General features: G+C 63.0%; 106 protein-coding genes, 1 other RNA gene and 2 pseudogenes (2 of these 109 running past the window's edge). 39 read left to right on the top strand and 70 right to left on the bottom strand.

Going from position 1 to position 115343, the window contains the following annotated elements; all coding sequences use genetic code 11:
- Window positions 1–737: the start of a chloride channel protein gene (locus X744_RS167165; RefSeq protein ID WP_023757059.1), read on the bottom strand. The gene continues 1066 nt to the left of window position 1, outside the view; the window shows 737 of its 1803 coding nt (coding positions 1–737); its start codon is at window positions 735–737; the stop codon falls past the left edge of the window.
- Window positions 738–893: 156 nt separating this feature from the next.
- Between X744_RS167165 and X744_RS167170 the strand changes: the two genes are divergently transcribed.
- The 3 genes from X744_RS167170 (at window position 894) to X744_RS167180 (ending at window position 2639) form a co-directional block, all read left to right on the top strand.
- Window positions 894–1325, top strand: a complete 432-nt coding sequence (locus tag X744_RS167170) for a helix-turn-helix domain-containing protein (RefSeq protein WP_023757058.1) — start codon at window positions 894–896, stop codon at window positions 1323–1325.
- A 104-nt stretch (window positions 1326–1429) separates the two neighbouring features.
- Entirely contained in the window at window positions 1430–1735 is a 306-nt protein-coding gene (locus tag X744_RS167175; RefSeq protein WP_023757057.1) for a hypothetical protein, read from the top strand.
- Window positions 1736–1751: 16 nt separating this feature from the next.
- Window positions 1752–2639 (top strand): sigma-70 family RNA polymerase sigma factor, encoded by an 888-nt coding sequence (locus tag X744_RS167180; RefSeq protein WP_023757056.1) that lies wholly within the window; start codon window positions 1752–1754, stop codon window positions 2637–2639.
- A 33-nt stretch (window positions 2640–2672) separates the two neighbouring features.
- Here X744_RS167180 and X744_RS167185 read toward each other — a convergent pair whose 3' ends face one another.
- Entirely contained in the window at window positions 2673–6653 is a 3981-nt protein-coding gene (locus tag X744_RS167185) for an AsmA family protein (RefSeq protein WP_023757055.1), read from the bottom strand.
- A 131-nt stretch (window positions 6654–6784) separates the two neighbouring features.
- Between X744_RS167185 and X744_RS167190 the strand changes: the two genes are divergently transcribed.
- Complete coding sequence (locus X744_RS167190) at window positions 6785–7771, top strand: Dyp-type peroxidase (protein WP_023757054.1); 987 nt, start codon at window positions 6785–6787, stop codon at window positions 7769–7771.
- 247 nt (window positions 7772–8018) lie between these two features.
- Here the strand turns inward: X744_RS167190 and X744_RS167195 are convergent, their stop codons facing one another.
- A complete protein-coding gene (locus X744_RS167195; RefSeq protein ID WP_023757053.1) occupies window positions 8019–9431 on the bottom strand; it encodes an FAD-linked oxidase C-terminal domain-containing protein in 1413 nt (470 codons plus the stop codon).
- A 183-nt stretch (window positions 9432–9614) separates the two neighbouring features.
- Between X744_RS167195 and X744_RS167200 the strand changes: the two genes are divergently transcribed.
- Both X744_RS167200 and X744_RS167205 read left to right on the top strand, forming a co-directional pair.
- Complete coding sequence (locus X744_RS167200) at window positions 9615–10100, top strand: thioesterase family protein (RefSeq protein WP_023757052.1); 486 nt, start codon at window positions 9615–9617, stop codon at window positions 10098–10100.
- Between the two features lie 145 nt (window positions 10101–10245).
- Window positions 10246–10443, top strand: a complete 198-nt coding sequence (locus X744_RS167205; RefSeq protein ID WP_023757051.1) for a hypothetical protein — start codon at window positions 10246–10248, stop codon at window positions 10441–10443.
- Window positions 10444–10457: 14 nt separating this feature from the next.
- Here X744_RS167205 and X744_RS167210 read toward each other — a convergent pair whose 3' ends face one another.
- Window positions 10458–10937: an Lrp/AsnC family transcriptional regulator gene (locus X744_RS167210; protein WP_023757050.1), complete on the bottom strand. Its 480-nt coding sequence runs from the start codon at window positions 10935–10937 to the stop codon at window positions 10458–10460.
- Between the two features lie 89 nt (window positions 10938–11026).
- Here X744_RS167210 and X744_RS167215 point away from each other — a divergent pair, with 89 nt between their 5' ends.
- Entirely contained in the window at window positions 11027–11929 is a 903-nt protein-coding gene (locus X744_RS167215) for a DMT family transporter (RefSeq protein WP_023757049.1), read from the top strand.
- Between the two features lie 3 nt (window positions 11930–11932).
- Here X744_RS167215 and X744_RS167220 read toward each other — a convergent pair whose 3' ends face one another.
- Window positions 11933–12823, bottom strand: a complete 891-nt coding sequence (locus X744_RS167220; RefSeq protein WP_023757048.1) for a dienelactone hydrolase family protein — start codon at window positions 12821–12823, stop codon at window positions 11933–11935.
- 417 nt (window positions 12824–13240) lie between these two features.
- On the opposite strand from X744_RS167220, the gene X744_RS167230 reads away from it, so the two are divergent.
- Entirely contained in the window at window positions 13241–13678 is a 438-nt protein-coding gene (locus tag X744_RS167230) for a hypothetical protein (protein ID WP_023757046.1), read from the top strand.
- A 19-nt stretch (window positions 13679–13697) separates the two neighbouring features.
- On the opposite strand, the gene X744_RS167235 is transcribed toward X744_RS167230, so the two are convergent.
- Window positions 13698–16013 (bottom strand): glucose/quinate/shikimate family membrane-bound PQQ-dependent dehydrogenase, encoded by a 2316-nt coding sequence (locus tag X744_RS167235; protein WP_023757045.1) that lies wholly within the window; start codon window positions 16011–16013, stop codon window positions 13698–13700.
- A 320-nt stretch (window positions 16014–16333) separates the two neighbouring features.
- Here X744_RS167235 and X744_RS167240 point away from each other — a divergent pair, with 320 nt between their 5' ends.
- The 3 genes from X744_RS167240 (at window position 16334) to X744_RS0135755 (ending at window position 20331) form a co-directional block, all read left to right on the top strand.
- Window positions 16334–19027: a UvrD-helicase domain-containing protein gene (locus X744_RS167240; RefSeq protein ID WP_023757044.1), complete on the top strand. Its 2694-nt coding sequence runs from the start codon at window positions 16334–16336 to the stop codon at window positions 19025–19027.
- Window positions 19028–19080: 53 nt separating this feature from the next.
- On the top strand, window positions 19081–19569 hold the full coding sequence (locus X744_RS167245; RefSeq protein ID WP_023757043.1) for a type II toxin-antitoxin system antitoxin SocA domain-containing protein: 489 nt from the start codon (window positions 19081–19083) through the stop codon (window positions 19567–19569).
- A gap of 111 nt (window positions 19570–19680) precedes the next feature.
- Window positions 19681–20331, top strand: coding sequence for a hypothetical protein (locus tag X744_RS0135755; protein ID WP_156938471.1), 651 nt, complete (start codon window positions 19681–19683; stop codon window positions 20329–20331).
- Window positions 20332–20342: 11 nt separating this feature from the next.
- Here X744_RS0135755 and X744_RS167250 read toward each other — a convergent pair whose 3' ends face one another.
- From X744_RS167250 to X744_RS167270, 5 genes are all read right to left on the bottom strand, one after another.
- A complete protein-coding gene (locus X744_RS167250) occupies window positions 20343–21392 on the bottom strand; it encodes an ABC transporter permease (RefSeq protein WP_023757041.1) in 1050 nt (349 codons plus the stop codon).
- Window positions 21389–22186, bottom strand: a complete 798-nt coding sequence (locus X744_RS167255) for an ATP-binding cassette domain-containing protein (protein WP_023757040.1) — start codon at window positions 22184–22186, stop codon at window positions 21389–21391. The genes X744_RS167250 and X744_RS167255 overlap by 4 nt, the downstream gene beginning before the upstream one ends.
- An 84-nt stretch (window positions 22187–22270) precedes the next feature.
- Window positions 22271–23284 (bottom strand): substrate-binding domain-containing protein, encoded by a 1014-nt coding sequence (locus tag X744_RS167260; protein WP_023757039.1) that lies wholly within the window; start codon window positions 23282–23284, stop codon window positions 22271–22273.
- A gap of 99 nt (window positions 23285–23383) precedes the next feature.
- The gene (locus X744_RS167265) at window positions 23384–24292 is read right to left on the bottom strand and encodes a sugar phosphate isomerase/epimerase (RefSeq protein ID WP_023757038.1); all 909 of its coding nucleotides are present in this window, start codon (window positions 24290–24292) and stop codon (window positions 23384–23386) included.
- Window positions 24289–25320 carry a Gfo/Idh/MocA family oxidoreductase gene (locus X744_RS167270; protein ID WP_023757037.1) on the bottom strand — a complete coding sequence of 344 codons (1032 nt, stop codon included), beginning with the start codon at window positions 25318–25320 and terminating at the stop codon, window positions 24289–24291. Before X744_RS167270 ends, X744_RS167265 begins: the two co-directional genes overlap by 4 nt.
- A 195-nt stretch (window positions 25321–25515) precedes the next feature.
- Here X744_RS167270 and X744_RS167275 point away from each other — a divergent pair, with 195 nt between their 5' ends.
- On the top strand, window positions 25516–26541 hold the full coding sequence (locus X744_RS167275) for a LacI family DNA-binding transcriptional regulator (protein ID WP_023757036.1): 1026 nt from the start codon (window positions 25516–25518) through the stop codon (window positions 26539–26541).
- A 341-nt stretch (window positions 26542–26882) separates the two neighbouring features.
- Window positions 26883–28358, top strand: a complete 1476-nt coding sequence (locus X744_RS167280) for an esterase-like activity of phytase family protein (RefSeq protein ID WP_023757035.1) — start codon at window positions 26883–26885, stop codon at window positions 28356–28358.
- A 54-nt stretch (window positions 28359–28412) separates the two neighbouring features.
- On the opposite strand, the pseudogene X744_RS01000000169135 reads toward X744_RS167280, so the two are convergent.
- Window positions 28413–29199, bottom strand: a pseudogene (locus tag X744_RS01000000169135) (L,D-transpeptidase).
- Between the two features lie 283 nt (window positions 29200–29482).
- Here X744_RS01000000169135 and X744_RS167285 point away from each other — a divergent pair.
- On the top strand, window positions 29483–30943 hold the full coding sequence (locus tag X744_RS167285) for an MATE family efflux transporter (RefSeq protein ID WP_245266382.1): 1461 nt from the start codon (window positions 29483–29485) through the stop codon (window positions 30941–30943).
- Window positions 30944–30962: 19 nt separating this feature from the next.
- On the opposite strand, the gene X744_RS167290 is transcribed toward X744_RS167285, so the two are convergent.
- The gene (locus X744_RS167290; RefSeq protein WP_023757033.1) at window positions 30963–32171 is read right to left on the bottom strand and encodes an MFS transporter; all 1209 of its coding nucleotides are present in this window, start codon (window positions 32169–32171) and stop codon (window positions 30963–30965) included.
- 193 nt (window positions 32172–32364) lie between these two features.
- On the opposite strand from X744_RS167290, the gene X744_RS167295 reads away from it, so the two are divergent.
- Entirely contained in the window at window positions 32365–32940 is a 576-nt protein-coding gene (locus X744_RS167295) for a TMEM175 family protein (RefSeq protein WP_023757032.1), read from the top strand.
- A gap of 3 nt (window positions 32941–32943) precedes the next feature.
- On the opposite strand, the gene X744_RS167300 is transcribed toward X744_RS167295, so the two are convergent.
- Window positions 32944–33225, bottom strand: a complete 282-nt coding sequence (locus X744_RS167300; RefSeq protein ID WP_023757031.1) for a hypothetical protein — start codon at window positions 33223–33225, stop codon at window positions 32944–32946.
- A 302-nt stretch (window positions 33226–33527) separates the two neighbouring features.
- Here X744_RS167300 and X744_RS167305 point away from each other — a divergent pair, with 302 nt between their 5' ends.
- A complete protein-coding gene (locus tag X744_RS167305) occupies window positions 33528–34394 on the top strand; it encodes an SDR family NAD(P)-dependent oxidoreductase (RefSeq protein WP_023757030.1) in 867 nt (288 codons plus the stop codon).
- A gap of 3 nt (window positions 34395–34397) precedes the next feature.
- Here the strand turns inward: X744_RS167305 and X744_RS167310 are convergent, their stop codons facing one another.
- Both X744_RS167310 and X744_RS1000000173385 read right to left on the bottom strand, forming a co-directional pair.
- Window positions 34398–34823 carry a low affinity iron permease family protein gene (locus X744_RS167310; RefSeq protein WP_023757029.1) on the bottom strand — a complete coding sequence of 142 codons (426 nt, stop codon included), beginning with the start codon at window positions 34821–34823 and terminating at the stop codon, window positions 34398–34400.
- A 363-nt stretch (window positions 34824–35186) separates the two neighbouring features.
- A complete protein-coding gene (locus tag X744_RS1000000173385) occupies window positions 35187–35342 on the bottom strand; it encodes a DUF1127 domain-containing protein (protein ID WP_245266380.1) in 156 nt (51 codons plus the stop codon).
- Here X744_RS1000000173385 and X744_RS1000000173380 point away from each other — a divergent pair.
- A complete protein-coding gene (locus tag X744_RS1000000173380) occupies window positions 35341–36498 on the top strand; it encodes a LysR family transcriptional regulator (protein WP_023757028.1) in 1158 nt (385 codons plus the stop codon). The genes X744_RS1000000173385 and X744_RS1000000173380 overlap by 2 nt on opposite strands.
- Window positions 36499–36589: 91 nt before the next feature.
- On the opposite strand, the gene X744_RS167320 is transcribed toward X744_RS1000000173380, so the two are convergent.
- Together X744_RS167320 and X744_RS167325 are read right to left on the bottom strand one after the other, a co-directional pair.
- Window positions 36590–37231, bottom strand: coding sequence for a DapH/DapD/GlmU-related protein (locus X744_RS167320; RefSeq protein WP_023757027.1), 642 nt, complete (start codon window positions 37229–37231; stop codon window positions 36590–36592).
- A gap of 83 nt (window positions 37232–37314) precedes the next feature.
- Window positions 37315–37818, bottom strand: coding sequence for a CreA family protein (locus X744_RS167325; protein ID WP_032906885.1), 504 nt, complete (start codon window positions 37816–37818; stop codon window positions 37315–37317).
- 304 nt (window positions 37819–38122) lie between these two features.
- On the opposite strand from X744_RS167325, the gene X744_RS167330 reads away from it, so the two are divergent.
- The 3 genes from X744_RS167330 (at window position 38123) to X744_RS167340 (ending at window position 41552) form a co-directional block, all read left to right on the top strand.
- Window positions 38123–38692, top strand: coding sequence for an SCO family protein (locus X744_RS167330; protein WP_023757025.1), 570 nt, complete (start codon window positions 38123–38125; stop codon window positions 38690–38692).
- A gap of 10 nt (window positions 38693–38702) precedes the next feature.
- Window positions 38703–39575: a 50S ribosomal protein L11 methyltransferase gene (locus X744_RS167335; protein WP_023757024.1), complete on the top strand. Its 873-nt coding sequence runs from the start codon at window positions 38703–38705 to the stop codon at window positions 39573–39575.
- Window positions 39576–39707: 132 nt separating this feature from the next.
- Window positions 39708–41552: an aminopeptidase P family protein gene (locus X744_RS167340; protein WP_023757023.1), complete on the top strand. Its 1845-nt coding sequence runs from the start codon at window positions 39708–39710 to the stop codon at window positions 41550–41552.
- A gap of 240 nt (window positions 41553–41792) precedes the next feature.
- On the opposite strand, the gene X744_RS167345 is transcribed toward X744_RS167340, so the two are convergent.
- From X744_RS167345 to mraZ, 23 genes and pseudogenes are all read right to left on the bottom strand, one after another.
- Window positions 41793–42089: an AzlD family protein gene (locus X744_RS167345; RefSeq protein WP_023757022.1), complete on the bottom strand. Its 297-nt coding sequence runs from the start codon at window positions 42087–42089 to the stop codon at window positions 41793–41795.
- Window positions 42086–42940 carry an AzlC family ABC transporter permease gene (locus tag X744_RS0135745; protein ID WP_023757021.1) on the bottom strand — a complete coding sequence of 285 codons (855 nt, stop codon included), beginning with the start codon at window positions 42938–42940 and terminating at the stop codon, window positions 42086–42088. Before X744_RS0135745 ends, X744_RS167345 begins: the two co-directional genes overlap by 4 nt.
- Before the next feature lie 340 nt (window positions 42941–43280).
- Window positions 43281–43985: a TIGR02453 family protein gene (locus X744_RS167350; protein ID WP_023757020.1), complete on the bottom strand. Its 705-nt coding sequence runs from the start codon at window positions 43983–43985 to the stop codon at window positions 43281–43283.
- Window positions 43982–46186, bottom strand: coding sequence for an NAD-dependent DNA ligase LigA (ligA, locus tag X744_RS167355; protein ID WP_023757019.1), 2205 nt, complete (start codon window positions 46184–46186; stop codon window positions 43982–43984). The genes X744_RS167350 and ligA overlap by 4 nt, the downstream gene beginning before the upstream one ends.
- 171 nt (window positions 46187–46357) lie before the next feature.
- The gene (gene recN / locus X744_RS167360; RefSeq protein ID WP_023757018.1) at window positions 46358–48031 is read right to left on the bottom strand and encodes a DNA repair protein RecN; all 1674 of its coding nucleotides are present in this window, start codon (window positions 48029–48031) and stop codon (window positions 46358–46360) included.
- A gap of 223 nt (window positions 48032–48254) precedes the next feature.
- Window positions 48255–49124: an outer membrane protein assembly factor BamD gene (locus X744_RS167365; RefSeq protein WP_023757017.1), complete on the bottom strand. Its 870-nt coding sequence runs from the start codon at window positions 49122–49124 to the stop codon at window positions 48255–48257.
- Between the two features lie 264 nt (window positions 49125–49388).
- A pseudogene (gene lpxC / locus X744_RS01000000169130) lies at window positions 49389–50349 on the bottom strand (UDP-3-O-acyl-N-acetylglucosamine deacetylase).
- A gap of 281 nt (window positions 50350–50630) precedes the next feature.
- A complete protein-coding gene (ftsZ, locus tag X744_RS167370; protein ID WP_023757016.1) occupies window positions 50631–52310 on the bottom strand; it encodes a cell division protein FtsZ in 1680 nt (559 codons plus the stop codon).
- 66 nt (window positions 52311–52376) lie between these two features.
- A complete protein-coding gene (gene ftsA, locus X744_RS167375; RefSeq protein WP_023757015.1) occupies window positions 52377–53684 on the bottom strand; it encodes a cell division protein FtsA in 1308 nt (435 codons plus the stop codon).
- Window positions 53681–54622: a cell division protein FtsQ/DivIB gene (locus tag X744_RS167380; protein WP_023757014.1), complete on the bottom strand. Its 942-nt coding sequence runs from the start codon at window positions 54620–54622 to the stop codon at window positions 53681–53683. Before X744_RS167380 ends, ftsA begins: the two co-directional genes overlap by 4 nt.
- On the bottom strand, window positions 54610–55536 hold the full coding sequence (locus X744_RS167385; RefSeq protein WP_023757013.1) for a D-alanine--D-alanine ligase: 927 nt from the start codon (window positions 55534–55536) through the stop codon (window positions 54610–54612). Before X744_RS167385 ends, X744_RS167380 begins: the two co-directional genes overlap by 13 nt.
- Before the next feature lie 300 nt (window positions 55537–55836).
- Complete coding sequence (gene murB, locus X744_RS167390; protein WP_031259531.1) at window positions 55837–56802, bottom strand: UDP-N-acetylmuramate dehydrogenase; 966 nt, start codon at window positions 56800–56802, stop codon at window positions 55837–55839.
- Window positions 56799–58205 carry a UDP-N-acetylmuramate--L-alanine ligase gene (gene murC, locus X744_RS167395; RefSeq protein ID WP_023757011.1) on the bottom strand — a complete coding sequence of 469 codons (1407 nt, stop codon included), beginning with the start codon at window positions 58203–58205 and terminating at the stop codon, window positions 56799–56801. The genes murB and murC overlap by 4 nt, the downstream gene beginning before the upstream one ends.
- Entirely contained in the window at window positions 58202–59329 is a 1128-nt protein-coding gene (gene murG, locus X744_RS167400; RefSeq protein ID WP_023757010.1) for an undecaprenyldiphospho-muramoylpentapeptide beta-N-acetylglucosaminyltransferase, read from the bottom strand. The genes murC and murG overlap by 4 nt, the downstream gene beginning before the upstream one ends.
- Window position 59330: 1 nt before the next feature.
- On the bottom strand, window positions 59331–60482 hold the full coding sequence (gene ftsW, locus X744_RS167405) for a putative lipid II flippase FtsW (RefSeq protein WP_023757009.1): 1152 nt from the start codon (window positions 60480–60482) through the stop codon (window positions 59331–59333).
- The gene (murD, locus tag X744_RS167410; RefSeq protein WP_023757008.1) at window positions 60482–61882 is read right to left on the bottom strand and encodes a UDP-N-acetylmuramoyl-L-alanine--D-glutamate ligase; all 1401 of its coding nucleotides are present in this window, start codon (window positions 61880–61882) and stop codon (window positions 60482–60484) included. Before murD ends, ftsW begins: the two co-directional genes overlap by 1 nt.
- An 8-nt stretch (window positions 61883–61890) precedes the next feature.
- Window positions 61891–62973 (bottom strand): phospho-N-acetylmuramoyl-pentapeptide-transferase, encoded by a 1083-nt coding sequence (gene mraY / locus X744_RS167415; RefSeq protein WP_023757007.1) that lies wholly within the window; start codon window positions 62971–62973, stop codon window positions 61891–61893.
- Window positions 62974–62976: 3 nt separating this feature from the next.
- On the bottom strand, window positions 62977–64473 hold the full coding sequence (locus X744_RS167420; RefSeq protein ID WP_023757006.1) for a UDP-N-acetylmuramoylalanyl-D-glutamyl-2,6-diaminopimelate--D-alanyl-D-alanine ligase: 1497 nt from the start codon (window positions 64471–64473) through the stop codon (window positions 62977–62979).
- Entirely contained in the window at window positions 64470–65924 is a 1455-nt protein-coding gene (locus tag X744_RS167425) for a UDP-N-acetylmuramoyl-L-alanyl-D-glutamate--2,6-diaminopimelate ligase (protein ID WP_023757005.1), read from the bottom strand. Before X744_RS167425 ends, X744_RS167420 begins: the two co-directional genes overlap by 4 nt.
- Window positions 65925–65978: 54 nt before the next feature.
- Complete coding sequence (locus tag X744_RS167430) at window positions 65979–67688, bottom strand: penicillin-binding protein 2 (RefSeq protein ID WP_023757004.1); 1710 nt, start codon at window positions 67686–67688, stop codon at window positions 65979–65981.
- A gap of 97 nt (window positions 67689–67785) precedes the next feature.
- Window positions 67786–68181, bottom strand: a complete 396-nt coding sequence (locus X744_RS167435) for a hypothetical protein (protein WP_023757002.1) — start codon at window positions 68179–68181, stop codon at window positions 67786–67788.
- Window positions 68182–68185: 4 nt separating this feature from the next.
- Window positions 68186–69220, bottom strand: a complete 1035-nt coding sequence (gene rsmH / locus X744_RS167440; protein WP_023757001.1) for a 16S rRNA (cytosine(1402)-N(4))-methyltransferase RsmH — start codon at window positions 69218–69220, stop codon at window positions 68186–68188.
- Window positions 69217–69675 (bottom strand): division/cell wall cluster transcriptional repressor MraZ, encoded by a 459-nt coding sequence (mraZ, locus tag X744_RS167445; RefSeq protein ID WP_023757000.1) that lies wholly within the window; start codon window positions 69673–69675, stop codon window positions 69217–69219. The genes rsmH and mraZ overlap by 4 nt, the downstream gene beginning before the upstream one ends.
- 408 nt (window positions 69676–70083) lie before the next feature.
- On the opposite strand from mraZ, the gene X744_RS167450 reads away from it, so the two are divergent.
- Window positions 70084–71199, top strand: a complete 1116-nt coding sequence (locus X744_RS167450; protein ID WP_023756999.1) for a cystathionine gamma-lyase — start codon at window positions 70084–70086, stop codon at window positions 71197–71199.
- 76 nt (window positions 71200–71275) lie between these two features.
- On the opposite strand, the gene X744_RS0135735 is transcribed toward X744_RS167450, so the two are convergent.
- The 6 genes from X744_RS0135735 to X744_RS1000000171345 all read right to left on the bottom strand — a co-directional run bounded on the left by X744_RS0135735 (window position 71276) and on the right by X744_RS1000000171345 (window position 74954).
- Window positions 71276–71488 carry a type II toxin-antitoxin system ParD family antitoxin gene (locus X744_RS0135735; protein ID WP_084025059.1) on the bottom strand — a complete coding sequence of 71 codons (213 nt, stop codon included), beginning with the start codon at window positions 71486–71488 and terminating at the stop codon, window positions 71276–71278.
- A 173-nt stretch (window positions 71489–71661) separates the two neighbouring features.
- An RNA gene (rnpB, locus tag X744_RS1000000170840) (RNase P RNA component class A) lies at window positions 71662–72073 on the bottom strand.
- 50 nt (window positions 72074–72123) lie between these two features.
- Window positions 72124–72852 (bottom strand): transglycosylase SLT domain-containing protein, encoded by a 729-nt coding sequence (locus X744_RS167455; RefSeq protein ID WP_023756998.1) that lies wholly within the window; start codon window positions 72850–72852, stop codon window positions 72124–72126.
- Between the two features lie 210 nt (window positions 72853–73062).
- Window positions 73063–73818: an N-acetylmuramoyl-L-alanine amidase gene (locus X744_RS167460; RefSeq protein ID WP_023756997.1), complete on the bottom strand. Its 756-nt coding sequence runs from the start codon at window positions 73816–73818 to the stop codon at window positions 73063–73065.
- Window positions 73815–74534: a DnaJ family molecular chaperone gene (locus X744_RS167465; protein ID WP_023756996.1), complete on the bottom strand. Its 720-nt coding sequence runs from the start codon at window positions 74532–74534 to the stop codon at window positions 73815–73817. The genes X744_RS167460 and X744_RS167465 overlap by 4 nt, the downstream gene beginning before the upstream one ends.
- A 174-nt stretch (window positions 74535–74708) precedes the next feature.
- Window positions 74709–74954: a hypothetical protein gene (locus X744_RS1000000171345; RefSeq protein WP_084025055.1), complete on the bottom strand. Its 246-nt coding sequence runs from the start codon at window positions 74952–74954 to the stop codon at window positions 74709–74711.
- A 193-nt stretch (window positions 74955–75147) separates the two neighbouring features.
- Between X744_RS1000000171345 and X744_RS167475 the strand changes: the two genes are divergently transcribed.
- From X744_RS167475 to X744_RS167485, 3 genes are all read left to right on the top strand, one after another.
- Complete coding sequence (locus X744_RS167475) at window positions 75148–78978, top strand: hydantoinase B/oxoprolinase family protein (protein ID WP_023756994.1); 3831 nt, start codon at window positions 75148–75150, stop codon at window positions 78976–78978.
- Window positions 78979–79061: 83 nt separating this feature from the next.
- A complete protein-coding gene (locus tag X744_RS167480) occupies window positions 79062–80309 on the top strand; it encodes a DUF3419 family protein (RefSeq protein ID WP_023756993.1) in 1248 nt (415 codons plus the stop codon).
- Window positions 80306–80992, top strand: a complete 687-nt coding sequence (locus tag X744_RS167485) for a class I SAM-dependent methyltransferase (protein ID WP_023756992.1) — start codon at window positions 80306–80308, stop codon at window positions 80990–80992. Before X744_RS167480 ends, X744_RS167485 begins: the two co-directional genes overlap by 4 nt.
- On the opposite strand, the gene X744_RS167490 is transcribed toward X744_RS167485, so the two are convergent.
- Window positions 80989–82368, bottom strand: a complete 1380-nt coding sequence (locus X744_RS167490; protein ID WP_023756991.1) for a serine hydrolase — start codon at window positions 82366–82368, stop codon at window positions 80989–80991. The genes X744_RS167485 and X744_RS167490 overlap by 4 nt on opposite strands.
- Window positions 82369–82599: 231 nt before the next feature.
- Here X744_RS167490 and X744_RS167495 point away from each other — a divergent pair, with 231 nt between their 5' ends.
- Window positions 82600–83400, top strand: coding sequence for a GH25 family lysozyme (locus X744_RS167495; protein ID WP_023756990.1), 801 nt, complete (start codon window positions 82600–82602; stop codon window positions 83398–83400).
- Window positions 83401–83698: 298 nt separating this feature from the next.
- Window positions 83699–84877: a lytic murein transglycosylase gene (locus tag X744_RS167500; RefSeq protein ID WP_023756989.1), complete on the top strand. Its 1179-nt coding sequence runs from the start codon at window positions 83699–83701 to the stop codon at window positions 84875–84877.
- A gap of 102 nt (window positions 84878–84979) precedes the next feature.
- Here X744_RS167500 and X744_RS167505 read toward each other — a convergent pair whose 3' ends face one another.
- Window positions 84980–86200 carry an alanine racemase gene (locus X744_RS167505; protein WP_023756988.1) on the bottom strand — a complete coding sequence of 407 codons (1221 nt, stop codon included), beginning with the start codon at window positions 86198–86200 and terminating at the stop codon, window positions 84980–84982.
- A gap of 210 nt (window positions 86201–86410) precedes the next feature.
- Here X744_RS167505 and X744_RS167510 point away from each other — a divergent pair, with 210 nt between their 5' ends.
- The gene (locus X744_RS167510) at window positions 86411–87328 is read left to right on the top strand and encodes a DMT family transporter (RefSeq protein WP_023756987.1); all 918 of its coding nucleotides are present in this window, start codon (window positions 86411–86413) and stop codon (window positions 87326–87328) included.
- Between the two features lie 439 nt (window positions 87329–87767).
- Here X744_RS167510 and metF read toward each other — a convergent pair whose 3' ends face one another.
- A complete protein-coding gene (metF, locus tag X744_RS167515; RefSeq protein WP_023756986.1) occupies window positions 87768–88685 on the bottom strand; it encodes a methylenetetrahydrofolate reductase [NAD(P)H] in 918 nt (305 codons plus the stop codon).
- Window positions 88685–89692 carry a metalloregulator ArsR/SmtB family transcription factor gene (locus tag X744_RS167520; RefSeq protein ID WP_023756985.1) on the bottom strand — a complete coding sequence of 336 codons (1008 nt, stop codon included), beginning with the start codon at window positions 89690–89692 and terminating at the stop codon, window positions 88685–88687. Before X744_RS167520 ends, metF begins: the two co-directional genes overlap by 1 nt.
- Window positions 89693–89868: 176 nt before the next feature.
- On the opposite strand from X744_RS167520, the gene tsaA reads away from it, so the two are divergent.
- The 4 genes from tsaA (at window position 89869) to X744_RS167540 (ending at window position 92815) form a co-directional block, all read left to right on the top strand.
- Window positions 89869–90408, top strand: a complete 540-nt coding sequence (tsaA, locus tag X744_RS167525; protein ID WP_023756984.1) for a tRNA (N6-threonylcarbamoyladenosine(37)-N6)-methyltransferase TrmO — start codon at window positions 89869–89871, stop codon at window positions 90406–90408.
- Window positions 90405–90719: a DUF2293 domain-containing protein gene (locus X744_RS167530; RefSeq protein WP_023756983.1), complete on the top strand. Its 315-nt coding sequence runs from the start codon at window positions 90405–90407 to the stop codon at window positions 90717–90719. Before tsaA ends, X744_RS167530 begins: the two co-directional genes overlap by 4 nt.
- A gap of 173 nt (window positions 90720–90892) precedes the next feature.
- Window positions 90893–91846 (top strand): D-amino acid aminotransferase, encoded by a 954-nt coding sequence (locus tag X744_RS167535; RefSeq protein ID WP_023756982.1) that lies wholly within the window; start codon window positions 90893–90895, stop codon window positions 91844–91846.
- A gap of 129 nt (window positions 91847–91975) precedes the next feature.
- Window positions 91976–92815 carry an SDR family oxidoreductase gene (locus X744_RS167540; RefSeq protein ID WP_023756981.1) on the top strand — a complete coding sequence of 280 codons (840 nt, stop codon included), beginning with the start codon at window positions 91976–91978 and terminating at the stop codon, window positions 92813–92815.
- A gap of 47 nt (window positions 92816–92862) precedes the next feature.
- On the opposite strand, the gene X744_RS167545 is transcribed toward X744_RS167540, so the two are convergent.
- Together X744_RS167545 and X744_RS167550 are read right to left on the bottom strand one after the other, a co-directional pair.
- Window positions 92863–93480 (bottom strand): MOSC domain-containing protein, encoded by a 618-nt coding sequence (locus X744_RS167545; protein WP_023756980.1) that lies wholly within the window; start codon window positions 93478–93480, stop codon window positions 92863–92865.
- Between the two features lie 4 nt (window positions 93481–93484).
- On the bottom strand, window positions 93485–94054 hold the full coding sequence (locus tag X744_RS167550; RefSeq protein WP_245266379.1) for a TetR/AcrR family transcriptional regulator: 570 nt from the start codon (window positions 94052–94054) through the stop codon (window positions 93485–93487).
- A gap of 195 nt (window positions 94055–94249) precedes the next feature.
- On the opposite strand from X744_RS167550, the gene X744_RS167555 reads away from it, so the two are divergent.
- The 3 genes from X744_RS167555 (at window position 94250) to X744_RS167565 (ending at window position 95780) form a co-directional block, all read left to right on the top strand.
- Window positions 94250–94672 (top strand): hypothetical protein, encoded by a 423-nt coding sequence (locus X744_RS167555; RefSeq protein ID WP_023756978.1) that lies wholly within the window; start codon window positions 94250–94252, stop codon window positions 94670–94672.
- A gap of 19 nt (window positions 94673–94691) precedes the next feature.
- Complete coding sequence (locus X744_RS167560) at window positions 94692–95090, top strand: glyoxalase/bleomycin resistance/extradiol dioxygenase family protein (RefSeq protein ID WP_023756977.1); 399 nt, start codon at window positions 94692–94694, stop codon at window positions 95088–95090.
- Window positions 95091–95204: 114 nt separating this feature from the next.
- Window positions 95205–95780, top strand: a complete 576-nt coding sequence (locus X744_RS167565; protein ID WP_023756976.1) for an isoprenylcysteine carboxylmethyltransferase family protein — start codon at window positions 95205–95207, stop codon at window positions 95778–95780.
- Between the two features lie 4 nt (window positions 95781–95784).
- Here X744_RS167565 and X744_RS167570 read toward each other — a convergent pair whose 3' ends face one another.
- The 7 genes from X744_RS167570 to X744_RS167600 all read right to left on the bottom strand — a co-directional run bounded on the left by X744_RS167570 (window position 95785) and on the right by X744_RS167600 (window position 101638).
- Window positions 95785–96906 carry a beta-ketoacyl-ACP synthase III gene (locus X744_RS167570; protein WP_023756975.1) on the bottom strand — a complete coding sequence of 374 codons (1122 nt, stop codon included), beginning with the start codon at window positions 96904–96906 and terminating at the stop codon, window positions 95785–95787.
- A 101-nt stretch (window positions 96907–97007) separates the two neighbouring features.
- Window positions 97008–97343, bottom strand: a complete 336-nt coding sequence (locus X744_RS167575; RefSeq protein WP_050589465.1) for a hypothetical protein — start codon at window positions 97341–97343, stop codon at window positions 97008–97010.
- 104 nt (window positions 97344–97447) lie between these two features.
- The gene (tam, locus tag X744_RS167580; RefSeq protein ID WP_031259520.1) at window positions 97448–98239 is read right to left on the bottom strand and encodes a trans-aconitate 2-methyltransferase; all 792 of its coding nucleotides are present in this window, start codon (window positions 98237–98239) and stop codon (window positions 97448–97450) included.
- Entirely contained in the window at window positions 98236–98502 is a 267-nt protein-coding gene (locus X744_RS167585; protein ID WP_023756972.1) for a type II toxin-antitoxin system RelE/ParE family toxin, read from the bottom strand. Before X744_RS167585 ends, tam begins: the two co-directional genes overlap by 4 nt.
- A complete protein-coding gene (locus X744_RS167590; protein WP_023756971.1) occupies window positions 98499–98747 on the bottom strand; it encodes a DUF6290 family protein in 249 nt (82 codons plus the stop codon). Before X744_RS167590 ends, X744_RS167585 begins: the two co-directional genes overlap by 4 nt.
- 59 nt (window positions 98748–98806) lie before the next feature.
- The gene (gene ettA, locus X744_RS167595; protein WP_023756970.1) at window positions 98807–100456 is read right to left on the bottom strand and encodes an energy-dependent translational throttle protein EttA; all 1650 of its coding nucleotides are present in this window, start codon (window positions 100454–100456) and stop codon (window positions 98807–98809) included.
- A 177-nt stretch (window positions 100457–100633) separates the two neighbouring features.
- Entirely contained in the window at window positions 100634–101638 is a 1005-nt protein-coding gene (locus X744_RS167600) for a ribonuclease (protein WP_023756969.1), read from the bottom strand.
- Between the two features lie 189 nt (window positions 101639–101827).
- Between X744_RS167600 and X744_RS167605 the strand changes: the two genes are divergently transcribed.
- The 3 genes from X744_RS167605 (at window position 101828) to X744_RS167615 (ending at window position 105682) form a co-directional block, all read left to right on the top strand.
- Window positions 101828–102760, top strand: a complete 933-nt coding sequence (locus X744_RS167605; RefSeq protein ID WP_023756968.1) for an alpha/beta hydrolase — start codon at window positions 101828–101830, stop codon at window positions 102758–102760.
- A 100-nt stretch (window positions 102761–102860) separates the two neighbouring features.
- Entirely contained in the window at window positions 102861–104036 is a 1176-nt protein-coding gene (locus X744_RS167610) for a CaiB/BaiF CoA-transferase family protein (RefSeq protein ID WP_023756967.1), read from the top strand.
- Window positions 104033–105682 carry a thiamine pyrophosphate-binding protein gene (locus tag X744_RS167615; RefSeq protein ID WP_023756966.1) on the top strand — a complete coding sequence of 550 codons (1650 nt, stop codon included), beginning with the start codon at window positions 104033–104035 and terminating at the stop codon, window positions 105680–105682. The genes X744_RS167610 and X744_RS167615 overlap by 4 nt, the downstream gene beginning before the upstream one ends.
- A gap of 48 nt (window positions 105683–105730) precedes the next feature.
- Here X744_RS167615 and X744_RS167620 read toward each other — a convergent pair whose 3' ends face one another.
- Window positions 105731–106171 carry a CHRD domain-containing protein gene (locus X744_RS167620; RefSeq protein ID WP_023756965.1) on the bottom strand — a complete coding sequence of 147 codons (441 nt, stop codon included), beginning with the start codon at window positions 106169–106171 and terminating at the stop codon, window positions 105731–105733.
- Between the two features lie 160 nt (window positions 106172–106331).
- Entirely contained in the window at window positions 106332–107615 is a 1284-nt protein-coding gene (locus X744_RS167625; RefSeq protein WP_023756964.1) for a cystathionine gamma-synthase family protein, read from the bottom strand.
- Between the two features lie 120 nt (window positions 107616–107735).
- On the opposite strand from X744_RS167625, the gene X744_RS167630 reads away from it, so the two are divergent.
- Window positions 107736–108194: an Lrp/AsnC family transcriptional regulator gene (locus tag X744_RS167630; protein ID WP_023756963.1), complete on the top strand. Its 459-nt coding sequence runs from the start codon at window positions 107736–107738 to the stop codon at window positions 108192–108194.
- Here X744_RS167630 and X744_RS167635 read toward each other — a convergent pair.
- Genes X744_RS167635 through X744_RS167650 form a run of 5 tightly spaced genes read right to left on the bottom strand, consistent with a single transcriptional unit; the run spans window position 108191 to window position 112593 of the window.
- The gene (locus X744_RS167635; RefSeq protein WP_023756962.1) at window positions 108191–109204 is read right to left on the bottom strand and encodes an ABC transporter substrate-binding protein; all 1014 of its coding nucleotides are present in this window, start codon (window positions 109202–109204) and stop codon (window positions 108191–108193) included. The two genes, X744_RS167630 and X744_RS167635, sit on opposite strands and share 4 nt — an antisense overlap.
- A 41-nt stretch (window positions 109205–109245) precedes the next feature.
- On the bottom strand, window positions 109246–110400 hold the full coding sequence (locus X744_RS167640) for an ABC transporter permease (RefSeq protein WP_023756961.1): 1155 nt from the start codon (window positions 110398–110400) through the stop codon (window positions 109246–109248).
- Window positions 110397–111275 carry an ABC transporter permease gene (locus tag X744_RS167645; RefSeq protein WP_023756960.1) on the bottom strand — a complete coding sequence of 293 codons (879 nt, stop codon included), beginning with the start codon at window positions 111273–111275 and terminating at the stop codon, window positions 110397–110399. Before X744_RS167645 ends, X744_RS167640 begins: the two co-directional genes overlap by 4 nt.
- Window positions 111276–111758, bottom strand: coding sequence for an endonuclease domain-containing protein (locus X744_RS01000000169125; RefSeq protein WP_050589471.1), 483 nt, complete (start codon window positions 111756–111758; stop codon window positions 111276–111278).
- A gap of 43 nt (window positions 111759–111801) precedes the next feature.
- Complete coding sequence (locus X744_RS167650; RefSeq protein WP_023756958.1) at window positions 111802–112593, bottom strand: ABC transporter ATP-binding protein; 792 nt, start codon at window positions 112591–112593, stop codon at window positions 111802–111804.
- Window positions 112594–112724: 131 nt separating this feature from the next.
- Between X744_RS167650 and X744_RS167655 the strand changes: the two genes are divergently transcribed.
- Entirely contained in the window at window positions 112725–113129 is a 405-nt protein-coding gene (locus X744_RS167655) for a cupin domain-containing protein (protein WP_023756957.1), read from the top strand.
- A gap of 29 nt (window positions 113130–113158) precedes the next feature.
- Here X744_RS167655 and X744_RS167660 read toward each other — a convergent pair whose 3' ends face one another.
- The 3 genes in view from X744_RS167660 to hydA are tightly spaced (at most 16 nt apart) and all read right to left on the bottom strand, a layout consistent with a single transcriptional unit that may run on beyond the window.
- The gene (locus X744_RS167660; protein ID WP_023756956.1) at window positions 113159–113536 is read right to left on the bottom strand and encodes a hypothetical protein; all 378 of its coding nucleotides are present in this window, start codon (window positions 113534–113536) and stop codon (window positions 113159–113161) included.
- 16 nt (window positions 113537–113552) lie between these two features.
- The gene (locus X744_RS167665) at window positions 113553–113921 is read right to left on the bottom strand and encodes a hypothetical protein (RefSeq protein ID WP_031259513.1); all 369 of its coding nucleotides are present in this window, start codon (window positions 113919–113921) and stop codon (window positions 113553–113555) included.
- A 2-nt stretch (window positions 113922–113923) separates the two neighbouring features.
- On the bottom strand, window positions 113924–115343 hold the 3' portion of the coding sequence (gene hydA / locus X744_RS167670) for a dihydropyrimidinase (protein ID WP_023756954.1). 32 nt of this gene lie beyond the right edge of the window; the window shows 1420 of its 1452 coding nt (coding positions 33–1452); its start codon lies beyond the right edge, outside the window; it ends in the stop codon at window positions 113924–113926.

Below are 115343 nucleotides of genomic sequence, written 5' to 3'. Positions count from 1 at the left end.
ATCGCCACCCAGCCGGCAAGGCCGACAAAGGATACCTCCATACCGCCCTGAAACGGAAAGATCGGTCCGGGCAGATGCAGCATGGTGCGCTCGACCTGGGCAATGATTGCCGCGACCGCCACCGGAATAAAGCTGCGCGGGGTCCATTCGAAAAGCAGCAGTTCAACGGCCAGCATGATGGCGGCGATCGGTGTCCCGAAGACCGTGGTCATTCCCGCCGCCGCACCTGCAACCAGCAGCGTCTTGCGTTCGGTATCGCTGACCGGCAGCATCTGCGCGATCAGCGAGCCGATCGCTCCGCCTGTCATGATGATCGGACCCTCGGCGCCAAAGGGCCCGCCGGAGCCGATCGAAATCGCCGACGATAATGGCTTCAGGATCGCCACCTTGGCATCGAGCCTGGAACGCCCGAGCAGGATCGCCTCGATGGCCTCGGGAATGCCGTGACCGCGGATTTTCTCGCTGCCGAAGCGCGCCATCAGGCCTATGATCAGCGCGCCGATCACCGGGACGATGACGGAGGCATAGCCAAGCGGCGTGTCTTCGAGTTTCAGGTCGGCGAGCGTGAACTGGCCGAAATAGGCGATGTTGGTGGCCAGCCGGATCAGCTTCAATAGCGCGATGCCGGCAACCAGTCCGGCCGTCGCCACGACCACCGCAATGGCGGCAACAAGCAGCACCCTGGCATCAGTCGTGAAATCACGCAGATGCTCCGGGTTCGAGTGGTGGATCTTCATGGCGGGCTTTGCTTCCTGGCGGCGGGCCGTATGTGGTTGCGGCACGGTCGAAACGGCCAGCCGAGGTTTGTCGGTGGCTATCTATCGTAACACGATATATTTGTTCAAGCCGGTTTCGCCCGAAATCCGTTTGAGCTTTCGTCGGAAAACGAACACATGTCTGATATGTCGCAGCCACAAAAACCACGCCCCGCCATCAGCCAGGCCGACTACCAGCGGCTTTCCGAGTTTCGCTACCTGATCCGCCGCTTTCTCGAATTCAGCCAAATCCAGGCGGAAGGCGCCGGCCTGACTCCGCGCCAGCATCAGGCGCTGCTGGCAATCAAGGGTTTCCCCGGCGGCGGGCCGGTGACGGTTGGCGATCTGGCCGAACGCTTGCGCACTCGCCATCATAGCGCCGTCGAGCTGGTCAACCGCCTTTGCGAGGCAGGGCTGGTCGCTAGAAATCAGGACAAGGACGATCATCGCCGCGTGCTGCTGCAACTGACCGGCCGCGCCGACGATTGTCTGGCCGAGCTTTCGGCGGCACATCTCGACGAGCTGTCGCGCATCGAACCGATGTTGAGGCGGCTGCTCGATCGGGCGTGAAGCCCAGATGCACGGAAAGAGCTATTTTCCCGTCACCCGGAATCCTTTGGCTTTGCCGCAACGTCTCGGACATGAGCATGGGGCAACGAAGAGGAACAACTGCGATGAAACGCCTCCTGATACGCTACAAGACGAAACCGGAACGGGCCGACGAGAATGAACGACTGGTCAAGGGCGTATTCCATGAGCTGCGGGAAAAATCGCCGGACGGCGTTCGCTACATGACATGGCGTTCCGACGACCGGACCTTTGTCCATCTGGTCGAGACGGAAACCGAGGCCCATGCCGATATCATCACCGGGCTGGCGGCATTCGAGGCCTTTCAGATTGGCATCAGGGATCGCTGCATCGAGCGTCCACACAGCGAGGAAATGACCGTGGTGGGCAGCTACCGTATGCTCGACCAGTAGGTGGAACACGGTACGCATGAACATCACCATTGACGTCCAACAACGCGAAGTCTTCAGCCGCCTGTTCGGCGAACTGCGTCCAAAGCTGCACCGCTACTGCGCCCGCATGACGGGCTCAGTCATCGACGGTGAAGACGTGCTGCAGGAAACCCTGGCCAAGGCATTCGAGGCGCTGCCGAATACCGGCCCGATCGCCAATCCGGAGGGCTGGCTGTTCCGCATCGCCCACAATACGGCGCTCGACTTCCTGCGCCGGCGAGCCCGTGAAAAGTCTTTTTCCGATGAGGACCTGGACATGATCGTCGATCCGGCAAACCCCACTGCCGCCCGTCAGGCCGCGGCGGCCGGCCTTCATACCTTCATGCGCCTTCCCGTCACGCAGCGAAGCAGCGTCATCATGATGGACGTTCTGGGCTATTCACTGCAGGAGATCAGCGCCACGCTCGACACCAGCATCCCCGCCATAAAGGCGGCGCTGCATCGTGGTCGTCATCGGCTGCGCCATCTTGCGGACGAACCGGACGACCGCCCTGTTCCGAGATTGAGCGGCGCAGAGCGTCTGCTGCTCGATGCTTACATCGATCGCTTCAACGCCCGCGATTTCGACGCCGTGCGCGACATGCTGGCCGATGAGGTGCGGCTGGAGCTGGTGGCAAGGACGCGGCTGAATGGTCGCCAGGAGGTCGGCACCTACTTCCACAACTATTCCCAGGTGCAGGATTGGCGTTTCGTGGCGGGCTTTATCGAGGGCAGGCCGGCAGCCCTCGTCCGCGACAGCGATGATCCAGCGGCGCGGCCATCCTATTTCATCCTGCTGGCCTGGCAGGACGGCAAACTCTTGACCGTCCGAGATTTCCGCCACGCCCGCTATGTCACCGACTGCGCCGAACTGCTCGTTCTCTGAGACTATCCCAGGACGGGAAAAGCCTCCTGCTGCCTACTGCAGCGACTTCAGCAGATTGTCGATGGTGAACGGATTGGACTTCGGCTTGGCCGGCGGCGGGTTGTCGCGAGCCTCCGGCAGCGGCGCACGCTCCACCTTCGGAGCCTGTGCGGCGTTGCGTTTAGCCTCGAGCCTTGCCTTCTCCTGCGGCGAGGCAATGCGCATCGCCTCTTCCGCCTTCTGCCGCTCCTGATCGGCCTGCGCCTTGGCGGCCTCGTCGGCAGCCTGCTGTTCGGCCGCGGCCTTCGCGTCGGCATCCGCCTTCGCCTTCGCATCCGCTTCAGCCTGGGCCTTGGCGTCGGCCTCGGCTTTCGCTTGCGCATCCGCTTCAGCCTGGGCCTTGGCGTCGGCCTCGGCTTTCGCCTGCGCATCCGCTTCGGCCTTCGCCTCAGCCTCGGCCTTAAGCCGCGCTGCTTCCTCCTGCTTGCGCAATTCCTCGGCGGCCTTGTCACGCTCATCCTGCAGCGCCGCGTAGTAGCGTACCTCGCGCCGCAGCCGCTGCTTTTCGAGCAATTCGGCCTGCATCGCCTCGACACGCTGCTGCTCCCTTTCCAGCGCGCGCTGGGTCAGGAACTGCGCCAGCGGCTCGCTGTCGAACTCTCGTTTCACCGCGCCGAGGGGGCCCTCGGCGGTGAAATTCACCGTCGGCTCGGAGCCGACCAGGGCTTCATCGCCCGGCCGATAGGCGATCGTCCCCTCGGCGGAAATCTTGCTGGTATTGAGATCGGCCGCAATGTCGGCGGACAAGGTCGCTGCCGGATTCTCGAGGTTGACCGGCGGCGCCCTGAGCATACCGCCAGCAACCGTGAAGGCGATGTCGGTGTCCTTGGCGGCAAAACTGCCATCGGCGGCGATTTCAGGCGCAAAGCCGGCGGTCTTCGCCGCATCGATATCGCGACCGATCGCATCCGCCTTGGCGAGGAATGCACTGAACGCATCGGGATTGACGCCGGCGACCTGCAAGCCCCTCAACGCCGCCGTACCGGAGCCGGACAAGGCGGCCACCATCCCTTCGACCGATTTGCCGCTGCTTGACAGCGCCGTCGAGAAATCACCATTGCCGCTGATGCCGGCATCCGGCAGCATGGTCGCAAGATCGGCGCCGGCCAATTTCATCTGCCCAGTGAAAAGTCCGGTGCCGTCATTGTTCTTCAGCTCGAACAGGCCGGTCAGCGCGCCACCCAGCAATTTCGCCTTGAGATCCGAAACGCGAATACCTTCCTGGTCGAGCTTGAGCGAAAAGGCGGCATCATACGCAGTGGCGAACCGACCGGCGGCAAGGGCTGCCGTCGTCAGATCGAGATCGGCGGTGAACGGCAGGCTGGATTTCTGGCTGATAGGCGTGGCCGGCCACGCCCCACCCTTATCGACCCCTTCCTTGTCGGCAAGAAAGGCGGAATCGCCAAACAGCGCCACCGCCATCGGATCGAGATCAAGTTCGTCGAGCACCAGCGCTCCGGCCAGATGCGGCACGCCGTCCTTGACGTCGACATTGACGTCGCCGGACACCGCCGCTTCGTTGATGGCGCCGCTGAGTTCGTCCAGCACCAGCAGCCCGTTGCCATAATCACCCTGCGCCGAGAGCGACGTCGACATGCCAGCCCCCATGCCTGGCAGGCCGATGCCTGACGTCATCAGCCATGGTTCGATGTCGGCAGCGTCGAGGCTAAGCTTGCCCTTGGCGGCGAGGCCTTGCGGCGTATCGGCGATCGTCCCCTCGAAACCGGCCTTGAAGTCGTCACCGGCAAGGCTGAAACTCGTCGCCAGGCCGCCGCCAAGCGTGCCCTTGGCTTGGATGTCCGTGCTTGCCTCGCCCAGCATGCCAAGCGGCAGCGCCGGCAGGCCGTAGAGCGCCAGCAGCGCAGTGGCGTCAGGATTTTTGGCGTTGAAGGTCAGCGCCACCGGCGCTTCGAGAAGCTTGTCCCCCGCCCCCCTTCCCGACAGCGAGGCGGAAAAAGCCGACCCGCCGGCCTTCCCTTGCCCGCTCACCGCCAGGCCCGAGGTGCCGTCGCCATTGTCGGCGGCACTCGCCACCAGGTCGACGCGCGCATCCTGGAACAGCTCGGGATAGGCGGCGGCACGGCTTGCCAGTCCCTTGAGCACGGCGCTGTCGGGATAATGCTGGGCGGCGACGTCGATCAATGGCTTAAGGTCGACGGCAACCACCGAGGCGTCGAGCTTGCCGGTCGGGCGTGCCGGGAAATCCTTGATCCTGCCGGTGGCGCTGATCGAGGCCCCGGCCAGCCCGCCCACCGACAGCCGGTCGATTTCGAGCAGCCCGTCGCGCAACCTCAGCGCGGTATCGACCGTGTCGGCGGTCAGCCCGCCGGCGCTGACCGGCCCTGCCTTGATCTGGAAATCGAGGTCGCGGTCGGCAAAGCGATTGGCGCCCTTGTCGCTGACGAAGATCGAGGCAAAGGCCGCCAGGCCGTCGACATCGAGCTCGCCGCCTTCGAGCCGCATCAGCACCGACGGCTTGGCATCGTCAGGTTGGCTAGCATCGATGCGGCCGGAAAACTTCGCCTTGCCCAGGATCAGTTCGAGGTCACTGAAGGCCTGCCGCTTTTCCGAGAGGTCGACCTTGGCTTTGAAGCCGGCGGCGGGCAAACGGCGGACCGCCTCGTCGACGTCCTTCGACAGCCACGCTGCAAAACCCGAAGGCTGAGCCACGGCCAGCAGCAACGAGCCGTTGAAGCCGAAATGGCCCTCCACATTGAGCAAGACCTTGCCATCGGCTTCCAGCCTGGTGCGACCGGGCAAGGTCGCTGCAAGCGATTTCACCGACCAGCCGCCATCGACCGGCTCGGCGGAAAGATGAACGTCGCGCACCGTGGTGTCGCCGGCCACCACCGCTGGCAGCTTGACCTCGACGGTACCGGGAATGGTCGGCTTCGGCAGATCGAGCAAAGCCTGCTCCAGCCCTGCAATGCGCTGATCCAATGTCAGGCCGGCACCAGCTTGCGCACCCACCGCCTCGTCGAGCTGCACCTGAGCGCCACTGGCTTCGATGGCAAAGCTCGGCTTTAGCCCGAGATCGACCGAGGCCTTGCCGTCGGCGGTGTAGGGATTGTCGAGCGGCCCGGTCTCGAAGCGAAATTCGTCGACGCCCAGCTTCTGATGGTCGAGCGAAAACTTGCCGTTCAGGCGAAAGCCCGGATCGGGCTTGCCGCCAGAGACCTTCACCGTCTCGCCATCGGTGCCGCGCAACTCTGCGCTGTTCTTGTCGGCACCATTCTTGTCCTGATTTGAAATCTTGAACTGGCCCGAATAGACGGCCGCCCCATTGACGATGCCGGCATTGCCGTCGGTCTCGATGACCAGCGGATAGACATCGGGATCGGCCTTCAGCCGAAGCCGCATCTGTCCGGTGCCTTCTGCCTTGCCGGTGGAGGCCGCGACCGCGGTGCGCAATCCGTCCAGCCGAAGCGTGCCGTCCATGCGCCACGGGCCGGCCAGCGACTTGGCCGAAATGGTCGAGTTGATCTCGGACATGAGATGGCTGCGCCCGCCGGCCGCATGGCGCAGCTCGACCTGGCCTTCCGTCACCGTCAGCTTTTCGATCGAGATCTGGTTGAGATCGAACGGCGAGGACGGCCGCATCGCCCAGTCGACCGTGCCATCATTGGCGATATCGATGGTCGCTTTCGGCCGCACCAGCCGCATGTCGAAGATCAGCACTTCACCGCGCAGGAAGGGTGCGAGTTCCGCATCCATCGAAAACGTCTCGACGGTCATGGCCGGCTGGCCGTTGGGGCCGCCGGCGACGGCGACATTTGCGAAGGTCACCGACGGGAACGGCAACAGCCTGGCCGTGGCGTCGCCCCGCACGGTCACCTTGCGGCCGAGAATGGCGCTTGCCTCGCGTTCGAAATCGGCGCGGTAGCTAGTCCAGTCGACAAAATACGGCACCACCAGCGCCGCACAGAGCACCAGCACAAAAAGGCCACCGAAGGTCACGAACAGGCGAGCGAGCATCAGCTCCGAACAGGTTGATTGAAATTCTGCCGCACTCTACCCGCATCCGCGTGTCGATAAAGAGGCAATTCATCCGGTGTTGCGTGATGTCCGGTGATCTGAAACAAATCCCGGCGAAGTGGAGAATCTAGATGTCGGGCAAGAACTGGGATCGCGTGCCTATCGACGCGCAAAGTATCGACGCTCCGCTGTCGCTTTCGGCGGTCTTTCTTGTCGTCAATGTCGCCAACGAGCGGAGCGCGCTCGCCAAGGTCGCCTCCGTGCTCGGAGAACTTGATGATCTGGTGAAGAATGTCGGATTCCGTGACCTTTCGGGACGGCTTTCGTGCATTGCCGGCATCGGCCGCGATCTCTGGGATCGTCTTTCTCCAGATGGGCGGCCGCTGGAACTGAAACCGTTCGCGCCGATTAAGGGCGCTGTTCATTCGGCCCCTTCGACCGCCGGCGACCTTCTTTTCCACATCCGCTCCGAACGCTCCGACATGTGCTTTGAGTTCGAGCGCATTCTGCTCGACAATCTCGGTGACGGCGTGAACGTCGTCGACGAAGTCTCGGGCTTTCGCTATTTCGATGCGCGCGACCTGCTCGGCTTCGTCGACGGCACGGCCAACCCGACCGGGCTGGATCTGCCGGCCTCAGCGCTCGTCGGCGATGAGGATGCCGACTTCGCCGGAGGCAGCTATGTCGTCGTTCAGAAATACCTGCACGATCTCCAGGCGTGGGCGCGAACCCCGACACCGCTCCAGGAAGAGATCATCGGCCGCACCAAGATCGATAACATCGAAATCGACGATGACGACGCCCCGCGCAAGTCGCACAAGTCGCTCGCCACCATCGAAGATGCCGACGGTAACGAATACGACATATTGCGCGACAACATGCCCTTCGGCCGACCGGGACAGCAGGAGTTCGGCACCTACTTTATCGGCTATTCCAGGTATCTCTGGGTGATCGAGAAAATGCTGCAGCGGATGTATATCGGCGAGCCGCCGGGCGCTTACGACCGGCTGCTTGATTTCTCCACGCCGCACACCGGCACGACGTTCTTCGCGCCAACCCGCCCCATGCTGCAAACCCTTGTTCAGGGCGCGCAGGAGAAGCCTGCGATCACACGCTAACGTTCCGGATTTACTTCCGCTTTGGGCGCATGCGGACATGGTCGACACCCGCTGCCGGCCCAACCGCGATGACCAGAGCGGCGTCGTGCCAGGCCAAATGGGGATTAGCTTCGCTGGCCATTGGGACTAGCTTCTTTGGAACGTGTCCGCGCTGGTCGACATCGAACGCCACCAATTCAGTTTTTCGATTTTCGCAGGTTGGCGCTCGCCGCTGGCCTTGATCGCCGCATTGCGTCCGAGGACCCGCCTAGTTTCCCGGCAATATCTTGCCCGGATTCATGATGTTTTGCGGATCCAGCGCCTGCTTGATGGTGCGCATGATGTCGACGCCGTGGCCGAGCTCGTGGCGCAGGAAGCCGATCTTGCCCTGGCCGATGCCGTGCTCGCCAGTGCAGGTGCCATCCATGGCGATTGCTCGCATATTGAGCCGCGCGACGAATTTTTCGGACTGCGCGATCTCCTTGGGATCGTTCACGTCCATCAGCACCAACACGTGAAAATTACCGTCGCCGGCATGGCCGACGATCGGCGCGATCAGGCCCATTTCGGCGATGTCGGCTTCGGTTTCCATGACACATTCGGCAAAGCGCGAAATCGGCACGCAGACATCGGTAGACAGGCCCTTGGCGCCTGGCCGCAGCGTCAGCGACGACCAATAGGCGTCGTGCCTGGCCTTCCACAGTTTCGTGCGCTCCTCGGCAACGCTGGTCCACAGGAACGGCCCGCCGCCATTTTCCTCCGCGATCATGCCGAAGGTCTCGGCCTGCTCCGCCACGCCGGCATCGCTGCCGTGGAACTCGACGAACAGGCATGGGCTCTCGGGATAGTCGAGCTTGGAATAATTCTTCATCGCCCGCATCTGCAAAGCATTGACCAGTTCGATCCGCGCCACCGGTATGCCCATCTGGATCGTCGCGATGACCGCGTTGCAGGCCGCCTCGACGCTCGGAAACGGGCAGACGCCGCCGGAGATCGCTTGCGGGATGCCTTGCAACTTCAAGGTCAGCGAGGTGATGATGCCGAGCGTGCCTTCCGAGCCGACCAGCAGCCGCGTCAAATCATAGCCGGCCGAGCTTTTTTTCGCGCGCTTGCCGGTCGTCACCGTCTCGCCGTCGGCCATGACGGCCGTCAGCGAAAGCACATTCTCGCGCATCGTGCCGTAGCGCACAGCATTGGTGCCGGATGCGCGTGTCGCCGCCATGCCGCCGAGCGAGGCATTGGCGCCCGGATCGATTGGAAAGAACAGGCCAGTGTCGCGCAGATGCCGGTTCAGATCCTCGCGGGTGACGCCGGGCTCGACCGTGCAGTCGAGATCCTGCGGATTGACCGCAAGAATGCGGTTCATGCGTGAGGTGTCGACCGATATGCCGCCGCCCGGTGCGTTGGTGTGGCCTTCCAGCGACGATCCGACACCGAAGGCAATGACCGGCACACGGTGCGCGGCGCAGGCGCGGACGATCTCCTGCACCTCGGCCGTCGTCTCCGGGAAAGCGACGCCGTCCGGCGCCTGCGTCGGAATATAGGTGGTGGTGTGCGCGTGCTGCGAGCGGATGGCCTCGCCGGTCTGGAAGCGTTCGCCGAGCCGCTGCTTGAGGATGCCGAGCACGGCAGCGATGCCTTCCTCGTTGCGTTCGACTGGGTTGAGGTCGCTCAGAGCCATGAATTCCTCCGCGGATGGACCAGCGCCCATGCTTGTTATGCGTCTATGGATGCCTAAAGCAATTCCAAGAAAAGTGCGAAGCGGTTTTCCCGGGAAACCGCGTAGCGCTTTCCCTGAGGAATTGCGTCAGAATGAAGACACTCACCGGCCACGCTCTGTCCAGCACCAAACAAGGAAGTTTCGATGCCTATCCCTGCCCCCTTCGTCTCCAAACCCATGGACATCGAGAAGGACTGGATCGACTACAACGGCCATCTTAACATGGCCTATTACAACGTGCTGTTCGACCGGTGTTCGGACAACGCCTTCGAGGCGATCGGCATGGGACTGGATTACGTGAGCCAGCGGCGGCTCACCATCTACACAGCCGAAGTCCATGTTTGCTACGTGCAGGAGCTGCATCTCGAGCACAAGGTCACGGTCTCCTTCCAACTCCTCGATCATGACGACAAGCGGCTGCGGGCCTACCAGGAAATCCGCCACGTCGACGGCTGGCTCGCCGCCACCTCCGAGACGCTGTCCCTGCATGTCGACATGTCGGGGCCGAAGGTCGCACCCTTCCCAGCCGATGTGCTTGCCAAGGTCGAGGCCATGCGCGCCGCCCATTCGGCACTGCCGATGCCGGAGCGCGCCGGCCGTTCAATCGGGATTCGCCGCAAGCCCGCTTGAAGCCACTCGGCGCCCGCGTTAACCTTACCGAGGTTTTAACGGGAACAAGCCAATTGAGCCGTTGAACGACTCAGCGGAGCGGTTGAAAACGATCGCATTGGGTTGCGATGCGGGCGGCGCGGCGAAGCCGGTTCGAGGAAAGTGCATGAAAACCGACATCAAGGTCGAAGTGGACAAGCTGGCTGCCGATCCGCGCATCACCGACTATGATTTCTGGCGCTCGCTCAAGAATGTCGACAACGAGATCTTCCATATTGCCAACAACAACGAGCCGATCCCGTTCGACATGATCCGCTGGCGCACCATCCTGAAGCGCGCCCGCCTGAAGCGCGGCCACGCATAAACGTTCCTGCTCGCTCAAACCGTATGCTTCACCGCTGCCAGCGGTGAGCGCGCCACCACCGGCGACGACTGGATGATCGCCGTATTGGTCATCGCGTAAGGGATGATGCGGTCGATCACACGCTCGAGTTCGGCCACCGAGCCGACATGCGCCAGCGCGATGAAACAATCTTCGCCGGTCACCCGGTCGCATTGTGCGATCTCAGGCAGATCGCGGATGATCTCGGCCACGACAGCCAGTTGCCCCGGTACCGGACGGATGCGCAGCCACGCCGACACCGGCAGGCCGAGTGCCGCGGGATTGATCCTGACCGAATAGGCCTCGATGACCCCGCTCTCCTGCAACCGCTTGATGCGCTCGGCCACGCTCGGCGCCGACAGGCCGACCGAGCGCGCAAGCTCCGCCGTGCTGATGCGCGCGTCCTTTTCCAGCAAGAGCAGGATTTTCATATCCGCGGCATCGAGGTCGGCGCTTTCAATCCGAAGGCGTTTCATGGAAAGATCCTTGCTTCCGTGAGGATACCGGCCGGAAAGGCCAATCATCACCCATATGAACAGGCAAAATCGCCTGCGATACTGATCCGATGGATGATCAGACGCAAGCTCCTGCGGCAGACCCCGCTGTTGCCGGCCTTCCCTTCCGCAGGCTGGCGACAACACTGCCGCCGCATGTCTGGTTCGGCGTCAGCGCCGTCTTCCATTATCTCGGGCCGGCATTTGCCGTGCTGCTTTTCCCGCATGTCGGCGTGCTCGGCATGGCCTGGCTGCGCATCGCTACCGCCGCGCTGATCTTCGCACCAATGACCCGTCCATGGCGAACGCTCGTCCGCGCCGATCGCTCGACCCGGCTGCGGTTGCTGGCCTTCGGCGCCTGCCTGGCGGTGATGAACTGTTCGTTCTACCTGGCGCTCGACCGCTTGCCGATCTCGCTGGTGGCGGCGATCGAATTCGTCGGCACCATCGGTGTCGCGGTGATCGGCCTCAAGACCCCGCGCAATCTCGCCGCCCTTGCCGTTGCCGTCGCCGGCACCTTGCTGCTCATCGACGTCAAATGGTCGAGTGATCCCCTTGGGCTGTTCTGGGCCTTCCTCAACGGTACTCTGTTTGTCGGCTACATCGTGCTCGGGCACCGCATCGCCGCTTCCGGCGCGGGCGGCGGCATCGCCAGTCTTGGTGCCGCCATGGCGATCGCTTTCATCATCGTGCTGCCGATCGGCTTCAGAGATGCACTGCCGGCCTTTTTCTCACGGCCGCTGCTGCTCGCCGCCGTCGGCGTCGGCATCTGCTCCTCCGTCATTCCCTACATCTGCGACCAACTCGCCATGTCGCGGCTGCCGCGCGCCAGCTTCGCGCTGATGCTATCGCTGCTGCCGGTCACCGCGACGCTGATCGGTGTCATCGTGCTGCGCCAGATTCCAAGCCTCACCGATTGCCTGGGCATTGCACTGGTAGTCGCCGGCGTCGCCTTCCACAAACCAGCCCGCTGAAAGCTACGCCAGCTTCTCCTTCAGGAAGGCGATCGTGCGTCCCCAGGCGAGATCGGCCGCTTTCTTGTCGTAGCGGGCGGCCGAGGTGTCGTTGTTGAAGGCATGGTTGGCGCCTTCATAGATATAGACCGTGTATTCGACATGCGCCGCGTCGAGCGCCTTCTTGAAGGCATCGATGCCGGCATTGATGCGCTCGTCCAGTCCGCCATAGTGCAGCAGCAAGGCCGCCTTGATCTTCGACACATCGGCGGCGTTCGGCTGCATGCCGTAATAGGCGACGGCGGCATTGAGATCGGGCGCGTTGACGGCAAGCATGTTGACCGTGCCGCCGCCCCAGCAGAAGCCGACGGCACCGACCTTGCCGTTGCCGTCCTTGTCGCCCTTGAGGAAAGCGACAGTCGCTACACCATCGGCAATGGTCTGCGCCGAATCGAGCTTGGTGAACATGTCGCGCGCCTTATCCTCATCGGCCGGAGTGCCGCCGAGCGGCGACAGAAAATCCGGCGCCAGCGCCACGAACCCTTCGAGCGCCACGCGTCGCGCCACGTCGCGGATATGCGGGTTGAGTCCCCTGTTTTCATGCACGACGATGACCGTGCCGAGCTTACCCGCCTGATCCGCCGGCTTGACCAGGTAGCCCCTCATCTCGCCGCTGCTGCCGGGATAGCTGATGTCCTCACCCTTCACCCGCGGATCGTTGTCGGCAACGATTGCCGCCTGGGCGGAATTCGCCGCCAGAAGCGGCGCGATCGCCGCAGCCGCCGCGCCTGATCCGGCAAGCCGGGTCAGTTGCTCCATGAAGCGGCGGCGGTCGAGTGTCAGATGCGTGTACTCGTCATAGGCATCGATCATCGCCTGGGTGATGGTGAGTGTCGGGGCAGCTGATTTCGTCATTGTGCACTCCTCGGCTTCGAGCTTCGATACCTGAGCTACATAGGGACCGAGGCGGCATGATCCAGTCGAGCGCCCGCTCGCGGTCACGCAAGTGCGGCCGGCAAGGCCGGCGCCGCGGGCGCCCATGTCATCACTTCTTGGTCATCGGCGATAATCCTGCTGGCGCTGCCACAATAGTGAAAGAAGCTGTCCGCTATCGATGGCACCTTGACCGGCATGCCTTCACGCGTCCCGACCCGAAAGGAGCGAGCAATGACCATGCCCCACCCGATCCTCGCCAGCACGATCGTCCTTGCCGCCGCTACGGCTCCGGCACTAATCTCAGCGGCTGTGGATGCGGGCAGACGATCTTTGGTCAGCGTCCGCAGTGACCGGAACCGCTCTACAAACGCGAAAACCCAAGGTTGAGGTGAGACCATGAACGTCCAGGATATCGTCAACACCGTCTCGCAGAAAGCGGGCCTCGACCAGGCGACGGCGGAGAAAGTCGTCGGCACCATCTTCTCGGTGCTCGAACATGAGGCGGAAGGCACCAGCGCCTCGGCATTTTTCGCCAATATCCCCGGCGCCGACGACCTCGCCCACCAGTATGATGTCATGGCCGCCGCTCCGGCTGGCGGTGGTGGCGGGTTCCTGTCGTCGTTGCAAGGCGCGCTTGGCGGGGTTCTCGGCGAAAAGGCCGGCGCGCTGGTCAACGGCCTCGCGGCGCTCAAGGCGTCTGGGCTCGATTTGGCTCAGATCCAGAAGGCCGGCGAAACGCTGGTCCAGCAGGCCGAAGCTGCCGCCGGCCCTGACCTCACCAACCGCATACTCGGATCGGTACCCAGCCTGAAAAGCCATCTGGGACTCGGCTAGGTCATAGGTTGCGCCACCCTCACTTCGGCAGCGCGTAGGCCATCACATAGTCCCCCGGCTTGGTGCCGACCGAGCCGTGGCCGCCGGCGACGATGACCACGAACTGGCGGCCGTCGGCCACCATATAAGTCATCGGCGTCGATTGCCCGCCGGCAGGCAGCCGTGCCTGCCACAGCTGCTTGCCCGATGTCAGGTCATAGGCGCGCAGATAGTCATCGACCGCGGCGCCCAGGAAAGCGACGCCGCCGGCGGTGATCATCGGCCCGCCGATGCCAGGCACGCCGACCTTCAGCGGCAGCGGCAGCGGCGTCATGTCGTAGACGGTGCCGTTGCGGTGCTTGTAGGCGATGGTGCCGGTCCTGAGATCGACGCCGGCGACATAGCCCCAGGGCGGCGCCTGGCAAGGGATGCCGAGCGGCGACAGGAACGGCCCCATCACCACCGCATAGGGCGCGCCCTCGTTGCGGTTCAATCCCTGCTCGCTGCCGCGACCCTCGTCCGGCGGCGACACCTGGTCGCGCGGAATGAGCTGCGACTTGAAGGCCAGGTAGGTCGGCATGCCGAACATCACCTGCCGGACCGGGTCGACAGCGACGCCACCCCAGTTGAAGGTGCCGAAATTGCCGGGATAGATCAGCGAGCCCTGGACGGAAGGCGGTGTGTAGCGGCCTTCATAGCGCAGGGCCTGGAATTCGATCCGGCAGGCCAGCTGGTCGAACATGGTGAGGCCCCACATGTCGGCGCCGGTAAGCGGCTTCGGATTGAAGGTAAGATCCGACACCGGCTGCGTCGGCGACGTATGGTCGCCCTCGATGGCGCCGCCGGGTGCCGGCACTTCCTTGACCGCGATCACCGGCTCGCCTGTGCGCCGGTCGAGCACGTAGAGGTCGCCCTGCTTGGTCGGCCCGACCAGCGCCGGCACCACCGTGCCGTCTGCCTTTGTGATGTCGATCAGGCTCGGCTGGGCCGGCACGTCCATGTCCCAGAGATCGTGGTGGACGGTCTGCCGCACCCAGCGCAACTGCCCGGTGTTGAGGTCGAGCGCGGTGATCGACGACGAGAACTTCTCGACATTGTCACTGCGCCCGGCGCCGAGCTGGTCCGGCGTCTGGTTGCCAAGCGGCACATAGAGCAGGCCGAGCTTCTCGTCAGCGCTCGGCGTCGACCACATGTTGGGCGAGTTGGCGGTGTAGGTCTGGCCGGCCGCCAGTGGCGTCGTCTGGTCCGGATTGCCGGAATCCCAGTTCCACAGCAGCTTGCCGGTGGCAGCGTCGTAGGCACGGATGACGCCCGACGGCTCCTGCGTCGAATAATTGTCGTTGACCGCGCCGCCGACGATGATCTTGCCGCCTGATATCAGCGGCGCCGAGGTCGAGTAATAATAGCCCGACTTCGGATAGGGCATGTTGGTCAAAAGGTTCAGCGTGCCGCCCTCTGCGAAGGCGGGGCAGATCTGCCCGTTGGCGGCATCGAGCGCGATCAGCCGGGCGTCCGAGGTCGGCAGGTAGACGCGGGCAGCACACGGCTGGCCGGCGGCGATGGCCGCATCGGCATAATAGGACACGCCGCGGCAGGTTTGGTGCTGGCGGTCCTTGTCGAGCTTGACCTTGGGATCGTAGCGCCATTTCTCCTTGCCGCTCGCGGCATCGATGGCGATGGCGAAATTGTGTGGCGTGCAGATGTAGAGCGTGTCGCCGATCTTCAGCGGCGTCACTTGATAGGTGGTCTCGCCGACGTCGTCCGGTCCCTTGACGTCGCCTGTGCGGTAGGTCCACGCGGGCTGCAGCTTGGCGACATTGTCCGGCGTGATCTGGTCGAGCGGCGAATAACGCTGGCCGAACTGCGTGCGTCCGTAATAGTGCCACTCGCCGGCCGGCACATCATTGCCGAGGTTGGCGTTCGCGATCACCTTGTCGGTGCCGAGTTCGCCGGCAATGTCTTTCGGATCTGCCGTCATCGAGTAGCCGGCGACGGCAAGCGATGCCAGCACGGCAAGAATGAGCGGCGCGCGTGCATCGGGACCGGCAAGGCCCCGTCTCGCCCGCGGCGTCAGCAGCCAAAGCGCCACCAGCACTATGATGCCGCCGCGGGGCCCAAGTTCCCACCAATCGAACCCGGTCTCCCAGACGGCCCAGGCAAGCGTGCAGAGCACGATCGCCGCGTAAAGCCACAGCGCGGTGGACCTGCGCCGGTAAAGCAGCCAGGCTGTGATCAGGAAGGCGAGGCCGACTATGATGTAATACCAGCTGCCGCCCAGCGATGCCAACCAGATGCCGCCGCCGCCGAGCGCCAGGCCGATGAACAAGAGAATGAGGGAGGTAATGGTGACAGCCAAGATGATACTCCTTCGACTGTTGCGCGCGCTCGCACGCGGCCCTGGGCAACCGGCGTTACCTTCCTGCCCTGGGCACAGTTTCCCCTGCCCGCAGCGCCTGTCAAGCGCGCAGCACACGCCGAGGTAGAAATCCATCTTGCCTGCATCAAGGTTTTCCAGCAGTCTCGGCGCCGCAATAACCGACAAGGCGCGCTCGTTCGGACATCGATTTTTCGTCGCTCTCGGTTACCGCAAGGCCTGAACCGCGATATCAGGCACTTTACCGGAACAAAACGTAGACACTTCTGGTCTTTCGCTCCCGAATCACTACATTCGGGGCAATGTCCGGCTTTTCCGAAGACATGCCTTTTTTCGACGAACCCAATGCGCGGCCTTCGGCCCCGTCGGGCATTGCCGCGCGCGCCATGGCTGCCCGCAGCGGCCACAACAATGCGCCCGACTACCTGAAGGGGCTCAACCCGGAACAGCGGCTGGCTGTGGAAACCACCGAAGGTCCGGTTCTGGTGCTGGCCGGGGCCGGCACCGGCAAGACCCGCGTCTTGACCACCCGCATCGCCTACATACTCGATACCCACAAAGCTTCTCCTTGGCAGATACTCGCCGTCACATTCACAAACAAAGCCGCGCGCGAGATGAAGCAGCGTATTGGCTTGCTGGTCGGCGAACAAATCGAGGGTATGCAGTGGCTCGGCACCTTCCATTCGATCGGCGTCAAGCTGCTGCGCCGCCATGCCGAACTTGTCGGTCTCAAATCCGACTTCACCATCCTCGACACCGACGATGTCGTGCGGCTGATCAAGCAATTGATCCAGGCCGAGGGCCTCGATGACAAGCGCTGGCCGGCCAAGCAATTCGCCCAGATGATCGACGGCTGGAAGAACAAGGGGCAAGGCCCGGCCGACATCGCCGAGGGCGACGCCCGCGCCTTCGCCAACGGCAAGGGCCGCGAACTCTACAAGGCCTATCAGGCGCGGCTGCAGACGCTGAACGCCTGCGATTTCGGCGACCTTCTGTGCCACCCGATCCGCATCTTCCGCGCCAATCCGGATGTGCTGAAGGAATATCACAAGCGCTTCAAATACATCCTCGTCGACGAGTATCAGGACACCAACACAGCGCAATACATGTGGCTGCGGCTCCTGGCGCAAAGGCCGCAGTCCTCCCCCCTCGAGGGGGAGGTGCCCGCGAAGCGGGCGGAGGGGGTCGCCGCAGAAGGCACCTCCAGAACGCCGAGCACTGCCGCGAGGACCCCACCCGACCGGGCTTCGCCCGGCCACCCTCCCCTCAAGGGGGAGGGATATCAGCGCAGCGCCACCGTAAACATCTGCTGCGTTGGCGACGACGACCAATCCATCTACGGCTGGCGCGGCGCCGAGGTCGACAATATCCTGCGCTTCGACAAGGATTTTCCCGGCGCCACCATCATCCGGCTGGAGCGCAACTACCGCTCGACCGCGCACATACTGGGCGCCGCCTCCCATCTTATCGCCCACAATGAGGGCCGCTTCGGCAAGACGCTGTTCACCGACCGCGACGAGCCGGAGGACGGCAAGGTGCATGTCCACGCCGCCTGGGATTCCGAGGAGGAAGCCCGCGCCGTCGGCGAGACCATCGAGGCCTATCAGCGCCAAAAGCACAATCTTAACGACATGGCGATCCTGGTCCGCGCCTCCTTCCAGATGCGCGAGTTCGAGGATCGTTTCGTCACGCTCGGTCTCAACTACCGCGTCATTGGCGGCCCGCGCTTCTACGAGCGCATGGAAATCCGCGATGCGCTGGCCTTCTTCCGCGTCGTGGCGCAAGGCGCCGACGACCTCGCCTTCGAGCGCATCGTCAACGTGCCGAAGCGCGGCTTGGGCGAAGCCACTATCCGGCAGATCCACGACACCGCCCGGGCGCTCCGCATCCCGATGCTGGAAGCTGCGGCAAAACTCGCCGAAAGCGACGAGTTGAAGCCGAAGCCGCGCGCGGCATTGCGCGAAGTGGCCGCCAATTTCGAGCGCTGGCAGAAGGCGCTGGAAACCACGCCGCACACCGAACTCGCCGAGACCATTCTCGAAGAGAGCGGCTACACCGATATGTGGAAGAACGACCGCTCGGTCGAAGCGCCCGGCCGGCTGGAGAACCTGAAGGAACTGATCCGCTCGATGGAGGAGTACGAATCGCTACGCTCCTTCCTCGAGCATGTCGCGCTGGTCATGGACGCCGAGCAGAATGCCGAGCTTGATGCCGTCAACATCATGACGCTGCATTCGGCCAAGGGCCTCGAATTCGAGACTGTGTTCCTGCCCGGCTGGGAGGAAGGCCTGTTCCCGCACCAGCGCGCGCTCGATGAAGGCGGCCGCTCGGGGCTGGAGGAAGAGCGCCGCCTTGCCTATGTCGGCCTGACCCGCGCCAAGAAGAACCTGCATCTGTGGTTCGTCTCCAACCGCCGTATCCACGGCCTGTGGCAATCGACGATCCCATCGCGCTTCCTCGACGAACTGCCGGAAGCCCATGTCGAGGTCGCCGAAAGCGGCAACTCCTATGGCGGCTATGGCAATTCCTATGGCGGCGGTTCTTTTGCCTCCGGCCGCGGCGGCCAAGGCGCGGGAAGACAAAACCCCTATGGCGCCTCGCGCTTCGACAATGTCGGCGCCAACACCGAAAAATCCGGCGCCTTCTCCAACACCTACGCGACGCCGGGCTGGCAACGCGCACAGGCCAACCGCACCGAGGCGACCGACCGCAACTGGGGCTCGCGCTCCGGCCACCAGGTCGAGCGCATCGGCTATGGCGAGACCGATAGCGGCTACGGCGCCGGCCGCACCTCGGTCAAAGGCCGCACCATCGACGGCGAACTGGTCGCCAAATCCGTCGCCGACAAGCCGTCCGCCTTCAACGTCGGCGACCGCGTCTTCCACCAGAAATTCGGCAACGGCAACATTTCCGCCATCGAAGGCAACAAGCTGACCATCGACTTCGACAAGGCCGGCCAGAAACGCGTGCTGGACGGGTTCGTCGCGGCGGTGTGAGTGCATTTGCAATTTGCCTGACATCCCGGAACAAATAGGGTACAATTCCTTGCATGGCCTACGACTCACGATATATTGCAAATTTGGTTCTCGATCGTGCGGACGCAGAAGGGTTAGGGATTACAAATCTTGAGATCAACAAAATAATATATTTTCTGCATTCCACATATCTAGCTAATTTTGGAAAGCCGTTAATTGAAGCAAAGATCGAGGCTTGGGACTACGGTCCAGTAATTAGGGAGATATATTCCGAATTTAAATCTTTTGGAGCTGCCGATATTAGAACAAGAGCCACGAGGCTCGATTTAAATTCTTTGAAGAAATTGCCCGTATACGAAACTATAAGCGGGCCTGATGCAAATTTCCTGCATCCGATAATTGACAAATACATGCGTTTGGGGGCGACAAAACTTGTGAATATGTCCCATGAAAAAGGTGGGCCGTGGGACCTAGTGTATAATGCCTCGGGGAGGAGCAATCCTGGAATGGAGATATCCGACGATCTCATCCAGCAATATTTCTTACGTCAAACCCGGCACTAATGAGGAACGCTCGTGCAGATAAGCAAACTTAGCAGGCCTCCCTACGCTCACAACTGGGTCCGATATGTTTTTCCGGATCGCACCCGAACGACGAAAGAACTCGTTAGATTTGTGACCGGCTTTCCAACGACTACGTATTCTGCGGCGTCGCCGATTATTCGAGACCGAATTGTCTATGGACTCGATCGGCGCACCGCGTTGATTGCGGCAATGTCGAAGGGACGCGCAAATAGCCGTGGTATTGTCGGCGAGTACCTTGAGGCGTTTTATGACTACGATGAAAAAAGGGGCTACTTCGGCAAGCCGTGTTTTGACGAAATAATTGAACCATTTCGAGTTGGTAAGGGGCTTGTCGTTCCTGTGAAGCCCCTCATAACCATCGTTGAGAATGGGCTTCAGGTTCCTATCTTTACAGTGGGTTGGGCAAACTTCCCATTGACCATCTGGCAAATGCGTTTGCTCGCCACGATTTTTGAGGATGCTGTGTTTTCGCTAACCGATTTTAGGAAATCGCCTGGCGAATTTCTCTGCTTCCCAAAAGTAGGAAAAGGCGATTCAGCGAAACGCCAGCCCCTCGTGTGGAACCGCGGTGACTTTGAGCTTCTCTCAAGAAATGAATTACGCGAGTGCCTCGATGAATTTCTGTTGGCGCTAGAAGACGCGAAAATTATCTTAGAAGCAGCACATCGGAAACAACAGGCCGAGGCTCCGGTTGTTGAAGAGAAACCATTGGGTGAAACACCACTATTCGACTGGCGCTAAATGCGGCTGAGCTACCGGTACCGTGCCTGGTTCCACTTATGGCCGAGCAGTGACAGGATGATGATCAGGCCGTTGAAGAACTGGACGTAGAAGCCGCTCAACCCCGCCGCCACGACGCCGGTCTGGATGAAGGACACGGTGACGGCGCCGATGGCGCCGCCGACGACCGTGCCGATGCCGCCCCAGGTTGGCGTGCCGCCGACGAACACCGATGCCAGCACCGGCAGCAGATAGCCGTCGCCGGCTGTCGGCCACCAGGTGAAGTTGATCATCACCGAGAAGGTGCCGGCGATCGCAGCCCCTATGCCGACCAAGACGAACACTTTCACCCGCACGCGCTTGACGTCGATGCCCATCTGCTGGGCGCTGTCGGGATTGTCGCCGACCACCCTCACCTGCGCGCCGAAGCGATGGCGGTTGTAGAGCATCGCCGACAGCACGACAAAGCCGATGGCCCAGAAGATCTGCACCGGAATGCCCATGAGCTCGCCGGAGAAGATCGTGTAGGCCCAGCTGTCGGCAAGGCTGGTCAGCGCCATCGACTTGCCTTCGTTGATGATCTGGATCAGGCCGCGCAGCAGGAAATTCATGCCAAGCGTGGCGATCAGCGACGACAGCCCGCCATAGACCACCAGCGAACCGACGAGGAAACCGAGCAGCAAGCCGGTGATCAGCGCCGCAATGATACCGAGGAACGGATCATAGCCGGCCTGCACGACCAGCGCGAAGACCCAGGAAGCAAAACCCATCGTCGCCGGAAACGACAGGTCGATCTCGCCGCAAGTGACGACGAAGACCAGCGGCACGACCACGAACAGCGCCACCGGCAGCGTCGTCAGCACCGAACGGTAGAGATACCAGGTGGTGAAGACAGTCGGGTTGGCGACCATGAACACCGCCATCATGATGATGAACACGCCGAGCGTGCCAAGCGAAGCGCGGTTGTCGAGGATGAACCCCCGCATCCAGTGATCGGATGGGTGCTTCCACTCCTTCTGGGAACTGGGGCGAGAAGTGCCGGCCGCCGGCTCGTGCAGATCAGGTTCCATGGTCTTGCTCATCGTGCTCTCTGCTCCGCGTCGCCGGCATCGTGCAGTCCGGCCAATCCGCCCGGGTGTGCAACGTCTTCCATGAAGTTGATGAGGTCTTCGGCCGATTTGACCTCGCTCCGATCGGCGGTCAGCGCCACCTTGCCGCGGTCCATCACCACGAAGCGGTCGGCAATGTCGAAGACATGGTGGATGTTGTGGCCGATGAACAGGATCGAGCGGCCGCTCGCCCGCACCTGGCGCACGAAATGGAAGACCTTGGCGGTCTCGGTCAGCGACAGCGCCGTCGTCGGCTCGTCAAGGATGATCAGCTCCGCCTGTTTGTAGATGGCGCGTGCGATCGCCACGCCCTGGCGTTCGCCTCCCGACAGCTGGCCGACGATCGAGTGCGGCGTGAACACTTTCGAGGTGAAGCCGATCTCGCGCATCAGCCGGCTCGCTTCCTCGACCTCCTTGTTGACCTTCAAAAAGCCCATGAATCCGGTGAGTTCGCGGCCCATGAAGATGTTGCGCACGATCGTCTGCTGGACGGCGAGCGCCCGGTCCTGGAACACCGTCTCGATACCGGCATCGCGCGAGCGTGCCGCACTCCATCCCGTCACCGGCTTGCCGCGCACCAGGATTTCGCCGCTGGTCGGTTTGACCACGCCCGACAGTATCTTGATCAGCGTCGACTTGCCGGCGCCATTGTCGCCGATCAGGCCGACCACCTCGCCGCGGTCGACGCTGAGATTGACCCCGCCCAGCGCATAGACCTGACCGTAGGATTTGCTGATGTCGCGCAGTTCGATGATTCGTTCGGCCATGGCGATCCTCGCTTGATTGTCTCTTGCCGGCCTTGGCCAGCGATCCCGTCGGCCGGGCTTGANCCCGGCCGACGGCTTGGGAGGTCAGCGCAGCGCCTGCTTGGCAAGCTCGGCGACGATCTCGTAATTGTCGGGCGTGACGAAACCGGCGCCGGTGTCGACATTCATTGGCGCCAGACCGAGCACCACCTGCTGGCAGAGGCTGAGGATCGGCAGATAGCCTTGCAGGAACGGCTGCTGGTCGGCCGTCAGCTGCACCCAGCCGCCCTTGAAACCCTCGACGATCTGAGGGCTGGTGTCGAAGCCGAAGTTGAAGATCTCACCCGCTTTGCGTCCCGCCGCCTGCATGTAGGTCGGAACATTGCCGAGCATCTGCCCGCCGGGATAACCGACCGCCTTGACGTCGGGATTGTTGAGCAGTGCCGCGGTGATCACCGGAATCGCCAGATTGGGATCGGAAGCCCATTCGCCACTTGGCGGCGACGACAGCTGGATGACTTCGACGCCGGCCTCCTTGAGCGCCGCCACCGTGCCGCGCTCGCGCGCGCCACGGGCCTCGTTCTCGAACGGGCCGATCATGATCGCCTTGTCGCCGGCCTTGAGCTTGCCGAGCTTGAACGCCTCGGCGCCAAGCGCGCGGCCCTGTTGCTCCTGCTGGGCGCCGACATAGCCGCCGCCGAACGCTTCCACCACCTTCGGCACCGGCACGTTCTGGTACATCATCTTGATGCCGTCCTTGTGCGCCTGCTCGGCCAGCGGCATGATCGCGCCGTCGCCAGGATGGCCCATCATGGCGATGCCGTTGGGCTTAACCGCGACCGCCTCTCGCAATTGCTGCACCATCTTTTCAACGTCCCACTGGGAGAAGATGTAGTCGACCTTCGGTCCGAGATCGGCCGCAGCCTGCTTGGCGCCATTGTAGACGATGGTGCCGAAAGCGTCGCCCTCGGCGCCGCCGACAAAGAAACGGATGTGGACATCCTTGCACCATTGGGCGTCGAGCGCCTGTGCGGGCAAGGTAGAAATTGTGGCGCAAAGCGCCGTGGCCGCCGCCACGACGGTCGAGCGCAGAAGTGTCGTTCTCTTCGCGATGCTCATGCAAGTTCCTCCCTTTTGTCCTCGCAATCCGAGGGTTTCAACATCCGTTCCGGCAGTATGCCGCAGGCTTTCCGGCTGGCTCCCCCCGCCGGTCTGCTCTCACATCGGGTTTGGCAGGTAGCTGGCGCCTCCCCGGCATTGCTTCAGATATTCCAGCGCCCGCACCTGCCCGGTGATTTCCAGATCGCCGCGATAGACCGGATCGTGCCAGCCCTCGATGTCGATGGCGCCCTTGTAGCCGGCCAGCCGCAATTCGCTGATCACCCGCGTCCAGTCGCTGTCGCCGAAGCCCGGCGTGCGCATCTGGACGAAAGGCAGCCGACCGAACACGCCATGCTCGCGGATGACATCCCAGCGCACCGTCGCGTCCTTGCCGTGGACGTGGAAGATGCGCGGCGCCCATTTGCGGATCTGCGGCATCGGATCGATCAAATAGACAAGCTGGTGGCAGGGCTCCCATTCGAGGCCCAAATTGTCGTTCGGCAATTCGTTGAACATCAGCTCCCAGGCGTCGGGATTGTGGGCAATGTTCCAGTCTCCTTGAGCCCAGTTGCCGTCCATCGCGCAATTCTCGAAAGCGATGCGCACGCCCTTGTCGGCGGCGCGCCTGGCCAGCGGTCCCCAGACCTCTTTGAAGCGCGGCAGGCTGTCGGTCAGCGGCTTGCCGCGCAGGCGGCCGGTAAAGCCGCTGACCATCGAGGTGCCGAACAGATGCGCGTTGTCGATCACCGTTTCCCAGGCCTGGAGCACGCCGCGGTCGACATCGCCGCTCTCGAGCGGATTGCCGAATACGCCGAGCGAGGACACGGTGACATCGGCATCGCCGATCGCCTCTCGGATCTGGCCGGCAAGACGCGGCAAGTCCTTGCCGCCCAGCGTCTGCCAGAAGAAAGGCTGGATGCTCTCGAAACCGAGCGGCAGGATCGCCTTGATGTAGGCCGCCGGATCGTCGAGGTTGGCCGGCACCATGGTGCCTATCCGGATGTCGAGAAGCGGGTTTAGCGTCATTGTGCGTCCTCTGCGATCGTCACCCGGCGGCCGGTTTCGGCGCTCTCGATGGCGCCAAAAACCATGGCCAGGCTCTTGATGTTATCGGCGCCGCGCGTCTCCGGCTCGGTGCCGGTCTCGATGGCGCGGATGAAATCCTGGATAATGCCGAGATGGCCGCCGACGCGGTCGGCGGGATCGAGCGGCGGCACTTCGATTGGCTGGGTTTTGTCGAAAAGGCCGTCGCGGCCCGGCGCCACGACCTCTGCCTGCAGCACGTCATGGCCGTCCCAAATGAGGCTGCCGCGCTCGGCAACGATGCGCCAGCTGCCCTCCCAGCTCGTGCGGAAACCGGCGCCGCACCATGAGCCGGCATAGGTGAACAGTCTGCCGCCGCCGAGATCGAAGACGGCGCTGGCCGACGATCCCTGCCGGTACCAGGAATTGGCCGGCTCCCATTCCTGGCAATAGACGCCGGCCGGCTCGCCGGCGACCATGTAACGGGCGGCGTCGAAGGTGTGGATCGCCATGTCGAGCAGCAGGACATGGGCCATCTCTTCGCGAAAGCCGCCGAAATGCGGCGCGACGAAGAAGTCGGCATGAATGCTGGTGGCGGCACCAATGGCGCCGGAGTCCAGGAACCTCCGGATGCGCCTGACATCGGCGACATAGCGGCGGTTCTGGACGACGGCATGAACGCGCCCGGCCTGGCGAGCGGCCTTGACGATGGCCCGCGCATTCTCAGGAGTGTCGGCGAGCGGCTTTTCCGTCAAGAGATGGCAATGATGGGCAAAGGCGGAAAGCGCGACTTGTCGCCGGGCGGCGGGAACCACCACGTCGAATACTGCGTCAGGCCGGGTCTGGTCGAGCACGGCGTCGAGATCGGTTCCAATGACGGCACCGGTGAGATCGTATTCGTGCGCCCTCGCTCGCGCCCTGTCGGCGTCGAGGTCGACAAGGCCGACAATGGCGAGCCGGTCGATCTGCCGCGCGGCATCGAGCCAGGCCTTGCTCATGGCTCCGCAACCGACCAGGACGACATTGACCATCCAGTGCTCCTCCCTCTCGGTCCCTCCAGACCGATCGTCACGGCATTCACGGCATGGCCGTAAACGTTTTTCCGTAAACGTTTACGAGAACACACCCGAAGGCGTAGAATGTCAATTGGCCGCTCGCGAAAATCGTCTTGTCGTCTTGGCCTGCACGGCTGCCGGTGCTAGCCAGGCAAGGGGGAGAACAGTCACTTGGCATCCAGCATTCACGACCTTGCCCGTCACCTGAACATTTCGATCGGCACGGTGTCGCGCGCCCTTAACGGCCGTGCCGACGTCAATGCCGACACGCGCCAACGCGTGCTCGAAGCGGCCAGGACACTCAACTACTCGCCGAACCAATCCGGCCGCAGCTTGCGGCAAGGCGCCACCCATTCGATCGCCTTCATGATGCAGCCGCATCCGGGCGACCAGCAATATGGCGAGCCGTTCTTCATTCCGCTCCTGATCGGGCTGCAGGCAAGGCTCGCCGAAAGCGGGCTCGACCTGATCGTGGTCATGGGCGCTCCGGGCGACTATCAGCAAGAGCGCCTGCGCCGTGTCGTCGAGACGCGCCGGGCCGATGCGGTGGTGCTGGCCTGGACGCGGCGCGAAGACGAGCGCATCGACTATCTCACCCAGGTCGGTTTCCCATTCGCCACGCTCGGGCGCAGCCGCTCCGGAACCAAGTCCTACCCTTCCCTCGACCTCGATTTCGAAAAGGCCGGAGCCGATGCGGTCGACCGCCTCGTGGCGCGCGGCCACCGCCGCATCGCCGCCATCCGCCCGTCGCTCGACCTCAATTTCGGCTATCTGTTCCTGGCCGGCTACCGCAAGGCTTTGCGGCGGCATGGCATCGAGGTCGACCCGGAGTTGATTGCGTCCGGCTTCATCAACGAGGCCGCCGGCTACGAAGTGACGCCGCAGGTGATGCGGTCCAAGAACCCGCCGACCGCCATCATCTTCAACAATGACGCGATGGCGCTTGGCGGCTGCAAGGCGCTGGCCGAGATGGGCATCAGGCCGGGTCACGACATGGCGGTGACCGTCATCGTCGACACCCCGCTCTGCCGCTACTTTTCGCCGGCATTGACCGCCTTCCGCCCGGCGCTGGAGCCGATGGGACAGCGGCTCGCCGAAATGCTGCTGGCGTCGCTGCCCGCCTTCGCCGGCCCGGATGGTCCGCGGATCATGCGTGAGGTCTGGCCGCTGGAGCTGGTGGCGCGCGACAGCGATTGATGCTGCGCGGTCCGATAAACGCGTTTCGATCGACCGGCTTCTCGCCCGCCTCGGCCAATTCCATGAATATCCGGGAATGACGAGTCTCGTGCGCGGCCTTCGCATTCGAGATGTCGGTCGTCGACCAGGCCCTGACGACGTGATCAATTCTTTCCGCCAATCGCACGTTTTTGTCGTCAGGTAGAAAAGACGGCAGGCATGCATCGTGCGCTGTCACGCAAGCATCATGTTCGCGCCGTAGACCGCGTTTCGGGAGCGCGCGGCATCATCGATGTTGCATCTCTTTCAGTTTTTCGTCCTGCGCGGCCGCTTCGGCACATCTGTCACAAAGAGGTTCATCCATGAAACACCTGCACCGAACCGCGTCGCTCGGCGTCGCGCTGGCCTTGTTCGCCGCCTTGACGCCGGCGCTCGCCGACAGCACAGCGACGATCGGCGGCCTCGTCAACAAGGGACTGGTCGGCGTCGGCCGCATCCCGGCCGCCCAGCGCGACAAGTTCGGCGAGACCTTCGGCTCGGGCTCCGGCATGTCGATCGATACCACCAGCTGGACGCGTGATGCGAGCGGCTACAAGGGCTCGCTGTGGCTGCTGCCGGACCGCGGTTACAATGTCGTCGGCACCACCGACTACCGGCCGCGCCTCAACACGATCGGCATCGAATTCACGCCGACCGCACTGCGCGCCGCACCGGCTGCCGGCCAGGAGCAGACGGGCGTCAAGGCAACGCTTGCCGACACCATGCTTCTCACCGACGACAAGGGTGCCGATGCCACCGGCCTCGATCCACTCAACGGCGTGCGCGCGGCAAGCGGCGACATGCCGATCCTGCCCGAAGCCAACGGCAAGCTGGCGCTCGACAACGAGGCGATCGCGCGCCTGCCCGACGGCACCATGTTCATCTCGGACGAATACGGCCCCAACATCTACCGGTTCTCCGCCGACGGACATCTGCTGTCGGCGACCCAGCCGCCCGCCGCCCTCGTGCCGATGCGCCACGGCGCCCCGAACTTCGCCTCCGACAATCCCGGCCCGGGTGCGGCCGAGCCCGATCCGAAGGATCCCGATACCGGCCGCCAGAACAACCAGGGCCTCGAAGGCATGGCGATGACGCCCGACGGCAAGTTCCTGATCGCCGTGCTGCAGTCGGCGCCCCGGCAGGATGGCGGCGATTCGCCCTCGACCCGCCAGAACACCAGGGCGCTGGTCTATGACGCTTCCGACCTCGCCCATCTCAAGCTGGCGCATGAATATGTCGTGCCGCTGCCGGTGTTCAAGGATGCCAAGGGCAAGACCAAGATCGCCGCGCAAAGCGAGATCGTGGCGTTATCGGATCAGGCCTTCCTGATGCTGGCGCGCGACGGCGGCAACGGTCAGGGCGTGAAAGGCGACACCTCGCTGGTGCGCCAGATCTTCGTCGTCGACGTCTCGGCCGCGACCGATATTGCAGGCGGCGCCTTCGATGCCGCCGACAAGCCGCTGGCGCCCAAGGGCGTGCTCGACCCGTCGGTGACGCCGGCAAAGCTGACGCCGTTCATCGATATCAACGACAGTGCCGAACTCGGCCGCTTCGGCCTGCACAATGGCGCGCCGAACGACAAGAACAACCTGTCGGAGAAGTGGGAGGCGATGTCGGTGGTCAGCGTGCTCGATCCAAAGCTGCCCGACGACTATTTCCTGTTCATCGCCAACGATAACGACTTCCTCGCTCAGGACGGCTTCCAGGTCGGCGCGCCCTACAAGGCCGAGGACGGCGCCGATGTCGACACCATGTTCCTGGTCTATCAGGTGACGCTGCCGGGCCTGGCCAAGAAGTAACGACGACACAAGGGCGGGCGCGCCGAGCGCGTCCGCCTGAGGGATCGTGACGGCTTACTTCAACATCTCCGCGTCCCTTGGCACGCCCGCATCGATCGGCTCGGCGGTCCTGCTCGAAACGGCCATGATCTTGCCAGCAGCCGACAGATTGGGACGCACGAAGACCGGCGCGACGCCGTTGACGCGGCCGTAAAGGTCGATGATGTCCTGGTTCATGAAGCGCACACAGCCCGACGATGCGTTCTTGCCGATGGAATCCCACTCCGGCGTGCCGTGCAGACGGTACATCGTGTCCTTGCCGTCCCGGAACAGATACAGCGCGCGGGCGCCGAGCGGGCTCTGCGGGCCTGGCGGCATGCCGTCCTTGTATTTCGCCAATTCCGGCCGGCGCACGATCATTTCCGGCGGCGGTGTCCAGACCGGCCACTTTTTCCGCGCCTGAACCACGGCACTGCCGGTCCATCCGAACGGCCTTGCCGAGGCTGACGCCGTAGCGGATAGCCTTGCCGCCGTCGCCCACCAGATAGAGGAAGTGCTCGGAGGTATCGACGACGATCGTGCCGGGTCTCTCTCCGGTCGGGTCGGACACGATCTGACGCACGAACTTCGGATCGAGCTTGGCGACCGGGATTGCCGGCAATTGATAGCCCTCGTCGACGCGCGCCGCATACATGCTTGCGGCATCGCCGAAAGCCGGATCGCTTGGCGGTGCAGCCACCGGCGGCGGCGCCACGTCCGTCGTGGTGCACGCCGAAAGAGCCACGGATGCCGCGCCCAAGGCGGACGCACCGAGAAACGCGCGCCGGTTCAGGCGCTCGAAAAACAGCGGAATATCGGACATGAACCCCCCGGTCTATCCAAGATCTAGTAGGAATGCGGCCCCACGCATTGAGGATCAATATCCCATTCCTGAAGTTTTGAGAACATGATTAGATCAAGGCATGACCTGTCCCGGTGAATCGGCAATCATCGCGGACCGGACTTGAGCAATTCCAGGAAAAGTGCGTAGCGGTTTTCCGTCCGGAATTGCGTCGAAACAAAGAGAGAGCGGTTCGCCGTTTCCGTGAAACGGTGAACCGCTCTTGAGATTAACCTTCGCCGAGTTGCCCGTCATGGACGAAAAAATGCCCACGCGCCGGCGCACCGGCGACCTGACCAGCGGCCCGATCCCACGCACACTTCTGCTGTTCGCACTGCCGGTGCTCGGCTCCAACGTACTGCAATCGCTCAACGGTTCGATCAACGCCGTCTGGGTCGGCCGCTTCCTCGGCGAATCGGCGCTGACCGCCACCTCCAATGCAAACCTCGTCCTGTTCCTGATCCTCGGCACGGTGTTCGGCATCGGCATGGCCGCCACCATTCTGGTGGCCCAGTCGGTCGGCGCCCGCGACCTGCCGGAGGCACGCCGCATCGTCGGCACCAGCGCCACCTTCTTCTTCCTGGTCTCTGTGGTGTTCGCGGTCTGCGGCTGGATCTGGGTCGACGCCATCCTGGGCGCGCTGGGCACGCCGGCCGATGCCTTGCCGCTGGCCCGCTCCTACCTGCGCATCATCTTCGTGGCCGTGCCGATGATGAACCTTCTGTCCTTCGTCATGACCGTGCTGCGCGGTGCCGGCGATTCACGCACGCCCTTCTTCTTCATGGCGCTGGCCGTTGTCCTCGACATCGTCCTCAACCCGCTGCTCATCCGCGGCATAGGGCCGTTTCCCGAACTCGGAATCGCCGGCTCCGCTACGTCCACGCTGATCGGCCAGACGGTGAGCGTGATCGCCATCCTCATCGTGCTCTATGTGCGCAAGCATCCGCTGAGGCTGGCCGGCGCCGATCTCGCTTTGCTGCGACCCGACCCCTCCTTGCTGCGCATCGTCGTCTTCAAGGGCGTGCCGATGGGGTTGCAGATGATCGTCATCTCGGCAGCAGCACTGACGGTGATGGGCATGGTCAATTCCTACGGTTCGCAGGTCGCCGCTGCCTACGGCATCGCCGCGCAGCTATGGACCTACATCCAGATGCCGGCGCTCGCCATCGGCGCCGCGGTTTCCTCGATGGCGGCGCAGAATGTCGGCGCCGGGCGCTGGGACCGGATCGGCCGCATCGCCGCCTCCGGAGTCGGCTTCAACCTGGTCCTGACGGGCGCACTGGTTGCCGTGCTTTCCGTTTTCGACCGCCCGGTGCTGAGCCTGTTCCTGAGCAGCGATAGTGCTGCGATCGATATCGCTAGCCACGTCAACACCATCGCGTCGTGGTCGTTCATCCTGTTCGGTATCACCATCGTGCTGTTTGCCACGGTGCGCGCCACGGGCGCCGTGATGCCGCCGCTGATCATCCTGGTGATCTCGGTGCTGGTCGTGCGCACGGGCTTTGCCTATTTCATGCGCGGCGTGTTCGGTGAGGAGGCGCTGTGGTGGAGTTTTCCGGCCGGCTCGATCACCTCGCTGGTTCTGGCGGCCGCCTACTACCGCTTCGGCGGCTGGCGGACCTTGCACATGATCGAGAACAGGCCGGCTGCCGGCGAGCCACCGGATACCGGGCTCGGCGTGCCGCGCCAGCGCGCCAACATGGCGCCCGAAATGCCGAACCGCTGAGCCCGAGCGCTGCCTCGTCTCAACGCCTGTGTTTCAGCCCGAAGGCCAGCGCCACCACCGCAAAAATGACAATCATGCCAGCGAAGGCCAGGCTAGCGGCGATAGAATTGGCATAGGTCGAAACGATGCCGATGCCGATGACGGGCAAGGCATTGCCGACAAAGCAGCAGATGAAGAAGCTGGACACCACCGCCGCGCGGCGGTCCTGCGGCGCGATCTCGTTCACCACCTGCAGGCCACCACGGTAGCCGAGCGCCGCCACCACGCCGCAGCAGGCTGTCGCCGCGATCATCAACATCAGTGAAGCCAGCATTTGCGCCACCACCACCGCCAGGACGCTTGGGATCATCAATGCCAGCGCAACCAGCATCGCTTTGTTGCTCTTCATGTGCATCAGAACCACGATGCTGATCGCTGTGACGATCGCCAGTTCGAAGAACAGCGCGCCGGCGACGGCGTGATTGGTCTCATGCAGCTGCTGTGCCAGTATGCTCGGCGCCACGGCGGCATAGAAGCCGACCAGCGCCATCGCGCCAAAGCCGGTGACCGCCGGCGCGACGAAGCGCGCGCGGATATCCTCCGGCACGGAGAGCTGCGGCCGGATGGAAACGTGCTTGAGGCCACCCGGCCTCGCCACCGTTTCACGGGTGCGCCAGACCAGGATCGTCACCACCGCGAGTGCCGCCAGATAGACGATGAAGACCAGCCGCAACGGCCAGGGCTCGTACTCAGCCAGAAGTCCTGAAATCAAGGCGCCAAGACCGAGGCCGAGGAAATTGGTGCTGGTGGCGATGACGCTGGCGCGCGACTTGTCCGCGCCGGGAAGAAGCTCGGCAATCCATGCGGTTCCGGTCCCCGCGCCAACGCCGATGCCGAGCCCGCTCAGAATGCGGGCCACGTCGAGCGAGACGACGTTTCCGGCAAACAGGAAGACAAGCGCACTGATGATGGCGACAAGCATGGCCGCCAGGCTCGCGGGCCGGCGCCCGACAACATCCGAGATGCCGCCCAGCATCAGCAGTGCTGCCAGGTTGCCGACGACATACACCGCGTAGATCAGCGTCAGCGTGATCTGTGAAAAACCGAATTGCTGTTTGTAGATGATGTAGAGCGGCGTCAGCATGGTGCTGCCGGCAAACAGCACGGCAATCATTGCGGCGACGGTGGGGATTGCAAGAGCATCGCCGCGAGTTTCATTGTGCGTACGGGCCAAATCGCGAATGGCCATGGCCAACCTCATTACCGGTTTCGGGGATCGCGACCTTAACGCACGTTCATCCGCGACGTTCCGACCGGCAGGCCGGCCTCCTGACAGCACGGTGGGCGTTGCCCGAGCCACAAGCTCGTTGTTGAACACTCAACTCGAGAGATGGCGTCTTTGGATTTCGTACCGTAACCTGTGCCGGCAGAAGGGAGGATTTATGGGCAAAGGCAGGGTCGAGGCGTTCACCGATGGCGTCGTGGCCATCATCATCACCATCATGGTGCTTGAGTTGAAAGTGCCGCATGGCGAGGATGTTTACGCCCTGTTGCCGTTGTGGCCGATCTTCTTCAGTTACGTGCTGTCCTTCATCAATGTCGGCATCTATTGGAACAACCTGCACAACATGTTCCACACCGTGCAGCGCGTCGACGGCCGCGTGTTGTGGGCGAACCTCAATCTGCTGTTCTGGCTGTCGCTGATGCCGGTGACGACGGCCTTCATGGGCGAGAACCACTTTGCGCCGGTGCCGGTCGCCGTCTACGGCATCGACTTGGCGCTATGCGCCATCGCCTATACGATACTGGCCGCCGCACTGCATCGCCTGCACGGCAACGACACAGCCTTTGCCAAGGCACTGGGCAACGATCGCAAGGGAAAGATCTCGCTGGCCATCTACATCGCAGCCGTCGTGCTGACCTTCGTCAGCCAGTGGATCGGCGTCGCGCTTTATGTGCTGGTCGCGATGGTATGGCTCGTGCCGGATACGCGTTTCGCGCGGGTCATCGAAAAGTAGATCCTACTTGCGCATTGCCTTCAGCTTTTCCGCCACTGCTGCGGCAAGGTCGGCATAGCGCTCCTCCAGCCGCTCCGCGGCCTTGATGATCGAGAAATCATGGCCGAACTTTTCCAGGGCCATGCGCAGCTTCTCGACGAATTCGGCCTGTTTTTCCAGCGCCGAGAACAGCGTCTTCACCTGCGCTTCGCTAATGTCGGGGTTGGCCAGCATCTGCGGCACCTCGCGCCCCATCTGGTCACCGATGGTGGTCTGTTCCTTGAGAATTGCGACCCAGTCCGTCAATCAGGAAAACTCCATTTGTCCCGGCAAAAGTCTCCTTTTGCCGGGACAACATGCGCAGCCTCGACCGAACTGGTCAACCCAAACAGGGCGATCAGAGGCTTGCGCAAGCCCGTTCCAGCGCTAAGAGACTGTTTCGAAATTCGCTCTGGTGAGTCATATGATGGTGGTTTCGAGAACCGTAGCGCAGCGGACATTTGGTCCGTGAGCAACGGAAGCGCAGAAAACGCCATCAGATGGCCGCCAGAGCAGGATTTTCAAACAGTCTCTAAGTTCGGCGCCATCGAAAGAAGGACCCATCGCCCATGACCACCGACGCCGAAATCCAGACAGCCCTGCCCGCTCTTGGCCGAGGCAACGCCGCCGTCATCACCGGCGCCGCCAGCGGCATCGGTCTTGCGGCCGCCAAGCGGTTTGCGTCGATGGGCATGAAGATCGTACTGGCCGACATCGGTGGCGCGCGCCTTGAACACGCCTCGCGCGCCGTCGCTGCGATCGGCGGCGACAGTGCCGTGCTTGCCGTCGACGCCGACGTTTCGAAGGCGGATGAGGTGGACCGTCTCGCCGAAAGGGCGTTCGGCGCCTTCGGCGATGTGTCGCTGCTGATGAACAATGCCGGAGTCGGCGACAACCCCGGAAAGCCCTGGGAAAACCGCGATGCCTGGAAACGGCTGCTGGACATAAATTTCTGGGGCGTCGTGCATGGCGTCGAGGCGTTCGCACCGCGCATGCTGGCCTCGGCAAGGCCGGGTTTGATCGTCAACACCGGTTCCAAGCAAGGCATCACCACACCGCCCGGCAATCTTGCCTACAATGTCTCCAAGGCCGGAGTGAAGACTTTCACCGAAGGCTTGGCGCATGCACTGCGCAACGAACCCGGCGCCCGTGTTGCCGCCCATCTGCTGATCCCCGGCTTCACCTTTACCGGCCTGACCGAAGGCGCGACGGAAAAACCGGCCGGTGCCTGGACCGGTGAACAGGTCATTGATTTCATGCTGGATTCCCTAGTCCGGGGCGATTTCTACATCCTGTGCCCGGACAATGAGGTGGCGCGGCCGTTGGATGAAAAGCGCATGGCCTGGGCAATCGGCGACATCATCGAGAACCGCCCTGCTCTGTCACGCTGGCATCCGGACTACAAGGAGCCTTTCGCGGCGTTCATGAAAGGCTGACTTTCAGGCCGCGTGCGTTTTCGGCCCGCGCTTCTGCGCCACGGCCTTTTTCGCCGCGGCGGCGGCGATCTGCTCGTCATGCCGCTTTGCAGCACGCTCGCATTTGGCGCGGATCTCCTCGACTTCGGTTTCGGTCAGATGTTCGATGCCGATGAAGTGGTTGTGGCCCTTGCCGACCCGGATCAGTTCGTCGAGCTTGGCCTGGATCGCGGCGCCGTCGCGATTCTGGGTGTTCTGGATGAGGAAGACCATCAGGAAGGTGATGATCGTCGTGCCTGTGTTGATGACGAGCTGCCAGGTATCCGAAAAGCCGAAGAACGGACCGCTCACCGCCCAGACGACAATGATCAGGCAGCAGACGGCAAAGGTCAGCGGCAGGCCGGCTATATGGGCGACCCAGTTGGCGATCTTGGTGAAAAGCTTTTCCATCTATCGAAACCCTCGATGCAGCGGCGCGATGAGAAACAACCGGCGACCGTTTCAGGTTCCCGGCGGAGACAAATACGTCAGCGCAATCGAGTGCACGCATAGAGAGAACTGGTCAGAAAACACACCTTATGGGTTTAATGTCACAGTAACCGTGCAGGCAAGAGTGCCTGTTCCTTCCGCTTCACAGCGGTTTACCTCCAATCCCTTCCGCTGCGCCACCCCCGCATGGCGGAAGGGGTTTCAGTCCGGAGAGCGCGCGGAACGGTTCCCTGAAGCGGACGGCACCACGACCGCCAGACCCCCGATGCGCGGCACCGACCGATCTTCCCAAAGTTCCATCATCTGCATGCCCGCCTCATTGTCTCAAAGTCGCAAGCTGGCGTGGCGGGCACGCTCGCGGATCTCTTCGCGAGAAATGCCAGCGTCCGCCAATGTGCTGTCCGGGGCCCGCCTCAAGCTCGCAAGCGTCCGGCGATAGGCAAGCCAGCGGGCGAAATGGGATCGAAGTTCATACAACATGATCATCTCCTTTGGCGCGCAGAAAGGCGGCGCGCTCTGGTTGGTCGAAAGCGCAAAGCATCTGCGCAAAGCGCATGCGCGATCGAAAGGATTGCGCTGGCTCGTCGGCCAGCCGAGGCGCTTGTCGCTATCCCGCCGAGCAGGATTGTCCAATGCTTCCAATGCCTGCATACTTGCGCGTGATGCCGGCTTCGCGCTACAGCCACGGTCGCAAGGAGTTTTTCATTTCTGCAAAATGGACATTAGCTGGGACGATCTAAGATTGTTTCTCGTCGTTGCGCGGCTGGGTGGCTTGAGCGCAGCGACGGGAACCACGCGCCTCAGCGCAGCCACCCTTGGCCGACGCGTCACCGCGCTCGAAAGGCAGATCGGCGAACCGCTGTTCGTGCGTCAGCAGACCGGCTACCGGCTGACCCCGGTCGGTGAAGAACTGCTGCGGCGCGCCGAAGACGTCGAGGCAGCAATGCAGTCGCTGACCCGCTGGCGCGAAGGAAGCCTGCCCGACCGCATTGTCCGTGTGTCGGCCGGGCCGTGGACTTCGGCCTTCGTTTCCGCCCATATCGGCGAGATCTGGACGGTCGACGACGGCATAAGGGTGGAGCTCGTCACCACCACCGACCGGGTCGACATCGGTCGCCGTGCCGCCGACATCGGTATCCGCAGCGACCGCCCGACCGAGCAGTGGCTGGCCGGCCGTCAGAGCGGCAAGGTCGCCCACGCCATTTATTCCGGGCGCCACCTGATCAACGGCATCGCCGCCGGGTTGTTCGTCGGCGTCACCGGCGAAGGGGCGAACATTGCCTCGGCGCGCTGGCTACAAGCCCATCACGGCGACCGCATCGCCGTGCGCGGCAACAACACCCATTCGGTGCGCGAACTGGTGGCCGCCGGCGCCGGCCTTTCGGTCTTAGATCGGAAGAGCACACGTCTGNCCGCATCGCCGTGCGCGGCAACAACACCCATTCGGTGCGCGAACTGGTGGCCGCCGGCGCCGGCCTTTCGGTCTTTCCCTGCTTCGTCGGTGACGGCGACCCACGCCTGGTTCGCGTCGCTCAGCCTATCCCCGAACTCGAAACCGACCAATGGATCGTCACCCATCACGAGGAACGTCACTCCCCGCCGGTACGAAAGGTCGCCGACCGGATTGCCGCCTTGATGCGGGCGCACCAGCCGCTGTTTCGTGGCGAGACGCCGATCCGTTAAGCCTCGGGCGTCGATCGGCCGCTAACAAGCGCATCTGAGGGAGGTCAGGCCCCGTCGTTTTCCCAGCGGTCAAGGAATGCCTCGATCGGCATTGCCTGCATGTCGGGAACCGCGCTCGCGAGTTTCTCGACCGGCCAATCCCACCAGGCGAGAGCTTCGATCCGGGCCGCGATGGCGGCCGGAAAGCGAGATCTGAGCGGCTTCGCCGGTACGCCTGCGACGATTGCATAGGGCGGCACATCCTGCGTCACCACCGCGTTGGCGCCAATGACGGCGCCATTGCCGATGGTGACCCCGGGCATGATCACCGCACCATGGCCGATCCAGACATCGTGGCCGATGGTTACTGCTTTCGCCTGCCGCCGTGCGCGGAATGCAGCATCGACGCCCAGCCAGCGAAAATACTCGTTCGGCCGATAGCTGACCTTGTGCTGTGTCAGCCGCTCGATGGGATGTTCCAGAGCATTGATGCGGCTGTTGGCAGCGATCGAGCAGAATTTTCCGATCGTCGTGTAGATCGCTTCCGAATGGCGTTCGAAATAGGAGAAGTCGCCGACGCTCACCTCGCGCAGCACCACCCGCTCGCCGATCGAGGCATAGCGGCCGAGCTTGCACGCCTTCAGTTCCGCGGTCGGATGGATGCGCGGCTCGGAATCCTTCGGGACGAGATTTTCGGAACGATCCATGCCGGCGGCTTTACGTCAGAGCGATTGGTCCCGCAAGCGGGACCAATCGTCCGTCTACCGGTTCCGCGAAAGAGCTGAAGCCCCTATTGAGGCTTGCCTTTGCTCCACACCACGTTCTGGCCATAGAGCGGCACGGTGGTGACCGACATTTTGGCCGAGCCGTTCTGAACCTGGCGCGAATGCGAGAGATAGATCAGCGTCTCGTTGGCCTTGTCGTAGATGCGGTTCACCACCTGCTTCTTCCAGATCAGGCTGATGCCTTGCTTGAACACTTCCTCGCCGCGTTCGCTCATGTCGATGTCGCCGATGATGATCGGACCGGTCTGGCGGCAGGAGATCGAAGAATCGGACGGATCCTCGAACCAGTTGCCCTTGTGCAGGCGATCGATGATGCCGCGATCGAAATAGGAGACGTGGCAGGTCACGCCCTCCACCTTCGGATCCTTGATCGCCTCGACGACGATGTCGTTGCCGAGCCAATCGACCCCGACCTTGCCGACTTCATCGGCAAGGGCCGCACCGGCGCCGAGGACAAGGCACGCGGCTAGGGCGCCGCCGAGCAGTTTTCGCCCAATCGATCCTTGCAAGATAGCCTCCGGGGTTCGAGTTTGCCGGTCTCAGGTGGGGCGAAGAGCACGGCATTGCAAGCGGCGGCACCGGATGAAAACGCCGCATCCGCCATGGCCGGTTGCGTCAACGCGGCACCTTTGCGTGTACCCGGTCAAACCGCTAAGACTGTTCGCCGAACCAAGGGCTCGCCTGGTCTTGGCTGGCACGCCGAAGAAATTGCAAGACGGACCTTACTGATGATGCGTTCTATCCTGATCGGCATTCTCGTCCTGATGGCGGCCGGCATCGGCTGGCTGACCTTCGACTGGTACCGCGGCCACTATGGCGGCGANCGGCATTCTCGTCCTGATGGCGGCCGGCATCGGCTGGCTGACCTTCGACTGGTACCGCGGCCACTATGGCGGCGAGCCTTTCGGCGCAGCCTTTACCCTGGTCGACCAGAAAGGCGCGCCGATTACCGAGGCTGCCTTCAGGGGCCAGCCCAGCGTTGTCTTCTTCGGCTTCACCCATTGCCCCGAGGTCTGCCCGACCACGCTGTTCGAGTTGGCCGGCTGGCTGAAGACGCTCGGCGACGACGGCAAGAACCTGCACGCCTATTTCGTCTCGGTCGATCCGGAGCGCGACACGCCAGAGGTGATGAACGCCTATGTCAGCAATTTCTCCGACCGGATCACCGGCATCACCGGCGATCCAGACAAGGTCCATGCGATGGCCAAGTCGTTCGGCATCTACTGGAAGAAGGTCGACACCGGCGACGGCGACTACACGATGGACCACACGGCTTCGGTGCTGCTGCTCAACGCCAAGGGTGACTTTGCCGGCACCATCGCCTATGGCGAAAGTTCGGAAACGGCCATGACCAAGCTGAAGCTGCTGGCGGCGAAAAGCTGATCATCATTTCATGACCCAGACGCGCCTCTACTTCTCCATCGGAAAGATCGAGTCGATCCGCATTTTCGATGCGCTCGAAGCGGCCTTCGAGGATGAAGGCCTGCCAATCGCCCTGCTTGAGGTCGACGAGGACAATGACATCCACGAAGTGTCGCTCTACGCCGATGGCGACGTCGATGCGGTCGAGGCCCGCTTGAAGGACATCCTTGCCGGGCTTTCCCTGTCGAAGCCGATCGAGCGCGAGAGCCTGCCTGACATCGACTGGGTGGCACGCTCGCTGGAAGGGCTGAAGCCGGTGCGCGCTGGCCGTTTCTTCGTCCACGGCTCGCATGATCGCAAAAAACGCCATAGCGGCGAGTTCGCAATCGAGATAGAGGCCGGCCTCGCCTTCGGCACCGGTCACCACGGCACCACGGCCGGCTGCCTGGAAATGCTGGAAAAAGTGGTCCGGCGCGAGCACCCGCGCAACGCGCTCGACCTTGGCACCGGTAGTGCTGTGCTGGCAATTGCCGTCGCCAAGCTGGCGCGTATTCCCGTGTTGGCCACCGACATCGATCCGGTGGCGGTGAGAGTGGCAGCCGCCAATGCGCGGCTCAACCACGTCAAGGCGCTGGTGGAAACGGTCACCGCTCCAGGCTTTCACCACCCGATCTTCGGCAAACGCGCGCCTTTCGATCTCATCGTCGCCAACATACTGGCACGGCCGCTGATGCGGCTGGCCCCGCAAATGGCCGATCACATCGCCCTCGGTGGCTCGATCGTGCTGTCAGGCATCCTCGAGCGGCAGCGCGACGCCGTCGTCTCGGCCTATGTCGGCCAGAACTTCCGGCATGTCAGAACCCTGCATCGCGAAGGCTGGGTGACGATCCACCTCAAACATTGAAGCCGACAACAAGCTTGGACCAAGGTCCGCCGGTTGTCAGTCAAGCGATGCCGTAGCAATTTGCCGCTGCCGGAAATCGATTCCGGTTTCCGCGACCTTACGCTACGGTTGTGCTGACTGCAGGAGGCCACCATGTTCCAGACCTTCGATTCCGCGGGCGACCCGGCCGTCGGCAAACCGCGCGTGGGGTTGCTGCGCCAATGGCTTGAAGCCAACGGGCTGGATGGCTTCATCGTGCCGCGCGCCGACGAGCAGCAGGGTGAATATGTCGCCGATCGTTCGGCGCGGTTGAAATGGCTGACCGGCTTCAGTGGCTCGGCCGGCGTCGCCATCGTCCTGCGCGACCGCGCCTTCGTCTTCGTCGATGGGCGCTACACGCTGCAGGTGCGGGGCGAGGTCGATCTCGACATTTTTGCAATCGAAAGCCTGGTCGATAACCCGCCCGCCGTCTGGCTCAAGGACAATCTAGGCAAGGGCGCGCGGCTCGGCTTCGACCCGTGGCTGCACACGATCAGCGAGGTCAAGGCGCTGCAGGCTTCGGCCGACAAGTCGGGCGCGGTGCTGGTGCCGCTCGACAAGAGCCCGATCGACATCATCTGGAAGGATCAGCCGGACGCGCCGGTGGCACCCGTCGAACTTCACCCGATCGGCTTTGCCGGCGAACTCGCCAAGGACAAGCTGGCGCGGCTGGCGGCCGCGATCGCCAAGGACGGCGCCACCCACGCGGTGCTCACCGACCCCTCCTCCATCGCCTGGGCCTTCAATATCCGTGGCGGCGACGTGCCGCACACGCCGCTGGCGCTTGGTTTCTCCATCCTCGCCGCCGACGGGTCGCACCAGCTTTTCATGGACCGGCGCAAATTCTCGCGTCAGGTCGCGGCCTACCTCACCCAGCTCGCCGAACCGCATGAGCCCAGCGAATTCGAAGCGGCGATCGTGGCCCTCGCCAAGAGTGGCGCGAAAATCGCGCTCGACCCCGTGCTGGCCGCTGACAGGCTGCGCATGCTGGTCGAGGCCAATGGTGGCACGGTGGTTGCGGCACCCGACCCCGCCCGCATCCCGCGGGCCACCAAGAATCAGGCCGAGATCAATGGCTCGCGCGCCGCGCATCGGCGCGATGGCGCGGCCGTGGCGAAGCTTTTGTGCTGGCTGGAGCGGCAAAAACCCGGCTCGCTCGACGAGATATCCGTCGTCACCAGGCTGGAGGAGACGCGCCGGCAGACAGGTGAAGAAACCCAGATGCCGCTGCGCGACGTCGCCTTCGACACCATTTCCGGCGCCGGCCCGAACGGCGCCATCATGCACTACCGCGTATCGCGCGCCACCAACCGCAAGCTTAAGGCCGGCGAACTGTTCCTGCTCGATTCCGGCGCGCAGTATCAGGACGGCACCACCGACATCACCCGCACCGTGCCGATCGGCCAGCCGACGCAGGAGATGCGCGAGCGTTTCACGCTGGTGCTAAAAGGCATGATCGGCATTTCCACACTGCGCTTCCCCGCCGGCACGCGCGGCTCGGAAATCGATGCCGTCGCCCGCATGGCGCTGTGGAAGCACGGCTGCGACTTCGCCCACGGCACCGGCCATGGCGTCGGCTCGTATCTGGCCGTGCATGAAGGGCCGCAGCGCATTGCCCGCACCGGCACCGAAAAACTGTTGGAAGGCATGATGCTGTCCAACGAGCCGGGCTACTACAAGGAAGGTGCCTACGGCATTCGCATCGAGAACCTCATCCTGGTCACGCCGGCCGAAGCGATCGAGGGCGGCGACATCGCCATGCACGGCTTCGAGACGCTGACGCTGGCGCCGATCGATACCAGGCTGGTGCGATCGGATTTGCTGACGCGCGACGAGCTGCATTGGCTCGACACCTATCATGCGCGCGTGCTGGCCGAGATCGGACCGATGCTCGACGGCGAGACGCTGGCCTGGCTGGAGAAAGCGACGGCGCCGCTGCCCCACGACGCCAAGATTTGATTGAACGGTGAGGCTGCCAATCTCCCCCCTCGTGGGGGAGATGCCCGGCAGGGCAGAGGGGGGCGCTGTCCCGCCGACCTCTCGATCGATTTGCAATTGCGCCCTGGGATTATTTTGGCTTGGTCGTGGGACAAATGACGTTGGCGATCCTTCACGCCCCCCTCTGTCCTGCCGGACATCTCCCCCACATGGGGGGAGATTGGCAGTTTCGCGACCTTCGCAAATCTCCTTGAGGAGCAGCTACCCCACAACCTGCCGCGCCAAAATCAACACCGCAGCCCCCGCCAGGAACATCGACATCAGTCCGCCACGCAGCGAAACCACTGATGTGACGACCAACGCTGCCCATTCCGCCGGTCCGGCATTCAACAGCTCCGGCGCCACCAGCGTCGTCAGCACCGCCGCCGGCACGGCATTGAGGCCTGCCTCGACGCGCGGATGGATGGTGTCGAAGCGGGAGATGACCAGATGCCCACCAATGCGCGTGAGATAGGTGGCGATCGCGCCGGCGATGATGATCCAGAATGTCGTGCTCATGGCCGTGCCTTCACGCCGCTGTGGTGGGGAGGCAGGATGACCGCCAGCAGCACACCGGCAATCGCGCCGATCGAGACATGCCAGGGCGAGCCCACCGTCTTGTAGGCGATGATCGAGGCGGCGCCACTGGCGATGACCACCGGCAGCCACAGCGGCCGCTTGCGGAAGCCCAGCACCAGACCAAGAAAATAGATCGGCAGCAGGAAGTCGATGCCCAGCGCATGCGTGTCGGGGATAAGCTTGCCGAACACCGCGCCAAGCGCACTTTCGACGATCCAGAACAGGTAGACCGGCAGTCCAAGTCCCAGATACCAGGCAAAGCCGACCGTCTGGCCGGATTGCGCCCTCGCCTCGGCCACCGCGAACTGCGGATCGGTAAGGATGAAATAGCCGAGCGCTTGGCTGATGACGGGCCAGTGCGCGATGCGCCGGCCGATGCCGGCGGAATAGAGCACATGGCGGAAATTGACGGCAAAGATCGACAGCACGATCAACCACGGCGCCACATGCTGGCCAAACAGCTGGATGCCGACCATCTGGCTGGCGCCACCGAAGATCAGCGCGCTCATCAGGAAGGCTTCGAGGACCGAGAAGCCATTGTCGACGGCGAGCGCGCCGAACNACGGCGCGACATGCTGGCCGAACAGTTCTATGCCGACCATCTGGCTGGCGCCGCCGAAGATCAGCGCGCTCATCAGGAAGGCTTCGAGGACCGAGAAGCCATTGTCGACGGCGAGCGCGCCGAACAACACCGCGAACGGCGCCGACGCCACCACGACAGGCATCGAGAGCCGAACACCTTGCCAGAAATCGCTGTTCACGGAATTCGTAGTCAAGGTCTCAGCCGACATGTCACATTCCTAACGTCGCGCCGGTATTTAGGGGGTGCGCGGTTGAAAAGTCAGACGAATTCGCTTGAGCCAACAAATCAGCGAAACTGATATGTCCTGATCTAGCAAGGCCGCGATACGCGCGCCGTGTGATTCCCTGATTCCAGTTGGCGCCCTACAGGCGCACTCGCCTGTGCTTCATCGGCTGTGCAGGACGGTGCCAGGACCCGAAACGCAAAACCCGCCTCTGCGGCGGGTTACTGGCGCAAATCAGCACCATGGCTAAATACATAGCATAACTGCACTCACAAAGCAACCAGGCCGTGCATCGGCCCTCGCTTCGACTTGAAACCCGAAACGGCTACGGGGTGGCCCAAAGCTCCGAAACCTTGCCCTCGATCGCTCGGCCCCAGTCGAGCAGCGGCTTGGCACGCAAGGTGAAATCGACGAGCTCGTCGACCAGATCAGCCTCATGAATTCCCGCCTGATCGATGAGGTGCTGGACGACAAAATGCCGGTTGCGGATAGCGGCGACCAGATCTGCATCGCTGATATGCTCGAAGCCGCGTGGCGTGCGCTTCATGCAGCCTTCCGTCTCCAGTTCAAGACGGTTGTTCTTCAACGCCGCCACCACGGCGCGAAAATTGTCCGGTTTTGTCGCGATGGCTTTTCGCATCGCCAGCAGCAGCGCCGGCTCCGGCTGCCACCAGGCGACGCCGGCAAAGCAGCGCTCCAGCCCGATATGCACGTAGAACACCCCTTGCTCCATCTTGGTGCCGTCGGGCGACAGGATGGCCGACAGATGCCGGTTGTAGGGCCGCTTGTCCTTGGCGAAGCGCACGTCGCGATTGATCCGGAACAGTGATTTCTTGCGGTCGCCGCGCAGGCCGATGCCGGCCTTCGCGAAGCGCTCCGTCAGCGTCTCGACAAGATCGCCGAAGGGATCGCGCAAATCCTTTTCGAAAATGTCGCGATTCTCCAGGAACCACTCGCGGCTCTGGTGGAAATCCAGCGCCTTAAGGAACGGAATGGCTTTGGCGCCGAAGCCGGTGAACGATCCAGTCATGCCTTGCCTATCCGCGCCAGCCAGGCGTCCTCGTCGATCACCTCGATGCCGTGTTCGCTGGCGAGCTTCAGCTTGGAGCCGGCACCGGGCCCGGCCACGACAAGATCGGTCTTCGCCGAAACCGACCCTGCAACCTTGGCGCCGAGACGCTCCGCCATCGCCTTGGCTTCGGAACGTGTCATCTTCTCCAGCGAACCTGTGAACACGATCGTCTTGCCGGCGACCTCGCTGTCGGCCGAGACGTTGACGATATAAGGCTTCGGCTTGACCTGCTTGAGCAGCGCGTCGAGCACGTCGTCATTGCGTTGATTGCCGAAGAAATCGCGCAGCGCATTGATAACCGTGTCGCCGATGCCGTTGACCGACGGGAAGACACTGTGCGGATCGGCAGCGGCCGCTGTTTCCTTGCCGACGCGGATCAACTCCTCGATGGTCGAGAACGTCCGGGCAAGCACTGCGGCCGTCGTTTCGCCAATATGGCGGATGCCGAGTGCGAAGATGAAACGGTCGAGTTCCGGCTCGCGGCGCGAGTCGATCGCCGCGAACAGCTTGTCTAACCCTTCGTAATTGCGATCCTCGACGCTGCGTACATTCTTGCGCGTCTTGCCCGATGCGGCCTCGCGCTGCCTCGCCTGCTCCTCGCGCCGTTCAGCGAGTGCCCTGGTGACCGCCGGGCGCCGATCCCTGAGCGTGAAGATATCGGCGGCAGTCTTGATCAATCCCGCATTGAAGAAAGTGTCTATGTTCTCCGCCCCCAGGCCTTCGATATCCAGGGCGCCACGTGACACGAAGTGGCGCAATCCTTCCACCGCCTGCGCCGGACAAATCAGTTCGCCGGTGCAGCGCCGGCGGGAGTCTTCCTTGCCGGTCTTCTCGTTGATCTCGCGCGTCGCCGGCGAACCGCAGATCGGACAGGTGTGCGGGAACTCGTATGGCACGGCATCGGGCGGCCGCTTGTCGATGACGACGCTGACGATCTGCGGAATGACATCGCCGGCCCGCTGGATCACCACCGTGTCGCCGATGCGCACGTCGATGCCGTCGCGGATCGGCTGGCCGGTGCTGTCCAGGCCCTTGATATAGTCCTCATTGTGCAGCGTGACGTTCTCGACCACGACGCCGCCGACCGTGACCGGCGCCAGCCGCGCAACCGGCGCCAGCGTGCCGGTGCGGCCGACCTGGATATCGATCTTGAGCACGGTCGTCATCGCCTGTTCGGCCGGAAATTTGTGCGCGACCGCCCAGCGCGGCTCGCCTGTGACGAACCCCCATCTGCGCTGCAGCTCCAACTGGTCGACCTTGTAGACGACGCCGTCGATGTCGTAGCCCAGCGCCGAGCGCTGCTCCTCGATCCGATGATAATGCTCGATCAGGTCATCGGCCGATTTCGCCCGCACCATCAGAGGACTGATCTTGAATCCCCACTCCGCGAACTTCTGCACCGAATCATACTGGGTCGGAGCAGGATCCGCAGTCGTGTAGCCCCAGGCATAGGCGAAGAATTTGAGGTTGCGGCTGGCGGTGACGGACGGATCCTTCTGGCGCAGCGACCCGGCCGCCGTGTTGCGCGGATTGACGTAGTCCTGGCCGCCGACTGCCGCCGAGCGTTGCTTCAACGCTTCGAATTCCGCATAGGTCATGTAGACCTCGCCACGGATCTCGATGATTTCGGGCCAGCCCGAGCCTTTCAGTTTCGCCGGGATGTCGGCAATCGTCCTCAAATTGGCGGTGATATCCTCGCCGACGGCACCGTCGCCGCGCGTCGCACCCTGCACGAACACGCCCTTTTCGTAGCGCAGCGAAGCCGACAGCCCGTCGATCTTCGGCTCGGCCGTGAAGGCGATGTCGAGATCCTTGTCGCGGTCGAAGAACCGCCGGCCGCGCTCGATGAAATCGATGACATCCTGGTCGGTATAGGCCTTGGCGAGGCTGAGCATCGGCACCGCATGGCGCACCTTGGTAAAGCCTTCCGCCGGTGCCGCGCCAACCCTGCGCGAGGGCGAATCCTCGCGCACCAGCGCCGGAAAGCGCTCCTCGATGGCGAGATTGCGCCGCGCCAGCGCGTCATACTCGGCGTCCGTGATAACAGGCGCGTCTTCGGTGTGGTAATGCCGGTCGTGCTCGGCGATCTGTTCCGCCAGGCGCTTCAGCTCGGCTTCGGCCTCGATTTCGGTCAGGGCATCAACTGGCTTCTCGGACATGGTTTTGCACCTGGCTGCTGTTGGCTCGGGACAATAGATCAGGATTCGGATGGACGGGAGCTGAAATTCTGACAAAACCACGCCTAAACAGCGGGATGCAGCCATATGCTGACTCTGTTGGGACGTCGGATTTGACCGGCTGGAAGCAATCCCGATCGAGAAGCAGCGTCGTCAGGAAGCGACGGTGTTCTCACGCAGCAGCCGCTCGGCGGCGGCGCGGGCCTCGTCGGTGATGGTGGCGCCGGCCAGCATGCGCGCGATCTCTTCCTGCCGCGCCGGCCGGTCCATCTCGGCAATGCCGGTGGCGACACGGTCGGTGGTACCGGATTTGGAGATCAGGAAATGAGTCGCCGCGCGCGCCGCCACCTGTGGCGCATGCGTCACCGAGAGCACCTGGACGCGCTTCGACAACCGCGCCAGCCGCTGGCCGATGGCGTCCGCGACGGCGCCGCCCACGCCGGTGTCGATTTCATCGAAGACCAGCGTCGGCGCCGAGCCACGATCGGCCAGCGCTACCTTCAGCGCCAAAAGGAAACGCGAAAGCTCGCCGCCGGACGCGACCTTCATCATCGGCCCGGGCCGCGTGCCTGGGTTGGTGCACACCCAGAACTCGATCTGGTCGATGCCGTCTTCCATGCGGCTCTCGGCCTCGCTTTTCATCTCCACGATAAAAGCGGCGCGTTCGAGCTTCAGTGCCGGCAATTCCGCCATCACCGCCTTCGTCAGGCCGATAGCCGCCGCATGACGAAGCGAGGATAGCTGCGCGGCGGCAATGTCATAGGTCTCGCGGGCCGCTGCGGCCTGCTTTTCCAGCCCGTGCAGGCGTTCCTCGCCGGCATCGAGATCGGCAAGGTCGGCAACCATCGTGTCGCGCAGTTGCGCCAGGTCGTCGACGGCGACGCTGTGCTTGCGCGAGGCGGCGCGCAGCGAAAATAGCCGCTCCTCCGCCTTCTCCAGGCGCTGCGGATCATATTCGGTGGCGCGCAACGCTGCCTCGACGCCCGATTGCGCCGCGTCGAGCGACAGCATCGCCTCGTCGAGCGACTTGACCACGTCATCGAGCAAGCCCGGCGCCTCAGTCACCTTGCGCTGCAGCCGTCTCAGCAGGCTCGCCAATTGCGGCAAGGGCGAGGACGGGCCGGACAGCACATCCTGCGCATCATGGATTTCCGATGCGATCTTTTCGGCCCGCATCATCGACGCGCGCAATTCTGCGAGATCGGTCTCCTCGCCCGGCTGCGGATCGAGCTTCGTCAGTTCCGCGACCGCTGCGCGCAAATAGTCGGCCTCGCGCGCGGCCGCCGCCACCTTGGCACGGTGTCGCGACAGCTCCTGCTCGCAGGCGCGCCAGTGCCGCCATGCCTCGCCCGTCGAGCGAACAGCGCCGAAATGGCCGCCGAAAGCGTCGAGCACCTCGCGGTGCGCACCGGGATCGACCAGCGCGCGTTCATCGTGCTGGCCATGGATCTCGACCAGCGCGCGGCCGACATCGCGCATCAAGGTGACGCTTGAGGGCTGATCGTTGACGAAGACGCGGGTGCGGCCATCCGCTGTCTGCAAACGGCGCAGGATGATGTCGCCGTCATCCTCGATGGCGTTGTCGGCAAGCAGCATGCGGGCCGGATGGTTGCGCGGCACGTCGAAGACGGCGATGACCTGTCCTTGCGCAGCGCCATGGCGCACAAGCGATGCGTCGCCGCGCGCGCCGAGCGCCAGCGACAAGGCATCGAGCAGGATGGATTTGCCGGCACCGGTTTCGCCGGTCAGCACGGAAAGACCCGGCTGGAAGTCGATATCCAGCTTCTCGATCAGGACGATATCGCGGATCGACAGTCTGGAAAGCATCAGAACCCGAATCTAGAACGGCACGCGACCATTTGCAGTCGCAGCGCACTATCTTTTTGTTTGAGCACCGGATCAATCCGAAAAAGCGCCATGCACGCTTCGGTCCGAATGGCTCCAAGCAGGTTACTCAAAAGTGCCTTGCGGTTTTGCGACAACAACCCGCGACAAACCAGGAAAACCAAGCGGACGGCGCGTAGGCGAAATCCGCGAAGTCTGCTTAGGGTCAGGCGCCGGTGATCATCTTCCCGGCCTTGGATATCCACGAGCCGGCATTTTCGCGCGGTGCAAGCCCATTGCTCTGCAAGAGCTTGTAGGAGTCCTTGTACCACGAGCTGTCGGGGTAGTTGGTACCGAGCACGGCAGCGGCGGTCTGCGCCTCGGAGGTCAGGCCCATCGCATAATAGCTTTCGGTCAGGCGGGCGAGTGCCTCCTCGACATGGCGCGTGTTGGAATAATTCTCCACCACGGTGCGGAAGCGCTTGACGGCGGCGATGTATTCACGGCGTTCGAGATAGTAGCGGCCGATCTGCATCTCCTTGCCGGCCAGCTGATCGTTGGCGAAGCGGATCTTTTCCTTGGCGTCGTCGACATATTCCGATGTCGGCCAGCGCGTCACCAGATCCTGCATCGTCTGCACGGTCTGACGCGCTTCCTTCTGGTCTTGCGTCACGTCCTTGATCTGGCGGTAGTAGCTCAAGCCGATGATGTACTGCGCGTAAGCCGCGTCGTCGGTCGACGGATAGAGCGTGAGATAGCGCTTGGCCGAGCCGATCGCCTCGTCGTAATTGCCCTGGCGATAGTCGGCGAAAGCGCCCATCACCATCGATTTGCGGGCCCACTCCGAATAGGGATGCTGGCGGTCGACAGCGTCGAACTTGCGGCTCGCCTCTTGAAGGCGTCCGGCGTTGAGGTTGGCAAGGCCCTGATTGTAGAGAACATCGGCCGGTTCGGTCTGGTCGACATAGGTCGACAGGTCGATGTCTTTCTCCGACGACATGCAGGCCGACAGGAAGAGCGATGGAACAACCACCGAAAGCGCCAGGAAAACAGCCCTCTGCGGCGCTTTCGATTGACCGACTCGCTTGAAGAACATGATTGGATTCCGCCCTTTCGGCGTTATTTAAATGTCTGCTGCATGCCGTTGTCTCAAAACTGGTCCCCACTTTTGAGCGGCATGCACTAATCGACGGCAGCAGCCATAAACCATTACCGCCTTGCCCGGCAACGCTATCTCCGGCCAATCGCACATTTTTATGGCGGCCAGACACAGCTTGAACATCAGTGCAATTTCACCGACAGGTGATGCATTCCTGCAACACCGGCCGCCCGCCATGGGACTTGAAAGAAATGAAGAAAATCAGATCATCCAGGGCGCATAGAGCGGCGCGTTGACGGCATTCATTTCGGCACTGCGGCCACGCTCGCGGCGTGTCGTCTCGACGATCTCGAAAGCAGTGCGGTCGGACAGCAGGCGGCGCAGTGCCGCGGCATTCATCCTGTGGCCGCCGCGATAGGAGCGGAAGCAGCCGATGAAGCGGGCGCCGGCCAGCGCCAGGTCGCCCACGGCGTCCAGTGTCTTGTGGCGCACGAATTCGTTGGGATAGCGCAGGCCGCCCATGTTGATGACGCGGTTGTCGTCACCGATCACCAGCGAGTTCTCCAGCGAGGAGCCGAGCGCATAGCCGGCAGCCCACAACCGCTCGACGTCCTTCATGAAGCCGAAGGTGCGGGCGCGCGCGATGTCGCGGCGGAAAATATCGGCATTGAGGTCGGACGCGAACAGCTGACGGCCGATTGCCGGGCTTTCGAAGTCGATCTCGATCTCGAAACGGGTGCCGTCATAGGGCCTGAACTCTGCCCAGGAGGCGCCGTTCTCGATGCGCACAGGCTTGATGATCCTGATATAGCGACGCTTGACGGTAAGCGTCTCGATGCCCGCCTGGTCGATGGCTTCGACAAACGCCATGGCGCTGCCATCGAAGATCGGAACCTCGGAACCGTCGATCTCGATNGATCTCGATGGCGACATTGTCGATGCCGAGCCCGAACAGCGCCGCCATGATGTGCTCTACCGTGGCGATGTGCTCGCCGGCGGGATCACCAAGCATGGTGCACAGGTCGGTGGCGCCGACTTCCGAGACCACGGCGCGAAACTCGCTGCCCTGCTCTGCACCGTTGAAAAGCTGGAAAATGATGCCGGTGTCGGCATCCGCCGGCACGAAGCTGATGGAAACTTCCTTGCCGCTGTGGACGCCGGTGCCGGTAAGCGACGCGCGCGTCTTCAATGTCGTCTGATAGTCGTGCAAAACAATCCCCATAAGCCCGTAATGCCTAGGTCCGCTTCTCCAGCCCGAGGGCGCGGCTCTTGTGTGAATCGGCAAGCAGGGCAACTTCCCCCGAAATCCCGGCAAACCGACGATGGTAGGCAGCGAAGATAGTGTTCGTGCAGGGAGACTCCAAATCACGGTTTCTTACTCTGTGTAACCGCGAACCGGGATAGACGCGACTTTGTAAGTTATTGAAATCACATCATTTAAAACGTTAACAGGCAAGCGATTCCTCGCTTGCCTGTTAACAACTATTACAGTCCGTTTACCAATCAGTTGGCCTGGCGGCGCAGGAACGCCGGAATCTCCAGCTGATCGTCTTCCTGAGTCGCCCTCACCTGCGGTGTCAGGCGGCCCTGGTCGTCGAGCTGGCCGCGGCGCGGTGCGTAGAGCTGCGCGTCCTGGCTGGCAAGACGGCGCACTTCGGGTGCGGCCTGGCGCAGCTTGGGTTCGCGTGGCTGCGCCGGCTGCAGCCGTGCAGGCTCTTCTTCGCGGCGGGTCAGTCCGTTGGTCAGGCGCTTCAGCAGGCCCATCGGTCCGCTGTTGTTCTCGTGGTCGGCCGGGCGGCTCTTGGCATCCACCTCGGCCTTGACGACGGGCGGAAAGTCCTCGACGCGCGGCATGCGCTGCGGCGCCATGGCAACCGGCTGCGGGGCTTCGCGTAGCATCTCGCGCGGCTGCGGAGCCGGCTGCATCTGCTGGACCACCGGCTGCGGCATCGGCTGTGCTGGCGGCGCCTGGAAGATCTTGCTCTGCGGGCGGAAATCTTCGGCGTGAGCGACCGGAGCCGGACGCGCCTGTGCCATGGCCGCGGCATTTGCCTCGGCCAACTGGATGGCTTCGGCGACCGGGTCGATGGCACGCGGTTCGTACGCGGTCTGCTGGACCGGAGCCGGGCGGCTTTCCGGTGCGGCAACGGCCGGGCGGCTGGCCGGCTTCGGAGGCGCCGTGCGGATCGAGATCGGCGCCGCGGCGATTTCAGCCGCCGACTTGTCGATGCCGGTAGCAACCACCGAGACGCGGATGACGCCCTCGAGTTCCTCGTCGAAGGTGGCGCCCAGGATGATGTTGGCGTCCTGGTCGACTTCCTCGCGGATACGGGTTGCGGCCTCATCGACTTCGAACAGCGTCAGGTCGCGGCCGCCGGTGATCGAGATCAGCAGGCCCTTTGCGCCCTTCATCGAGGTCTCGTCGAGAAGCGGGTTGGCAATCGCCGCTTCGGCGGCGGCCATCGCACGGCCCTCACCCGAAGCTTCGCCGGTGCCCATCATCGCCTTGCCCATCTCGCGCATGACGGAGCGCACGTCGGCGAAGTCGAGATTGATCAGGCCTTCCTTGACCATCAGGTCGGTGATGCAGGCAACACCGGAATAGAGCACCTGGTCGGCCATGGCGAAGGCGTCGGCGAAGGTGGTCTTGTCATTGGCCAGCCGGAACAGGTTCTGGTTGGGGATGACGATCAGCGTATCGACGCACTTCTGCAGTTCCTCGATGCCGAAGTCCGCTGTCTTCATGCGGCGCTGGCCTTCGAAATGGAACGGCTTGGTGACGACGCCGACGGTGAGGATACCCTTTTCGCGCGCTGCGCGGGCAACGACCGGAGCAGCACCTGTGCCGGTGCCGCCGCCCATGCCGGCGGTGACGAAGCACATATGGGTGTTGGTCAAGTGATCGAGGATCTCGTCGATGCACTCTTCCGCCGCCGCACGGCCGACTTCCGGCTGCGAGCCGGCGCCGAGGCCCTCGGTGACATGCGCGCCGAGCTGGATCAGGCGGCCTGCCTTCGACATGGTCAGCGCCTGCGCGTCGGTGTTGGCCACCACGAACTCGACACCGCGCAACCCGGCGGTGATCATGTTGTTGACGGCATTGCCGCCGCCGCCGCCGACACCGAACACGGTGATGCGCGGCTTAAGCTCGGTGATGTCCGGCTTTTGCAGATTGATGGTCATTGTCTCCGTCCTTTGCCTTTCACGCCGCTTCGCCGCCGCGGCCGCCTATGGGGCTGTCCCCGTCAATTAGAAACTGTCTCTCAACCACTGACTCATGCGATGCAGTTTTCCGCCCGTTCCAGTCATTCTGAGACCGGAAATTCCTTTTGCCGGATGGCTCTCGAAGCTCGCCATCTGCGGGTAGATCAGAAGCCCCACCGCGGCCGAGAACGCCGGCCCCTTCGCCGCTTCGGGCAGGCCGGCCACGCCGAGCGGACGGCCGATGCGCACATTACGCCCCAGGATGCGGCGCGCTGCCTCCGGCAGGCCGGCAAGCTGGCTGGCGCCGCCGGTCAGAACGACACGCTTGCCCACCGCATTGCCGTAGCCGGACTTGTTCAGCCGATCGCGCAGCAGTTCCAGCGTCTCGTCGATGCGGGCGCGCACGATGCGCGTCATCACCGAGCGCGGGATCTGCAAAGGCACATCGCCATCGTCGCCGATCGGCTGGATCGAGACTAGGTCGCGGTCGTCGGCGCTGCCGGGCAGCGCCGAACCATGCATCACCTTCAGCCGTTCGGCGGCATCGAGCGAGGTCGAAAGCCCCTTGGCCATGTCAAGCGTGACATGGTTGCCGCCGATGGCGATGGCATCGCCATGGACGAACTTGCCTTCCGAAAACACCGAGATCGTCGTCGTGCCGCCACCCATGTCGATGCAGGCAGCGCCCATTTCCAGTTCGTCGTCGACCAGGGCCGCCAAGCCGCTGGCATAGGGTGTCGCCACCATGCGCTCGACCGATAGATGCGAACGGTTGATGGAAAGCTCCAGGTTGCGCATCGGAGCGGCATCGCCGGTCAGCACATGCATGTCGACACCGAGTGCGTCGCCGACCATGCCGCGCGGATCGCGCACGCCGCGTTCTGCATCCAGCGAGAAGCCGACGGGTAGCGAATGGATCACCTCGCGTTCGGCCTTCAGCGCCTGCTTGGCGCCGGCGCCCAGAACGCGCTTGATATCGGCCTCGTCGGCCTCGTGGCCGCCAAGGTTGATGGTGGCGGAGAAGGCTTCGCTCTTCAGCCGGCCGGCGGTCATGTTGACGATCAGCGAATCGACCGTCAGGCCAGCCATGCGCTCGGCCGCATCGACGGAAAGGCGGATGGCATGCTCGGCACGATCGAGATCGACGACGACGCCGGACTTCACGCCTTGCGATTTCTGATGGCCGATGCCGATCACCTGGATCCGGTGGGAGCGGCCACGCAGCAGCTTGCCGTCATCACTCGGCTTCAGCTTGGCCACCATGCAGCAGACCTTGCTCGAACCGACATCCAGCACCGTCAGGGTGCCGGACCGGCGCGACGAGGCATCGCCATGACCGCCAAGCCAGCTCATATCTTCGTCTCCGGCTTGTGCTTAAGGCTCTTGGGCTTTTCGTTGAGTGCGGCTTCGCGCTGCGTCGCCGCCTCGGGCGTCAACTGCACGACCAGCCGGTCGGTCAGACGCATGTCGACGGCGGCGATATCGCGCGACAACAGGCCCTTCTCATGATCCATCTTGACGAGTTCGGCGAGTGCCTGATCCTCGCCATCCTCGGGAAGCTTGACGGTGATGCCATTGTCGAGCTTCAGGTCCCAACGCCTTTCTCCGACGCGGACATAGCCTTTGATCCGGCTCGCGAGATCGGGATATTTTTCGATCTTGGCCAGAAAGTCGGGCGCGCTCGCCGGGGCGCCGGTGCCGATCAGCAGCGGCAGCAGCACCTGCTTGCCGCCCGAGAACGGCGCGATCACGGCGCCATTCCTCTCGATGACGGACAGCTCGTCACCCTGCTGCCAAAGCGCGAAGGCGGCGCGCTCCTCGACACGCACTTCCAGCGTGTGCGGATAGACCTTGCGCACCGCCGCGACCTCGATCCATGGCAGGCCGGAAATCCGCTCGCGCGCCGCCGCCGCATCGAAGCCGATCAGCGACGTCCAGCCGTCGAGTTCGAGCCTGTCGAGGATATCGATCTCCGAGGTCTGCCGATTGCCGACCACCTTGACCTGGTCGACGGCAAAGCCGGTGCGGGCGGTGATGCTCTGGACGATGCCGTCGACGTGGCCTCCGAGATAGGCGCCGTAGGCACTGCTCGAGGCGATCAGCACGGCCGACATCATCGCCGCGGAAAAGCGCGGCGCCTGGAATTCCCCAACACCGAGACGGGCCAGAATACGCACAGGGCGGCGAAGCACGCGCGGCAGCACGAAATGGCCTGATGACAACGGCAGGCCGAACAGCGCCGGCTCGGCCGCGCTCCTCTCCTTACCCTGTCCCCATTTCAACGCAGACACGAAGCGTCCTCCACCATCCAACTTAACAAATCGCCAAACGAGTGCCCGGCCTGGGCGGCGATTTCAGGCACCAAGGACGTCGGCGTCATACCCGGCTGGGTGTTGACCTCGAGCCAGACAATCTCGCCGTTTTCGGAATGCCGATCGTCATAACGGAAATCCGATCGGGAAACGCCCCGACAGCCGATCGCTTGGTGAGCCTTAAGCGCCAGTGTTTGTATTTTTTGGTAAATATTCGGTGAAACTTTTGCGGGGCATTCGTGCTTTGATCCCCCAGCGACATATTTTGAATCATAGTCGTAGAAAGAATGGCCGGTCGGGATGATCTCGCAGACCCCCAGCGCCACATCGCCCATCACCGCACAGGTCAGCTCACGGCCGTGGATGTAGCGCTCGACCATGACGGTATCGCCATATTTCCATTCGGAAGAGCCGATCACCTGCGGCGGATGCGACTGACCTTCATGCACGATGACGACGCCGAAGCTCGAGCCTTCATTGACCGGCTTGACCACATAGGGCGGCTTCATCGGGTGCTTGTTCTGAATGGCGAAGCGGCTGGCGACCTTCGATTCAGCGACCGGGATACCGACCGATTTGGCAACCCGCTTGGCCTGCTCCTTGTTCATGGCCAGAGCCGAGGCGAGCACGCCGGAATGAGTGTAGGGAATGCCGAGATACTCGAGGATGCCCTGGACGGTTCCGTCCTCGCCAAAGGGACCATGCAGCGCGTTGAAGACGACATCGGGCTTGAGCTCGGCAAGTACGGAGCCGACATCGCGCCCGACATCGACGCGGGTGACCGGGTAGCCTTCCTGCTCGAGCGCATCAGCACAAGCCTTTCCCGAAGACAAAGACACGGGCCGCTCGGACGAAAAACCACCCAGCAGGACAGCCACATGCTTGCTTTTCATTCCCCGGTATCCCCTCTCACGGCGGACCAAAAACCAAGATTTTCCGCAACATTGAGTCCGAGTCTCCCGGCAGGTTGCCCCCCAGACGGAAAACGCGGGTGACGCGTCGAACGACTCAAATCAGGAAACGCTTTCGAACAGAGAATCAGAGAGTTGATTCACTGGCAAGTACTTACGATTCCGAGAGATTCACTTTCTGAGAAAATGATGCGAAAAGCGTGCAGTTGAGTCTTCGGAGCAACGGTTGCGGGCCGTTTTGGCACCGTCGAACTTCATGTGTCACATGAAGTTCGACGCGGGCTAAAGAAGCTGTCCGAGAAACTCCTGAACGGCATGTCCCGGCCGGAAATTGCCAATGCGCTTGATTTCCCATTGCAGCCGGATACCGGAATTCTCCAGCACCCGCGTACGCACCGTCTCGCCGAGATATTCAAGGTCGTAGCCGGTCGCGGTTCCCGTGTTGATCATGAAGTTGCAATGCATCGGCGACATCTGCGCACCACCGATCATCAGGCCGCGGCAGCCGGCCTTGTCGATCTCCTTCCAGGCCGACGTGCCTTCCGGATTCTTGAAGGTCGAGCCGCCGGTCTTCTCGCGGATCGGCTGCACGGTCTCGCGGTGGTTCTGCACGGCATCCATCGCTGCCTTGATCACGGCCTTGTCCTCGGCAAAGCCTTCCAACACGGCCGAGGTAAAGATAAGTCCGGCAGGTGCCGCCGAATGACGATAGGCGTAGCCCATGTCGGCATTGCTGAGCGTCTGCACATTGCCCTTGCGGTCGAGCGCGCGCACCTCGACGACGCGCTCGCGCGTCTCGACGCCATTGGCACCGGCATTCATCCGCAGTGCGCCGCCGACGGCGCCCGGAATGCCATGGTAGAAATGAAACCCGCCAATGCCGGCCTCGAGCGCCACCGCGGCGACGCGCTTGTCGGGCGTGGCCGCGCCGGCCTTGATCCTGATTGGCGAAATGACTTCCGCTTCGCCAAACCCCTTGGCCGAAAGCCTGATGACAAAGCCCGGAATGCCGCCGTCACGGACCAGAAGGTTGGATCCGACGCCGACGATGGTCAGCGGTATTTCCTCCGGAACGGCTTTGAGGAACGTGGCAAGGTCCTCTTCGTCCGCCGGCTGGAACAGCACTTCCGCCAGACCACCCGCACGGAACCAGGTGATCTTGTCCATCTCGGCATTCGGCGTGACGCGCCCGCGCAAGCCGGCAAGCCGGTCGCCAAGTCTGTCGATCAGGGCCTGGCCGTGCATCATGAGACGGTCCCGCCAAGCTCCTTGGGCAACGCATAGGCCCATTGGGTGATGTTGCCGGCGCCAAGGAAGACCACGAAATCGCCTGGTTTGGCCAGCTCGCGGATGATGGGCGCAATCGCCACCGGACCCTCGATGTAACGCGCATCGCGATGGCCGCCGGCGCGGATGCGCGACACCAGCGCGTCCGAGCTGACGCCTTCGATCGGCTCCTCGCCGGCCGCATAGACCGGCGCCACCATCACCGTGTCGGCGTCGTTGAAGCAGGCGGAAAACTCGTTGAACAGATCATGCAGACGGGTGAAGCGATGCGGCTGGGCGATGGCGATGACGCGCCCCTTGGTGGCGCTGCGCGCCGCCTTCAGCACCGCAGAGATCTCGACCGGATGGTGGCCGTAATCGTCGAACACGTCCACGCCGTTCCACGAGCCGGTATGGGTAAAGCGGCGCTTGACGCCGGCGAAGGACGACAAGCCCCTCTTGATCGCCTCGGCCGACAGGCCGAGCTGATGCGCGACCGCGATCGCGGCGGTCGCGTTGGAGACGTTGTGACGGCCGGGCATCGGCAGGCGCAGGCCTGCTATCGTCGTCTGGTCGCCGGTCTTGCGGTCGCGGATCACCACGTCGAATTCCGAAATGGCACCCGCCATGCGATGGTTGGTGAAGCGCACATCGGCCTGCGCGTTCTCGCCATAGGTGACGATGCGGCGGTCCTCGATACGGCTGACCAGCGCCTGCACCTCGGGATGATCGGTGCACATCACGCCAAAACCATAGAACGGCACGTTTTCGACGAACTGGCGGAACGCCTCGCGCACTTTGTCGAAGCTACCATAGTGATCGAGATGCTCGGGATCGATGTTGGTGACGACCGCGATCTCGGCCGGCAGCTTCAGGAAGGTGCCGTCGCTCTCGTCGGCCTCCACCACCATCCACTCACCATCGCCCATGCGGGCGTTGGTGCCGTAGGCATTGATGATGCCGCCATTGATGACGGTCGGATCGAGCCCGCCGGCATCGAGCAGGGTCGCCACCATCGAGGTCGTCGTCGTCTTGCCATGCGTGCCGCCGATGGCCACCGCCTGGCGGAAGCGCATCAGCTCGGCCAGCATCTCGGCCCGGCGCACGATCGGCAGCAGCTTTTCGCGCGCGGCCTTGAGTTCCGGATTGGATTTCTTGATTGCCGTCGAGACGACCACAACCTCGGCATCGCCGAGGTTTTCGGGCTTGTGGCCGACAAAGCATTCGATGCCCTTGTCGCGCAGCCGCTGGACATTGGCGCTCTCGGCCTGGTCGGAGCCTTGCACCTTGTAGCCGAGATTGTGCAGCACTTCGGCGATGCCGCTCATGCCGATGCCGCCAATGCCGATGAAATGCACAAGGCCTATGGTCTGCGGCATCTTCATGCTTGCGTCCCCTTCCTGAAATCCGAAACGGCTTTTTTGGACGCAATAGCCTCTGTGAGATCGGCGAGCAACCGTGCCGCGTCGGGCCTGCCCGCCGATTTCGCGCCCGCGGCCATCGCCGCCAGCCGCTCGGGGGCGTCCATTAGCCCGCCGACGAGGGCTGCGATGCGTTCGGGCGAAAGCGAGGATTGCGGGTGCACTTCGCCACCGCCGGCGGCGGCAAGGGCCGCTGCATTCGCCGCTTGGTCGTGGTCGAGCGCGTGCGGGTAAGGCACCAGCAGTGCCGGCCGGCCGATAACGGCGATCTCCGAGACTGTCGAAGCGCCGGAACGCGAGATCACCAGATGCGCCGCCGCCATGCGTACCGCCATGTCGGTGAAGAACGGCGAAACCTCGACGGCTACGCCGAGGGCGGCATAGGCAGCCTTGACCCGCGCCACGTCATCCGCGCGCGCCTGCTGCGTGATCACCAGCCGCTTGCGCTGGGCATCGGAAAGCAGCGCAATCGCCCCCGGCACGGCGTCGGAAAAGAACTGGGCGCCCTGGCTGCCGCCGAACACCAGCAGGCGGAACGGCTGTTCCCCGACCGACGCCGCATAGGGCGTGTTGGCCGCTTCCAGCACGGCAGGCCTGACCGGATTGCCCGTCGTCACCGTCTTGGCGCCGGCGGCACTGGTGTCCTGCGGCAGGAAGCCGCCGGCGATCGCATCGACACGCCCGGCCAGCGCCCGGTTGGCGCGGCCCATCACCGCGTTCTGCTCATGGATCAGCGTCGGCACCTTACGCCGCGTCGCCGCGTAGAGCGGCGGCAGGGTCGGGTAGCCGCCGAAGCCGACGACGGCATCCGGCTTGATCCTGGCGATGATGGCGGAGGCCTGGCGCACGCCGCGCCAGATTTTCCAGAAAGCGCCAAGCAGGGCAAACGGATTTTTCGAACCCATCGTCGCCGACTGGATCGGATGGACGGCGGCGGCCGGAAAATGGCCGGCGAACCGTTCGGCACGGTCGTCGGTTGCCAGGTGCACCGACCAGCCGCGCTCGTTCAGCTCGTGCGCCAGCGCTTCGGCCGGGAAAAGATGCCCACCGGTTCCGCCCGCCGCGAGAAGGATGATGCCTCTGGCCATATCACTCCGCCGGCAGCGCGCGCTGCGGCAGCGCAAAGCCCATCTGCTTGCGCTTCTCCGGCCTCTTGCGTGTCAAAGCCAGCACCATGCCCATCGAGATTGCGATCGCGATCTGCGAGGAGCCGCCATAGGAGATGAACGGCAGCGTCATGCCCTTGGCCGGCACAAGCTGCAGGTTGACGCACATGTTGATGACGGCCTGCAGGCCGAACACGGTGACGAGGCCACCGACCGCATAACGGGTGAAATCGTCATGCTCCTTCAGCGCCGTGTTGAGGCCGCGCAAAACGATGAAGGCGAAGATCGACATGATGAAGAAGCACATGATCAATCCGAATTCTTCGCCGGCGACCGAGAAGACGAAGTCGGCATGGCTGTCCGGGATGACCCGCTTGACGGTGCCTTCGCCCGGACCGACGCCAAACCAGCCGCCATTGATCAGCGCCTCGCGCCCCATGTCGACCTGGAACGTGTCGCCTTCGCCGGTGAGGAACTTGTCGATGCGCAAGGCAACGTGCGGAAACACCGTATAGGCGGCAAAGACACCGCCGACGCCGGCGGCACCCAGCGCGACGATCCACAGCCAGGGCAGACCCGCCATGAAGAACATGATGCCCCAGGTGCCGGTCGTCAGCATGGTCTGGCCCAGGTCTGGTTGCGCCACCAGCAGCGACACGACCAGCACCAGCAACAGCATGGCGAACAGATTGCCCGGAATGTCGGGCTGGCGCTTGTGCTCGGCAAACAGCCACGCGCACATGATGACGAAGGCGGGTTTCAGAAATTCAGAGGGCTGGATGGACAGGCCGGCAAGCGACACCCAGCGGCGCGCGCCCTTCACCTCGACGCCGACATAGAGCACCGCGACCATCAGCACCAGCATCAGGCAAAGCATGATCAGCGCCATGCGCCGGATCTGCCGGGAATCGAGGAACGACACGGCCAGCATCACGCCAAGCGCCGGCACCGTGAAGATGATCTGCCTGGTGGCGAAGTGGAAACTGTCGAGACCGATGCGTTCGGCCACTGCCGGGCTGGCGGCAAAGGACAGCACGATGCCGAGCCCCATCAGCGACAGGAACGCCGCCAGGAACCAGCGATCGATCGTCCACCACCAGGTCGCAACCGGACTTTTGTCGAGACGGCTTTGCATTATCGTGTCCCTCCAATGGGTTTCACGCCCTCGATAGCATACGCAGCTTGCCTGAAGGCTTCGCCGCGGACTTCGAAATTCTTGAACTGGTCGAAACTGGCGCAGGCCGGCGACAACAGCACCACCGCCTCGCCGCTGTCGTCCAGTGCCGCATCATGCGAGGCGTGCTCGACCGCCGCGGCCAGCGTTCCTGAAATTTCGTAGGGCACGGCCTCACCCAGCGTCGCCGAAAAGGCGGGGGCGGCCTCGCCGATCAGATAGGCCTTGGCGATCCGCGGAAAGAAACCGCGCAACGGCTCGATGCCGCCTTCCTTGGGCAGGCCGCCGGCGATCCAGTAGATGCGCGCAAAGCTGGACAGCGCCGGTGCCGCCGCATCGGCGTTGGTCGCCTTGGAATCGTTGATGAACAGCACATGGTCCTTGCGGCCGACCTGCTCCATGCGATGGGCGAGGCCGGGAAAGCTCTCCAACCCCGACTGGATCTCGCCGAGCTCCAGTCCGACCTTGAGGCAGGCGGCGACGGCAGCCAGCGCGTTCTGCGCATTGTGCTGGCCTCGCAGCGAGCCGATGCCTTCGAGGAAAGCGACGCGGCTGTAGCGGCCATGCACAGCTTCCATCAGGTAGCTGCCGTCGGCGAAATAGCCGTCGGTCAGCGGCAGCCGCTTGGAAATCCGGATGACATGCCGCCCCGCCCGCTCCAGCCGCTCGGCGATCTGCGCGCACCAGGAATCGTCGATGCCGACGATTGCCGTCTCGCTGCCGGCCACCAGCCGTTCCTTGATTGAGGCGTAGTGCTGCATGGTGCCGTGACGGTCGAGATGGTCGGGGGTTAGATTGAGCAGGATTCCGGCCGTCGGGTTGATCGAAGGCGCGAGGTCGATCTGGTAGGACGAGCATTCGACCACATAGTGCCGATCGGGCTCAGGCGGATCGAGCGTCATCACCGCGCGGCCGATGTTGCCGCCCATCTGGGCGTCTCGTCCCGCCGCTTTCAGGATATGCGCCGTCAGCGCGGTCGTCGTCGACTTGCCGTTGGTGCCGGTGATGGCGATGAAGGGCGATATCGGCGCCTTGAGCATCCGTTCTCGGCAGAAAAGCTCGATGTCGCCGATGATCTCGACACCCGAACCGCGCGCCAGCTCCACCGTCCAATGCGGCTTGGGATGCGTCAGCGGTACACCCGGCGACAGCACGAAGGCTGAGAACTTCGCCCAGTCGGCGCCGCGCAGATCGGCTGTTGCAATCCCGGTGGCGGCGGCCTTGGCGACGCTTTCGGGATTGTCGTCCCAGGCCAGCACATCCGCGCCGCCCTCGATAAGCGCGCGCGCCGTCGCAATCCCCGAACCACCGAGCCCGAAGAGCGAAACGCGCCTGCCTGAAAAGGATGCGGCGGGGATCAAGCGGACTCCTATCTCAGCTTCAGGGTTGACAGGCCGACCAGCGCCAGGATGACGGCGATGATCCAGAAGCGGATCACCACCTGGCTTTCGGTCCAGCCCAGCTTTTCGAAATGATGGTGGATCGGCGCCATCAGGAACACCCGCTTGCCGGTCATCTTGAAGTAGCCGACCTGGATGATGACCGACAGGATTTCCACGACGAACAATCCGCCGACGATGACAAGCACGATCTCGTGTTTGGTGGCTACCGCCACGGTGCCGATCAGGCCACCCATGGCCAGCGAACCGGTGTCGCCCATGAAGATCGCCGCCGGTGGCGCGTTGAACCAGAGAAAGCCGAGGCCGGCACCGATGACCGCGCCAAGCACGACCGCCAGTTCGCCGGTGCCGGGCACGAAATGGATCTGCAGATATTCGGCGAAGACAGCGTTGCCGGAGAGATAGGCGATGACGCCGAAGGAGGCCGCCGCGATCATGATAGGCACGATCGCCAGCCCGTCCAGGCCGTCGGTCAGGTTCACCGCATTGCCGGCACCGACGATGACGAAGCAGGAGAACGGAATGAAGAACCAGCCGAGATTGACGATGAATTCCTTGGCGAAGGGAAATGTCAGCGACGAGGAGAACGGCGCCTGGCCGTTATGCATGATCACCCATGCGGCAATGCCGGCGATGACGAATTCGAGCGCCAGCCGCGCCTTGCCGGAAAAGCCGAGATGCGACTGCTTGGTCACCTTGAGATAGTCGTCGTAGAAGCCGATCGAGCCGAAGCCCACAGTCACCAGCAGCACCACCCAGACGTAGATGCTCGACAGGTTCGCCCACAGCAGCGACGAGCCTATGATGCCGGACAGGATCATCAGGCCGCCCATGGTCGGCGTACCAGCCTTCTTGAAATGCGTCTGCGGCCCGTCAGCCCGGATCGGCTGGCCCTTGCCTTGCCGCAGGCGCAGCGAATTGATGATGGTCGGTCCGAAGATGAAGACGATCAGCGCCGACGTGATCAACGCCCCGCCGGTGCGGAAGGTGATGTAGCGGAAGACGTTGAAGGCCGAGATCTTGTCCGCAAAATCGACGAGTAATGTGAACATGCGTTATCGTCCCCCGACCTGGGTCTGTTTTCTGGTTGTCGATTCAGGCGGGAATTTGCCCAGCACCGCATCGACCAGTTTTGCAAAGCCGATGCCTTTCGACGATTTGATCATCACCACGTCGCCTGGCCTCAGCGCGGCCAGCAGCACCGGCTTCAGTTCCTCGACACCGGCACGGTATTCCGTCTTGACTTCGCCGGGCAGTATCTCGGCCAGTGCCCGCATTTCAGGGCCACCGAGGAAGACGGTCTGCGTCCCGGTGCCAACGATAAGGTCGGCGAGAGCGGCATGCAGCTTGGCCGAATGGTCGCCGAGTTCGAGCATGTCGCCGAGCACGGCGATGCGGCGGCCCTCGCCCGTCACCGGCGTCGCGTTGAGCAATGCCATCGCGGCAGCCATCGACGCCGGATTGGCGTTGTAGCTCTCGTCGATCAGCGTGATCGGCCCGCCGGGGTAGCTAGAAGTCGAGCCACCGGGATGGCTCGAAGTCGAGCCACCGGGGTGGCGCAGCACATGGCGCTTGCCGCGCCCGCGCTCGGCCGAGAGATCGGCCAGTGCCAGGGCCACTTTGTCGACATCGGCCCCGATCAGATGCGCCGCCCCCAGCACCGCCAGCACGTTCTGCACCATATGGCGGCCGGGCGCACCGATCCGAGCCGACACTTCGTGGCCGCTGATCCTGGCACTGATGTCGGAATGATCGGCGTGCAGTTCGCATTGGACCAGCTTGAAGGTCGAACGCGCATTCTCGCCGAAACCGTAGACGTGCTCGACGCCGGCGGCATGCGCCATTTTGTCGAGAATCTTGAAGCGCGCATCGTCGCGGTTGAGGACAGCGGCACCGTTAGGCTCCAGCCCTTCGAAAATCTCGGCCTTGGCCTTGGCGATCTCGTCCAGGTTGCGGAAGAAGCCAAGGTGGGCGGCCGCGATCATGGTCACGATGGCGACATGCGGCCTCACCATTTTCACCAGCGGCCGTATCTCGTCAGGATGGTTCATGCCGATTTCGAAAACGGCATAGTCGCAATCGGCGGGCATGCGCGCCAATGTCAGCGGCACGCCCCAGTGATTGTTGAACGACTGCGCCGAGGCATGCGTCTTGCCGACGGCTTGCAGCACATGACGCAGCGCTTCCTTGGTGGTGGTCTTGCCAGCCGAACCGGTCACCGCGATGATTTTGGCTTGGGAGCGCGCGCGGGAGGCTACTCCGAGCTTTTCCAGCGCGACCAGCACATCATCGACGACGATGATCGGCGCCGTCAGCCGGCCGAGCGACGGCAGCTTGCCTTCGGCTACCACCAGAACCCCGGCGCCGGCTTTGATGGCTGACGTGACGAAGTCATGCCCGTCCATCGCCTCGCCCTTGATGGCGAAGAAGGCGTCGCCGGGCTGTAGGCTGCGGCTGTCGATTGAAATACCCGATATGCCGTCCGGCATCGGCCCGAGCGGCCGCCCGTCCATGGCGGTGACCAGCGCCTCGGAGGTCCACAACAAGCTCATGCGGCACGCTCTACGAGTGCTGCGCGAACTTCCTCATGATCGGAGAAATGCAAGGTCTCGGAGCCGATCGTCTGGCCTTCCTCGTGGCCCTTGCCGGCTACGATCAGCGTGTCGCCGGCATGCAGCATGGCGACCGCCTCGCGGATCGCCTGGCGCCGGTCGCCTATCTCTATGGCACCAGGAGCAGCGGCGAGGATCGCCGCGCGGATTGTTTCCGGTACTTCCGATCGCGGATTGTCGTCGGTCACGATCACGACATCGGCAAGCCGCGTCGCGATCTCCCCCATGATCGGCCTTTTTCCCCGGTCGCGGTCGCCGCCGCAGCCGAACACGACGATGACGCGACCAGTGGTGAACGGGCGCACCGAGGCCAGCACGTTTTCCAGCGCGTCCGGTTTGTGGGCATAATCGACATAGACCGGCGCGCCATTCGCGGTGGTGCCGACGAGGTCGAGCCGGCCGGGCGCACCCTTCAGTTTCTCCAACGCCATCAAGGTCTTGGCGACGGGCGTTCCCGTGGAAATGGCAAGCCCTGCCGAAACCAGCGCGTTCGATATCTGGAAATCGCCGGCCAGCGGCAAGTCGACCTCATAGAGCACGCCGTCGGCCTCGACCTCGGCGCGCTGGCGGTGGCGCTCGTGCTCGACCCGCTTCAACCTGAGGAAATCGCCATGGCGGCCAACCGTCAGCGCCTCGAGCCCGGCGGCCCGCGCCGCCTGGATCGTCGGCGCCGACCATGGATCGTCGGCGAAGATCACGGCCGGCGCGCCCTTCGGCAGCAGCGTGTCGAACAGCCGCAATTTGGCCTGGTGATAGTCCGCGATGGTCGGATGGTAGTCCATATGGTCGCGACCGAGATTGGTGAACCCGCCGGCCGCCAGCTTCACACCGTCGAGGCGGCGCTGGTCGAGCCCATGGCTGGAGGCTTCCATGGAGGCGTGGGTGACGCCGGCATCGGCCAATTCCCGCAGCAATTGGTGCAAGGCGACCGGATCGGGCGTCGTCAGCGAGCCATAATCGTTGCGGCCCGGAGCTACCACGCCGGTGGTGCCGATCGAAGCGGCGGCATAACCCGCCTGCTCCCAGATCTGCCTGGTGAAGGCAGCGACCGATGTCTTGCCGCTGGTACCGGTTACCGCGATCATGGTCTGCGGCTGCTTGCCGAAATAGCGGGCCGCACTCAGCGCCAGTGCCAGGCGCGGATCGTCGACCGCCAATACCGGAACCGACAGTCCAGCAATGGCGCTGCCCTTGGCAGCCACAATCGCGACCGCACCACGCGCGGCGGCATCGGCGGCATAAACGGCACCATCGGCCTTGGTTCCGGCGAGCGCAAAAAAGACAACGCCCGATCTTACCTGGCGGGAATCCGACGAAATCCCGATGACCTCCAGATCGGCGGAAGTTGTTCCTTCGACTGGCAGGATACCGGCTAGGTCTCTTAGTTTCATCGAACCCCGTTCACCGCAACAAAATAGCGCGCAGTTACCGGCGCGCCCTAAGAATCACTGATAGGAAACCAGCGTTGCACCATTTTCATGGCTGAAATCTGGCTTCACGCCAAGCATGGCAGCCGCACGCCGGATAATGTTGCCCGCCATAACGCCCGCGTTCGATGCCGCGACGTCTGTCATGCCAGGCTTTTCGGGGTGCGGGGCGTCGGCAATCGTAAACACCAGGTATTGTGGATCGTCCATCGGAAAGGCGGCGACGAATGTATTGAAATTCAATTCCTTCGAGTAGCGGCCATTGATGACCTTCTCGGCTGTTCCGGTCTTACCGCCAACGCGATAGCCGGGCACTCTGGCGTTTCTGGCCGAGCCCTTCTCCGCGTTGAGCGTATACAGGTAGCGCATGCCGTCGACCGTCTTTTCGCTGACCACTTTCTTGGCCATGGCCATCGCTTCTTCCTGTGTACGGATCAGGAAGGTGGGGTTCATCAGGAAGCCGCCATTCATCAGCGCGGCGCAGCCGACAGCCGCTTGCAGCGGCGTCGTCGACACGCCGTGACCGAAGGCGATGGTGAACGAATTGACCTGTTTCCAGACCTTCGGTTCAGTCGGGCGGGCGACTTCCGGCAGTTCGGTCTGCATCTTATCCAAAATTCCAAGGCGATGCAGGAATTCGCGGTGCCCCGCGATGCCGACCATTTCGGCCTCCCTGGCCGACCCGATGTTGGACGAATAGAGGAACACCTCCGGCAACGACAGCACACGGTTCTTGCCGTGGAAGTCGTGAATGGCCTGATGGCCGACCCGGATTGGATGCGAAGCATCGAAGCGGCTCGCCATCGTCGCCTTGCCCGAATCGAGCGCCATGGCAGAGGTAAAGCTCTTGAAGGTCGAGCCCATCTCGTAGAGGCCTGCCGACATCCGGTTCAGCCGGTCCTTGTCTTGCGCATTATAAGGATTGTTAGGATCAAAATCCGGGACCGAGGCCATGGCCACCACTTCGCCGGTCTTGACGTTGAGCACAACGGCGCCAGCGCCCATGGCGCGATAGCGCTCCAAGCCGGCGGCGATCTCGTCGCGCACCACATGCTGGACGCGCAGATCGATCGAAAGCCTCACCGGCTTGAGATCCTTGGCCACCGCGAGGCCCGATGCCTGCAGGTCGCTCAAACCCTGCTCATCGACATATTTCTCCATGCCGGAAATGCCCTGGTTGTCGATGTTGGTTAGCCCGACAATGTAGGACGAGGTCTCGCCGCTCGGATAGAAGCGGCGCTTCTCGGTGCGGAAACCGAAGCCGGGAATGCCGAGCTGCATGATGTCGGACTGCTGCTTGGGGGTCAGTTGCCGCTGCAGCCAGACGAAACCAGCACCGCTCTTCAGCTTATGGTAGGTCTGCTCATAGTCGATGTCCGGAAGCACCGTCGACAGCTTCTCGATCGCCTCGTCGGCGTCTACGATGCGGCGCGGCTCGGCAAACAGCGACGCCGTCTTGATGTCCGTCGCCAGAACTTCGCCGTTGCGGTCGACAATGTCGGGCCGCGATGCCGTCACCCGGCTTTGCGGACCGCCCGACATGTCCGGGGTCTGGAAGCCGAGATAGACCAGGCGCCCGGAAATCGTCGAGAAGATCCCGAAGAACACCGCCATCGTCATGACGATGCGCGTCCTGCCCTTGCCGCCGGTCGCCTTGCGGGCGCCCTCGACGACGATCGAACCGCCTTCACCCGTCCTCACGCGACGCTTCAGCAGTTTGCCGATCATTGGGCGATGCCTCCGGTCACNAGTTCAGACGTGTGCTCTTCCGATCTGATCGAACCGCCTTCACCCGTCCTCACGCGACGCTTCAGCAGTTTGCCGATCATTGGGCGATGCCTCCGGTCACCACGGGATCCTTGCTGCCAGGAGGCGCTTGATCGGAATCGTCGGCCATGCCGCCCTGGCGTCCGGACAGGATGTCCTGGATGTCCAGGGATTTGGCCGGCAGGTCGCCGATGCCGACGATCTGGCGAGCGCTAACCGGCTCGAGTTCGAGCTGTGACTTGTAGAGTTCGGTCAGCTTCTGCAGCCGCGATGGCTGGGTGAGCAGGCTCCAGTCAGCCTTGAGCAGGTCGATCGTGTCCTCCTCATAGCGGATCTGCGCATGGATCTTCTGCACCGAAGCCAATTGTTCCTCGGCCTCGCGCTTGGCCTTGTAGGTAAGGGCGGCCGCCCCAACCATGACGGCGATCAGGACGATGTCGCTGGTACGAAACACGTGCTTACCTCTCCCCCGGCCGGTCGATACCGGGAAGCTTTGGAAGGCCGAAAATCGAAAAGTCGCTGCTGCGCGCCGGCGCCTCGGTGCGGATTGCCGCGCGAAGCCTGGCCGAACGGGCGCGCGGATTGGCCGCCACCTCGGCATCGCCGGCAGTCACGCCGCCGCCCGCCTTGCGGAAGGTCGCGGTGCGCGCATGAGCCTCGGGCAGGTGACGCGAGCCGGTCGCGACGTCGGCACGGTCGGCGATGAAACGCTTGACGATGCGGTCTTCCAGCGAATGGAACGTCACCACGGCGAGCCGTCCGCCCGGCTTCAGCGCACGCTCGGCCGCGAACAAGGCCTTGGCCAGTTCGCCAAGCTCGTCATTGACGAAGATGCGCAGCGCCTGGAAAACGCGCGTCGCCGGATGGATTTTGTCCTTCGGCGCACGGCCGATATGCGTCTCGATGGCATCGGCCAGTTCCAGCGTGCGCTCGAACGGACGCTTTTCGCGGCGAGCCTCGATCATGCGGGCGATGCGCCCGGCATGACGCTCCTCGCCGAGGAAGCCGAAGATGCGGGCGAGATCACCCGGCTTGAAGCTGTTGACGACGTCGGCAGCGCTCAAACCCGCCTGCGCCATGCGCATGTCGAGCGGCCCGTCGGCGCGGAACGAAAACCCGCGCTCGGCCTGGTCGAGCTGCATCGAGGACACACCGATGTCGAGCACGACGCCGTCGGCACTCTCGACATGTTCGTCCAGCGTCGAGAACGGCGCCTGCACCAGCCGCAGGCGGCCGCCCGACTGCGCCTCGAGATCGCGCCCGGCGGCGATGGCATCCGGATCGCGGTCGATCGCCACCACGGAGGCGCCCGTCGCCAGAATGGCCCTGGTGTAACCGCCGGCGCCGAACGTGCCGTCGATGATGATGTCGCCCTCCGCTGGCGACAGTGCTTCCAGCACTTCGCCAACGAGGACCGGAATGTGGCGGGCCGATCCGCCAACGGCGTGCCCATCTGCGGCGTGAGGAAGGTCATCGCCGTGGCCCACCGTCATTCCGATAGCTCCCCAGCCTTCGTCCCCTGCCGAAGCTGCAAAAGCCGAGCCCGCGCCTGCGCCCCATAGGCAGCAAGCCGTCCCGGCTCCCAGACCTGAAAGAAATTGCCTCGTCCGACAAAGGCCACTTCCGCCGAAATGCCGGTGTGTTCGCGAATAAAATCGCTCATCGTGATGCGACCGTCCTGGTCGAGTTTCAAGAATGTTCCGTCGCCATGGCAGAAGAATGACATATCGTCCGCCGTCTGCAGGAAGGGATCCTCGAGTGCGATGCGCTGCTCGTAGCGGTCGAGCAGGTCGAGCCCGCCGACATCCATCGCCGGCAAATCCAGGCAGCGCAGCGCATAGAGTTCCGAATAGCCGCGCTTCTGCACAACGGCGCGGAAATGCGCCGGAACGGATACCCGTCCCTTCGCATCGATCCTGCTCACCGTGTTCGAGAGAAACCGGTCCATTAAATGCCACGGCCGCTTGCGCCGCCGCACCCCTCTTCATCGTGTCGTACGCGCCGCCGCGGCACGTTCGCTGCCCCGCATCAATCTCGTTGGCACGGGCAAAAACCGGCAAACGCGCAGCCGCCGCGGCTGCCCGATTGGCGTACGCTTTACCCTGACGCGGAACGAAGGCTTTGATGTCTGTATGGGATATCATGGGGTGCTATGGGCGTCAACGGGAAGGGCTTCACAAACACGCACGCCGCGACCAACGAGAGCAGCCTTGACGTCACATCTCGTCTTTATGGATCATTAAGCCTAACGAAGGGTTTAGAGGCGCCTGGCCCAACCAGACGCGCCTTGCCGCGAGGCGCTACCCGGCATAGCGTTTCGCCGCATCCGGTCGGTCACCAAAGGATTTGAGAATCGATGTCTGAAACAGCGAACAGTCGCGCTGCAGCACTATCCCATCTGCGTAGCAGCGGGCTTGCCATGGGCGATTCCATCCCTCTGCCCCTGACCATGGCCGCCATTTTTCACGCGCCCGGCGACGCCACCGGTTTCAACCAGTACGGCCGCTTCAGCAACCCGACCTGGGATGCGGTCGAACATATGCTGGCCCATCTGGAGGACGCGCCCTGCGTCGCCTTTCCTTCGGGAATGGCGGCGATCTCGGCAGCATTTTTTGCCGTGCTCAAGGCCGGCGATCGTATCCTGCTGCCTTCGGACGGCTATCACACGACGCGGGCTTTGGCCGAACGCTTCCTGAAGCCCCTTGGCGTCACCTACGATGTCAGGCCGACCTCGACCTTCCTCGATGGCGGCTTCGAAGGGTACCGCCTCGCCTTCGTCGAAACCCCCGCCAATCCGGGGCTGGATATCTGCGACATCGCGGCCGTCGCCGATGCTGTTCACAAAGCCGGCGCGCTGCTGGTGGTCGACAACACGACGATGACACCCTTCGGCCAGCGCCCACTCGACCATGGCGCCGACATCGTCATTGCCGCCGACACCAAGGCGCCCAATGGCCATTCCGATGTGCTGTTCGGCCATGTCGCCAGCCGCAATGCCGAAATCATCGCCGCCGTGACCGGCTGGCGCGAGGTTTCCGGCAGCATTCCCGGTCCGTTCGAAGCTTGGCTGGTGCATCGCGGCTTGGAGACACTGGACGTGCGCTTCGATCGCATGTGTTCCTCGGCGGATGTGATCGCGCGGCGGCTGAAGGACCACCGCGCGATCAGCGGCCTGCGGTTCCCCGGGCTGGAAAGCGATCCGTCGCATAACCTTGCTCGCGCCCAGATGGAGCGCTTCGGCTTTCTCATCTCTTTCGAGCTCGCATCGGAGGACAAGGCAGAGGATTTCATCAACAATTGCGACCTGATCGAAGCCGCGACATCCTTCGGCGGCGTCCACACCTCTGCCGAGCGGCGCTTGAAGCGAGGCGATGCGGTTCCCGCCGGCTTCGTGCGCCTCTCGGTAGGCTGCGAGCCGGTGGAAGAACTCTGGAAGGCGATCGAGACGTCGCTGGACAAGATTGGCGGCTGACAAAATCGGCTAAGAGCTTTTTGCCTCTGCCATTTTGAGATATCTGGCGCGCGCTCGTTCGATAATCGGCGGCCCCTCAAGAGCGGGCCCGCTGTCGAATCCCTTCCTGCACAAGTTTGCGCAATTCCTCGACCGTATAGCCATGCAGGTCGCGCCGGTCTTTCCATTGCCTGAGCGCATCACGGATCACCTCGCTCGCCGACGCATATTCGCCGGCGGCGACCGCATCATCCACCGCCTGCGCCAGTTCCGGCGACAGCGTGATGCTGCGTTTGTCGACCTGTCCCATGATAGGCTCCTGATGCTCTTCACGGATCGATGGTACGATTTAATCGCACCAGCTTCAAGAACAGCCGATCCTCGCTCGCATGGATGAACAGCTGAACAAAGCTTGAATCACCAGGCGCGCCCCAGGGCGCAACCTGCTGATCTCAAAGACTTCTCTTCGATATCATGGAGAGAATTGCCAGCTGGCCTGTAAGCCGGGTTTTGTATGGCCCTCGCCCCTTGCGGCGCGAGAACGTGGCGGCCATTCATCTTGGGCGCATGTTGCCATGCGCCTCACGCAACCTACCCGGACGGTGGGCCGGAAACAGCCCTCGAGGGTTTCCCCTCGCACCGCCCCTATTCGGTCTTGCTCCCGGTGGGGTTTACCGTGCCGCTCCTGTTGCCAGTCGCGCGGTGGGCTCTTACCCCACCCTTTCACCCTTGCCCCGAATCCGGCAAAAGCCGAACCGTGGCGGTTTGCTTTCTGTGGCACTTTCCCTGGGGTCGCCCCCGCCGGCCATTAACCGGCACCGTGTTTCCATGGAGCCCGGACTTTCCTCACCCGCGGCCTTTCGGCGTTTGCGGGTGCGGCCGCCCGGCCAGCTGGCAAGGCGTATAAAGGGGTTCACGCCCGAAAACGCAAACGAAAAAGCAGACTTATGCAGGCGATCCAAGCGCAGCCATCTGCACTTTGACCTTGCCGCAATAGGCGGCCGACACCGGGTTCATTCGCGTTGCGGCATGCCCGGCATTGTATTTCAGAATCGTACCACAGGTCGTGCCGCCGCCGAGGCTCCGCGCCATGGCAAGATATTTCATGCCGTATTTGATGTTGGTGTCGGGATCGAACAGGCCCTTGGCGGAACCGCTATATCCCATCATCCGCGCTGTTGCCGGCTTGATCTGCATCAGGCCGATCTCGCCGGCGCTGCCGACGATGTCAGGCCGGTAGTTGCTCTCGATCTTGATGACGGCCGTGGCGAGCGACACCGGCACGCCTTCGATCGCCGCATAGCGGGCAACGATTGCGGAATACTGGCCGATGCTGGCCACCGCGGCCGTCGATGCCGCCGCCTTCCTCAGACCAACCGACGCCGTTGTCGTCATGTCGACGGTCTTGCGACCGCGCTTCGTCTGCCTTTTGGCGGTAGACTTCTTGGGCTTGGACCAGCTTGCCTTTTCCACTTTGGCGGAAACCCGCTTCGTCGCCTTGGCGTCGTGGCTTGCCTTGTCGCTTGTGGCCAGCGTGGCCTTGCTGCTTTTTGCGGGTACGGCGGAAAGCCCTTGATCGGCCCGCGGGCTGAGTGGCGCGGCTTGCGCCGTGCCGAAGGCAAAAGTCATTACGCCGGCAGCAAGAGCTGCCGTTAAAACGGTCAATTTCTGCATGTGATCCTGTTCTGTCTGGACTGCGTGAAGATGTTCACGCAGCAACGCCTAATCAATATCGGAACAACCCCGGGGGGCTGGGGGTCCGACATCTGCACGCCAGCCGTTTGACGCTCGAATTGGTGTCAAACAAGGCCAGGCAAGTCACTTTGAGTGACAGCTTGTAATTTAAAGATTGGAAGGGGTTGCTTGGAAGAGGCTACCCTCAGGTCAGCGTCTCACGGAGGCAAGCAGCTTTTGCAGTGTCCGCAGTGTCGAGCCATCGGCAATGCCGTCCACTCTGCGCGGCCGGAAATGCCTCTGAAACGCCTCGACGACGAACTCCGTCTGTCGGTCGAAAATGCTCGTTATTTCGACGCCATAGCCGTAGAGCGCCAGCATCGACTGCAACGCCTCGACGTCACCGCCGGCATCGCCGAGCCTGAGCACGGCTCCTCGCCGGATCGGTGCGGCTGCCACGAGATGGCCGACACCGGCCTCGAACAGCGTCTTCCAGGGGAACTTCTCGCCCGGATCGATTTTGCGTCCCGGCGCCACATCGGAATGTGCGAGCACCCGCTCGGCGGCAATCGAATGCCGCCCGGCGATCCCCCTGCACAGCCCGATCACCGCATCGATCTGCCGCTTGGGAAAACCGGGATAGCCCAGCGTATGTCCTGGATTGACGATCTCGATGCCGACGGAACAGGAATTGATGTCGGCGCGTCCGAACCACGAACTCTTGCCGGCGTGCCAAGCGCGGTCGCTTTCCCTGACCATTTGCACGATGTGGCCATTCTCATGGACGAGATAGTGCGACGACACCTCGCTGGCCGGATCGCACAGCAACGCCTCGGCCCCAATGCCAGTCGCCATGCCGGTGTAGTGCAACACGATCATGTCAGGCTTGAGTGTCTCGCGCCGCGGACCGAAATTCGGCGATACCCTGACCTCGGCACGTGGCTCGTCGGGCAGGAAACCGCTCATGCGTGGCGCAGACCCCGCTCGATCATCTCATAGGCGGCATTGATCGCCGCCACCCTGGTCGTTGCGATCTTGATGAATTCCTGCGGCAGGCCGCGCGCAATCAGCCGGTCCGGATGATTGTCGGAAACCAGCTTTCGATAGCGTTTCCTGACCTCTTCGAACGGCTTACCGCGCTCGATACCGAGCACGACATAGGGATCCCCGGCGCCCAGATTGACGTGCCGCGCCATGATGCTTTCGTAATGTGCCTCGTCGATGCGGAAAATCTCGGCGATGCGGTGCAGGAAGAGGCCTTCGCGCTCATGCACCAGCCCGTCGGCCTTGGCGATGTAAAACAAGCCCTCGAGTATGTCTTCCAGCATCGCGCAGTTGGAATGCCCCGAGCCGCACATCTGCGCCATCCGCTCGGCATAGATTTCGAAACCGGCCACGTCGCGTTGGGCGAGATCGAACAGCCGCGCCACATTGCGCGTCTCCTTTGGCGGCACGTCGAAAATCTGCTGGAAGGCGCGCACCTCGTCCTGGGTGACGATGCCATCGGCCTTGGCCATCTTGGCCGACAATGCGATCATCGCCACCGAGAACGCGACACGCCGGCGCAGATCCGCATCGCCCGAAAAAACCGTGCGCACGGCCTCGACGACGTCGGCAACACCCGACGAGGTTGAAGATGAAACGCGGGTGATGAACTCGCCGAGGCGATCCCAAATGGACATAGCCTGCTTCTTAGTGCCACCGCCCCTTGCTATCAAGCCGGGACAGTGCCGCAGGCTCCGCACGACAATCGGCCCGACTTTGGCGCGGGATGTGGCCGCGGCGGTCGGATTAAACGAGAAAGGCCGATACCACAGGCCTTTCTCGTCCTTCACGCAAAAGTACCGCGTTCCCGACTACTGCGCGGGCGCAGGAGCTGGTTTTGCCGGAGCCGGCTCGGCAGGCTTCTCGGGTGTGATGCTCTTCGTAGTCGAGTTGTCGGTAGCCGGAGGCGTCGCGGCCGGCGGCGTAGCCGGCTTCATCGGCTGTTCGGCCGGCGGTGGGGTGCTCTGGGTGGTGGTATTATCCGTACCGTTGTCACTGCAGGCGGCAACGCCAAGCAAGGCCAAAGCGGAAACGGACGCAAGAATGAGCTTTTTCATATTATCTCTCCTTCGATATACGCTCACGTTGCCGTGAACGGTCGAAAGGAAATGCGTCAGATAGCCATGAGTTTCGTAACGTTGCGTTTCCGCATGTAACATCGTCTGGTTCATTTGCGATTGCCGGTCGAACGATGGCGAACTAACAGAATGTGCTGAACCACAGATCGAACAGAAAAGTGCCAGGGCTGTCATGACCGAAAAATGGGATTTCTGGATCGACCGCGGCGGCACATTCACCGACGTCATCGGCAAGGATCCGGAGGGCGGGCTGCATCCCCGCAAGCTTCTCTCCGAAAATCCCGAGGCCTATGCCGATGCCGCCATCCAGGGCATTCGCGGCCTTCTCGGTCTATCCTCCGACGATGCCATCCCGCCCGGCCTGATCGGCGACGTCAAGATGGGCACCACGGTCGCCACCAATGCGCTGCTGGAGCGCAAGGGCGACCGCGTTCTTTTGCTCATTACCAAGGGTTTTCGCGATGCGCTGAAGATCGCCTATCAGGCGCGCCCGGACATCTTCGCCAAGGAGATCATCCTTCCCGAACAGCTCTACGAGCGCGTCATCGAGATCAACGAGCGCGTACGCGCTGATGGCCGTGTCGAACAATTGCTCGACATCGCCGCCTGCCGGCCGGCGATCGAACAGGCCAGGGCCGATGGCATCGATGCCGTGGCTATCGCCTTCATGCATGCGTGGAAATATCCCGACCACGAGAAGGCGGTGGCAAAAGTCTGCCGCAAACTTGGTTTCAGCCAGGTTTCGGTCAGCCACGAGGTCTCACCGCTGATCAAGCTGGTCGGCCGTGGCGACACCACTGTGGTCGACGCCTATCTGTCGCCCATCCTGTCGAGGTATGTGCAGAGGGTGGCGGGAGAGTTGGGCGTCCTCTCCCCCCTCGAGGGGGGTGAGTGGCGGTCGACCGAAGGTCGAGAAAAAGCCAACGATTTGGCTTTTTCAGCAACGAACGCCCGAAGCCATAGCGAAGGGCAGTCGGCAAAGCGGCCAGAGGGGGTCCTATCAGAAGGCACCGCCGATGCGTCGAACCCAGTCGAGCCGACCCCACCCGGCGGCTTTGCCGCCACCCTCCCCTCGAGGGGGAGGGAATCCCCTCGCCTGATGTTCATGATGTCCTCCGGCGGGCTGACCGCTGCCGACATGTTCCAGGGAAAGGACGCGCTGCTGTCGGGCCCAGCCGGCGGCGTCGTCGGCATGGTCGAGACGGCCAGGCTCGCCGGTTTCGGCAAAGTCATCGGCTTCGACATGGGCGGCACCTCCACCGATGTCGCCCATTATGACGGCGAGTATGAGCGTGCCTTCGACACCGAGGTCGCTGGCGTGCGCATCCGCGCGCCGATGATGCGCATCCACACCGTCGCCGCCGGTGGCGGCTCGATCCTGCATTACGAGGCCGGCCGCTTCCGTGCCGGACCCGACTCGGCTGGCGCCAATCCCGGCCCGGCCGCCTACCGGCGCGGCGGGCCGCTCGCCGTCACCGACGCCAATGTCATGCTGGGCAAGCTGCAGCCCGATTTCTTTCCCGCCATTTTCGGCCCCGGCCAGGACCAGCCGCTCGATGTCGAGACGGTGCGGGCAAAATTCGCCATGCTGGCAGCCGAAATTGGCGACGGCCGCACGCCCGAGGCTGTCGCCGAAGGCTTCGTCACCATCGCTGTTGAGAACATGGCGAACGCCATCAAGAAGATCTCAGTTCAGCGCGGCTACGACGTCACTGAATATCTCTTGAACTGCTTCGGTGGCGCCGGCGGCCAGCACGCTTGCCTGGTCGCTGACGCGCTCGGCATGGAGGCGGTATTGATCCATCCCTTCTCCGGCCTGCTGTCGGCCTACGGCATTGGCCTGTCTTCGGTTTTTGCCTCGCGCCAGCAGGCGTTGCTGAAGCCGCTTGCCGAAGAGTCCAGAACGGAGATCGGCAACCTTATTACCACCTTGAAAAAAGCCGTCATCGCCGAACTCGCGGCACAAGGCATCGCCGAGGACGCGGTTGCCGCGAAGCCGGTGCTGCACATCCGTTACGACGGCACCGACACGACATTGCCGGTGAATTTTGAGGAAGACTCGATTTTCCAGGCCAAGCGCGATTTCGAAATCGCCCACAAAGCACAGTTCGGTTTCGTCTATGACGACAAGCCGATGATCGTCGAGACCGTCGGCGTCGAAGGCATCGACACCGGCGGCAACGGCCGCGACGAAACTGAATCGCAAACCGAAGACCTCGCCGTAAGCCCTTCGCAAACCCGCGAAATCTTCACCGAGGGAGAGTGGCGTGCTTCAGGCATCTTCCGCCGCGAGGCGCTGAGGCCGGGAAACACGGTTGCGGGTCCTGCCTTGATCATCGAGCCGAACCAGACGATCGTGATCGAGCCGGGCTGGCAGGCCGAAATCACCGCAAGGAACCATGTGCTCCTGCGCCGCGTCGAGAAAAAGCGCCGGCAGGCAGCACTCGGTACCGAGGCCGACCCGGTCATGCTGGAGGTCTTCAACAATCTGTTCATGTCGATTGCCGAACAGATGGGCGTGACGCTGCAGAACACCGCCTATTCGGTCAACATCAAGGAAAGGCTGGATTTCTCCTGCGCCGTCTTCGACCGCACCGGCGCGCTGGTTGCCAACGCCCCGCATATGCCGGTGCATCTGGGCTCGATGGACCGTTCGGTCGAAACCATCATCCGGTTGAACTCCGGCGACATCCACCCCGGCGACGTCTTTGCCCTGAACGCCCCCTACAATGGCGGCACGCATTTGCCCGACATCACGGTGGTGACGCCGGTGTTCGACGACGCCCAACACGAAATCCTCTTCTGGGCCGCCTCGCGTGGCCACCATGCGGATATTGGCGGCACGGCACCCGGTTCGATGACGCCGCTTGCCACCACCGTCGACGAGGAAGGCGTACTGTTCGACAATTTCCGCATCGTCGATCGCGGCCACTTCCGCGAAAAGGAGCTGGAAACGCTTCTGACCGACCACCGCTATCCGGCGCGCAATCCGCACCAGAACATCGCTGACCTCAAGGCGCAGATCGCCGCCAACGAGAAGGGCGTCGCGGAACTGCGCAAGATGGTCACGCATTTCGGCCTCGATGTCGTCGAGGCCTATATGGGTCATGTCCAGGACAACGCCGCCGAAAGCGTGCGCCGCGTGCTGGAACGGCTGCCAGATAGTTCTGAGTACGAATATCCGACCGACACAGGCCAGGTCATCAAGGTGAAGATCACGGTCGATCGGCAAAGGCGCGAGGCGACCGTCGACTTCACCGGCACGTCGCCGGTGATGAAGAACAATTTCAACGCGCCCGAGCCGGTCGCCCGTGCGGCCGTGCTCTATGCCTTCCGCGTCATGGTCGAGGATATGATCCCGATGAATGCCGGGTGCCTGCGGCCAATCAACATCATCATTCCCGACGGCTCGATGCTGAAACCCGCCTACCCCGCCGCTGTCGTCGCCGGCAATGTCGAGACCTCGCAGCACGTCACCAACGCGCTGTTCGGCGCCATGGGCGCCATGGCCAACGCGCAAGGCACGATGAACAACCTGACCTTCGGCAACAAGACGTACCAATATTACGAGACGATCTGTTCCGGCTCGCCGGCCGGCCAGATGAACTCCGGCCGCGGCTTTGCCGGCACCTCCGGGGTTCACACCCACATGACCAATTCGCGCCTCACCGACCCGGAAGTGCTGGAACTGCGCTTTCCCGTTCTGCTCGAGGATTTCCACATTCGGGAAGGTTCCGGCGGCAAGGGCAAATGGAGCGCGGGCGACGGCACCAAGCGCACCATCCGCTTCCTCGAAAAGATGGAATGCGCGATCCTGTCCTCGCACCGCAACCGCCCGCCGCAAGGCCTGGACGGCGGCGGCGATGGCGAGGTCGGCTCGACCAAGATCCGCCGCAAGGACGGAACCATTGAAGTCCTCAAGGCCTGCGACCAGACCGTGCTTCAGCCGGGCGAAGCCGTCATTCTGACGACGCCGACGCCGGGCGGATTCGGCAAGCCATAAGCAGGCATCAACAGGCTGTCACCGGCCTGTCATCACCCTGGGTTACCCGCTTGCGGCAAAGCAAATGGGGAAATCATCTTGCCATGACGGACGTCTCCGCAGATCTGGTCTTTCGCCGCGGCAAGGAAGTGGGAAAGGCCGTCTACCAGAACCGCCCCCTGTCGAAGGCAGGCATTTCGGAGCGGCTGTTCGCCTTCCTGTTTTCCGGCCTCGTCTATCCGCAGATTTGGGAAGACCCCGACGTCGACATGGAGGCGATGCAGCTTGGCCGGGGTCACCGCGTCGTCACCATCGCCTCGGGCGGCTGCAACATTCTGGCCTACCTTACCCGCTCGCCGGCACGGGTCGACGCCGTAGACCTCAATGCCGCCCACGTCGCGCTGAACCGCATGAAGCTGGAGGCGGTGCGCCACCTGCCTTCGCAAGGCGACCTGTTCCGCTTCTTCGGCGCCGCCGACACCAGCCACAATTCGGAAGCCTACGACCGTTTCATCGCGCCCTATCTCGACCCGGTCAGCCGTCACTACTGGGAGCGCCGCAACTGGCGCGGCATCAGGCGCATCGCCGTCTTCGATCGCAATTTTTACCGGACCGGCCTGCTTGGCCTGTTCATCGCCATGGGCCATCGCACGGCAAAGTTCTTCGGCGTCGACCCCGCCGGCATCATGCAGGCTTGCAACCCAGGCGAGCAGCGTCGCTTCTTCCAAGAGGAGTTGGCGCCGGTCTTCGACAAGAAGCTTTTGAAATGGGCGACGTCACGCAAGGCCTCGCTGTTCGGCCTCGGCATTCCGCCGGCGCAGTACGATTCGCTGATCACCTCGGGCGACGGCACCATGGCCAGCGTGCTGAAGGCCCGGCTGGAAAAGCTCGCTTGCGATTTTCCGCTGCAGAACAACTACTTCGCCTGGCAGGCCTTCGCCCGGCGCTATCCAAACCCCGGCGAGGCCGCCCTGCCCGCCTATTTGGAAAGGCAGAACTACGAGACCATCCGCGGCAATGTCGACCGCGTCACCATCCACCATGCCAATCTGATCGAATTCCTCACCGGCAAGGATGCCGGCGCGGTCGACCGCTTCGTCCTGCTCGATGCACAGGATTGGATGACCGATGAACAGCTCAACGCGCTGTGGGCGGAAATCACCCGCACCGCATCGGCCGGCGCCCGCGTCATCTTCCGCACCGCCGCCGAGCCCAGCCTGCTGCCCGGCCGGGTCTCCAGTTCGCTGCTCGACCAGTGGGCCTATCAGGATGAAGCATCGCTCGAATTCTCGACTCGCGACCGCTCCGCCATCTATGGCGGCTTCCACCTCTATGTGAAGCGTGCAGCGTGAGCACGACCGAACTGCCGGCCAGCCCAGAATTCAAGGCAAACCATGCCGAATTGATGGACGGCGTCTACCGCTGGCAGCGCCACATCTACGACCTGACCCGCAAATATTACCTGCTCGGCCGCGACCGGCTGATAGCGGAGCTTGATGTGCCCGCCGGCGGCAACGTGCTTGAGCTCGGCTGCGGCACCGGCCGCAACATTATCCTCGCCGCTCGCAGATACCCGGAAGCGCGCTTCTTCGGCCTCGACATCTCAGCCGAAATGCTGGAGACGGCCGGCGCCGCGATGACGCGCGAGGGTCTGTCCGGCCGCGTCGTGCTGGCAAGGGGCGACGCCACGGATTTCGATGCCGAGGCACTCTTCGGTGTCGAACGCTTCGATCGAATCTTCGTGTCCTACTCGCTGTCGATGATCCCCGATTGGGAAAAAACGGTGCCGACAGCGCTTGCCGCACTGTCACCGAACGGTTCGCTGCACGTCGTCGATTTCGGCCAGCAGGAAGGTCTGCCGCGCTGGTTTCGCGCGCTGCTGCGCGGCTGGCTCAGAAAGTTCCATGTCGCGCCGCGTGAATCGCTGCGCGAGGTTCTGGAATCGGAATCTCGGCGAACCGGCGCAAGCTTCCGCTTTCGCACGCTTTATCGCGGCTATGCCTGGCTGGCCGTGATCGGGCAGCCAAAGGGCTAATGCAGCGCCTTCACCAGCGCGCCCACCATCGTCTGCGGTCGGTAGCCGAGTTTGGCCGGGGTCAGGCCCAGCCGCACCACCACCAACTGCTCAGAGGGGATGATGGCGACCGTCTGCCCGTCATGGCCCTCCATCCAGTAGGTGTCCTTTGGCAGGCCTGCGGCGACGCCCGCGCCCGGGTTTTCCTCATCGCCCGGAGCCTCGATCCACAGCTGGCCCTTGCCGTAGACTTTCGATGCGGCTGCCGGCTCCCGCATCCAGTCGACGAAGCCGGCCGGCAGGATTTGGTTGCCGTTCCACACCCCGCTTTGCAGCAGGAACTGACCGAAGCGCGCCCAGTCATGCGCGGTTGCGTAGAGATAGGACGAGCCGACGAAGGTGCCCTGCTCGTCCGTCTCCAGCACCGCGCTGTGCATGCCGAGCGGTTCGAACAGCGCCGTGCGCGGCCACGTCAGCGCCTTGGCCTTGTCGCCGATCGCGTCCTGCCAAAGGCGCGACAGCATCACCGCCGTGCCGCTCGAATAGGAAAATATCTTGCCGACCTCGGCCGCCAGCGGCTTTGATTCGGCAAAGCCCGCCATGTCGGGCTCCAGATAGAGCATGCGCGTGACGTCGGCGACGTCGCCATAATCCTCATTGAACTCCAGCCCGCTTGACATCGCCATCATGTCGGCAAGGCTGATGGCATTGCGGCCGTCCGCCTTCCACGGCCCGAACAGTCCCTTGTCGGTGAAGGTCATCTTGCCGTCCTTGAACAACGTGCCGACGATGGCGGCATTCACCGTCTTGGTCATCGACCAGCCGAGCAACGGCGTCTTTGCCGAAAAACCTGCACCATAGCGCTCGGCGACGACACGACCGTTCTTGACCACCACCACCGCGCGCAACCCAGGACCGGTCAGTGCCGCATCGTCCAGCAACTTGGCAATCAGCGGGTCCGGTGATGCCTCGATCCGCTCACCTTCCGGCCACAGCGCATTCTGGCTGACCTCCGGGGACGCCGCATGAATTGCCGTCCGCCGCACCTTGCCGACATCGCCGTCGGGGACCGAAGCGCAACCCAGCCCGTCACGGGCGACGGCGACGCTCTTGCCGAGGAAACCAAACAAGCCCGCGGAGACCGTTCCCCTGTTCTTGTCCACCGAGATCCGCATCAACCGGAGCAACGGATGCCCAGGCGCCTGCACGTCGACGGCCAGCACCTCATTGGCATTGCGTCCGGCGATAAAGACGTTCGAACAGACGATCTTGGCCGAGTAGCCCGAGCCGACGCGGATCAATTCCGGCGGCGCGATATAAAGCCAGGCAAAAAGCGCGGCGATTGCCAGCACGATCAGGCCAAGTAGCCATTTGACGATCTTGACGACGATCCGCATTTGTTTTCTTTCCTCCCAGGTCTCGCCGGACGCTGGTGTCATCGATTTGCCGCCATTGCTTTCGCAAATCATGGGGCTTGTCGAGCGTCGTCAACGGATTATCAACCATGATCGGCGATCAAAGGATAGGTTGGAGCGATGCTGTGGGGCGATCGCTCGGAGAGGCCAGTCGAGGGGGCCACCCACAACAAAACCCATCAGCGACCGGCTGAATCCGGCTCGGGAGTTGCGATGCGCCGTCTTGCGGTCCTTTTCGTGCTGACACTGCTTGGCGCCTGTTCGACCGTTGACGACCTCTCGCCGCTGTCGCCGTCCGTGTCGAACAGCCAGGCGGTCGCCGTGCGCGCGCCGCGCTTTGCCGATTCCAAGCCGCATGAATGGGAAAGCGGCGCGCCGTGGAGCTACGCTGTCCACGGCACCGATGTCTCCAAATACCAGACCTCGGTCGACTGGCCAGCGGCCAGGGCCAGCGGCATCTCCTTCGCCTTCATCAAGGCGACCGAGGGCGGCGACCGTTTCGACGACTATTTCAACGAGCATTGGGCGCGCACCAAGGCCAACGGGATTCCGCGCGCGGCGTATCATTTTTACTATTTCTGCACCCCGGCTGCCGTGCAGGCGCGCTGGTTCATCCGCAACGTCCCTGTCGATCGCTCGGCAATGCCACCGGTCCTCGACATGGAATGGAACCCGCAATCGCCGACCTGCAGGCTGCGTCCCGACGCGGTCACCGTGCGCGCGGAGATGACCACCTTCCTCGAAATTGTCGAACGGCACTACGGCAAGAAGCCGATCATCTACACCTCGGTCGACTTCTTCGACGACAACGAACTGGCGAGCTTCGGCGGGTATCCCTACTGGCTGCGCTCCGTCGCCGGCCATCCGCGCGAGAAGTATGGCAGCCACCCTTTCACCTTCTGGCAATACACCGGAACCGGCATCGTTCCGGGCATGACCGGCAAGTCCGACATCAACGTCTTCAACGGCAGCGAAGCCGCCTGGAACAAGTGGCTGCGGCAGAACACCCGCTGACATCGTGACAACGGCGGCGAAGCCTCGGGAATAAGCGCTGCGGCAGAACACCCGTTGGCATCGTGACAACGGCGGCGAAGCCTCGGGAATAAGCGCTGCGGCAGAACAACCGTTGACACCGGGGCAACAGCGGCGAAGCCTTGGGAACAAGGGCTGCGGCAGAACAACCGTTGACATCGGTGCTGTCGCCTGCTTTTCGACACAGGCAGCGGTAAAGAGTGCAACCGCAGGCAATTCAGGGCGTTGGGCTTCCCGGCGAAGCGCGACAAATGCCCCGGTTCGTTTCGAGAGGAAACCGATGCGACTGCGTTCTCAAGCCCTCGCGGCGCTGTTCCTGTGCGCCTTGGCCGTGCCGGCGATGGCGCAGGAATGCGGCGGCGACTTCGAAGCCTGGAAGCAGGGCGTGGCAGCGGAAGCCAAGGCGGCTGGCGTCGGCCCAGTCGGTCTCGACGCGCTGGAGGCCGCAGCCATCGATGAGAAGGTCCTCGCACGTGACCGCGCCCAAGGCGTCTTCACCCAGACCTTCATCGAATTCTCCGACCGCATGATCTCGGCCTACCGGCTGAAGCAAGGTGCGGCGAACCTGACGAAATACGCCGATGTCTTCGCCCGCGCCGATCGGCAGTTCGGCGTCCAGGCGCCGATCATCGCCGCGTTCTGGGCGCTGGAAACCGATTTCGGCGCCGTACAGGGCGAATTCCACACGTTGAGCGCCCTGGTGACGCTTTCCCATGATTGCCGCCGCCCGCAACTGTTCCGGCCTCAGTTGATGCCGCTTCTGCAATTGATCGATCGCGGCGTGGTGCCGGCCGACGTCAAGGGTGCATGGGCCGGCGAGATCGGCCAGACGCAGATCCTGCCGTCCGATTATCTGGTGCGCGGCGTCGATGGCGATGGCGATGGCAAGGTCGACCTGCGCGGCAGTGTGCCGGACGTGATCATGACCACCGCCAACAAGGTACTGTCGCGTGGCTGGAAACGCGACGAGCCCTGGATCCAGGAAGTCCGCGTGCCCGAAGACATGCCGTGGGACCAGACCGGTCGCACCAACAAGCTGCCCCTATCGCAATGGGCACAATGGGGCATCACCAACCCCGACGGCACGCCGCTGATCGACAACGGCCTCAAGGCCGGCTTGGCGCTGCCTATGGGCCGCAAAGGCCCCGCCTTCCTCGCCTATGACAATTTCGACGTCTATCTCGAGTGGAACCAGTCCTTCACCTACGCTCTGACCGCGGCCAATCTCGCCGCCCGGTTGGCGGGAGCAAAACAGTTCGACCCACGCAATCCCGAGACCGGTCTCGAGAGCGAGCAAATGAAGGCTTTGCAGACAAAGCTCGAAGCAAGGGGCTACGACGTCGGCACAGTCGACGGCATCCTCGGGACCAACACCCGCGAGGCGATCCGCAAGGAACAAATGCGGCTAGGTTTGCCGGTGGATGGCTGGCCGACGCCGGAGCTATTGGCAAAGCTTTAGCGAATAGCGAATAGCGAATAGCGAATAGCGAATAGAAGGTAGTCCTTCCTTGCTGCTGTCTCAGCAAATCTTCCCTATTCGCTACTGGCTATTCCCTATTCGCTATCCCGCCATCGTCTCCAAGCTCGCAAACCCTTGTGGCACGTCGCCCTCGTCGAAGGGCGTCGTGACCTCGACGAAGGTGTCGGGATAAAAGCCGTTGAAGCGGGTCCTTAGCGACAGCGAATAGGCGCCGATGTGGCCGATCTCGATCCAGTCGCCGGTGTCGACGGTTTCCGGGAGCCAGAACGGCCGCGACAGGATGTCGACGGAATCGCAGGTCGCACCGCAGACCTTGAAAGGCACGATGCTCTTTTCCTCGCCATTGCGCGAACGGATCGCCGGATCGGGAATGAAACGCGCCGGCAGGGTGATCTTGCCGGTCCATGAATCCGACAGCGATGCCCAGATGCCGTCATTGATGTAGAGCCGCTTGCCCTTGCGCAGCAGCACCCGCACGATCAGCGACAGGCAGCGCGCCACGATCACGCGGCCGGGCTCGGCCACCAGCGGCATCTGGTCGAACTGGTATTCCTTCAGGTCGCCGGACAGCCGCGACATGATCTGGCCGAGCGACGGCATCTCGATCTGCTTGCGGTTGGGATCATGGCCGTATTCGGCGGGAAAACCGCCGCCGACATCGAGCCCGGCAATATCGAAGGTCAGCCGGTTGCGCACCCAGTCGGCCGACGCAAGCGCCCGCTCATAGGTGTCGGGATCCTCGATCTGGCTGCCGACATGGAAACACAGGCCGACCTTGTAGCCGGTACGGTTCAGCCGCTCGGCGAGTTCGATGGCATAGGCCGGCCCGGCCCCGAACTTCTTCGACAGTTCGTAGGCGGCATGCCCTTTGGTCTGCACCCGCACGAAAACACTGATCGAGCTCGGATCGACGTCGAGCGCCCGCACCACGCGGGTCAGTTTGGTGATCTCGTCCTCATGGTCGAGCGAAATGACGCGAATGCCGTACTTCTCCAGCGCCAGCTTGATGTCCGACTGCGCCTTGACCGGGTGCATGTAGAGCATCTCGGCATCGGCAGAGACCGCGCGCACGGCGGCGAACTCGCCTGGCGAAGCCACATCGAAAGCCTTCACGCCGGCCTCGACCAGGGTCTTCAGCACGATCTGCTCGCCATTGGTCTTGACCGCATAAGCGGTCTTGCCGGGGAACATGCCCATGAACTGTTTGGCATCGGCGATCAGCACTTGCGGGCGGAAGCAATAGACCGGGTCGTCCGGACGAAGCGCCAGTGCCGCCTCGCGGGCATTTTCGAATCGCTGCATCGACGAATCCTTGACCTAGCCTGCGCACAATTAATCCAAGCTAGCGGCTAATGAAAACAATTCTGTGTCTCGCGGCGCTGTCGCAGCGGAGCTAGGTCTTGGCGTGAAGGCTTGCCATCAATCAGGTTTCGGGTGGCCCTTGTGGCCGGATCCGATATGCGTTTCGCCTGACCGACTGGCATTCAGGCCGTCTGGGGGGAGAACGATCACATGGCGATAGCCGGGGCGACTGCATCACGCGGGCCGATGGTGCTCAAGGATTGGGGCCAGCTCCTGCTGCTCGGTGCAATCTGGGGCGGCTCGTTCTTCTTTGCCCGCATCGCGGTGGCGGAACTCCATCCACTGGTGCTGGTGCTGTTTCGTGTCGCCATCGCGGCGGTCGCGCTGCATACCTATCTCGGCCTGCGTGGCCCCTCCTTCCGACTCGCGCTTCCGCATGCCGGCCTGTTCTTCCTGCTGGCACTCACCAACAACGTCGTCCCCTTCTCGCTGATCTTCGCCGGCCAGACGGAGCTTGGCGCCGGCGTTGCCTCGGTGCTCAACGCGACGACGCCGTTCTGGACATTGATCCTGGCCAATGCGTTGACATCAGACGAAAAGCTTTCCTGGAACAAGCTCGCCGGCATTGCGCTCGGCATCGCCGGCACAGCTGTGATGATCGGCCCCGGGCTGCTTGCCGGGCTCGGCGGCCCGGTCTGGGCCAAATTCGCGCTGATCGGCGCTTCGCTGTCCTATGGCATTGCCCTGATGGTCGCCCGCCGCTTCAAGGGCGTGCCCTCGCCGGTCATCGCCACCGGGCAATTGACCGCCTCGACCATCATCATGATTCCGATCGTGCTCTTCACCTATGGTCCAGCAGGCCTGTTCTCGGCCTCACCGCCGGTGTGGGCCGCGGTGCTGGCGCTGGCGCTCTTGTCCACCGCCTTCGCCTACATCCTCTATTTCAACCTTGTTGCCTCCGCCGGCGCCACCAACGCGTCGCTGGTCACGCTCATCGTGCCGGCCAGCGCCATGCTGCTCGGCTTCCTGTTCCTCGGCGAGCGGCTCGAATTGTTCGAAGTCGGCGGCGTGGTGCTGATCGCCCTTGGCCTCGTCACCATCGACGGGCGACTGTTCGGAAGACGTTAGCCGTGCGTCCAACTGGACGCGCCGTAGCGCGAAAGTCAATTCGACTTTCGCGGGGGTAGCGCTGCCATGACACGACAGAGACACATCACCGCCATAATTTATTCACAGGTCTGAAGCCAGTTTTTGCCTAGGAGTTTCAACGCCTAACGGCAAAAGACGGGTCGCGAATCTCACAATCACGTCGCAATGCAGCATATTTTCCGCTTGCCTGTGGCACAAATGAACCTAGACTCCTGGACGTAGCTCTTTAAGAGGAGGCTATGTCATGGGACTTACGAGGCCTATCAACGCATTGATGATCTGTGCTGCGTTCGCCTTTATCGGAGCCCTCATTATGGGTTTCCTTCCCTGACCGCCAAAGCGGGGAAGACCAGCACCCAAATAGTCCAACCAATTCAAAAGGCCGGGTTTTTCCCGGCCTTTTGTTGTTGAGCCTGGCTCAGGCAGCGGCTGATCCGGCGGCCGTCGCCTCATGCGAGCGGATGCCGATCATATGGCAGATGGCAAAGACCAGATCGGCCCGGTTCATCGTATAGAAGTGGAAATCGCCGACGCCGCGCTCGACCAGATCCATGACCTGTTCGGCCGCCACCGCCGATGCCACCAGCGCATGCGTCTGCGGGTCCCGGTCGAGGCCCTCGAACCGTTCCGCCAGCCAGCCGGGCACATGCGCGCCCGCCCTCGCGGAAAAGTTCGCGACCTGCTTGAAACTGTGAACCGGCTGGATGCCCGGCACAATGGGGATGTAGATGCCGGCGCGGCGGACGCGCTCGACATAGCGCTCGTAGAGATCATTATCGAAGAAGAACTGGGTGATCGCCCGCGTCGCGCCATTGTCGACCTTGCGTTTCAGCATCTCGATGTCGGTGGCGAAATCGGGGCTTTGCGGATGCTTCTCCGGGTAAGCCGCGACGGAGATGTCGAAATCCGCGATCGACTTCAGCCCGGCGACCAGCTCCGCGCCATTCTCGTAGCCACCGGGATGCGGGCGATAGGGTTCGCCGACGCCGGAGGCCGGGTCACCGCGCAGCGCCACGAACCGGTTGATGCCGATCGACTTGTAGTCCTGGATGACCGCGTCGACCTCGTCGCGCGTTGCACCGACGCAGGTCAGATGCGCCGCGGCAGGAATATCGGTTTCCGTCAGGATGCGCTTTACGGTGCGGGCGGTGCGCTCACGTGTCGAGCCGCCGGCGCCGTAGGTCACCGAGACGAATTTCGGCTTCAGCGGCTCCAGCCTTGTGACTGTGTCCCAAAGCCTGGCCTCCATGTCGTCGGTCTTCGGCGGAAAGAATTCGAAGGAAACCCTGACCTTGTCGCCGATGTCGGGGCGGCGGGAAAAGCGGAACTGGTTCATCAGGCGGTTTCCCTTATCTGCTTGCTGTCGTTGGAAGGATCGGCGATCAGCAGCCGCCGGTCGCGGCCAAGCCAGAGTTTCACGGTGAGCCTGGCCTCGTTACCGCCGCGCGGCTCGAACTCCTGGGCATCTTCCAGATCGAGCCCGGCTTCCGCAAACCAATCGATGATCTGCCGGTCGGAAAAGCCGAGCCGCACATGGGCATGCTCGTCGCGCAGGAATTCCAGCGTATGCGGCGCGAAGTCGACGATGACCAGGCGCCCGGCCGGGCGCAAAAGCCGCGCCGCCTCATGAATGGCGCGCGCGGGATCGTCGAGATAATGCAGCACCTGGTGAATGGTGACGAGATCGAACGCATCGCGCTCGACCGGCGGCGCGAAGATGTCACCCTGCCGCACCTGCGCGTTTGAAACGCCGGCCTTGTCGAGATTGGCCCGTGCCACGGTCAGCATTTCGCGCGACATGTCGATGCCGACGCCGCGCCGGTAGAGTGGCGAGAAGATTTCGAGCAGCCGCCCGGTGCCGGTGCCGAGATCGAGCATGGACTGGAACGGCCGCTTGCCGACCAGCTTCAGCATGGCGGCTTCGACGGCGCGATCCGGCACGTGCAGCGAACGGATATGGTCCCAGCTCGCCGCATTCACGGAAAAGTACTGGACCGCCCGGTCCTGCCGCTTGCGCTTGACCGAGGCCAGCCGTTCGAGGTCGCGTTCAACCTGCGGATCGGCATCGCGAATGCCGGAAACCAGCCCCATGACGAAGTCACGTGCGGAATCCGCGTCCGACAGGCGGAAGAAGGCCCATGACCCTTCCTGATAGCGGCCGATCAGCCCGGCCTCCAGCAGGAGCTTCAGGTGCCGCGAAACGCGCGGCTGCGACTGGCCGAGAATTTCGGTAAGATCGGAAACAGTGAGGTCGCCGCGCGACAACAGTGCCAGTATGCGCAAGCGGCTGGATTCGGCCGCCGCCTTCAACGTATCCACCATGGTGTCGAGCGAGACATGCATCAGCGTATTCTCTTTGAAAAGATATAAACATATGTTTATGTCGATTTTCAAAACCTTGCAAGCGCTATGTCGCTGCCGGACAAGAAAATGCCGCATGCGTGATTCTCGATGCATGTCGCCTAAAAGTATGTCGCCGTTTTGAGATAACGACATGCACCAACAAAAAGATGAGCGGAATGACCGGATCGCGTGAGATGTTCGAGGAACGCGAAGGCGAGCGTAGGCTGGAAAACGATCCGGCATCTATGCCACCGGATGGCGGTATCGTCTTCATCGGCCGCATCGCTTCGCCATGGGCGACGAGGGAAACCTGCCCGAAGAACATGCGTGCCGCGGGCGAGACCGGACAGCCCGCGGTGCTGACCATCGACGCGCCCTATCGCGAGGGCCTGCAAGGGCTGGAGCGCGCCAGCCACGTCATCATCCTGTCCTGGCTGCATCATGCGCCGCGAGACCTGATCGTGCAGAAACCGCGCCATGCGGCTGAAGCGAAAGGCGTATTTTCGCTGCGCTCCCCGGCCCGCCCTAACCCAATCGGGCTGCATGTGGCCAGGCTGGTGGGGCTCGACCAAGACACCGGCCGCATCGATCTCGACGCCATCGACGTGCTCGACGGTACGCCGGTCATCGACCTGAAACCCTATTTCGCCTCGACCGACGCTTTTGCCGAGGCAACCATTGAAGGGCGCGACGAGCCCGATCGGATCCGGCCATGACGGCGCCGACCGGCCGCCGCCGCGCCATCGCCAAGGCGCTGACGGCACTGCTGCCGCTGGCGCCCTATGCCGATATGGAGAAGATCCGCACCGACGCCGGTGCGGTCCACATGAAAACCTTGCCGCCGGGCATCGCCGTATGGCTGGCGACGATTGCCCATATCCGCCACATGCACACCGATTACGAGAAACTGCTGGCCGAAGGTTACGATCGCGACTCGGCGCGTTTCTTCGTCATCGAGCAGACCAACGTCGTGCTCACCCGCTGGCGCGCGACCCGCCTGCTCGACGCCGATGACGAGGAGGATTGAACGCAGTCATTTCCGCGCGAGCAGGGCGACGGCAGAACCGGAATGGTAGTGCAATTCCAATCCAATGTATCGTTCAGACAATCATGGAGGCCGAACAGCGCCGAGCGGTTGGCTCTATGCCTTCTGCCTAGCATCGCTAGCCTGCTGGCCTCGCCTTGCGTCAGGAGGTCCCAATGAGGGAGACGATGAACGAGATGCAACTGCCCATCGTCGGCGACCGCCATCTCGACCCACATTCTTACCCCGAGGGCGTCGCTTTCCTTGACGGCCAATACCTGCCGATGTCGCAAGCCAAGATCTCGGTGCTGGACTGGGGCTTTCTGCATTCCGACGCCACTTATGACACCGCGCATGTCTGGAAAGGTCGTTTCTTCCGGCTCGACCTGCATCTGGACCGCTTCTTCGGCGGGCTGGACAAGCTGCGCATGACGATCCCCTTCTTCCGCGAAGGCGTGACCGAAATCCTGCACAATTGTGTGGCGCTGTCCGGCCATCGCGCCGCCTATGTCGAGATGCTGTGCACGCGCGGCGCCTCGCCGACCTTCAGCCGCGACCCGCGCCAGGCGATCAACCGGTTCATGGCGTTCGCCGTGCCATTCGGTTCGGTTGCCAATGCAGAGCAGTTGCAGCGCGGCCTACGCGTCGCCATCAGCGACAAGGTGCGCATTCCGCCGGCTTCGATCGACCCGACGATCAAGAACTACCACTGGCTCGATCTGGTGCGCGGCCTCTACGATGCCTACGACCGCGGCGCCGAGACCGCGTTGATTCTCGACTTCAACGGCAATGTCGCCGAAGGCCCGGGCTTCAACGTCTTCTGCGTCAAGGATGGCAAACTGTCGACGCCTTCCATTGGCGTGCTGCCCGGCATCACAAGGCGCACCGTCTTCGATCTTTGCATCGAACAAGGTCTTGCGGCCGCCGCCACCAATGTCAGCGTTGCCGCATTACGTGACGCCGACGAGGTTTTCATCACCTCCACCGCCGGCGGCATCATGCCGGTGACGGAGGTCGACGGCGTCCGGATCGCTGACGGCACGGTCGGCGCGGTCACCAGCCGGCTGATGGGACTTTACTGGGAGAAGCACGACGACCCGGCATGGTCGAGCCCTGTGAATTATCCCTGATCGACCGGCGTCCTGTAAAAAGATTCGCCTCGGCCTCTGGAAAATCAGGCGATAGACCGTATATGCCTCAAAGCGGAGCAGCCTCCGTTTCCACCGAAATCACGCCCGCAGGGGCAAGGACTCCACACTATGACAAACAAGGTTTGGTTCATCACCGGATCGTCGAAGGGCTTTGGCCGCGTGTGGGCCGAGGCAGCGCTAGCGCGTGGCGACCGCGTTGCCGCGACCGCCCGCGATGCCGGCACGCTCGCCGATCTCGTCGAGAAGTACGGCGAAAACATTGCCGCGATGAAGCTCGACGTCACCGACAAGAAAGCCGTCGATGCCGCTGTCGCCGAGGCGCACAAGCGCTTTGGCCGGCTCGACGTCGTCATCAACAATGCCGGCTACGGCCATTTCGGCGCCATCGAGGAAGTCAGCGAACAGGAAGCCCGCGACCAGATCGAAACCAATGTGTTCGGCGCGCTCTGGGTCACCCAGGCCGCCCTGCCGATCATGCGGGCGCAGCGCTCCGGCCACATCATCCAGATCTCGTCGATCGGCGGCGTCAACGCCTTTGCCTCGCTCGGCCTCTACCACGCCTCGAAGTGGGCGCTGGAGGCGCTCAGCCAGTCGCTGAGCATCGAGGTCGCGGAATTCGGCATCCATGTCACGCTGGTCGAACCCGGTGGTTTCTCCACCGATTGGGCCGGCCCGTCGGCAAAGGTCTCCCAACCGATCGAGGCCTATGCGCCCGCCCGCGCCAAGATGGCAGAACGCCGCGCCAATTCGGTCGCCGGCGATCCCGAGGCCACCGGGCCGGCCATGCTGGCCATTGTCGACGCCGCCGAGCCGCCGCTCAGGGTATTCTTCGGCGACGGCGGCTTGCCGATGATCAAACAGGAATATGCAAACCGCATCGCCATGATGGAAACATGGGACCACGTTTCCATCATGGCGCAAGGCGAGAAGAAGAACCGCAAGGGCTGAAGCCCAGCGCTTTTGCTACGCCGCTCCATGGGCGGCGTAGCCTACTCTCAGGCTTGATAGATCCATTGTTCCGGTACGCGTACCGATATCTCTTCGCCGGCCCGGATCGTTCCCGGCTTCTCGACCCAGGCGACGACGCCACGCAGCCGCTTTGCCGCCTTCGGGAACAACAGCGCACCGGCCTCGATATCGGCCATCTCTGCATGTTCGGCGATCGAACGGCCGGCGATTCGGCAAGGGCCGTTCTGCGCGTCGACCTTGATGGTCACGCCGCCCTTGAAGAACAGCAGCGTGCCGGGCGGCAGCATTGAGAGGTTTGGCACTCCTTCGATCACCAGGTTGGCGCCGATCCACTCCGGCTTGATCTCGGCCAGGCTCATCCGTTCCGCGACGATGGCGAGTTCATCCAATGCCACGATCGATATCTGCCGTTCGTTGCGCATTTCGGTGCCGCGCGGATACCAGGGCTCGCGCCCGCCCGAACGCCGCGTCGACCCGGCATGGAAATCGCCCGCTATGCCGTCGAAACCCAGCCGCAATTCGTCCGCCGGGCGCGTCTGGAAATGATCCGATGGTGCCGCGTAAAGTGCTGCCGCCTTGGCGACAAGCTTTCGCGCGGGGACGATTTCAACCGGCTTTTCAGCTTGGGGGAAGAGATCCAGCATGGCTTCATTCCTTGGATGATGCCGCTTGGTTTTGCCCTTCGGCTGGCAAGGCCGCAAGAGCGGTTTGGGCCAAACCGCGCAACTCTTCGACCGAAGCGCCGTCCCGAGCCTGGATCGACATGCCATTCATCACACCGGCAAGGTATTTGGCGAAGCCCTCGACCGAGAGGTTTTCCGGGAGGTCGCCCACTACCCTGCCCTTGGCCAGCCGGGCTGCAATCGCCGCTTCACTTGCCTTGCGATAGATCTTGAGTTCATCGGCGATGGCTTGCGCCTGCGGCGAGGCTGCCAACGCGCCGCTGACGAACAGACAGCCAGCAGGCTTGCCGGGCCTGGAATACGCCTCCGCCGCGCCGACCAGCAACCGCCGGATCGCTTCCCGCGTCGATACCGGCGCGCTCAGCGCTTCCAGCGCAAACCCAATCTCGGTTTCGTGGTAGCGCGTCAGTGCCTTGCGGAACAAGGTCTCCTTGTCGGTGAAGGCGTTGTAGATCTGCGGCGGCGTCAGGCCCATCGCCTCGCGCAGCATGGCCAGCGACGTCGCCTCATAGCCATGCTCCCAGAATAGATGCATCGCCGCATCCAGCGCCCGGTCGGGGTCGAATGCGCGCGGCCGTCCGCCACGGGGCTTTTCCAAATCTTCCATATCGATCGATACGAAACCTGTTGACTCGCCTTCTTCTTGTAACGTAACAATTGATACGAAACATCGCAAGCCGGACGAATATCCGCCGGAAGCTATGCAAACCAGCGAACAGGAGAGAGCCAAATGCCAATCACCGTGACCGCGCCGGAAGGCGTACTGACCCCTGCGGGAGAACGCGAGATCCTGCCGCGTCTCAGCACCGCCCTCATCGAAGCCTCGGGCGCCACCGGCAATCCGTTCTTCACCGCGATCGTCGGCGGCACGGTCCATGTCCTGCCGCTTCATCGCATCTACGCCGGCGGCGTCAATTGCCCGGTCGTGATGGTCGAGCTGAAGCTGCCCAACATCGGCCTCGGTTCGATCGAAGCTCGAAATAGCTTCATCACCGCAGCCGCCGGGATCGTCGCCGAGCTTTGCGAGCCAAACCACCGGCCCGAAGACACCTGGATCAACATCGTCAACGCACCCGACGGCGGCTGGGGGATCGGTGACAGGCAATATACGGGCGAGGCGCTTATCACTGCCGCCACCGCCGCCGCGCACTGATCCGGCAAAAAGCAAACCCATGCGGCTCTCCCCTTCCCTGTTCTTCACCACCAATTGCGAACCGGCACTGACCTTCTACGAGCAGTGCGGCCTTGGCCGGGGGACGATCCTGCTGCGCTGGGGCGACAACGATATGCCGGTGCGAACCGAAGCCATGCGTGGAAAGGTGCTGCACGCGCGGTTCGAAGGCCCAGGCGTCCTGTTCCACGCTTCGGACAATGACGATGCGGAGCCAATGAAAGGCTCCGCCTTGATGCTGGAATTCGACGACCTGACCGCGATGCGCGGGCTTTTCAACCGCATGGGTGAGGCTGGCCGGATCACCGTCCCTCTGGCGAGGCAAGTTTGGGGAACCAGGTTCGGCATGCTGGTCGACGCCTTCGGCGTGCAGTGGATGTTTAACTGTCCCAATGAATGAGGTCCGCTGCGGGTCACGATCTTCTTACCTGAATCGAACCACTCCCACACAGCGCCGCATTGCCGCCGCGCTGTGCCGGCTACATGATGCCTCCGAACCATCGCGGAGGGTCTCATGCGTCCCGGGACGGCAATCACGCTTCTTTGGCTGATCTGGGTGATGTCGTGGGCCGCTGCCGCCTTCTGGGCCGACAAAGCCTCGAAGCGTGCCGGCTTCCGGGCCGAGGCGCCTTACCGCGCGGCTCTGATGACCGGCACCATCCTGCTCTTCATTCCGGCGCATAACTATGTCGGCCGGCTTCGCCTGTGGTCTCCCAACCTTGCCGAAGCCTGGATTTGCGTCGCACTGATTGCCGTAGGCTTCGCCCTCTGCTGGTGGGCGCGCCTGCATCTCGGTCGCTTGTGGTCGGGCACCGTCACCGCCAAGGCCGGGCACCGTGTCGTCGACACTGGCCCGTACGGCCTCGTCCGCCATCCGATCTACACAGGACTGCTTTTGGCAATCCTTGCCACCATGGCGGCGAAAGGCACTGTCTGGGGTGTTGCCGGCGCCCTCCTGCTGACCATCGGCATCGTCATGAAGGCAAAGCTCGAGGAACGCTTCCTGCGCGGCGAGCTGGGCAGCGCCTATGACGACTACATCAGGCGGGTACCGATGCTGGTGCCGTTCGCACCGGTCTGGCACGAATAGCTCTCTACAGCATCCTGAGAAGCGCGCCGCCTATCGAATAGCCCGCGCCAAAGGCACAGATCAGGCCGAAATCGCCGGGTTTCATGTCGGCGTGGTTCTCCGAAAGTGCAACGATGGCGCCGGCGCCCGCCGTGTTGCCAAGCCGTTCAAGCACCATCGGCGCGCGATCGTGATCGACCTCGTGGCCGAATGACAGTTTCAGGATCATGGCATTCATCCGCGCATTGGCCTGATGCAGCCAGAAGCGCCTCACCGCCTGTGGCGTCAGGCCGTGCTCGGCGAGGAATTCCACGATGAACTTCTGCCCGGCAACGGTGACTTCCTTGAACACCCTGTTACCGACCTGCTTGATCAGATTGCCTTCCAGGTTGATCATGTAGGGGTCGTCCTGGGCGGTTCGGGTGTGGTAGCCGAGATTGGTGCGGATGTTGTTCGACATCTGCGTCCAGATGCGTGTGTCCAGCACCTCGAAACGCCCAGGCCGTTTGTCGCCCTGAGCAAGTCCCTCCACCACCATCGACACCGAGGCATCGCCGAAGATGAAATGCGTCTGCCGGTCGCGGAAATTGAGATGGCCGGTGATGATTTCCGGCGTCGTCACCAGAATGCGCTTGTGCGCGCCCGAGCGCACCAAATTCACTGCCATGTGAAGGGCCGCCGCGGCGGACGAACAGCCAAGCCCCATGTCGAATCCGGCGCCCTTGGTGCCCAGCGCCTCCTGCATTTCGACGGCGATCGCCGGATAGGGCCGCTGGTGGTGCGAGGCCGAGCAGATCACAAGGTCGATATCGGACGGGTCTAGGCCAGCATGGTCGAGAGCCTTCTTGGCCGAGGCGATACCGAACTCGGCTTCAAGCGACAACGCATCGTCGGGCCGTGCCGGAATGCGCGGCGCCATGCGGGTCGGATCGAGAATGCCCTCGCGCTCGATGACGTGACGGGTGCGCACGCCCGAAGCGTGGACGATGAAGTCACTGTCGGATTTCGGCAGCGGCGGCTCGCCGGTGCCCAGGCGGCGCGCATTCTCCATGTCGACCCAGGCATTGAAGCTGGCGACCAGTTCTTCATTGGTGATTGTGGCTTCAGGGATTTCAACGCCGATGCCGCTGATGATGACGCGATGCATATATCCAGTCCGTCCGGCGTTCCAGGCTTCATGTGGACGCCGGAATGCGCCGGCGCAACAGTTTTCTCACCGCGGCGGTTTACACCGACTTAAACCAATCCTCACCAAGCGCACATCTTGGTGTTGGTCTGCGGGTTGTTCCAGCAGGCACCATCGTCGCGGCTGCGCACGAACTGCCCCGGCAGCGGCACATTGCGGTGGCCGAGATTGACATAACCATAGGCTAAGCCCGGCTCGTCGATCTCCAGAACATAGGTCGGATAGCCCGGCGCCGAGATGCGGAAACTGCCGGCGCCGTCAATCGAGCGATAGCTGCAGGCGAAATAACCGTCATCGCTGGTGAAGCAGCGCGCCCGCTTGGCCTCCGCCGAGATCGAGAACGCCAGAAGTGCCGCCGCGCACACGCCACCGCCGAAAAGCATCTTTTTCAGTGTCATTATCCACCCCTGCCACGCGGGCATTGTCATCCCATCGGAATGAATTGCGCATGGCGGCGAAACGGGGTCAAGCGGCGACAACAGGCGTCGTGCAAGATGGATAATCAGGCCCGTTTGGCGACGATGAAGATGCGCGGAAAGCGCAAAAGCACTTTGCCGCTCGCCGTCTTCGGATAGGCCTTGGCGATCTTGGCCGTGTAGCTGTCGAGGAACAGCGCCCTCTCATTCGCATCGAGCGGGTCGACAAAGGGCTTCAAACCGGTCGACTTGACCCACTCGACGATCGCCTCGGCGTCGGCAAGCGGGTGGTTGTAGATCGTGTGCCAGATGTCCAGCCGATCGCTGAGCGGCGAAAGAAGGTCATAGTAGAACGACACCGATGGCAGGGGGGCGCGCGCCGCGCCCTTCATCTTGGCGGAAAACGGCATTTCGGCGGCGGTTTCCCGCATCAGGCGGTGCGAGTCCTCGCCCATATTGTCGGGCATCTGAACGGTCAAGGCGCCACCCGGCGCCAGGAAGCCCATCAGCCGCTGGAAGACCGCGGGATGCTCGGGCAGCCATTGGAACACCGCATTGGCGAAGATCACGTCGACCGGCTCCGCCGGCTGCCATCTTGAGGCATCGGCGAGATCAAAAGTGACCTCGGGGAGACGCGCCTTCGCCTTCTCGATCATGTCGGGCGAAGTGTCAAAACCGCTTACCTGCGCATTCGGCCAGCGCTGGACAAGCAGCTCGGTCGAATTGCCCGGCCCGCAGCCGACGTCGACGACCCGGCGCGGAAAATCCACCGGCACCTGCGCCACCAAGTCCCGCGCGGGCCGCGTGCGCTCATCCTCGAATTTCAGGTACTGAGCGGCTGACCAATCGGGCTTTTGTAAAACGCCGCCGTTATTCATCGATAGACCTCGCGACGGTTGCCTATTTCCACGACCAGGACGACAAGACGGCTATCCCAGAACTGGACGATGATGCGATAGTCGCCGACGCGAAATCGCCAAGCTTCTTCTTTGGTCGCTGTCAGACGCTTGGCCAGAACTTTCGGATCGGGATGCGCCGAAACTCTTCCAGAGAGGAACTCCAGGATTCGGCGCTGGTCTTTTGTCGAAAGCCGCTCAATATCTTTTTTGGCTCGCAGCGTGAACTCGACACGCCAACTCATCCAGCGGCGGGCTTCTTGCCGCGCTCCTCGACTTCACGAAGTTCAAGCTTGCGGATCATCTCCTCCAGCGGGACACGAACGCCGTCATCATTCCTGATGCGCTCCTCGGCAATCCTGGCGTCCTGCCAATCCTCGATAGCCTCGAGGATCGCATCAACTGCGATCTGATCGGCCGTGCGACCGCTGGCCTTGGCCATGTCGGCTAGCAGCTTCTCGGTCTTTTGCGGCAGTTTGACTGTGATCATATACAGCTCCGTCAGGCCAATTTAGGTCAAACGCCGATCACCCGCAACGGCCCTGCCCCTTACCGCGTCAGCCTCTTATAGGTCATGCGGTGCGGGTTGACGGCATCCGGCCCGAGGCGGCGGATCTTGTCCTGCTCGTAATCCTCGAAATTGCCCTCGAACCATTCGACGTGGCTGTCACCCTCGAATGCGAGGATGTGCGTCGCCAGGCGGTCGAGGAACATGCGATCGTGCGAGATGATGACCGCGCAACCGCCGAAGTTTTCCAGCGCGTCTTCCAGTGCGGCAAGCGTTTCCGTATCGAGATCGTTGGTCGGTTCGTCGAGCAGCAGCACGTTGCCGCCGGTCTTCAGCATCTTGGCCAGATGCACGCGGTTACGCTGGCCGCCGGAGAGATTGCCGACCTTCTGCTGCTGGTCGCCGCCACGAAAGTTGAACGAGGCGCAATAAGCACGCGTGTTGGCCTCGAACTTGCCGAGTTTGACCACTTCGGCGCCGCCGGAAATCTCTTCCCACACCGTCTTCGACGGATCGAGCGCATCGCGGCTCTGGTCGACATAGCCGAGCTTCACCGTTTCGCCAACGCGGATCGTGCCGGCATCCGGCTTTTCCTGACCGGTGATCATGCGGAACAGCGTCGTCTTGCCGGCGCCATTCGGGCCGATGACGCCGACGATGCCGCCGGGCGGCAGCTTGAATTCCAGCCCGTCGATCAAAAGCGTATCGCCAAAGCCCTTTGACAGGCCTTCCGCCTCGATCACGACATTGCCGAGCCGCTCGCCATGCGGAATGACGATCTGTGTATCGCTCGGACGCCGCTTGTCGGCTGCATCCAAAAGATCCTGGAACGCCTGGATACGCGCCTTGGATTTGGTCTGGCGCGCCTTCGGGCTCGACTGGATCCACTCGCGCTCGCGGCCGATGGCGCGCTGGCGGGCGTCGTCCTCGCGACCTTCCTGCTTGAGCCGCTTGGCCTTGGCTTCGAGGTACTTGGTGTAGTTGCCCTCATAGGGAATGCCGCGGCCGCGATCGAGTTCGAGGATCCAGCCGGTGACATTGTCGAGGAAGTAGCGATCGTGCGTGATGATCATCACGGCGCCCGGATAGGCACGCAGATGCTTTTCCAGCCACGCCGTGGTTTCGGCGTCGAGATGGTTGGTCGGTTCGTCGAGCAGCAGAAGGTCGGGCTGGCGCAGCAAGAGCTGGCAAAGCGCTACGCGGCGGCGCTCGCCGCCCGAAAGCTTGGTGACTTCTGAATCCTTGGGCGGGCAGCCCAGCGCTTCCATCGCCATCTCGACCTGTTGTTCGAGATCCCACAGGTTGAGCCGGTCCATCTCGTCCTGGAGCTTGGCCGACTCGTCGGCCGTCTCGTCGGAATAGTTCATCATCAATTCGTTGTAGCGCTCGATGATGGCGGTCTTGGCGGCGACGCCTTCCATGATGTTTTCGAACACGGTCTTGTTCGGATCGAGGGCCGGCTCCTGTGCCAGGTAGCCGACAGTGGCGCCTTCAGCCAGCCAGGCTTCGCCGTTCCACTCCTTGTCGAGCCCGGCCATGATCTTGAGGATCGTCGACTTGCCCGACCCGTTGGGGCCGAGGATGCCGATCTTGGCGTCGGGATAGAAGGACAGATGGATGTTCTCGAGCACCTTCTTGGTGCCGTAGGCCTTGTTGAGCCCGGCCATGTGATAGATGAACTGGCGTGCCACGCGCGCTTTCCCTGATAAACTGACTGATCCAGAAAACGGACTGGATTTGTCGAATTGAGTGGAGGTTGGCCGCTATGTAGGCGATGCGGCGGCGAACGGCAATCGCTTTTGCCATATCTGGCCGGTCACGTGGACAAGCGCGCGCTGCCGGTACCCGCCCGGAGCCGCACCCCGCATTTACTGGAACCCGATCGCGTCGACGGTGCCGGTCGGGCAGCCGGCCTTGTTGGTCGGCACCGACGCCAGCAGCAGACCCTTCAGCGAGCTGTCGGGGCCGATCGGGCCAGCGAGGCCGAGTGTCAACTCCCCGATCAGCCGCCGGCCGCTCGACGGATCGATGACGCAGGACACGCGTACACGGTCCCCGGCCCCGGCACCGAAGGCGGCGTCGAAGGCGCCGCGAATCTGGTCCGCCGTCAGCTTGCCGCCGATGTTCTTGGCAAAGAGACCGCGCACCGGCGAGCTGTTCACCTCACGCATCAGCTTGAGCGCGTCGGAGAAGTATTCCTGCTGGCTCTTGCCGTAGCAGGTGCCGTGCTTGATCCACTCATGCCGATCGAGCTGCGAAGCCGTGCCTGGCATCACCTTGTCGAGTTCCGCGCGTGTGACCGCGTCCAGATTGACGGGCGGCAGATCCTTCCAGTGGGCCGGAATGTCGTTGGCCTTGTCGCCAGCTGACGCCTGGCAATAGAAATTGCCGTTCGGCTGCGGCCACAATCCGTGCAAGGTGAAGTTGGTGGCATCGAATTCGTTCGGGTTTTGCGCCTTGCATTCGGCCTTGTTCGACTTGGTCTCGCAAAAAGCCGGCTGCCAGCTCAGTGCGAAGACGTATTCGGGTTTTCCGGACATTGCCAGGTTGCCTTTATCGACTGGTGCTGCCGGCACGGTCGCCACGCTGCCAGAGACATGGCCGCAGCTAACCTTCACCCACCGTCGCTCCGGATCGGCGCCCGGCACCTGGATAAGGTAATGCGTCGGCGCCTCCTTGTTACCGGCAAGCAACTGGTAGCTCTGTCCGGCATCGGTCGAGACATTGCCGGGGTTCTTGCCGTTCTTGATGGCTTGCGTTGCCGGACAGGCGGCGTCGGCGACGAAGCTGCCGCTCATCTTGACATCGGCATGCGCCACACCGGCCAGCGACGCCGCCAGCATGGCCAATCCGAAAACAACACCAATGCGCATGGAGAATCCCCGGCTGAAGAAAGTGGGCGACAGACTGAAGCTGTCTCCATGTCAGAATTGCGATATTTCAGCGGCCAAATGCAAGAAACATCGTCGCGGAAAAGCAGGCACAGCGGATTGACGCAAAACCGGCACCGGCGCAAACAAAGCCGGCGCCGCGATGGTGCCGGAGCCTGGAGACCAAGCGGCATGTCATTCAGCCAGCAGCGCGTGGTTGCCTCGCCGACCGGTGCCGTTCTCAATCTTTTCGTCAGGCATGCCGAGGGCCGGCCGCGTGCCGTTGTCCAGATCAATCACGGGCTGGCCGAGCACGCCGCGCGCTATGCCCGCTTCGCCGATTTCCTCGCCCAGCGCGGCTTCCACGTCTATGTCCACGATCATCGCGGCCATGGTGCGACCAAGGCCCCCGACGCGCCGCTCGGCAGGTTCGCCGGCAAGGACGGCCCGGCCAAGGTGATCGCCGACATCGATGCCATTCACGATGTCATCGCCAGCGAATGCCCGAACCGGTTGGTCATCCTGTTTGGTCATTCGATGGGTGCGTCCATGGCGCTGAACTACCTGCTGCGCCATTCGCCGCGCGTTCATGCCGCCGCGATCTGGAACGGCAATTTTTCTCAAGGCCTGCTCGGCCAGCTGGCGCTCGGTATTCTTGCCTGGGAGCGGTTCCGGCTGGGCTCGGACGTTCCGTCGCGGCTGCTGCCGAAACTCACCTTTCAGGCCTGGGGCAAGGCGGTGCCTGACCACCGCACGCTGTTCGACTGGCTGTCACGCGACGAGGCCGAGGTGGCGAAATACATCGCCGATCCGCTCTGCGGCTGGGATGCTTCGGTGTCGATGTGGCGCGACGTTGTCGGTTTGGCGCTGAACGGGGGCAAGGATGCCGGCTTTGCCGGCATCCGGCGCGGCCTTCCCGTCAACATCGTTGGCGGCGAAAAAGATCCCGCCTCGGACTACGGCAAGGGGATCATGCATCTTGCCGGTCGCATGCGTGCGATGGGCTTTTCGAATCTCGTTTCAAAGGTTTACGCCGACACCCGCCACGAAAGCCTGAACGAAGTGAATCGCGACATCATCATGGATGATTTTGCGACCTGGGCCGACGGCGTGCTGAAGGGTTGAAGGGATTGGCCTATCGCAAGAGCCGTGACAGCCATTGCAGGGCTTGATAGAGGCTCTGCATTCGCAGCAATCAAGGTGATTGCAGCAACCACGGTGATTTATGGCCGAACCCCCGCTGAAAGGCGTCCGCGTCGTCGAACTCGCCCGCATCCTTGCCGGGCCATGGGCCGGGCAATTGCTTGCCGATCTCGGCGCCGATGTGATCAAGGTCGAGAGCCCCGATGGTGGCGACGATACCCGCAAATGGGGTCCGCCCTTCGTCATGGGCAAGGATGGCGAGAACCTGTCGGCTGCCTATTACCATTCCTGTAATCGTGGCAAGCGCTCCATCGCCATCGACTTCTCGACGCCGGCGGGCGCCGAGACCGTGCGCCGGCTGGTCGCGACGTCGGATGTGCTGATCGAGAACTTCAAGCTCGGCGGCCTGAAGAAGTACGGCCTCGACTATGACAGTCTGCGCAAGATGAACCCCCGCCTCGTCTATTGTTCGATCACCGGCTTCGGCCAGGATGGCCCATACGCGCCACGCGCCGGCTACGACTTCATCATCCAGGCCATGGCCGGCATGATGTCGATCACCGGCGAGGTTGGCCGCGAGCCGCAAAAGGCCGGCGTCGCCATCTCGGACATCTTCACCGGCCTGTATTCGGTCATCGCCATCCAGGCTGCACTACGCCATGCCGAACAGACCGGCGAAGGCCAGCAGATCGACATGGCACTCTTCGACACCCAGATCTCGGCGCTCGGCAACCAGAACCTCAACTATCTCGTTTCCGGCAAGTCGCCGGTGCAGATGGGCAATGCGCATATGAACATCGCCCCTTACGAAGTGGTGCCGGTCAGGGATGGCCACATCATCCTGGCCGTCGGCAATGACGGCCAGTTCGCGAAATTCTGCGCTGCCGTCGGGTTGGACGATTTGCCTGTCGATCCAGACTTTGCGACAAATCCGGCCCGGGTCGTCAACCGGGTCAAGCTGCGCGAACGCATCATCGAGGCGCTGAAGGTTTTTGATCGCGATCCGCTACTGGCAAAGCTGGAAGCGGCGAGCGTGCCGGCCAGCCCGATCAACACGATCGGCCAGATGTTCGCCGATCCGCAGACCATCGCGCGCGGCATGCGGCTCGATCTCGACGACGGCCACGGCAACCTTCTGCCGTCGGTGCGCGCGCCGATGATCATGTCTGGTACGCCGCTCGTCTATGAACGTCCCTCGCCGCGCCTGGGCGAGCACACGCAAGAAATCCTGGCCGAACTGGAGAAGTCTGGACAATGAAGACCGGCGGACAACTGATCGTCGACGCGCTCGAAGCCAACGGCACCGACCGCATCTATTGCGTGCCGGGTGAATCCTATCTGGCGGTGCTCGACGCGCTGCACGATTCGGCGATCCGCACCATCGTCTGCCGCCAGGAAGGCGGTGCGGCGATGATGGCCGATTGTCACGGCCGCCTGACCGGCAAGCCCGGCATCTGCTTCGTCACCCGCGGCCCCGGCGCCACCAACGCCTCGGCCGGCATCCACATCGCCATGCAGGATTCCATACCCGTCATCCTGTTCATCGGCCAGGTCGCCAGCCATGCCAAGGAGCGCGAGGCCTTCCAGGAGGTGGATTACGTCAGGTTCTTCGGTGACATCGCCAAATGGGTGGTCGAGATCGACGATGCGTCGCGCATCCCGGAATTCGTCACCCGCGCCTTCGCGGTGGCGACATCGGGCCGCCCTGGCCCGGTCGTCATCTCGCTGCCGGAAGACATGCTGACCAGCGTCGTCGAAGCGCCCATCGCGCTGGCCCACACACCGGTCGAAACGCGAGCCGGCGAAGCCGAACTCGACGCGCTGGAGAAATTGCTGGCCAACGCCAAGCGGCCGTTCGTCATCCTCGGCGGCACGCGCTGGGATGCCGAGGCGGTTGCACAAATGCGCACGATCGCCGAGGCGTGGTCGCTGCCGGTCGGTTGTTCGTTCCGCCGCCAGATGCTGTTCGACCATCTGCATCCGAACTATGCCGGCGATGTCGGCATCGGCATCAATCCGAAGCTGGCGACAGCGATCAAGCAGGCCGATCTCGTGCTGCTGATCGGCGGCCGCATGGGCGAAATGCCGTCGTCCGACTACACGCTGTTGAAGAGCCCCTATCCGGACCAGGCGCTTGTCCATATCCATGCCGACGCAGGTGAACTTGGCCGCGTTTACCGGCCGGCACTGGCGATCAACGCCTCGCCATCCGCCTTTGTCGAGGCTTTCGCCAAACGCAAGCCGGCCTCGGCTCCGAGTTCGGCAGCCGAAACGTCAAAGTTGCATGCCGCCTATCTCGACTGGTCGACGCCGCCGGAGAGCGGCCCCGGCTCGGTCCAGATGGGGCCGATCATGAACTACCTGGAAAAGATGTTGCCTGACGACGCCATCCTCACCAATGGCGCCGGCAATTACGCTACCTGGGTGCATCGCTTCCATCGCTCCCGCCGCTTTGCCACGCAAGCAGCACCGACCTCAGGCTCGATGGGCTATGGCACGCCTGCTGCGGTCGCCGCCAAAGAGCTGTTTCCGGATCGAACCGTGGTCGCCTTCGCGGGCGACGGCTGCTTCCTGATGAACGGGCAGGAGTTCGCCACCGCCGTGCAGTACGACCTGCCGATCGTCGTCGTCGTCGTCAACAACGGCATCTACGGCACCATCCGCATGCATCAGGAGCGCGAATACCCCGGCCGCGTCATCGCCACTGATTTGAAGAACCCTGACTTCGCGGCCCTCGCCCGCGCCTATGGCGGGCATGGCGAGACGGTCGAGAAGACCGCGGAGTTCGCCCCGGCCTTCGAGCGTGCCCTCGCCAGCGGCAAGCCGGCGATCGTCGAAATCAGGCTCGATCCGGAGGCGATCACGCCGACCCGGACGATGAGCCAGATCCGCGACAAGGCGTGATTCACACAAAAGGGGCGGTCGCCCGCCCCTCTTTCGGAACAGCCTGTACTACTTCGCCTTTTCGATCTGGCCGCGGATCTCACCGTCCTTGTTGGCTGATGTATGGATGTTGACGTAATATTTGCCCGACTCCAAGTCAGCCGCCTGGGCATCCGTCAGCGTTTCAGATCCCCTGATCGGGCTCTTGAGTTTTTTGAATGGGATGACCGGGTCGGCGTTTGCACCCATCGCCGCCGGGCCGTGAATGTGCGCGCCCGTTGCTGGTCCGCTGAGGCCTGAATATTTGACGTTCCAGCTGAGCTTCTTCTTGGCCGTGTCGAACGTGAAAGTGGCCGTGCCCTTGCCCTTCGTGGTGACGGGCGGGTTTTGCTGGCCGCCGTCGAGCGTCGCCTTGAACTTTTCCGTGGCGGCCAGAGCCGGCGATGCGAACAGGAACGCGGTCGAAATGGCCAGCGCCGAAAGCGCCGGGAAGAAGGATAGGTTGCGCATGAAGCACCTCCGATTGGGATGTCGCATCCGTCGCGCCTCCCGGCGCGCGCATGCGGTAATGCAACGGCTGAGCAGCGAAATGTATCCCACCACACGCTTTTGTGATGGCTGATGAAGGAATCCGATCGCTTGCCCTTCCCGGATTCCAGGGAATGACCCGTCAGACCGCCGCCAGCGCCTGCGTCAGGTCGGCGATCAGATCGTCCGGGTGCTCGACACCGATCGACAACCTGACCGTGGTCTCAAGCACGCCGATGCGCTGGCGCACCTCGACGGGAATTCCCGAATGGGTCATGGCCGCGGGGTGACTGGCCAGCGATTCCGTTCCGCCGAGGCTTACCGCCAGCTTGAATATCTGCAGCCCGTTGAGGAAGGCGAAGGCCGCCTTCTCCCCGCCCCTGATGTCGAAGGAGAAGGTCGATCCGGCGCCACTGCATTGCGCCCTGTAGACGCGGCCCGCTGGCGTATCCTCGCCCAGGAACGGCAAATAATGTACCTTCTCGACCTTGGCATGATCGCGCAGGAATTCGGCGACCAGGCGCGCATTGTCGTTGGCCCGCTCCATTCGGATCGACAGCGTCTCCAGCGACCGGCCGAGCATCCAGCAGGAATGCGGGTCGAGCTGCGTGCCGATCGCGCCGCGAAGCGCCTTGATGGGCTTGGTGACCGCCTTGCTGCCCATGGCGGCGCCCGCGATCAGGTCGGAATGGCCGCCGACATATTTGGTCAGCGAATAGACAGAGACATCGGCGCCATGTTCGATCGGCCGCTGGAAAACCGGGCCGAGCAATGTGTTGTCGCAGACGACGATCGGCGTCGACCCTTGAGCCGCGCCAATCTCGTCGGCGATCGTCCGCATCAGGTCGATGTCGACCAGGCTATTGGTCGGATTTGACGGCGTCTCGACCAGGATGACCGATACGCGGCCTTTCGCGACGGCCGCGTCGGTAGCCGCGCGCACTGCCGTCTCGTCGACGCCGTCGGCGAAGCCGACAGCGCCGACGCCGAGACCTGAAAGCGTGCGCGTCAGAAGCGTCTCGGTGCCGCCATAGAGTGGCTGCGAATGCAGGATGACGTCGCCCGGACGGGCATAGGCGAGCAGAATGGTGGCGATCGCCGACATGCCTGACGAAAACAGGATGCAGGCATCCGTCCCCTCGTAGATCGCCAGCCGGTCCTCGACGATCTCGCTGTTGGGATGGTTGAAGCGCGAATAGACCAGGCCGGACGCGGTACCGCTCGGCGGCTCCTTGCGGCCCGACGTGTAGTCGAAGAAGTCGCGTCCCTCTTCCGCCGACTTGAAGACGAAAGTCGAGGTGAGGAATACCGGTGGTTTGACCGCGCCCTCCGAAAGCTGCGGATCGAAACCATAGCTCAGCATCAGCGTCTCCGGATGGAGCTTGTGGTTGCCGATATGGGTTTTCGATGGGCGTGGCGCGGTCATGTCTTTCTGCCTTATTCGAGGAGTGTCGCGGCAATTTATGCGATCCTGATCCGCCAGTCCTTGCTATTCTTCGGCTCGCATGCCTGCATTCCCGCAACAAATTGCCTGGAGAGACCGAAAGTGCAGCAGAAGATAGCCGATGATTTCGACCGCAGGATCCTGCGTGAGCTGCAGGCCGATGCCCGCATCACCAACAACGAGCTTGCCGAACGGATCGGCTTGTCGCCGTCGCCTTGCCTCCGGCGGGTGCGGCAGCTGGAGGAAACCGGCGTCATCAGGGGCTACACCACGTTGGTCGACCCCACAGCCTTCGGCTGGAGCATGGTCGCCATCGCCACCATCCGGCTCAGCCGCCAGAACGAGGACGAGATCGTGATGTTCGAGGATGCGATCCGCGGCTGGGAAGAGGTCCTGGAATGCCACCTCGTCACCGGCTCGCGCGACTATGTGCTGAAGGTAGTGACCGGAAGCCTCGAGCAGTACGAGCGCTTCATCAAGGAAAAGATCGCGCGACTGAAATGCGTCGCCTCGATCGAGACCAGCTTCGTCATGAACACCATAAAGGAACGGCGCCTCTAGCACCAATGCATGTCGCGCAAAAGTGTGCAGCGGTTTTGNTACTTGACCGCCTTGTCGGTGATGGCGGTGGTGTAGGCGCCGGTCGGCTCCTTGGTGATGATCTTCTGGTCGAGCAGCGCCTTGGCGGTGCGCTCGTAGGTTGCCGGATCGAGCTTGCCGTCGGCATTGTCGATCAGCTTGGCGACTTCGCTCATCATCCGCTTCTGGTGGTTTTCGTCCTGGCCGCCGCCGTCCATGACGATGCTCGCGGCTTCGTCATTGTGGTCGATGGCGTATTTCCAGCCCTTCATCGAAGCGCGCACGAAACGCACCATCTTGTCCTCGAAGGCCGGATCCTTGAGCTTGTCTTCCGACGCATAAAGCCCGTCTTCGAGCAGGTCGTTGCCCATGGCCGAATAGTTGAACACGGTCAGCTGTTCGGGCTTGTAGCCGGCGTCGATCAGCTGCCAGTACTCGTTGTAGGTCATGACCGAGATGCAATCCGCCTGCTTCTGGATCAGTGGCTGCACGTCGAAGCTCTGCTTCAGGACGGTGACGCCGTCCGGACCGCCATCGGTCTTGAGGCCAAGCTTGTTCATCCATGCGTAGAACGGATATTCGTTGCCGAAGAACCAGACGCCGAGCGTGTGGCCCTTGAAGTCGGCTTCGGTCTTGATCGGGCCGTCCTTGGGGCAGACCAACTCCATGCCGGCCTTCTTGAACGGCTGGGCGATGTTGACCAGCGGCACGCCCTTCTCGCGGGCGGCCAGCGCACCGCCCATCCAGTCAACGATGACGTCGGCGCCGCCACCGGCGATCACCTGCTCGGGGGCAATATCCGGACCGCCCGGCTTGATGTCGACGTCGAGGCCTTCGGCCTCATAGAAACCCTTGGCCTTGGCAACATAGTAGCCGGCAAACTGGGCCTGCGTGACCCATTTCAGCTGCAAGGTCACCTTGTCGGCGGCCATTGCCTGGAAAGCGGCTAGCGACATCGCGCCGGCCAGAACTGGAATAACAAGTCTTTTCATGTTTTTACCCTCTGAAGTTAGCACCCTTAAACCCACCGCCCCTATCCACCACGGACAGAGGGATGCCAAAACGTGACGGCTCTTTCGACAAGAGCGACCACGCCATAAAAGACCGAACCCGCAAGTGCTGCAACTGCGATTTCGGCCCAGACCATGTCGATGTTCATCCGCCCGACCTCGGTCGAGATGCGGAAGCCCATGCCGACGACAGGCGTACCGAAGAACTCGGCGACGATGGCGCCGATCAGCGCCAGCGTCGAGTTGATCTTCAGCGCGTTGAAGATGAAGGGCGCGGCTGCCGGTAGCCTGAGCTTCAACAACGTCTGCCAGTAGCCCGAAGCATATGTGCGCATCAGGTCGCGTTCCATATGGCCCGAGGCGGCGAGACCCGCGACCGTGTTCACCAGCATCGGGAAGAAGGTCATAATGATGACCACCGCCGCCTTGGACTGCCAGTCGAAGCCGAACCACATGACCATGATCGGTGCGACGCCAATGATCGGCAGCGCCGAGACCATGTTGCCGATCGGCAGCAGCCCGCGCCGTAGGAACGGCACACGGTCGGCGAGCACCGCGGCGATGAAGCCGGCGCCACTGCCCACGACATAGCCGAAGACAACCGCCTTGAAGATGGTTTGACGGACGTCGGCGCCGAGTACAGGCAGCGAACCGGCGATGCGCACGCCGATGGCGCTAGGCGGCGGCAACAGGATGAAGGGGATGCCCGCGCCTCGCGTCACCGCTTCCCAGATGATCAGGATCCAGGCGCCGAAGATGGCTGGGATGATCAGGCGCAACCCCGTCCGAGCCCAACTGGCGAAAGGACGTAATGACGACAGCACCGCCACGCAGCGCCAGCCAAGCAGCCATGCGGCCGCGAGCAGCAGGAAATACGGCGCCAGTGCGGTGCCCTCAAAACCGGTAATGCCCGATATCAGCAGCCAGGCGATCAGGTGAGCGCCGACAAAGAGCACCATCGCTTCAGCAAGGGGCGGAATCCTGGTCATCGAGACCAGCGCTGCCAGTATGGCCAAGCCGAACATCAGGCTTTTGGCTCCGAGATAGGGATAATTGATGCTGACCGTTGGGTCCGTAAGCGCCGCCGCTTCCGGCTTCGACATCGCGCCGAGCGCCACCGCGATCAGGCACAGCACGATGGCCAGCCCAGCTTGCCAGGAAAGCTTCAGCCAGTTCATGCCGGCCTCCCGCCCATGGCACGGTCGACGATGCGCCCGGCAATGCCGACCACCATGACCAGAAGTGCGGCCACCACAGAGCCGGCGACCAGCGCCGACCAGATGTCGATGGACTGGCTGTAATAAGCGCCGGCCAACAGCTTGGCGCCGATGCCGGCGACAGCACCGGTCGGCAGTTCGCCGACGATGGCGCCGACCAGGCTTGCCGCCACCGCCACCTTCATCGAGGTGAACAGGAACGGCACCGAGGCCGGCACGCGCAATTTCCAGAACGTCTGCGCACGGCTGGCATTGTAGGTGTGCATCAGGTCGAGATGCATGATCTCGGGCGAGCGCAGCCCCTTCACCATGCCCACGGTCACCGGGAAGAACGACAGATAGGTCGAGATCATCGCCTTCGGCACCAGGCCGGTGATGCCGATAGCCGCCAGCACGACGATGATCATCGGCGCCACCGCCAGGATGGGAATGGTCTGCGAGGCGATAATCCACGGCATCAGGCTGCGGTCGAGCGTCGCCACATGCACGATGCCGACAGCGATGATGATGCCGAGCGCCGTGCCGAAAGCAAAGCCGAGCAGCGTGGACGACAGCGTCACCCAGGCATTGTAGACGAGGCTGCGACTGGAGGTAACGGGCCGCAGGAACGTGTTTTCGAAGAAATTCACCGCCACCTGATGCGGCGCCGGCAGCGTCGGCTTCGGCTGCGCCAGCGTGTTGGCGATGAACCCGCTCAAGGCAGGTGATTCACCGGCGCGGCGGTCGAGATCGCGCTGGAACGGTGTGTTGAGGATGACGGCGAAAACATACCAGAGGACGACGACGCCAGCGAGGATCGAGGTCACGGGAATGAGCTTGTCGCGGAAGGTGTCCATCTAGCGAGCCTCGCCAGGTACGCGCCCTCCTCTCCCCGACGGGGAGAGGGTGGCCGGAGCGAAGCGGAGGTCGGGTGAGGGGGTAGAAATCTTTCCGTCCAGGCAAGCCAAGATCGTATCCAGGACCGCTCGACGTTCGGCCAAAACCTCATGGTTCCAGAACCGGAGAACCGAATAACCATGGCCATTCAGCCAAGCTGTTCTGGCCGGATCGGTTGGTGAATCCGCGTGTTGGCTGCCGTCGAGTTCGACAATCAGGCCCATCTCACGGCAAACAAAATCAGCGATGAATGGCCCAAGCGGCACCTGCCTCACAAATTTGTAGCCGTTGAGGTGACGGCCCCTCAGTTCTCCCCAAAGCCTGTACTCGGCTTCGGTCTCGTCAAACCGCAGCTTTCGGGCGCGCTCGGTTGCCCCGACCTTTCTTTTGGTCGGATCTGTCGGCGCCGCCCCCTCACCCGACCTCCGCTTCGCTCCGGCCACCCTCTCCCCGTTGGGGAGAGGAGGAAGCCCATCGTTCGCCCCCTCAATCATCATAACTATGCCCTGCCCGCAGCCCGTCGCGCACCCGCGCGGCGATCGCCAGAAACTCCGGCGTCTCGCGGATGTCGAGCGGCCGTTCTTTCGGCAGCGTCGACTCGATCACATCGCTGACGCGGCCGGGACGCGGCGACATGACGACGATGCGCGTCGATAGATAGACGGCTTCGGGAATGGAGTGGGTGACGAAGCAGATCGTCTTGTTGGTCCGCCCCCACAGTTCCAGCAATTGCTCGTTGAGGTGGTCGCGCACGATCTCGTCCAGAGCACCAAACGGCTCGTCCATCAGCAGCAGGTCGGCGTCGAAGGCCAGCGCGCGGGCGATCGAGGCGCGCTGCTGCATGCCGCCCGACAATTGCCAGGGATATTTCTTTTCGAATCCCGAGAGGTTGACGAGGTCGAGCGTTCGCTTGATGCGTTGCGCCTGCTCCGCCTTGGACAGGCCCATGATCTCCAGCGGCAGCCCGACATTGCGCTCGATGGTGCGCCAGGCAAACAGCGCTGCCGCCTGGAAGACATAGCCATAGGCGCGTTTCTCGCGTGCCTGTTCTGCTGTCATGCCGTTGACCGAAATCGTCCCCGAGGTCGGCTTCTCCAGATCGGCGATGACGCGCAGCAGCGTGGTCTTGCCGCAGCCCGAGGGCCCGATGAAGGAGACGAATTCTCCCTTGCCGATGGTGAGATCGACATTGGACAGCGCCTGCACCGGCCCGTCACTGGTCTGGAAGGTCAGCCCAAGTTTGCTTGCCGCGACGACGGCTGGCGAAATCCCTGTCATCGGCTGCCGCCCGCCTGGTCCCGTCCCCGCAGCGCCGGCTGGAATCCGATTGCTTTTATTGCGATGTTGTTTTCCACTCGCCCTGTCCCATTGGTCTTGTCCCACACTCAATCGACGCCCGGAGTTTCCCGATGTCGCCCAAACCCACTTGTCACCTTATCCGCCCTGAAAGCACTTATGAAGGCAAGCAGGGATTGACCTATTTCGCCGGCATCGCCGCCGAAACCGTCGGCGCCTCCGGCATCTGCATGCACGTCCTCACCATGCCACCCGGCGCCCGCGCCAAGGCGCACATGCATGAGAGCCATGAAACGGCGATCTATGTCCTCTCCGGCGAAGTCCATACCTGGTATGGCGACCGGCTTGAGCATCATATCGTCGTCAAGGCTGGCGACCTTTTCTACATTCCCGCCGGCGTGCCGCATTTGCCGGCCAATCTGAGCGGCGCCCCGTCTTCGGCCGTCATTGCCCGCACCGATCCCAACGAACAGGAAAGCGTCGTCCTGTTGCCGGAACTGGATGCGCTGGTCGCCTGAATCCGACGGCATCGATAGGAACTTGCGCGTCATCGGCACCGGGAAACTTCCCCGTACACAGTGCCATCCTCATCCGCGATCACCAGCTTCTTGGCGTTCTTGGGACTGCGCTTGATGGTGAACTGTATCGGCGACTGACCATCCCCGCCGTCTGCCTCGCACATTGACTTTACCACCAGCGAACCGTCAGCCTGCGTCTTCTTGTCGGTAAAGGTGCAGGCGTTGGTCGCGGTGATGAATTCCGTAGCGTTCAGCAGCAGCATGTCTTCCGCATAGACTTTCTGGCCGTTCTTGTTGATGCAACCGGACTTGTTGCCATAGGGCTTGGACAGATCGATGCCCGCCGCCGAGGCTTGGCCCGCAGCCAGCACGAGAACCATCGCGACAGATAGACCAAAACCACGCATGCTCACCCCCAAAACGTCACAAACATGATTGCAGCGGCCCCATTTCCTCAAGGCCGGGGATGGCGACAAAGAAACCATCCACTCCCTTGTTGGTGACCACGACGGTTTCGACCGTCGTTCCTGCCTCGCCTTCGGCAGAACAGGTCGAAATCAGCGATTGTGCACCCAGCACCGGCTTCAATTGATGCGCGAACCGGCAGCCGCTGCCATAGGTTTCGATGCCTTCGGCGGTCAGGACGATATAAGCGTCACTGTCCTGATAGCCGACCTTGAGGCCGGCACACCCGACATCATTGCCCCAGGAGCCGGCCAGCACGCCGCCTGCTGCCGGGCCGGAGACAATTGCCGCCAGGACCAACGAAAAAAGCGCGGCCGAACGCGCCAAGCTCAAACCCCGGTCGCCGGGATACCGGTGCGTTCCACCTTGCGCGGCGCGGAAATCTCTTTCCACGTCGACAGCGCCCGGTTGACCGCCGCATTCGGCTCGCGAGCGACGAACTCGCCATGGCCGGGCTTGGCCTTGACCTCGGCCTCCTGGATCGACAATTCGCCGCGGGAGAAGACGAAGCGCGGCAGGCCAGTCACCTCGAACCCTTCGAAGACGTTGTAGTCGATCACCGACTGCTGCTTTTTCGACGTGATCTTCTTCTTGGCGCCGGGATCCCAGACGACGATGTCGGCATCGGCGCCTTCGACGATGGCACCCTTTTTCGGATACATGTTGAGAATCTTGGCGATGTTGGTCGAGGTCACCGCGACGAACTCGTTCATCGTCAGCCGGCCGGTGTTGACGCCGGTGGTCCATAGAACCGGCATCCGGTCTTCCAACCCGCCGGTGCCGTTCGGGATCTTGGTGAAATCACCGACGCCGTTGCGCTTCTGCTTGGTGGTGAAGGCACAGTGGTCGGTCGCCACCACCTGCAGCGAGCCCGCCTGCAGGCCGGCCCAGAGCGAGTCTTGGTGGAGCTTATTGCGGAAGGGCGGACTCATCACGCGGCGCGCCGCATGGTCCCAGTCCTTGTCGAAATATTCACTCTCGTCGAGTGTCAGATGCTGGATCAGCGGCTCGCCGAACACCCGCATGCCCTTCTGCCGCGCCCGGCGGATCGCTTCGTGGCTCTGCTCGCAGGAGACATGCACGACATAGAGCGGCACGCCCGCCATATCGGCGATCATGATGGCGCGGTTGGTCGCCTCGCCCTCGACTTCCGGCGGCCGCGAATAAGCATGACCCTCGGGACCATTGTTGCCGGCGGCAAGCAGCTTCTGCGACAGGGCGGCGACCACGTCGCCGTTCTCGGCATGCACCAGCGGCAGCGCGCCGAGGTCGGCGCAGCGCTGGAACGACGCATACATCTCGTCGTCGTCGACCATCAGCGCGCCCTTGTAGGCCATGAAGTGCTTGAACGAGGTGATGCCCCTGTCGACGACATCAGCCATCTCGTCGAACACCTGCTTACCCCACCAGGTGATCGCCATGTGGAAGGAGTAGTCGCAGGATGCCTTCGAGGTCTTGTTGTCCCACATCTGCAACGCTTCGAGCAGCGACTGCTTCGGCGCCGGCAGGCAGAAATCGACCACCATCGTCGTGCCACCGGCAAGGGCTGCCCGCGTGCCGGATTCGAAATCGTCGGCCGAATAGGTGCCCATGAACGGCATTTCGAGATGGGTGTGCGGGTCGATGCCGCCCGGCATGACGTAGCAGCCGGTGGCGTCGAACTCGTGGTCGCCATGCAGTCCCGCGCCGATGGCGACGATCTTGCCGTGGCTGAACAGCACATCGGCCTTCCACGTGCGGTCGGCGGTG

It is taken from the genome of Mesorhizobium sp. LNHC252B00 (assembly GCF_000502955.1).
In the GTDB taxonomy this organism is placed as follows: domain Bacteria; phylum Pseudomonadota; class Alphaproteobacteria; order Rhizobiales; family Rhizobiaceae; genus Mesorhizobium.
This window is presented reverse-complemented; position numbering and strand designations above follow the sequence as displayed.

Coding starts and splice junctions, on each gene's coding strand:
- metF (WP_023756986.1), bottom strand. CDS start 88,685: ATGAACCAGTTCCGCTTTTCCCGCCGCCCCGACATCGGCGACAAGGTC.
- X744_RS167420 (WP_023757006.1), bottom strand. CDS start 64,473: ATGAGCTTGTTGTGGACCTCCGAGGCGCTGGTCACCGCCATGGACGGG.
- X744_RS167590 (WP_023756971.1), bottom strand. CDS start 98,747: ATGATCACAGTCAAACTGCCGCAAAAGACCGAGAAGCTGCTAGCCGAC.
- ligA (WP_023757019.1), bottom strand. CDS start 46,186: ATGTCCGAGAAGCCAGTTGATGCCCTGACCGAAATCGAGGCCGAAGCC.
- X744_RS167510 (WP_023756987.1), top strand. CDS start 86,411: ATGGCGATAGCCGGGGCGACTGCATCACGCGGGCCGATGGTGCTCAAG.
- X744_RS167465 (WP_023756996.1), bottom strand. CDS start 74,534: ATGTCCATTTGGGATCGCCTCGGCGAGTTCATCACCCGCGTTTCATCT.
- ftsZ (WP_023757016.1), bottom strand. CDS start 52,310: ATGACCATCAATCTGCAAAAGCCGGACATCACCGAGCTTAAGCCGCGC.
- X744_RS167660 (WP_023756956.1), bottom strand. CDS start 113,536: ATGCGTGGTTTTGGTCTATCTGTCGCGATGGTTCTCGTGCTGGCTGCG.
- X744_RS167180 (WP_023757056.1), top strand. CDS start 1,752: ATGAACATCACCATTGACGTCCAACAACGCGAAGTCTTCAGCCGCCTG.
- X744_RS167545 (WP_023756980.1), bottom strand. CDS start 93,480: ATGCTGGATCTCTTCCCCCAAGCTGAAAAGCCGGTTGAAATCGTCCCC.
- ftsW (WP_023757009.1), bottom strand. CDS start 60,482: ATGCAAAGCCGTCTCGACAAAAGTCCGGTTGCGACCTGGTGGTGGACG.
- X744_RS167240 (WP_023757044.1), top strand. CDS start 16,334: ATGTCCGGCTTTTCCGAAGACATGCCTTTTTTCGACGAACCCAATGCG.
- X744_RS167520 (WP_023756985.1), bottom strand. CDS start 89,692: ATGCATGTCTCGCTCGACACCATGGTGGATACGTTGAAGGCGGCGGCC.
- X744_RS167265 (WP_023757038.1), bottom strand. CDS start 24,292: ATGACGCTAAACCCGCTTCTCGACATCCGGATAGGCACCATGGTGCCG.
- X744_RS167615 (WP_023756966.1), top strand. CDS start 104,033: ATGAAGACCGGCGGACAACTGATCGTCGACGCGCTCGAAGCCAACGGC.
- X744_RS167230 (WP_023757046.1), top strand. CDS start 13,241: ATGAACGTCCAGGATATCGTCAACACCGTCTCGCAGAAAGCGGGCCTC.
- X744_RS1000000173385 (WP_245266380.1), bottom strand. CDS start 35,342: ATGTTGTATGAACTTCGATCCCATTTCGCCCGCTGGCTTGCCTATCGC.
- X744_RS167195 (WP_023757053.1), bottom strand. CDS start 9,431: ATGGCTCTGAGCGACCTCAACCCAGTCGAACGCAACGAGGAAGGCATC.
- X744_RS167175 (WP_023757057.1), top strand. CDS start 1,430: ATGAAACGCCTCCTGATACGCTACAAGACGAAACCGGAACGGGCCGAC.
- X744_RS167385 (WP_023757013.1), bottom strand. CDS start 55,536: ATGAAAAGCAAGCATGTGGCTGTCCTGCTGGGTGGTTTTTCGTCCGAG.
- X744_RS167640 (WP_023756961.1), bottom strand. CDS start 110,400: ATGAACTGGCTGAAGCTTTCCTGGCAAGCTGGGCTGGCCATCGTGCTG.
- X744_RS167425 (WP_023757005.1), bottom strand. CDS start 65,924: ATGAAACTAAGAGACCTAGCCGGTATCCTGCCAGTCGAAGGAACAACT.
- X744_RS167610 (WP_023756967.1), top strand. CDS start 102,861: ATGGCCGAACCCCCGCTGAAAGGCGTCCGCGTCGTCGAACTCGCCCGC.
- X744_RS167310 (WP_023757029.1), bottom strand. CDS start 34,823: ATGGAAAAGCTTTTCACCAAGATCGCCAACTGGGTCGCCCATATAGCC.
- X744_RS167450 (WP_023756999.1), top strand. CDS start 70,084: ATGTCTGAAACAGCGAACAGTCGCGCTGCAGCACTATCCCATCTGCGT.
- X744_RS167555 (WP_023756978.1), top strand. CDS start 94,250: ATGCCAATCACCGTGACCGCGCCGGAAGGCGTACTGACCCCTGCGGGA.
- X744_RS167550 (WP_245266379.1), bottom strand. CDS start 94,054: ATGCATCTATTCTGGGAGCATGGCTATGAGGCGACGTCGCTGGCCATG.
- mraY (WP_023757007.1), bottom strand. CDS start 62,973: ATGTTCACATTACTCGTCGATTTTGCGGACAAGATCTCGGCCTTCAAC.
- X744_RS167285 (WP_245266382.1), top strand. CDS start 29,483: ATGCCCACGCGCCGGCGCACCGGCGACCTGACCAGCGGCCCGATCCCA.
- X744_RS167480 (WP_023756993.1), top strand. CDS start 79,062: ATGACGGACGTCTCCGCAGATCTGGTCTTTCGCCGCGGCAAGGAAGTG.
- X744_RS167540 (WP_023756981.1), top strand. CDS start 91,976: ATGACAAACAAGGTTTGGTTCATCACCGGATCGTCGAAGGGCTTTGGC.
- X744_RS167255 (WP_023757040.1), bottom strand. CDS start 22,186: ATGGCCGAACGAATCATCGAACTGCGCGACATCAGCAAATCCTACGGT.
- X744_RS167290 (WP_023757033.1), bottom strand. CDS start 32,171: ATGGCCATTCGCGATTTGGCCCGTACGCACAATGAAACTCGCGGCGAT.
- X744_RS167500 (WP_023756989.1), top strand. CDS start 83,699: ATGCGACTGCGTTCTCAAGCCCTCGCGGCGCTGTTCCTGTGCGCCTTG.
- X744_RS167645 (WP_023756960.1), bottom strand. CDS start 111,275: ATGGACACCTTCCGCGACAAGCTCATTCCCGTGACCTCGATCCTCGCT.
- X744_RS167490 (WP_023756991.1), bottom strand. CDS start 82,368: ATGCGGATCGTCGTCAAGATCGTCAAATGGCTACTTGGCCTGATCGTG.
- recN (WP_023757018.1), bottom strand. CDS start 48,031: ATGCTTTCCAGACTGTCGATCCGCGATATCGTCCTGATCGAGAAGCTG.
- X744_RS167340 (WP_023757023.1), top strand. CDS start 39,708: ATGTTCCAGACCTTCGATTCCGCGGGCGACCCGGCCGTCGGCAAACCG.
- X744_RS167455 (WP_023756998.1), bottom strand. CDS start 72,852: ATGCAGAAATTGACCGTTTTAACGGCAGCTCTTGCTGCCGGCGTAATG.
- tsaA (WP_023756984.1), top strand. CDS start 89,869: ATGACCGGATCGCGTGAGATGTTCGAGGAACGCGAAGGCGAGCGTAGG.
- X744_RS167245 (WP_023757043.1), top strand. CDS start 19,081: ATGGCCTACGACTCACGATATATTGCAAATTTGGTTCTCGATCGTGCG.
- X744_RS167190 (WP_023757054.1), top strand. CDS start 6,785: ATGTCGGGCAAGAACTGGGATCGCGTGCCTATCGACGCGCAAAGTATC.
- ftsA (WP_023757015.1), bottom strand. CDS start 53,684: ATGAGCTGGCTTGGCGGTCATGGCGATGCCTCGTCGCGCCGGTCCGGC.
- rsmH (WP_023757001.1), bottom strand. CDS start 69,220: ATGACGGTGGGCCACGGCGATGACCTTCCTCACGCCGCAGATGGGCAC.
- X744_RS167505 (WP_023756988.1), bottom strand. CDS start 86,200: ATGCAGCGATTCGAAAATGCCCGCGAGGCGGCACTGGCGCTTCGTCCG.
- X744_RS167655 (WP_023756957.1), top strand. CDS start 112,725: ATGTCGCCCAAACCCACTTGTCACCTTATCCGCCCTGAAAGCACTTAT.
- X744_RS167170 (WP_023757058.1), top strand. CDS start 894: ATGTCTGATATGTCGCAGCCACAAAAACCACGCCCCGCCATCAGCCAG.
- X744_RS167495 (WP_023756990.1), top strand. CDS start 82,600: ATGCGCCGTCTTGCGGTCCTTTTCGTGCTGACACTGCTTGGCGCCTGT.
- X744_RS167250 (WP_023757041.1), bottom strand. CDS start 21,392: ATGAGCAAGACCATGGAACCTGATCTGCACGAGCCGGCGGCCGGCACT.
- X744_RS167210 (WP_023757050.1), bottom strand. CDS start 10,937: ATGAAACGCCTTCGGATTGAAAGCGCCGACCTCGATGCCGCGGATATG.
- X744_RS167585 (WP_023756972.1), bottom strand. CDS start 98,502: ATGAGTTGGCGTGTCGAGTTCACGCTGCGAGCCAAAAAAGATATTGAG.
- X744_RS167560 (WP_023756977.1), top strand. CDS start 94,692: ATGCGGCTCTCCCCTTCCCTGTTCTTCACCACCAATTGCGAACCGGCA.
- tam (WP_031259520.1), bottom strand. CDS start 98,239: ATGAATAACGGCGGCGTTTTACAAAAGCCCGATTGGTCAGCCGCTCAG.
- X744_RS167430 (WP_023757004.1), bottom strand. CDS start 67,688: ATGATCGGCAAACTGCTGAAGCGTCGCGTGAGGACGGGTGAAGGCGGT.
- X744_RS167295 (WP_023757032.1), top strand. CDS start 32,365: ATGGGCAAAGGCAGGGTCGAGGCGTTCACCGATGGCGTCGTGGCCATC.
- X744_RS167575 (WP_050589465.1), bottom strand. CDS start 97,343: ATGACACTGAAAAAGATGCTTTTCGGCGGTGGCGTGTGCGCGGCGGCA.
- X744_RS167270 (WP_023757037.1), bottom strand. CDS start 25,320: ATGGTCAATGTCGTCCTGGTCGGTTGCGGAGCCATGAGCAAGGCCTGG.
- X744_RS167205 (WP_023757051.1), top strand. CDS start 10,246: ATGAAAACCGACATCAAGGTCGAAGTGGACAAGCTGGCTGCCGATCCG.
- X744_RS167215 (WP_023757049.1), top strand. CDS start 11,027: ATGGATGATCAGACGCAAGCTCCTGCGGCAGACCCCGCTGTTGCCGGC.
- X744_RS167570 (WP_023756975.1), bottom strand. CDS start 96,906: ATGCATCGCGTCATCATCAGCGGCATCGGCGTTGAAATCCCTGAAGCC.
- X744_RS167475 (WP_023756994.1), top strand. CDS start 75,148: ATGACCGAAAAATGGGATTTCTGGATCGACCGCGGCGGCACATTCACC.
- X744_RS167605 (WP_023756968.1), top strand. CDS start 101,828: ATGTCATTCAGCCAGCAGCGCGTGGTTGCCTCGCCGACCGGTGCCGTT.
- X744_RS167650 (WP_023756958.1), bottom strand. CDS start 112,593: ATGACAGGGATTTCGCCAGCCGTCGTCGCGGCAAGCAAACTTGGGCTG.
- murC (WP_023757011.1), bottom strand. CDS start 58,205: ATGAAGATGCCGCAGACCATAGGCCTTGTGCATTTCATCGGCATTGGC.
- X744_RS167365 (WP_023757017.1), bottom strand. CDS start 49,124: ATGTTCTTCAAGCGAGTCGGTCAATCGAAAGCGCCGCAGAGGGCTGTT.
- murG (WP_023757010.1), bottom strand. CDS start 59,329: ATGGCCAGAGGCATCATCCTTCTCGCGGCGGGCGGAACCGGTGGGCAT.
- murB (WP_031259531.1), bottom strand. CDS start 56,802: ATGATGCACGGCCAGGCCCTGATCGACAGACTTGGCGACCGGCTTGCC.
- X744_RS167350 (WP_023757020.1), bottom strand. CDS start 43,985: ATGACTGGATCGTTCACCGGCTTCGGCGCCAAAGCCATTCCGTTCCTT.
- X744_RS167280 (WP_023757035.1), top strand. CDS start 26,883: ATGAAACACCTGCACCGAACCGCGTCGCTCGGCGTCGCGCTGGCCTTG.
- X744_RS167335 (WP_023757024.1), top strand. CDS start 38,703: ATGACCCAGACGCGCCTCTACTTCTCCATCGGAAAGATCGAGTCGATC.
- X744_RS167565 (WP_023756976.1), top strand. CDS start 95,205: ATGCGTCCCGGGACGGCAATCACGCTTCTTTGGCTGATCTGGGTGATG.
- X744_RS167600 (WP_023756969.1), bottom strand. CDS start 101,638: ATGCGCATTGGTGTTGTTTTCGGATTGGCCATGCTGGCGGCGTCGCTG.
- X744_RS167185 (WP_023757055.1), bottom strand. CDS start 6,653: ATGCTCGCTCGCCTGTTCGTGACCTTCGGTGGCCTTTTTGTGCTGGTG.
- X744_RS167220 (WP_023757048.1), bottom strand. CDS start 12,823: ATGACGAAATCAGCTGCCCCGACACTCACCATCACCCAGGCGATGATC.
- X744_RS167460 (WP_023756997.1), bottom strand. CDS start 73,818: ATGAGCGGTTTCCTGCCCGACGAGCCACGTGCCGAGGTCAGGGTATCG.
- X744_RS167625 (WP_023756964.1), bottom strand. CDS start 107,615: ATGACCGCGCCACGCCCATCGAAAACCCATATCGGCAACCACAAGCTC.
- mraZ (WP_023757000.1), bottom strand. CDS start 69,675: ATGGACCGGTTTCTCTCGAACACGGTGAGCAGGATCGATGCGAAGGGA.
- X744_RS167345 (WP_023757022.1), bottom strand. CDS start 42,089: ATGAGCACGACATTCTGGATCATCATCGCCGGCGCGATCGCCACCTAT.
- X744_RS167260 (WP_023757039.1), bottom strand. CDS start 23,284: ATGAGCATCGCGAAGAGAACGACACTTCTGCGCTCGACCGTCGTGGCG.
- X744_RS167320 (WP_023757027.1), bottom strand. CDS start 37,231: ATGGATCGTTCCGAAAATCTCGTCCCGAAGGATTCCGAGCCGCGCATC.
- X744_RS1000000171345 (WP_084025055.1), bottom strand. CDS start 74,954: ATGAAAAAGCTCATTCTTGCGTCCGTTTCCGCTTTGGCCTTGCTTGGC.
- X744_RS0135735 (WP_084025059.1), bottom strand. CDS start 71,488: ATGGGACAGGTCGACAAACGCAGCATCACGCTGTCGCCGGAACTGGCG.
- X744_RS167535 (WP_023756982.1), top strand. CDS start 90,893: ATGAGGGAGACGATGAACGAGATGCAACTGCCCATCGTCGGCGACCGC.
- X744_RS167620 (WP_023756965.1), bottom strand. CDS start 106,171: ATGCGCAACCTATCCTTCTTCCCGGCGCTTTCGGCGCTGGCCATTTCG.
- X744_RS167200 (WP_023757052.1), top strand. CDS start 9,615: ATGCCTATCCCTGCCCCCTTCGTCTCCAAACCCATGGACATCGAGAAG.
- X744_RS167530 (WP_023756983.1), top strand. CDS start 90,405: ATGACGGCGCCGACCGGCCGCCGCCGCGCCATCGCCAAGGCGCTGACG.
- X744_RS167305 (WP_023757030.1), top strand. CDS start 33,528: ATGACCACCGACGCCGAAATCCAGACAGCCCTGCCCGCTCTTGGCCGA.